Raw genomic sequence first — 115,343 nt, forward strand, 5'->3', positions numbered from 1 at the left:
TCTAGTTCGGAGATGGAAGACTCATCGCCAGTTTCACTATCATCCCAGCCCGTCATAAGATCTTCGGTTTCGGAACCAGATTCTTCTTCCATACTCATATCGTCCAATTCGGAGATAGAAGACTCATCGCTACTGGCAAAATCCATCATCTCGGAAGAGTCATCGCTAGCTGCACTCTCATCCCAGCCAGACATAAGATCTTCAGTTTCGGAAGTAGGTTCTGCACTCAAAGATTCTAATTCTGACTCATTTAAAGAATCAATAAGGTCGTTTACTTCTTCTGTTTCTTCCTGTGTTTCATCTATAGATTCTATTTTCTCTGTAGCTGGTTCGGAATCTAAATTGTCTACAATAGATTCATCTCGATCGTCTTCGATAACAGAATCAATTAATTCTGTTAGCTCTGCTTCTTGCTCCAAGTTTTCTTCATTGGCAATTTCTTCAATTGCTTCAGCTTTTGGAGTAATAATTAAATCTAATTGTTCTTTATACTGAGATAACTCTTCTATTTGAGTTTGTAAACTGCTTTTTTCAAATTCAAGATCTACTTTTTGCTGTTTGGTTTGTAAAAGCTCTTCGTTAGTTTGTTCTAATTCTGTCTGACGAGCTGCCAGGCTAGCTTCCAAATTTTGTATTTGCTGCTGTAAATAGATTAAAGAATTGTTGGTTGATTCGTGTTGCTGGGACAAATCTTGCACTTTACTGTTCCAGTCATCATATTCTGACTCCAACTTTTGTTTTTGAGAATTTAGATCGGAAATTACAGCTAGTAGTTGATTATGTTCTGATTGTAGAGAATTAATATTTGCTTCTGCTTCCTGCATCTGCGTAGTTGCTTGAGTTAAAGACTGTTGCAAGTGATTTTCTCGATCTTGAAGCTGTTCGACTTGCTCATGCAGAGAATTTTCTCGTGTATCTTCTTCTGTACTCTTTTTACTGTTAACAACTAATGCTCCTGTAGCACTAGCTATAGAACCGATCGCGCCAGTGGTTATTAATGCGTTTCTAACACCATCTTTAGGAATCAGCATTCCAACTCCTACGGTAACGCCGAAAGCAAGAGAACTAAGCAGAATTTTATTAACAACTTTGGCTGAATTCATATTACTCTATTGAATAAAAATTAACTTATTAAGTACGCTATGGAGCTTAAAGCCTCTAGCGTGTTTATACGAAAGAAATTGTTAATTAATAACCAAAAATTTCTTATCTTGTTTCAAGAGTTCCCAAATATTCGTAGAAAATTAACAGTTTGACTGCGAAACATAATTATTAAAAAGCGATCGCGCTATTATTGGCGGTTTTGTAATGGAATAAAAGTAGAAGATGTGTTTAAAATGAGGTTGATGTAACAATAATTAATATATAGAGGGAATTATGGCAGCAAACGTAGAGATATACACTTGGAGCTACTGCCCTTATTGCCTTCGTGCTAAGGGATTATTAGAGGAAAAGGAAGTTGAATATCAAGAATACTGTATTGATGGAGATGAAGCTACTAGAAATGAAATGAGACAAAGGGCTAATGGTAGATCGAGTTTACCGCAAATTTTTATTGACAATCGTCATATTGGCGGTTGCGACGATCTCTACGCTTTAGAAGGCGAAGGAAAATTAGACTCTTTACTCAAAGGTAGCGTTGCTTAGTACGGCATAATTATTCTAATCGACAGCACATATTAGGAAAAAAAGGCGTGAAACTCGCATTTATCATCGATCCGATTACTCAACTCAATCCAGGACACGACACCAGTGTCGCAATTATGGAAGCGGCTCAAGTTTTAGGACATCAGGTATGGACGACTGAAGCCAGCCAACTTACAGTAGTCGAAGGAAAAGCCTGGTCGTATCTGCAAGCGGTGCAGCTTAAACCAGTAGAATTAATTGAAGGACGCTGGCAAGTGCCTAGAGATTGGTGTCGGGTTGAAAACAGTGTTTTTACTTGTTTGGAAGAGATGGATGCGGTTTTTATGCGTACCGATCCACCTGTAACTATTCCCTATCTTTACGCCACCTACATTCTGGATTTGATAGATACCAAAAAAACTTTGGTAATAAACTCCCCAGAAGGTTTGAGGACTGCTAACGAAAAAATGTACGCTCTACAATTTACTTCGGTTATACCTCAAACTATAGTTACTCAGAATAAAGCCGTTATTCAAAAATTCCTCGAAGTTAGAGAAGGTGGAGTTTTAAAACCGTTGGGAGGAAAAGCAGGAGAAGGCATTCTGTTTTTGGAAAAAGGCGATCGCAACTTTAATTCTTTGATCGAAGTTAGCACTCAACGAGGTCGCGAACCAGTAATGATACAAGAATATTTGCCAGCCGCTAAAGAAGGAGACAAACGAATTGTTTTATTAGATGGCGATCCCATTGGGGCAGTAAATCGCATTCCTACTGGTAGTGAATTTCGCGGCAATATGGCGGTAGGTGGCAAGGCTGCTAAAGTAGACATTACAGAAAGAGACTTAGAAATTTGCGCTACCGTCGCACCTCAGCTACAAGCGGATGGCTTATATTTTGTCGGCATTGATATAATTGGCGGCTATTTGACTGAAGTTAACGTTACTAGTCCTACGGGAATTAGAGAAATAGATCGCTTTAATAATGTCAGACTGGGTGAAAAAGTAATTAAATGGTTGGAAAACAAACTAAACTTTTTTAAGTAATTATTATTTACCGTTCGACAAATAATGCACGCACTTTCAATTTCTACTTGGATGGTTCATGTTTCCAGCGTCATTGAATGGATCGCTGCGATTTGGTTTATTTGGCAATATGGAGCGATTACGGGCGATCGCACTTGGTGGGCGTTATCTTGGGCAATGCTACCCGCTTTAGTTAGTGCTATGTGCGCCTGTACCTGGCATTTTTTTGATAACCCCGAATTATTGGACTGGCTGGTTGTCTTACAGGCAGCAATGACGGTAGTAGGAAATTGTACTCTGTGTTTGGCTGCCTGGTGGATTTGGCGTTCGCGGCAAGATAAAGTAGAAACTAATGACTGATAAATAATGAGTAAGGAAAATCTGTTTGCTATTTCTCTATTTCCCTATCTAGGATTTTTGTGGTTTATCACTCGTTCTGGAAAAACACCCCGTTTGGCTTTAATTGGTTTTTATGTATTGTTGGTTTTTGTCGCAGTTACTATTCCTGCTGGTATTTATGCAGAAAGTCATTACGGTACGAGTCTGGCTAATGTAGATTGGCTACACGGTAGTGCGGAGTTATTTCTTACTATTTCTAATGTGTTAGTAGTTTTGGGTTTTCGTCAGGCGATAATTAATTTCCAACAAAAAGATAAAATCGATACTAGTACCGCTACGCGGAAATCAAAAGTTAAAAGTTAAAAGTCTAAAGACAATAAAAAATTGAGCTTCTTTGAAAATTTGCAAGCAACAACTAAAAACTAATTAGCCAACACTCAAATAACTCACCAGGGAGACTTTTAACAATTTTGCCTTCTGCTTGACTTACTAAACTTTGCCATTCACTCCGAGGCGTTAATAAAACTTCTGCACCTAGATAAGTTTCTAAAATTGCCCAATCTTCAGCTAGAGGCTTTTCAGGATCGATAACATCAAAAATAAAGCTGCCTCCAGGTTTTAGCACTCGCTTAACTTCAGCCAATACTTGCTGGCAATAATCTAGAGCATAGTAACAACTCCACCCTGTTGCGATCGCGCCATCGAACTGATTATCTTCATAGGCTAACGAATGACCCGCACCTAATTTTACACCGCGAAACAATTTAGAATTTAGTTGTGGTGCGCGACTTATTAAAATATCTCTTGCCGTTTTGCTGACTTCCTGACCATAGAAAAAAGCCTCCCATTCGTTCCAGGGATAAATCAAAAAACTCAAACCACAACCAATATCTAACCAAGTCTGCTTTTTCTTAGGAGTTTTTAATTCCCAAAATCTAGAACTAATGCGGTCTTGAAGATGTCCTATCTGCCATTCGTCGAAAATAGCCATAGTTTCTATCTCTGGAGGCAAGGTCAAATTTTCTTGACGATATTGTCGCTCGAATCTTTGAGTCGTATTTTCCAGTGCAGTTTGCCAGTCACTGCTAGCATCAGTAGGTTCGAGTTGAAAAAAACCCGAACTTTGCTTGGGTAAATTTGAATTTTGCTTTGCCAATGTATCTGCTTCCTAAAGTTTAAATAATTACAATTTAAGTTATTCTCCGCTAATTTGAACTAAAACACTGCGACGACGAGGACCATCTAATTCAAAAAATAATACCGACTGCCAGGTTCCCAATGCTAATTGACCGTCAATTAAAAGTATAGTTTCACTATTGTTAAGGGTCATAGCAACTAAATGAGAGTGTGCGTTTATCGGTTCGTCGGGTGGAACATCTCGTAAATGCAGATCGTTGTGTAAATATTTATCTGTAGGCGGTGCTAATTTACGAAAATAATTTTTTAGATCTTCTAACAATCTAGCTTCGTATTCATTAATCGCCAGGGCTGTGGTGGTATGACGAGAAAAAACTATAACGCTACCGTTTTTAATCGATGTTTTGTCAATAATTGCTTCTAGTTTAGGAGTTAGGTTGTGAATATCGATGTCTGCTTGAGTTTCAACTTCGATAAATTGATTGATAATTGGCATCTTTTGGTTTTGTCTAAATTCAATTATCATCCTATGACAAACTGATACTAGTATTATTTTTCGATTACGCCCTGTTGTTGCCAATTAGAATAAATAAAATATATAAATATTGTCGCGGAATTTAAAAAATTAAGTTAGAACATAATAATTGTCAACCGATCGCCAAAAACTGATAACTTACTATGTGTGGAATAGTTGGATATATAGGCACTCAAACAGCTACAGAAATTTTAATCTCTGGTTTAGAAAGGTTAGAATATCGCGGTTATGATTCTGCTGGAGTGGCAACTGTTAGCGAAGGTAAAATTCAGTGTGTCAAGGCGAAAGGTAAACTTTACAACTTAAGAGAAAAATTAGAAAGAGAAGTCAATCATTCTCAAATCGGTATCGGACATACCCGTTGGGCAACTCACGGCAAACCCGAAGAACACAACGCCCATCCCCATCTCGATACATTAGAAGGAATTGCTGTAGTGCAAAACGGCATTATCGAAAACTATCGAGAATTGAGAGAAGAGTTAATCCAACAAGGTACGGAATTTACTTCAGAAACCGATACAGAAGTTATTCCTCATTTAATAGCCCAATGTTTGCATGGCTCGGATTTGTCTTTACTGGATGCCGTAAGACAAACTATTCCTCGACTCAAAGGAGCTTTTGCGATCGCCGTTATTAGTGCCGAACGCCCCTACGAACTAATCGTTGCCCGTCAGCAAGCACCGATAATTTTGGGTTTCGGGCAGGGTGAATTTTTCTGTGCTTCCGATATTACCGCCTTATTACCTCACACTCGCGCTGTTTTGAGCTTAGACAATGGCGAAATGGCAAGAATGACCCCATTAGGAGTAGAAATCTATAGCTTTGCAGGCGATCGCCTCAGCAAGTTTCCCCGCACCCTCGATTGGAATCCCGTACAGGTAGAAAAACAGGGTTTCCGTCACTATATGCTCAAAGAGATTTACGAGCAACCTGCGGTAGTACGAACCTGTTTGGAATCCTATCTCAATCCCAACTGGCACGCCGACGAACAGCCCGACTTTAGCCCCGTAAATCTTGGCTTGACCGCTCATCTCTGCGACAATTTAGAACACATCCAAATCTTGGCTTGTGGTACCAGTTGGCACGCTAGCTTAGTCGGCAAATACTTACTAGAACAACTAGCCAATATTCCTACTACAGTCGATTACGCCTCAGAATTTCGCTATTCTCCCAAACCTTTAATTCCCAATACCCTCACCATCGGCGTAACGCAGTCGGGTGAAACCGCCGATACTATCGCTGCTTTAGAAGCCGAAAGAGCCAGACGAGAAAACTTAGAACCCAAACTACAGGCAAAACTTTTAGGCATTACCAATCGCCCCGAAAGTACTTTAGCTCAAGTAGTCGATCGCCTTATTAATACCCAAGCAGGGATTGAAATTGGGGTGGCGGCTACTAAAACCTTTGTTGCACAGGTAATGGGCTTTTACTTCTTGGCATTAGACTTAGCTTATCGTCGCCAAACTCTATCCAATCAAAGAATTGGTGAGATTATTGAAGGCTTGCGCGGTATTCCCCCTCAAATCGAGAAAATAATCGAAACCCAAGCAGATTACATTGAAGAACTAGCACACGACTTTACTCAAGAAACCGAAGATTTTATTTTTATCGGACGCGGTATCAACTTCCCCATTGCCTTAGAAGGTGCGTTAAAACTCAAAGAAATTTCTTACATTCATGCAGAAGCCTATCCCGCAGGGGAAATGAAACACGGACCGATCGCTTTACTAGATCACAAAGTTCCTGTTGTTGCGATCGCTATGCCTGGAAGCGTCTACGAAAAGGTAATTTCTAACGCCCAAGAAGCCAAAGCCAGAGATGCTAGACTCATCGGCGTAACTTCAGCAATGAACGCCCAAGAAGCAGCGCATACTTTTAATGACGTTTTAACCGTCCCAGGGGTAGAAGAATTAATCTCGCCGATTTTAGCAGTCGTCCCCTTGCAGATGTTGGCTTATCACATCGCCGCAATTAAAGGGCTAGACGTAGACCAACCTCGTAACCTCGCAAAATCAGTCACGGTTGAATAAGTACAAATAAACTTATCTATCTTGTTGTGAAATGGTAATTCGGTCAAACAATTTATAATTCGATACAACAATTTATAATTCGGTAGAACAATTGCAGCCAAAAAGCCGTATAATCTTTTCAATAAGAATGTACTGTTTTTTGGCTTTGTTTTTTATGGGCAGACACAACCAGCAATGGACAAAAGCTAAGTTAAAGCGATATGTAAAAGAAGGTCGCGGTCAAGGTAGCGGAAAACACTATAAACCTTGGAATACTATTAGAGATTACCCATCAAAAGGAAGAGTATCACGAGCGCCTGGATGTGTATTATGAGATTGTTATACCAATTTTAAATCTTACGCTATTTAGTAAATTTAGGTTAATCTCGTTAATGTATCAAACGTTAAATTAGCCAAATTACCAAATTTGCTTATCATGAGAACTTTTTCCTATATGAATTTCAGCAAAGTTTCCAACTTTATTGTTATTTAAATTGATATAAATTTAAAGTTAGTGGAAAAAAGTTTCTAACTTTATTTAGCAAGTTTCATTTTTCTGTAACGAAGCAACAAAGTTTATAGCTCGCAAAAGTTTCCAACTTTATTGTTACTCTACACAAAATATAAATCTGTAAATTATTGACAATCAAAAGTTTTTAATGCCAAATTTCTTAAAAATCGATCGCTCTAAAAACCATTTTTATCTTGTTAAATAAATATAGTTATTTTAATTAGTTTACTCATGATTAACTAACTTTTTGTTGGTAGCTATTAGTTAGTTATCAGTAGAGTTAAAGCTAAGTTTTAGAAAGATATAAATTAGCAATAGAAAGTCCCAAAATACCCAAAAACAATACCAGTCCAATAGTACAGGCGTAGCTAATATCAAGATCCTGAAAAGCTCGTTCGTAAAGATAATAAACTACAGTTTTAGTGCTGTCGCGGGGTCCTCCCTGGGTCATGATGTAAATTTCTTCAAAGACTTTAGTAGCAGAAATTGCCGAAATCACCGCTACTAAAAATAAGTAAGGACGCATCAGGGGAATAGTAATATCAAAATGTTTTTGCCAACCGTCCGAACCATCGATCGCGGCTGCTTCGTATAGTTCTGGCGAAATTGCCTGTAAGCCAGCTAGATAAATTACCATATAGTAGCCCAATCCTTTCCAGATGGTTACTAACATCACGCTCCAAATCGCTAGTTGGGGACTTGTCAGCCAAGGAACGCCTTCACTAATGCCAACCTGTTGCAGAAACTGATTGAGCAAGCCATTTTGAGTATAGAGAGCTTTCCAGGCAATTCCCGCTACTACCATCGAGATTACTACTGGCGTATAAAATGCCGTGCGAAACCAGTTAATTCCCCGCAGTTTTTGATTGACTAAAATTGCTAAAAACAAAGGCACGATAACTAAAATTGGCACTACACCAATAAGATAGATAACGGTGTTTTTAAGCGTCTGCCAAAAAATCTCATCCTGTAGCAATCGCTGGAAATTAGCAAAACCGACCCATTCTGGTGCTTGGGTAATATCGTATTCGTATTTAGTAAAGCTAAGAGAAAAAGCCTGTATTGCTGGTAAAAATACCGTGATAATTAGCAGCGCGATCGCAGGTAGTAAAAATAAATAGGGAACTAATTTTTGACGCTCTAACCTAATTGTTTTTAACATTGACAATTTAGAGAGTAGGAAATTCAGTAATATCTGCTGCTGCCGATATTTTTATACAATCTGCTTCCACAGCAAGGCGATTAATGCGTAGAGCGAGTCCCTGTTTCTCAAAGTTACGCAAATTGAGCATTTTTTCAGCTTTATCTAAAAACCCTTGGGTTATGTCTTCTGATAGTTCTTTTCCAGACTCGTATTGAATATTTTCTAGTACGACGCTTCTACCTCCCGAAGCAATTTTTGGAGTTGCAGTAAATGCCACTTCTTTAGTTTCCCCAGATGGCTGCAACTCAACCACAGCTTCTACCGCTACGGTTCCATCTTCGCGAAACTGGCATTTTTTTTGAGGAACCGTTAGCTTAACCTTTTCTGTTGCTAAATATGTATCTAAAACATCGATTTTAGCTCTGAGTTCTGGTGAATTTATGGCGCGGTTGAGATCGGTTTCGGTTAAAACTAAGTAGGCAGTGCCTTCGGTAGGCTGAGTAAGTTCGATATTGCCAGTGAGAGCTTTTAGAGGATCGATAGAGATTGTTTTCATACCAATATTTAAAACCTGTACTTTTAAATCGGTTTCGATAACCAATCCTTCTCCTGCAATATCTAGCGATTCTACCTCACCGCTAGCTAGTTTGTCGGGAGCGGTTTTGACTTTGACATCCAAGCGATCGTAAGCTTCAAGTTGAGAAGATAAAGCTAATGCGGCAAATTTGTTAAATGCCTGTTCTCCGAGATTTTCTGTTCCGAACATATTGGTTTGGTGTCGCTTTTACTGGATTTATTTTACATTCCTTAAATATATAAAAAACTACTCGTTCTGGGTGTAGGCTCTAATTAAGTCATTGAAAGCAGGAGCGATGAGAATGTGTGATTCTATGGTAGCTCTACCAGATGTTACGCAAGCAGGGGATTTGATTTTTGGTAAAAATAGCGATCGCCCAGCAAAAGAAATTCAAGATGCGATTTCTATTCCCGCTCGAACTTATGCCAACAATGCTGCTCTAGAATGCACTTATATCACAATTCCTCAAGTCAAACATACGCTAGCCGTAATTATTTCTCAACCTCAATGGATGTGGGGTGCAGAAATGGGGGCTAATGAGTGTGGTGTGGTTATCGGCAATGAAGCTGTTTGGACTAGAGAACCCACTCACGATACTGGTTTATTGGGCATGGATTTAGTTCGCCTGGGTTTGGAGAGAGGCACAAGCGCGATCGCAGCTTTGCAGGTTATTGTCGAGTTGCTGTCTCAGTACGGACAGGGAGGCAACTGCGCCGAACACTTTCAAATGAACTATCACAACTCTTTTTTAATTGCCGACAGAAACGAAGCGTGGGTATTAGAAACAGCCGAAAGATATTGGGTTGCCGAACGTGTAATTAGCGGCGTGCGATCGATTTCTAACAACCTCAGTATTAGAAATGCAGATACTATTCGCCATCCCGAAGTAGTTGAGTATGCCGTAAACCGAGGCTTGTGTAATAGCGAAGCAGATTTTGATTTTGCAAATATATTTAGCAGCAGCTTTGTTAGCGATGTGCCGTCTCCTAACTCCAGGGAAGGCAGAGTCAGACAGTTATGCCAGTTAAATCGAGGTGAATTTTCCGTCGAGACAGCAAAATCGATTTTAAGAGATCATCAAAGTAATGTTTGTATGCACGGCGAGTTTGTAAGTGCGGGCAGTCAAATATCTTCACTATCCCCAGCAGGAGACAAACACTGGTTTATCGAGCGTCCCCATCCCTGTCAACATGATTACCAGCAGGTTTCTTTCTCGCCAAACACCAAACTAGATTCAGTTGCAGGGATAAAATAAGGTCAAAAAAATGGTAAAAGTTCCAAATCGATTGGCAACCAAACAGAATTTACTTAAAGAAATCGAACGACTCAAAAAAGAACAAAACACTCTTGATGCACCAATTACCGATCTAGAAATTCAGCCTCAACTCGTTTCCGCGATCGCAACATTAATGCAGGATTTAGAAGAATCAAACCCTTTTCCGCGTCCTTTGTTATATGCTAATACCCTACTCGATGGTGCTTGGTTGTTGGAATATTCAACTGCTAGAGAAATTCGGGCTTTAAAACGCTTGCCTTTAGGATTTCAAGTAGGTAAGGTCTATCAAATAATCGATGTTAACAATGGGTCTTTTGAAAATAAAGCATGGGTGCGACATAGTTCGGGCTTACTATCGGGCTATGTAAGAGTAACAGCTACTTTTGAACCTGCCAAACAAGATGACGATATATTTCCCAATAGACAAATTAATATTGATTTTAAACAGCGTTTTTTAGGCATCGAGCGGATTTTTGGGATAAAAACAAACTTGCTCGACCCTTTTAGAGTTGTAGAAGCCAAAAATCCAGTTGGTAGAACTCCCAGTTTGAATCTTACTTACATCGATGAAACCATAAGAGTTGGTCGGGGTGGCGACGGTAGTTTATATATCCTATCTAAAGCCAAAATGTAATCGGCTTCTCACACGAATTAGAAATACCGATCGAGAATATAGCTAGAAGTTTTGGTTATTTATTTTTGAAATTCAGTTAATTATCTTAGCGATCGCTTGCATGGGTATATATAGCCGATTGGATTAAGATTTAAATGCTACAAAACCATACTTTTTGTAAAAATTGCTGGCTTTATCATCTATGGCATCAACTACTACAGCAATTGGAGCAATGGTCTTGGTATTTTCATAAGCTTTTAATAACGCATTAACGAGCATCAGCTTACCGAAATTACGACCTTGATAATTTATATCTACTGCTAAACGACCTAGCATAGTGGCAGGCAAGCGAGGATAGCGAGGCAGTTTTTTTGCCACAGACAACTCTAGTTCCAAAACTTCGATGGTAAAAGCAGAGAGTGTATAGTATGCTAATACTTGGTTGTGGCAATCTACTAAGACAAATACTGTAGCAACCTTTCTTTTTAGATCTTGAGAAGCAGTTTTAACTAGGTATCTGTTTAAACTTTCTTTACCGCAGTCAAAATTAGAACGATTGTGTATTTTTGAATTCAATAGCTCGATCTTTAACGACATCAATCTCCAAACACTTTTTGGTACTCAGCAAAGGCTGTTTTTAGTTCTTCTTTGGGTTCGGGTGGATTGAGAATAGCCGTAACAAAAGCTTCCGTATCTTCTCTGTCTAGTTGCATTGACTGATGAGAACGAATTACTTTTATTGCTGCTTCTTGCAAGCTAGTGACTACGAAGTCTGTAAGGGTGACTCCCTGAAGTTCTGCTGCTTGCTGCCACATAGCTTTGACTTTTGGGTCTACACGGGCTTCTAACCTGGCAAAAGATTTATCGGTCATGAAATTAACTGTAATATGGTTTTGTTTTTTATACTAGACAGATCGCATTTGGTAACTGATAGCTTATGGCTTATGGCTTATGGCTTATGGCTTATGGCTTATGGCTTATGGCTAAAAAAATCGATAATGTGTCTTAGCAAAAAACTAAAATTTTAAGGTACTGTACTAATAATAAATTCCCATCCAACTGCTGGCGATGGGCATCCGCCAACCAGTACCAAAGGCGCGATCGGTTATTTTAATTCCTGGGGGTGCCTGACGGCGTTTGAATTCGGCGCGGGTTAGTAATTTAATTACTTTAGCTACCGTGTCGGGATCGTGTCCTGCTGCTACTATAGCTGATTCTGATTGATGTCGATCGATAATGCGTTCTAGAATATCGTCGAGAATTTCGTAAGCGGGTAAAGAATCACTGTCTTGTTGTCCTGGCTTTAGTTCGGCACTAGGGGGTTTGCTAATAATATTGTTGGGAATAACTTCTCGATCGCGATTTAACCACTGACAAATACTAAATACGCGAGTTTTTGGCACGTCGGCAATAACTGCCAAGCCGCCATTCATGTCGCCGTATAGCGTGCAGTAACCTACAGCTAGTTCCGATTTATTACCAGTAGACAAAAGCAGGTGTCCGAATTTATTGGCGATCGCCATTAATAAATTACCTCGTATCCGCGACTGAATATTTTCTTCGGCAACTCCAAACTCCGTCCCTTCAAACATCGGTGCCAGTAATTTATCGTAAGCCATCATTGCCTCACTAATGGCAATTTGCTGGCTGTTGATACCCAAATTGTTAACCAAATCTACGGCATCGTCAATAGAACCTTTTGAACTATAGGGAGAAGGCATCAAGACACCCAAAACGTTTTCCGCACCTAATGCTTTTGTAGCGATCGCTGCTACTAATGCCGAATCGATACCGCCACTCAAACCCAATACAGCCGACTTAAAACCGCATTTTTTAGCATAGTCTCGCACGCCTAAAACTAATGCGCGATAGATATCTTCATTGCGATCGGTTTCATAGAGGGTATCTTCCCTCTCAACGCTGTCATTTTGCCCAGAAGCAGATCGCAACTTGTCTAACTCAACTATAACCAAGTCCGTTTCAAACTTTTTAGCGCGATCGACAATTGTACCCGTCCCATCTATAGCGACGCTGTTGCCATCAAAAATAAGATCGTCGTTTCCTCCTACCTGATTGGCATATAAAATTGGTTTTTGATAGAAAGCCGCACCCTGACTTAACATTGCTTCTCTGATTTTTTGCTTGCCCACACTATAAGGGGATGCTGACAGGTTAACTACCAAATCTACATTTAACTGCGCTAATTCTGCCAGAGGATTAACCTCATAACTGCGTTTTCCCCAAAACTGTTCGTTATTCCACAAGTCCTCGCAGATAGTCATGCCAAACTTTACCCCATCGAGAGTAAAGTATTTGGCTTCAAAACCCGACTCAAAATAGCGGTCTTCATCAAACACATCGTAAGTTGGTAATAGGCGTTTGTAATAGGTTTGTCTGACTTGTCCTGCTTCGAGCAAGACAATAGTATTAAATAATGATTTTTGTCCTTTAGAAGCTGCATGAGGATTTGGTTCTACCGTACCAACCAGCACTGCCAAACCCGAAGGTAAAGATGAGGCAACTTCTTTTAATTTTTGTGCCATCAAGTTAATAAAACCTGGATACAGCAGCAAGTCTCTAGGAGGATAACCACAGAGAGATAGTTCGGTTGTTAGCAGCAAACGCACGTTTTGTTTGGCTGCTGTTTTTGCTGCTGCCAGTATTTGTTTGACATTGTGGGAAATATCGCCGATTTTGGGGTTGAGTTGAGCTAGGGCTATTTTCATGTTTGCGTTTTCTGCCAATATGAAATATTAATAATGCTTTATTTGGGTTTTATAGATAGCGATCGCCAGTAGTTGTAGTTATTGATTTCTCCATTTATGAAGTTCTTCATCAATAAAATAATTAACTAAATTGCGATATAAATCTTCTACTACGTCTGGATCTAAACCTTCAGATTCTGCCCACACTCGTCTTTGCTGTAACATTGCCTCTAATCTATCTGCCGCTCGAACATCTGTAGTGCTATTTTTAAATTTCGCTGCCGCTTTTACATATTCAAATCTTTTAGCTAAGATGGCAATTACTTGTCGATCTATTCTGTCTATTTCACTACGAACTTCAGTTATATTCTGACATTTTTCCGCTGGTTTCATAGCTAATTAAATAAATACTAATGGCTTGTCTTTTAAGGGAGCAAAAGCTTCGGCATCAAAACGATACAAACTTGCAGGACGACCCGCACCGCGAGAAACTTTAACTCCCGTATCTGATAGAATACCTAACTTAAGCAAGCGAGATCTAAAGTTAGAATAGTCGGAGAAATTTTCACCTAAAACCGTACAGTAAAGTTGATAAACTTCATTTAAGGTAAATTCTTGCGGTAGAACTTCAAAAGCGATCGGACTGTATTCTAATTTATTTCGCAGGCGATTATAGCCATATTCTAAAATACGATTGTGATCGAAAGCGAGAGATGGAACTTCTTTTACTTGATACCAAGAGCTTCCCGAAGCAGACTTGGTAATTATCTTTACTTCTTCAAATCTTACTAAAGCAAAATAGCTAACAGATAAATATCTTACTCCAAAACTTTCGGGGTTTTCTCTGGGATCTCTTCCTGGTTTACCAAAGGTATATAGTTGTTCTAGATATAAATTATCTACCTGGATTTTTTCGGCTAAAGTTCGATAAGCAGCTTGTTTTAAAGACTCTCCCTGACGCACTAAAGTACCAGGTAAACTCCAGCAATTTATAAAGGGTTCGTCGGTTCTTTTACGTAATAAAACTAATAAACGATTTTGTCTGGTATCTACCGAAAAAATAACGTTATCCACTCCAACTTTAAAATCGGCTAATCTCTCCGAACTGCTTTCAGATCCGTCTTTACTTTTAGCCCAAACTGAGTCTAGTTTCATACTTTCTCTCCTGCTTTAGTTCGAGCAGCATACAAACGCTGTTGCGAAATATAGTTTTCTACTGCTGGAGTTATAACTCGATTATCTCCTTGAGAACGATAGGCACTTGAAGAAACTTGCGGTACATCCAGACTGGCAATAGTATACTGCCCTCCTATAGCTTCGAGGGATTTTAAATCGGCGCGATCGAGATCGTATCCAGAACGAGGAATAATTAAAATTTTTACCTTAGCTAACAGTTCTTCAATACGATACCAGCTAGTTATTTGCGGTAAAATATCTGCGCCAATTACTAAAGTAAATTCCGTATTATCTTGCCAAATTTCTCTAGCTTTATTAACAGTATTTAGAGTGTAGCGATCGCTCAATTGCTGCCGCAGGCTAATATTATCTTGAGGTACATCGATTTCTTCAATAACTAACCGCAACATTTCACTACGGCGATTTAAAGGTGTCTGATGCTGTTTGAAAGGATTATCCGATGCCCACACTACGACTAAATCGTAATGTATAGCCAACCAGCGTAAAATAGATTGATGTCCTGCGGTTGGCGGATCGGCACTGGTACCGAAAAGAGCTATTTTTTTCATCTTTGTGTTTAAATTATTAGAAGAAGTTGTCGATCGCAAGGCTTTTCAATGAGCAATGAGCAATGAACAATAAGAGTTTAACTACTAAGTGCTAATTGTTAATTGTTCATTGTTGAATTTTTACTGAGTCGCTTTTCTACTTCAATTCGTAATGATTCTAAGGCGTTACTTATTTCTACCTCAACTGGTGTCGGATTATCTATCTGGCGCGTAGCAGATGGCAGAGAAGTAACGGACTTGGCGGTACGCTGGCGAATAGTATCGAGAGTTTCTGAGTTTAGCTTTCTTTTACCGTTTTGCATCATTAATTGCAACAAAGATTGTTCTCCATTGTTTGCAGTTTCATCAGCCAAACCGAGTCTTTCTCTTTGTAGGCAACCCTCTTTTATAGTGCGAAAAATTTGCTTGCGCCCTGGATAAGTTGCTTTGCTGCTAGATTGTTTCATCGTCGGAATGTTATCGATATCTACCAGTTTATAAACTCCGTTGACTGGCTTGCCCGTAACTAATTTAGTACCAACTCCATAGCCATCGATCGCCGCACCTTCTTTTTGCAGGCGAGCAATTTCTGCTTCTCCAATATCGCCACTAACAAAGATGTTAATATCTGGTAGTTGCGATCGCACTTTCTGCGATAGTTCTGCCAAGTCTCCCGAATCGAGACGTACCCCCGTTACCTTCATCTCGTTGGCAGCAACTCGTTCTCTTAACCGTTCTGCTGCTGCTACCGTATCGTAGGTGTCAATCAATAAGGGTGCTGTGGGAAAATACTTTAAAAAGGCTTCAAAGGCTGCATCTTCATTTCCTGCGATCGCGTCGATTGCCATAATTAAGGCATGAGCCATCGTACCCGTTGGTTTTTCTCCTAGTTTTAAAGCCGCCAACACATTAGAGGTACTATTAAAACCTGCTGCCAGTGCTGCTCTTGCTGCCCAAATCGCTCCCTGGGGGCTAAAGGCTCTACGAGTGCCAAATTCTAACAGGCTGGTTCGTTCACCCGCCATGTCTCTCATTTTTGCCGCTTTGGTGGCAATTAGAGTTTGGTAGTTAATTGTGTTGAGAATATAAGTTTCAACTAACTGTGCCTGCCATAGCGGAGCATCAATTCTTAAAAACGGCTCGTTAGCAAAAATTGCCGTTCCTTCTGGTACCGCCCAAACATCTCCTGTAAAAGTCCCCGCTCGCAGTAATGACCAAAATTCAGCAGGTGCGTTATCGAAGATGCCTATTTCTTTTAAGGCTTCTATTTGAACTTCGCTAAATGACAGTCGTTCTAAATATTCTAAAACTTGCTCCAAACCCATAGCGATTAGATAGCCAAAGCCCTCTGGCAAATGACGCACGAATAGCTCAAAACTGGCTGGTTTGGTGGCAATGTTTTCACCTGCATAGCAGGCAATCATAGTTAACTCGTATAAATCTGTTAGTAACGAATATTCTTGAGGAGCAATAGTTAGCTCTTTTTCTGATATAGTCATATTTAATGGATAATAGTGAATTATATTTTTGGTAAAATTTACTATAAATAGGATAGCAAAAAAATAGCCTTGTTATTTAATTTGGCTGTAGTGAATCAAAAATAAGACTACTTGATAGGTAGCAAAGAAATTTTTATCCTAATTTTTAGCTTGTTATGATAACAATCGAGCTAAAAAAGAGCGTCGATAAACTTTATAGTAATTAATGCCTAGTAAAAATGCTGCTAAAAAGACATCTAATTATTAACTTAGATTGCAACGTTTAGCAATTAGCGATCGATAATTAAATTACTTAAATAAATTTGAATAAACGTATCGACAATTAAAAAGCTGCTGGTTTTCTAGCTAATAATTTAAATAGATTGAATTATTTTTTTGAGTTAATTAGGAGCCTGACTATGATTATTAAAATGCTAGAAAGTATTTTCCAATATATCGGCGAAGGTTTTGCTCGCATCTTTGGTCCTAGTAACGATGAATGCCCCTCAATTGGAGTACAGCCATTTTCTGGAGTAATCTATCATGCTAATTCTAAATTAGACTGGTTTGATTGGTAAAATTTGCAGGCTTATCTCTATTAGCTAACTTCCTCTTTTCAAAATATCGAGTAAAGCTGTTTCATTCTTACTTTTAGTTGGGGCAATAATTTTTTAAAGCTCATACATTAAGCTTTTCCTAGAATGAAGTGGCTTTTTTTTGCTACTTAATATTTTTGCTACAGTAATTTCTAAAATTGCGATCGCAATAATTGTAGATTATAAAAATAGCTTAAACTGATTAGGTAAATATAAATACATTACCTATAGCTATTGCGATCGATTCAAAAATGAATGGCAAAAATCCTAACGAAACAGATTTATCTAATACACGCTCTCATCGCCAGGTAGGTATTCTGACTACCTTGCGCCTGGGTTTGTTTAATATGGGACTGGGATTGATGGCAGTGTTGACACTAGCCGTACTCAATCGAGTAATGATTAGTGAGTTGGGAATTCCTGCCGCAATTACGGCAGGTGTTTTGTCACTGTCACTTTTCGTCGCACCTGCCAGAGTTTGGTTCGGACAGCTATCGGATACGCGACCGATATTTGGCAAGCATCGCACTAGCTATGTACTATTAGGAACTGCCGTTTTTGGTTTGGCGGTATTTTTGGCAGTGCAGACAGTATGGCAGCTAGGAACGGTAGTCAGAAACAATGATGGTTGGTTATGGAATACTCAGACTATTGGCTGGACGGCAGTTTTAGCTTTAATCCTGGCAGTTTACGGGCTAGCAGTTAGTTCGAGTTCGACTCCCTTTACGGCTTTATTAGTAGACATTTCAGAAGAGCAAAACCGCTCTAAACTAGTGGCAGTAGTATGGTCGATGTTGATGGTAGGTATTGTCGTTGGTGGAGTTAGCGGTAGTGTAGTTTTCAAGCAAATTGAAGCCGAAGGTGTAGCAGGACAAATTCCCATAGAAGTTTTACGAACGCCAATTAATTCTGTATTTAGTTTCGTACCATTTTTAGTTTTTACTCTGGCGGTAATTGCTACTTGGGGAGTCGAAAAAAAATACTCTCGCTTTAGTTATCGTTCCACTCCGAGCGATTCCCGAAGGCAGCGCGCAGAGAGCGATCGCGAAGATAAAGTTACTTTGAGCAGAGCAATAAGAATTTTGACCGCCAGTCGTCAAACGGGCATCTTTTTTTCTTTTTTATGTTTGCTAACTATCAGCTTATTTATGCAGGAAGCTGTTTTAGAACCCTATGGCGGTGAAGTATTTGGTATGTCGATCGCCGAGACTACTTTACTTAATTCCTATTGGGGTATTGGCATACTTATCGGCTATAGTCTAACTGGTTTTTTAATTGTGCCTCGTCTGGGTAAAAAGCTAAGTACCAAAGTTGGCTGTGGTTTAGTCGCGCTGTGCTTTATCTTAATTATTATCGCTGGCTTTACCCAACAGGCGATCGCCCTCAAAATTGCTCTACTTTTATTTGGTGCGACAACGGGAATAGCTACAGTAGGGGGTGTGAGTTTGATGCTCGATCTCACCGCAGCAGAGACGGCAGGAACTTTTATCGGCGCTTGGGGACTGGCACAGGCAATATCTAGAGGTGCGGCTACTTTTCTTGGTGGTGTAGTCTTAGATGTTGGTAAAGAGATTTTTGCTACGCCTTTATTTGCATACAGTCTGGTTTTTGCTCTACAGGCTGTAGCCATGCTTGGCGCGATCGCCATTCTCAATCGAGTTAGCGTTAGAGAATTTCAAGAAACTACGGGAAAAGCAGTTGCGATTGTAATGGAAGGAGATTTGGATGGGTAAAGGATTTAATTAGCAAGTAGAAGATAGCAGATAGTAATTAAAAATTCGCTAATAGTACAATAGAAAAGAAAATACAAAGAATGTCTAGAGATAGACTTTATAATAAAAAAAAGTGGTTCTTCAGTAAATAGTATGCTTAACTAACAGTTGAAATGCCAAGTTAACAAAACTCTATCACGAAAGTTACTAAAATTTCTAAATCCGTATGCCGCTCGTTTTATGAGCTTTAATTTATTGTTAATTCCTTCCACGACTCCATTAGTTATTCTCTGGTCAAAGTAAGCAATTATTTCTCCTATCCATCTGGTAATTGTCTTTTGAGCTTTTGGATAATATTCTTGGGCTTCTTTTAACCAATCGCTAATTTTTAGTAATCCTGTTAAACTATCTTGCTTTTGTTGCAAAATATCTCTAAATTTTTCTTTTAACTCGTGCATTTTTCCCAATGTCGGACAAACTATTTTAACTTCGTTTAATTTCTCTTGTTGTCTCTCATTTAAATTATCTTCATTTCTGAGCAGCGCATATTTGCTTTTGCTTAGTCCCGATAAGATTTTCTGCTTCTTTTCCTTAGATTTCTCTTTTTTTACTTCTCGTTTTTGAGCTTTTCTTTGCTCATCTAACTCCTCATTGACTTGTTTCATTACCTGAAATCTGTCTGCTACTATTTCGGCATTCGGCATTAACTTTCTAACCAAACTTTTGTAAGGCTTCCATAAGTCTATGCTCACATATTCAATTAACTGAAGTACTTCTGTTCCCCACGAAGTTAGAACGGACATAATTTTTTCTTGACTTCGCTCTGATAAAATATCGACTACCTTGCTTTTCTCTAAATCTACTAATACCGCACAATAATTGCCCTGTCCCTTCACTAAGGCTATTTCGTCAATTCCTAATCTTTTTAACTTTGATGGTTTCTCTTGTTTTAGTTCTTGGGCTTTATCTTTAAGCATTGTTTCTATTTCTTCGGTCGAGACATCATTATTTTTAGCTACCGTCTTAATGTCATCTAACAGCTTGGTTTTTGATGAGGATGCCATTTTGTGTACCTATCAACTTAACTAACTATGACTAAAGCAAGTTTATGTGATAAGTTATTGTGATTACAACCCATATATAACCAAGGTTTTACCTCGATATGTTCTTGGTTAGATTCCTGTTTTTTGGGTTATCAACTAATTATTTGGCATATTTATAACTGAAGAACCAAACCTTTTTGTTGGCAAAATACAAGAAAAAATAGGGAAGTTTTGGCGAGCTTCCCTATTTTTGAATAAATCTAATTAAACTACCTTAGGTACCTTCATTCCAAGAGTTAATATACTTGACTTGGTCTTCGGTAAGAGTATCAATTTCTACGCCCATACCTTTGAGCTTCAAGGCGGCGATGTTTTGGTCGATCTCTTCGGGAATAGAGTGTACTTTAGGCTCCAATTTACCTTTATTTTTAACCAGATATTCACAAGCCAGGGCTTGGTTGGCGAAGCTCATATCCATTACCGCACTGGGATGTCCTTCAGCAGCAGCCAAATTAATCAGTCTACCTTCACCCAGGACGACGATTGTTTTGCCATTAGGCATTTTGTATTCTTCAGTAAAGTTACGAACTTCTTTTGCTTCAGTAGCAGTCTCTTTTAAAGATTTAAGATCGATTTCTAGATCGAAGTGTCCCGAATTAGAAACCATCGCGCCATTTTTCATCACTTCAAAGTGTTCGGGGCGAATGACGTGTTTGTTACCAGTTAGAGTAATAAAAAGATCTCCTTGAGGAGCAGCTTCAATCATTGGCATAACGCGGAAGCCGTCCATTTTAGCTTCGATCGCTCTTACAGGATTGATTTCGGTAACAATCACGTTAGCACCAAGTCCTTTGGCACGCATTGCCACCCCCTTACCGCACCAGCCATAGCCAGCAACTACTACGGTTTTTCCAGCCAGAAGAACGTTTGTAGCGCGAATAATGCCATCGAGAGTAGATTGACCCGTACCGTAGCGATTATCGAAGAAATGCTTGGTTTCGGCATCATTAACGTTCATAGCGGGGAAACTGAGAACGCCATCATTGAACATTGCCCGCAGTCTTACGATACCTGTAGTGGTTTCTTCAGTAGTACCTATGATGTCTTCAATTTGATGCTGACGCTCCTGAACCATAGTTGCCACTACATCGCTACCATCATCAATAATAATGTTGGGTTTGTGGTCGAGGGCGATTTGGACGTGACGATGGTAGGTTTCATTGTCTTCTCCTTTAATTGCAAATACAGGAATCCCATATTCGGCAACCAAACAAGCCGCAACGTCATCTTGAGTCGAAAGAGGATTACTAGCAATTAATAGTGCATCGGCACCACCAGCCTGTAGGGCGATCGCCAAGTTTGCAGTTTCAGTGGTAATGTGAGAACAAGCTACCAATCGTACTCCAGTAAAGGGCTTCTCTTGGGCAAACCGCTCTCTAATCTGTTTGAGAACGGGCATTTCTCTACCTGCCCATTCTATTCTTTGTTTGCCAACCGAAGCTAAAGCTAAATCTTTGACTTCGTGCTTTGGTTTAGAGGGAGTTGCGACCATAATTATCTAATTATCAAAAATAAATTTACATACAGTTAGCAATAGAGATTTTAACTGAATTATCGATCGCTTTGCTGAGGGAGCAAACATTTCTCTTATTAGTTCATCGCTCTAATAATTTAATACAGTTGGGTTAAATTGGTTTAGATAATGCTTCAGGCAGATAAAAATTTATATTAATCTTTACTAAAGAGAGATGTTCTACATTTTATCAATATGCTATTTATCGATCGTATAGTTGTTTAACTTATCAAATAATACTCTAGTGAAATCATTGGTTCTCCTATTGCCGAGGTTTCCTCAGCAATCCGAACCACTAAGAGCGAGAAAAAAGATCGCGTGAACGGGAGGACGGTAAGTTAAAATCTAAGACTAGCAAGATAAATAAGGAAAATAAATATGATGAACTTACTTTTAACTGCCGCCACTCAAGAAATGCATTTCCCTTATGCTGCAACTGCGGCATTAGTCGTGGGTTTTATTGCTGCGGTGACTATTGGTTCGATCGCCTGGTACAATTCAAAACGCCCTGCTGGCTGGGAAGACAAAGAGCGTCCCGATGTAGTTCCCGATATCGATAAAAAATAATAGATTCTAGCGATTTGTCATTACGATGATAGATCGCATTTCATCACTAGCTTCGGTTTACAAACAAATCTCACTCAATTCCTACAAAGCCTGCCTGTCTAATCAAATTTTGTCCTGACTGAGAACGCAGCAGTTCGATCATGGCGATACCAATTTGCTCTTCTCTTTCGCCATTATGTTTAACCACGAGATAGAGACGACGGGTAAGAGGATAGGTGCCAGCAGCAAAAGCTTCCAAGTTGACGCGATCGCGAAGCTGAGGACATTGCTGGGAGAAGGAACTATCCTCTCGCGTAGAATCGCCAAAACCTTCATAGGGAGCGATCGATAGTCTTTCACTTAGCTTTAGCGGTAATGTTTTTACACTACACTGTGGGACTACTTCCGATGCTGAAGTAAAATAAATTCCGCCAGCAGTATTTTGTAACTGACGTAAAGCATCGGTAGTAGAATAAACGTACTCAACTCGTTCCCCAAAGTTTTTGCCATTCAAAATAGTTTGTCGCCAAAATTGTGCCGTAGCCGAATATTCTGGCGAACGAGTAAAAGAAACAATTTTGAGATTTTGACCTCCTAATTGACTCCAGTTATCTACCTCACTCAAATAAATTTGCTGTAGCTGTCTCAGACTGAGAGCGGTAACAGACAAAGCAGGATTGACAGCAACCGCAATACCATCAATAGCTATAGGATGTTGAGTAATAGAAAATCCTCTTGCTTCTGCCATAGCATATTCTTCTGGCTTGAGAGGGCGAGAAATGTAAGTAAAATCAAGCTCTCCATCTAACAATAAGTCAACAGCAATTTCCGAACCAGGACTTCCAGACAAAACATCAACATACCGTAAGTCAAGTTCGGGATAAATACTTTCCAGTTTTGGTTCTAATAGTCCGAAAATAGGTGCCCAGGCAGTACTGCCGTTGTGATTGAAAATTCCTTCTGGTACGGAATCAACATCTTCAAAAGTATTAGCCTGGGTCAGTTCTCTAGCCTCATCCACTGCCATCTGGTTTTCAGAGTAAAATACAGGTTGCCTCCACCGCCAAATCAAAGCCATAGCTAGTAAGCCAAACATCCCCAAAGCCATAGCCATCCAAAACAGCGATAAAGATTTTGTTGAAGCTGCTATTGGTAGAGAGGTTGTAGCTACAGTCGAGCCTAACTGACGATCTAGCAGTAAAGGATTAGAATCGCTTGCTAATAATTCTTCTTCTCCTAAATGCTCTCCAGCTTCTGGGGAAGATAATTTTAACAGTGCTTGTTCCTCATCATTAGATGAAGCAGTTACTTCTTGACAGCAAGATAGTAAGGCTGGAACTAAAGCTGCCTCTTGTAAAGGCGGACAGTCCAAAATTTTCAGAACGCGTCCTGCTGCATAAATGGTATTAGAAAGCAAATTTTGGGGTTGAAACCCTGGCAAAAGCTCGTCTGCTCCTTGATGAATTGCCCAACGCCTTTCGATAGGAGAGATACTTCTTTGTGAGTTGCTGGTTAAAACAATCTTTAACTGAGGATAGTAGCGGCGACACCAGCGACAGAGATCGTAAGGATTGCGAATTTCTAAATCGGTAAGTAGAAGATCGGGAAGATCGAGTTTTGCTTTTTGAATTTCTTCTAAAATTTCAGCTACGTGAGCGTCAGATAGTCCTCCGATTACAGAAATATTTTGAGAGCTAAGTGCAGACCGCCAAACTTTGGCTTGAAATCTAGTATCTAGCAACATTAAAACAGTTTTTTGGTAAGTAATCATCAAACGAATAGTTCGGGTAATTAGAATAATTTGAGTTTCAATAGTCGTAGCGAGAATTTAAACAAAGTTCTGTCAACCTCAAAATAAGACATTAATAAAAATGAGTCAAAACAATTTAAAATAGCTTTTTTAGCTAAAAACGCGGGTTTTTAATTATAGTTGTCAAACTTAAAATAAGCTAAATTTGAAAAGTTTTCCTAAAAAAACAATAATTAAAATTGTCTAATAATAATAAACATACGACTATTGTTAACAAGCAATTGTCTTTGAACTGAACATGACCTAGAGGGTGCGACAATTAGTAAGCGAATGCTAGTTTATCAGACAAACTAAAAAAATTAGCGATTTTTTCTTTCTTTCCTGCAAGTTTGAATAATTTAACTGCTTAAATTTAAAGTATATAGTTAAGATTGAAAACAAAAATAGCGGTATTTATTGGTTTTGTTAGATTGCCAAGTTATTGTTATTGGTGCTGGTATCGCAGGTTTGAGTGCTGCTAGTTATCTTCAGCAACAAGGATTAAAAGTTGTTGTTTTAGAAGCTCGTCAGCGTCTGGGAGGACGGATTCATACTACTATCGATCGCTGGTCGATACCAATAGATCTTGGGGCATCCTGGATTCATGGAACTGAAGGCAATCCGATTAAAAAGTTGGCAACAGACTTTAAAATTGCCACAGCAGTTACCGACTACGACAGTATCGATATATTTGACTATAAAGGTCAGCCCTTTAGCGAATTTAAATGGCATAAATATGCCAAAATTTGGCGACGAGCGGTAAAAGGCGCTCGTAAAAACTGGCATGAGGATGGGTGTTTGCAAACCGTAATAGATGAAATGCTAGCTAGCAAGTCTCTATCTGCAAGCCAAATAAGGCAGTTGAATTACTTTATCAATACTGAAATCGAACATGAATATGGTGCCGATCTTAGCGAACTGTCAGCTTTTAAATGGGATCGCGATCGCGAATTTTCGGGAGATGATGTTTTCTTTCCTGGTGGTTACACTCAAATAATCGATATTTTGGCAGCAGGTTTAGAAATTAAATTAGAGCATCGAGTCGAGCGCGTAAGTTACGATTCTCATCGAGTTACGGTATCTACCGATTGTAAAGAATTTACAGCCGCCAAAGCTATCGTTACTTTACCTCTGGGGGTGCTAAAAAAGCAGACGGTAACTTTTTCGCCACCATTACCAATAGCCAAACAAAAAGCGATCGCATTACTAGGTGTGGGAATCTTAAATAAGACTTACCTGCATTTTCCCCATGCTTTCTGGTCGGATCGCAGCGATTTAATCGGCTACATTGGCAAACGCAAGGGAGAATGGATGGAATTTGTCAATATCTACAAATATACTGGCGTTCCCGTATTGCTAGGATACAATGCAGGTCGCTACGGAAGCTATCTTGAAACCCTGAGCGATGATGAAATAGTTGCCTCGATGATGGCAGTGCTGCAAACAATTTACGATCGTCAGATACCACAACCAACAGACTATCAAATTACTCGTTGGGAAAGCGATCGTTATGCCTGTGGTGCTTATTCGTTTATGACTCCGGGTGCAACGGGTAAGACTATTAAAGATTTAGCCAAACCTATAAATAACTGTCTTTTTTTTGCTGGTGAAGCTACCAGTTTACACTATCCCGCTACAGTTCACGGTGCTTATTTATCGGGAATTAAAGCAGCCAGATCGATTTTAAAATCAACAACAGATTAAAAAGTTTTTTAGTTGAATATATCTCTGTACTCTTTCAAACCTTCATAGTGAAAAAACACCGTGCCGCTAAAATTACTGTGGCGATTTAGTTCGATACATTTAAGAAGATCTTTAGCAGCTAATGCCTTACCGTTGGCAGTAAAAGCAATCCCTGGAGCAAATTTAGTTAATAAATTATTATCTACGGTTTTAACAATTTTGTTTACTTCCTGACGATAGCTAGAGTAGCTAGAGCGATAGATTTGCGGATGAATTAGATCGACAATGCCTCTTTCTAGCCATGTTTGACTATCTTGTAATAAATTTTGCAGGCAAAAAGGATATACGGCAGGAGATAGAGAAACGATCGCTTCTGGCTTTATTTGTTTTACCTGTCGATACAATTTGGCTAAAAAGTTTGTCAATAAATTAGCTCGCCATTGCACCCATTGTTGCTGTTTGGGGTTACTAGATGGCTGTTTTCCCGTTTCTTTTCTATACTTCGTTACTGTTTCTCGATCGTAACCTGCGGCTATAGGCATAGCGGGAAAGCGATCGCATCCTTGAATTCCTGCTACGTCGTATTTATCTACTACTTCTAAAACTAGCTCTAGCATAAACTGCTGCACTTGGGGGTTCAAACCATTCATCCAGGTAAGGCTTCCGTGTCTAACAGTGCTGCCATCTGGCGCAATCGCTTTCCAATCAGGTTTTTGTTTTAAAATATGCCCGCCACTCAATAAGTGGGAAGCTGCAAAACCGTATTCAAACCAGGGAATAACCGCAATATTATGTTGTTTGGCTTCAACAATTATTTCCTTTAGAGGATCGCGCTGTTGCTGTTTGTAAAAAGGATCGAGAAGAGGAAAATCATAGCTAGCCATTACCTGAGAGGGGAACAGAGTATAACCGCGATTCCAAACTACAGGAAATACAAAATTAAAACCCGTAGCGGCTAAAAATTTCATTGCCTCAGCAATATTATCCTTCGACTCCAAAACTTGACTATGAGGACGGTTGGCAATCCAAGCCCCACGTATTTCTGCTAACGATTGAAGTTCTATTTGTATCGTCTCCTTTTCTTGACAGTAACTTTTGGAATGGCTGTAACTCAATCATCTCATAAGTAGGTAGATAAAGTAATTTATAAAACTTGACGATCGAGCGGTCTTCCTCTTGTCTATCCCCTTTTTTTATTGTCTCTATTACATTTTTTAGTGCCAATGTTTATTCCATATAGAATTAATTGTCTACTTTTTTTGTAGCAATAATAAATACAAGTAATAAAATATTTTTTTAATTATCCCATCATATTTACGGCTTCAATAAACTGCTCATTAAAGCAACATCTAATTTTGGTTTATCGAAAAGTAAACTTTAATTTTAATTTGAAAGCATACGCAACTAAAGTTGCTTTATAAAAGTCAAATATTTTTATAGCGATCGGAGAAATTATTATGGTTAATTATTTGCTGAATTTAACTGAGTTGGACGGCAAAAATGGTTTTACTGTTTCTGGTATAAATGACGGCGATCGCTTGGGAGCGGAGGTCAATAATGCAGGAGACATCAATGGCGATGGTTTTGACGATCTTATTTTGAGCGCACCTTTCGCGGCAGAACCGAAGACAGAAACTCAGCAATACTACCCTTATAACCAAGGAGAAGTTTATATAATTTTTGGTAGCAATAATTTTGCTAAAAATTTAGATTTAAATAGTCTTGATGGCAGCAATGGTTTTATGATTCGAGGTCTGGCTAATGACGCTCGTTTGGGTGAAGCTGTTAGCAGTGCAGGAGATTTTAATGGCGATGGTTTTGATGACCTAATTATTGGCGCACCCTATGCAGAAAAAACATTTCGCTATCCTAATAAAATTTGCTATAGCTGCGTTTACGATTATAGGGGAGAAGTTTATACGATCTTTGGTAGTAACAAGGGTTTTGCTGCCAATTTAGATTTGAATAGTCTGGACGACAACAATGGCTTTTTCATCAAAAGTATAGGCGATGACGACCGCTTGGGTAGAGCCGTTAGCGGTATGGGGGATATCAATGGCGATGGTTTTGATGACCTAATCATTGGCGCACCCTATGCCAGCGTTAGCGATGAGAATAATCGAGAGGGAGAGGTATACGTTGTTTTTGGTAGTAACAAAGGTTTTGCTGCCAATTTCGATCTTGCCAGTCTCGATGGTAATAACGGTTTTGTCGTTCGAGGACTAGATGAAGCAGACTATTTGGGTAAAGCTGTCAGCAATGCAGGAGATATTAACAATGATGGCTTAGATGATTTTATTATTACTGCAGCTTACGCTAACGGAGTTTATCGTGGAGAAACCTATGTAATTTTTGGACGAAAAAGCGGTTTTGCTGCCAACTTAGATTTGAATAGTCTCGATGGTAGTAATGGTTTTCTGATTCAAGATGTAGATGGAGAAGCTCTTTTAGACTTAGGTAATGCGCTAGGTAATGCAGGAGATATTAACGGCGATGGTTTTGACGACCTAATCATTGGCGCACCTTCTGCTAGTATTAGCACTGACAACAGTCAAGAAGGAGAAGCTTATGTTGTTTTTGGTAGCGATAAGGATTTTACTGCCAGGTTAGATTTAAATACTCTAGATGGCAGTAATGGTTTTGTTGTTCGAGGTCTGAAAGAGGGCGATCGCTTGGGTAGTACCGTTAGCGGTGCAGGAGATATTAACGATGATGGTTTTGACGACATAATTATTGGCGGCTCCGAAGTATACGTTATTTATGGTAACGCTCGGAGTTTCGCTCCTATTTTCGATCTAGCCAATCTTGGCAATAATGAAGGTTTTGCTCTGACTGACTTTGGTGGTGCCGTTAGCAATGCAGGAGATGTTAACGGCGATGGTCTTGATGACCTGGTTATTGGCGCACCTTCTGTTAGTGTTAGCGATCGCTATAATAGTCTTGGCGATCGCTATAGTAATCAAGGACAAGCATACATTCTCTTTGGTTTTCAATCGTTGGCACTAGATGGCACAGAAACAGACGATACACTTACTGGCGGTGTGGGAAGCGATACTCTCAAAGGTTTGAGAGGCAACGATCGTTTAGCAGGACTCGGTGCTGCTGACACGCTTTTAGGTGGAGTGGGAGACGACACGATTTTGGCTGGCGACGGCAACGATATTGCTAGAGGAGAAGCTGACAACGACAGTATTGATGGCGGTAACGGAGATGACAGTTTGTTTGGTAATAACGGACGAGACACTCTAGACGGTGGAGTTGGTAACGATTTGCTTGAAGGTGGTTTGGGTTCTGATACCCTATCGGGTTCCGAGGGGGCTGATACCTTTACTGGTAATTTAGCTCAGTTAGATGGCGATATTATTACCGACTTGACTACAGAAGACGAAATTTTAGTAAAAAATGCCAGTTTCACTAGCGATAGCTTAACTATAGCTTTAGATTCGGCAATATTAAATATTGATGTTGACTTAGATGGAACGATTGATTCGGCGATCGCTTTGGAAGGAAATTTTACTGAGGCAGATTTCAAGGTAGAATCAGTTGCTGCTGAAGATAATTCAGACACATCGACAGTTATCAAATTTTCCCAACCCGAAACCAAAGCGACAGTCTATCGCTTTTTCAATTCATCTGTGGGAGCGCATTTTTATACTGCCAATAAAGATGAAAGAGATTATGTTAGAGAAAACCTCAAAAACTATGACTATGAAGGAGCCTCATACAAAGCCGCACCAGAAGAAAGCGATCCTCTAACAGGAGCGGTACCAGTTTATCGTTTCTTTAATAAAAACACGGGCGTACATCTATATACGGTTTCGGAAGTCGAACGAGACTACGTTAGAGAAAATCTCGATAACTGGAGCTTTGAAAACATTGCCTATTATGGTTATGAAGAACCAGGAGCAAACAGAACCCCTCTATATCGTTTTTATAATCGAGTTGTTGATGCTCACTTTTATACTCCTTCAGCAGCAGAAAAAGAGGCGGTGCTACAGAACCTTCCAAATTACCAGCTAGAAGGAAGCAATGGTATTGCTTTTTATGTCGAACCACTGGAAGTATAGCAAGCTGCATTAGCTTGTCAATTGCAGTTAAATAAATTATGTCAGTACTTCTTGGTGAGCATAGTCAGAGGCTGCTAAGACAAAAATTGTCGAAGGAAGATCTTCACTCCATGACAGTAGACGTTCGTAGTTGCTAACAAAATTTTCATCTGGTTCTGGCAAACCGAGAAACACCAGATCGGCTTCCCGTGATGATTCGTGAAGAATTTCAGGAAAAGGTCGTTCGTCACCAAGAATAACTTTGACTTTAACTCCCAAACGTAACTCCTCAATCAAATTTTTAACGCTCTCTTTTGCTTTATTAGCTGCTTTTTCGTCATGTACTACAAGCTTAAGATTTACTGCTGCCTCGCGCCAATCTACGTCAGAACTAAGCAAATAAGCTAGTAACAACATCAAACTACCATTATTGTTAAACCCTCCCCACCACAGATCGATTTGTCGGCGCAAGCCAAAACCGCGTTCCCGATCGTCGTGAAGGATAATGGCGTTGCGTTTGGCTAAATGAATTTGAGCGATTAGCTCGCAGTATAAATCTCGATTTTTGGGACTAGCACTAGCACCGAGTAAGAAAGTATTGGGAATTAAAGGACCGATGCCATAGGCTTCTAGTAGCTGTAACCCACCATCAAACATATTAGATGCAGTAACCATGCGGACTAGAGCCTGTACGCCATGTCTGTTTAAATATTCGCGTACGGTTTCTTCCATTTCTCCCTGCTGGCGAATATTACGAGAGCCAGGAGGTAAGACACTAGAAACGGTAATTAAGCCTCTGTTCTGACTTAAAGAGTTGGCTAACTCGATTAAATTCCAGCGTTTGGTAGGTGCGCCAGACAAAATCAATATATTCGGTCGCCAGTTTTTATAGTCTTGTTCCCGTTCTACATTAAAAATTCCCGTTCTTAATAAAGTCATCCACATACCCCTACGGGCATCACCCCAGGTAGTCTGTAGTTCTCTTCTTTCTAACCATAAGAAAATTACCAGTACGATAATGGCTGCTACTACAGTGGCGATGGGGTTGATGAGAAACATTACCGCCAAACAGCCGATCGCCCCTAGTAAAGATAAACTCCAGTGGACTTTAAAGGCAGGACGGAAAGAAGGACTTTGTAAAAAACCTTCGATCCCTGCGGCAATGTTTAATACCAGGTAGGTGGTAAGAAAAAACATACTCAGTATGGGAGCGATGAGATCTAACTGTCCGATACAGACTGCTGCAATCACTACTCCTAAAGTCATAATCGTACCCAAACGCGGCTCATCATCGGGTCCGCTACCTCTGCCCAACCAACTCAACCATTTGGGTAGTACTCGATCTCTTGCCAGGGCTTGAGCAACGCGAGGCGCACCCAACAGGCTACCAATGGCACTAGAAAGGGTAGCTCCCCAAACTCCCAATAAAATTGATGGTCCCCAAAAAGATATCTGCTGCATAATTAAGTTGTCTTCAATCAAAGTTGTGGCATCAACTCGACTGGCAAGTAAAATGGGAAGAAGCATATAAATTACGTAACCCGTTCCCACAGCAGCTAGAGTACCCGTAGGTATCGAACGAATCGGATCGCGTAAGTCGCCTGACATATTAACCCCTGCCATGATGCCAGTTACGGCAGGAAAGAAAACTGCAAACACCTTCCAAAAAGATTCTCCAGAAGCAGCTCCCCACATTTCAATATTGGTCGGCTCTACAGATTTACCAAATATCAGAGATATAAGCGATAGAACGATCGCCACCATAATAAAATACTGTGCCTTAATCGCCAATTTAGCAGAGGTAAGAGCTAGAATAGCTACCGCTATCGTAGTAATTAGAGCCACATAAAGCTGATTGAGATGACCAAAAGTACTTACTACACTCTCGGCAAAACCAATGGTATATAGTGCTACCGACAATGCCTGAGCGAAGTATAAGGGAATTCCTACCGCTCCACCAGTTTCAATTCCCAAAGAACGGCTAATCATGTAGTAGGCACCTCCAACCCGCACGACTCGATCTGTAGCGATCGCGCAAATTGATAGAGCCGTAAGTAAAGTAATGCCCGTAGAGAGGGTAACTATAATCAGCGTTCCCAACAAACCGACATTACCTACTACCCAACCCAGGCGTAAGTACATAATTACGCCGAGAATTGTCAGAATTGAAGGAGTAAAAACGCCGCCAAAAGCTCCCAATCCCGAACTTTGAGCGGGAACGGTTTGATTGCTCGTTGGTTCGGACGAAGAGGTTTTCATAATCTCACTTAACTGAAAAAACAGAGGACAAAAATAAAACTATAGAGCCAGTTAACGAACTTTACGACGCGCTCTGTTTTTAAATTCTTACTTAATTAAGCCTACGATCGATTTCGGTCGATATACAATTTAAACCGAAAAATCTAGCATTAGCGATCTGCAATTTTGTTTATAGAATTTATTATCTATAAATGTATTGTAAGTTACCAAATAAATAAAATTATTGGCAAATTTAACAATTAGCCGTAAGCCATAAGCTCTAAGCCTCTGCGTTTTAGGTCTAAGTCCCACGGGCGACACAAGGTTTTGAAGACAGCGTATGCGCGAATGCGCCGTTCTAACGACGCTTGCCTGCCTTCGCAGGCTGCTTAATTAGTAGTCAAAATCTACTAATTATTTAGCTTACGGCTTACGGCTTACAGCTTATAGCTTTTTTAAAATTGCTAGATAAATGATTCCTAAACGATTTAAACAGAGACATAGTAGTACAATAAAAAGTCATATTCTGCTAAACAGACTGCAAACGCACCCTATATTTAATATTTAGTTTAAGTAATGATCGAACGCTATACCCTGCCCGAAATGGGCGAAATTTGGACTGATGCTTATAAATTAAAAACCTGGCTAAGAGTAGAGTTAGCAGTTTGCGAGGCACAAGCAGAACTAGGTTATATTCCTCAAGAAGCAGTAGCAGAAATTAAAGCCAAAGCTGACTTCGATCCCAAACGCGTATTAGAAATAGAAGAGGAAGTTCGCCACGACGTTATTGCTTTTTTAACCAACGTTAATGAATATGTAGGGGATGCAGGAAGATATATTCATTTAGGCTTGACTAGTTCTGATGTTTTAGATACGGGGCTGGCTTTGCAAATGGTTGCCAGTCTGGAGTTGATTTTAGAAAAGCTGGAAGAATTAGTTCAGGCAATTCGCTATCAGGCACAGCAACACCGCTATACGGTAATGGTAGGGCGATCGCATGGTATTCATGCCGAACCAATTACCTTTGGCTTTAAGTTGGCGGGTTGGCTGGCTGAAGTGCTGCGAAATCGCGATCGCCTGGCAAAATTGAGTCGCGATATTGCTGTAGGTAAGATTTCGGGTGCGGTGGGGACTTATGCTAACGTCGATCCACAAGTAGAGGCGATCGCCTGTCAGAAGTTAGATTTAGAACCCGATACGGCTTCAACTCAGGTAATTTCACGCGATCGCCATGCCGAATTCGTGCAGCAGCTAGCGTTGCTATCGGCTTCTATCGAACGCTTTGCCGTCGAAATTCGCAACCTCCAGCGTACCGATGTTTTGGAAGTAGAAGAATACTTTTCTAAAAAGCAAAAAGGTTCTTCGGCAATGCCCCACAAACGCAACCCGATTCGTTCGGAAAGACTGACGGGAATGGCAAGAATCATTCGCGGTAACGCCGTAGCAGCTTTAGAAAATGTCGCTTTGTGGCACGAACGGGATATTTCTCATAGTTCGGTAGAACGGGTGATTTTGCCCGATAGCTGTATTTTGACTCACTTTATGCTGAGAGAAATCACCAACTTGGTCAAAAATCTGCTGGTATATCCCGAAAACATGAAGCGCAATATGAATGTCTATGGCGGGGTAATTTTTTCTCAACGAGTGTTGCTAGCTTTAGTAGAAAAAGGCATGAACCGAGAAGAAGCCTATCGCGTAGTACAAAATTGCGCCCATACTGCCTGGAATCAGCTAGAAGGTAACTTTCGTGCTTTAATCGAGCAAGACGATACGGTAAAGCAAAAGCTATCCGCATCAGAAATTGCCGCCTGTTTCGATCCCCAACATCATCTCAAGCATCTGGATGAAATTTATCAGCGTTTGGGAATTTAAAACCAAATTCTCTATCTTTTTATGGTAGAGCGATCGCTAGATAGTAAAAAAACGCCTAGTAAAATTCTAGACGTTTTAAACTTTAATTCAAAAATCGAGCAAATTATCAATCATAGAGCTTCAGCACCCGAAACTACCTCTAAAATTTCTTGAGTAATAGCAGCTTGTCTGGCTTTGTTGTATGAGAGAGTAAGATCTTTCATCAACTCAGTGGCGTTATCACTAGCATTGTTCATTGCTGTCATTCTAGCTGCAAGTTCGCTAGCTGCCGCCTCTTGTAAAGAACGCAAAAGCTGGTTATTAAGGTAAAGAGGCAGTAAAGAATCGAGAATTTGTACGGGGTCTTGCTCGAAAATTGTGTCTCTGGGGAAAGTTTGCATTTCGCTGCTAACTTTTTCTCGTTCGACATTAAATTCACCGCCTCTAGTAGTCAGGCGGAAAATTTCGTCATCTTTTACTTCCAGTCCTTGGGGAGTTAGTGGCAGTAGGGTTTGAATTACAGGACGAGAACTAATTAAGGAAACAAACTTAGTGTAAACTAGCTCGACTCTATCTACCGTTTCTGATAAAAACAAAGATAGTAGTTCGTCGGCAACTGAAGATGCTTCCGCTGCGGTAGGAATTTGTTCTAAGTTTACAAAGGTTTTGTTAATTGGAACATTACGTCTTCTAAAATGTTGAACCGCTTTGCGACCGATTAAGACGTAGGTATATTCAACTCCTTCTTTCTGTAGTTCTTTGGCTCTCTGTTCGGCTCGTCGAATTACGTTGGCATTATAACCGCCACACAAACCGCGATCGCCAGTAATTACTAACAGGGCAACTTTGCTTACTTCTCGTTGCTCGAAAAGAGGCAAATCGACATCTTCAAATCTCAGTCTGTCTTTAAGGTTGTACAACACTTCTGCCAGACTGTCGGCAAAAGGACGGGTGGAATTAACTTGTTCTTGAGCGCGACGTACCTTAGCTGCTGCTACCAGGCGCATGGCTTCGGTAATTTTTTTGGTATTTTTTACTGAAGAGATGCGATCGCGAATCGCTTTAAGATTGGGCATTTTTTGTATTTTCCGATCGGTATTCAACTTACTTGGCGAGGAAGCAAGGGAGCAGGGGAGCTTCGCTGCGCTAGGGTGCAAGGGAGGTTTTCAAAAAAAAGAAGAAGCAGAATAAACACGTCTGACTCAAACTTTCTTTCTCACCTCAGCACCTGCACCTCCGCCCAATCCCTTCTTTTAGCTAACGTCTTCCTTCTTACTTCATCAGCTTAGGCTGCTGCCTTGAAGGTTTGCTTGTATTCTTTAATACCTTCTTTGAGGAGATTTTCAGCTTCGTCAGTTAGCACTTTTTCTGAAGAAATAATCTCCATGTATTTGCCTTTGTTATTGTCGAGATATTCTCGCAGACCCTTGGCAAAATCGCTTACTTTTTCTACATCAATATCGTCTAAATAGCCGTTAAGACCAGAGTATACTACTGCCACTTGTTCGGCTACGGATAGAGGTGAATTTTGATCCTGTTTGAGAATCTGACGCAAACGCTGTCCTCTCGCTAACTGATTTTGAGTAGCGGCATCCAAATCAGAAGCAAATTGAGAAAAAGCTTCTAGTTCGGCAAATTGAGCCAGTTCCAGCTTGAGTTTACCTGCAACTTTCTTAATTGCTTTGGTTTGAGCCGCAGAACCTACGCGAGATACCGAAATACCTGCATTGATGGCAGGACGAAAGCCAGCGTTAAATAGGTCGCTAGAGAGGAATATTTGTCCGTCGGTAATGGAAATTACGTTGGTGGGAATGTATGCCGATACGTCACCCGCTTGAGTTTCGATGATTGGCAGAGCGGTCATGCTGCCGCCTCCTAAATTGTCGTTGAGCTTGGCAGCGCGTTCTAAGAGACGGGAGTGAAGATAGAATACGTCTCCAGGATAGGCTTCGCGACCAGGGGGACGACGTAGCAAGAGAGACATTTGACGATAAGCCTGTGCCTGTTTGGTCAAGTCATCGTAGATTACCAAAGTAGCTTTACCTTTATACATAAAGTATTCGGCGATCGCCGCACCAGTGTAGGGCGCGAGATACTGTAGGGTGGCAGGGTCGTTAGCATTAGCTGCTACCACAACCGTATAGTCCATCGCACCTTTGTCTTCTAAAGTACCTACTACCTGAGCGACGGTAGAAGCTTTTTGTCCGACCGCAACGTAAACACAAACTACATCTTCGCCCTGTTGGTTGATAATCGTATCTACTGCGACTGCGGTTTTGCCCGTCTGGCGATCGCCAATGATCAATTCGCGCTGTCCGCGACCGATGGGAATCATGGCATCGATGGCGGTAATGCCAGTCTGTAAGGGTTCGCACACGGACTTACGAGCGATAATTCCTGGTGCGGGAGACTCAATTAGACGATTTTCGCTAGTATCGATATCACCTTTACCATCAATCGGACGCGCCAAAGAATCGACAATTCTGCCTACGACTGCTTCTCCTACAGGAATTGAGGCAATTTGTCCCGTAGCATTAACGGTACTGCCTTCTTGAATGCCAAAGCCATCACCCATCAATACCGCGCCCACGTTATCTTCTTCCAGGTTCAAGGCAATACCCACGGTGCCGTCTTCAAATTCTAACAGTTCCCCTGCCATTGCCTGTTCCAAACCGTAGACGCGAGCGATCCCGTCTCCGATCTGTAATACGGTACCGACATTGGATACTTTAACGTCCTGCTCGTAAGATTCGATCTGCTGGCGAATGATGCTGCTAATTTCGTCTGGTCTGATGCTAACCATATTTTTTTTCTACCTTTTTTTCTCTACCTTGTTTGTTGTTTGTCAAATGTTGTTCGGGTTACCTGTTGCCTTGTGTCTAGCTTTTAAGACTGACGCTAATACGACGTAATTGACCGCGCAAACTAGCATCAATCACTTTAGATCCTACTTTAATAATGACTCCACCGATTAAACTAGGATCGATACTGGTTTTCAGTTCGACATCGTTAGCGTCGGTCATTCCTTTAACTTTTTCAACAATTCGCTGTTTTTGTTCGTCTTCTAGCTCTTTAGCGGAGGTGACTTCTGCTAGTACGACTTGATTTAACTTGCGTAGTAGCTCCAGATATTGTTGTCCGATTGTTTCTAAAAACATGATGCGCCGTTTATCTACCAGCAGCATCATAAAGTTTACTAAATAAGAGTTGGCATCGTCGCCCATGACTCTTTTTAGTACCGATTTCTTTGCTTCTGGATCGATAACTGGATTGGCAATAAAATCTCTAAATTCTTCAGATTCTGCAAATAATGATTCTAAAGCACGAAAGGTATCGCCAAACTGGTCTGCAAGGTCGTTTTGCTGCGCTAGAGACATCAGTGCCTGAGCGTAGGGTTCGGCAATTTCACTACTGACTAAAGTTCCACTCATCGATTACCCTCCTATTTGTGCGATACTGCGTTCGATTAGCTGGCGTTGGGCATCATCATCCACGATTTCTTCCAGGCGAGATTCGGCTTTGGCTATAGCCATTGCTACTACTCGTTCTCGCAATTCGGCGATCGCTCTTTCGCGATCGGAATCTAGATCGGCTGCGGCTGATGCCTTGAGTCGCTCTACCTCTTTCTTACCTTTAGCTAAGATTTCATCGGCAGCTTTTTGAGCATTAGTTTTGGCTTCGGTACGAATCTTTTCGGCAGTAGCCTGCGCCTCTTTTAAGTTTTGTTGGGCTTCATTTAAAGCTGCTTGAGATTCGTTTTTGCGAGCTTCTGCTTCTTTGATGTCTTGTTCGATTTTGGCGCGTCTTTCGCTGAGAATATTGCCGACAACTTTGCCTCCGTAGACAACTAGCAACACGACAACGATTCCTATGTTGATCAGATTGGTTCCTAAAATGTCAAAATTAAGACCAAAACCACTTTCTGACGAGGCTGCTGTCTCGGCGTTAAGAAGGAAAAAAGTCCCCATCATTTTCTTTTTTGTCCGTATTGATAAGTGCGATCGATTCTCGATTGGCAAATTCGGTTTATTTAACCAGTTCTGCTCCGAGTAGTTTTTCTAAAATTTGATTGCTCAAAGAGTCTACCTGCTGTTCCAAAGTCTGCATTACTTCAGCTTTTTGTGCTTCAATCTCATCAGCAGCCTCTTGTTTTTGAGCCTGTGCTTCTTGCTGTGCTGCTTTGACTTTGTCGGCTACGGTAGCTTCGGCATCGGCTTTGGCAGAATTAATCGTTTCTTGTGCTTGGCGACGAACATCTCTCAATTCGCGATTGTATTGGTCTGCCAGAGATTCTGACTTTTCTTTGAGTTCGCGAGCCTGCTTAAAATTATTGCGGATATAGTCGGCACGTTCGTCGATCGCTTTGCCCAATGGTTTATAAAACAGCGCGTTTAAAATTATTACTAGTAGTACGAACTGTATTGCCATTAGAGGTAAAGTGGCATCGATATCGAATAAATTACTGCCTACTTCAGCTTCTTCAGCGGCTTCTGCTGCTGCTATAAAAAATGTCCAGTATATCATTTTGTTCTCTACCCCATCTTTTGAGGCTATTTTAGTAATCTATTACTAATTATTTTTTCATATAGCTATATTTAAATAGCCTGGGCTTACAGAGCTTAAATTTACCGCTCTACCCAGGCTATTTTAAAACCTCTTAAGAGAAGGGGTTAGCGAATAATAATACGAGAGATACAACTAAGCCATAAATGGTTAGTGCTTCCATAAATGCCAAACTGAGTAGCAAAGTACCGCGAATTTTGCCTTCAGCTTCGGGTTGGCGAGCAATACCTTCTACTGCTTGTCCTGCAGCATTACCTTGACCGATACCGGGTCCGATTGCTCCTAGTCCTACAGCAAGAGCGGCAGCGACAACGGAAGCAGCAGCGATAAGTGGATCCATGATTTTTCTTTCCTTGTATACTAACTTGATTTAAACAATAGCAACGATTAAGTGTTGCGGTCGAACAGTTGCCAACCACTGTTGATAGCGGCTGACGATCGCTCGATAAGTGTCGCGATTGACCCGCGATCTACTGAGACTAAATTAAAAATGCTAGTAATCTCGCACCTTTAACTTAGCTACTCATGCTCTTCACCATGTTCCTCTAAGGCTTCGCCAATGTAGGCGGCGGCAAGGGTAGCAAAAATAAGTGCCTGAATTGCACTTAAAAATAACCCTAGCACCATCAGTGGCAGAGGTATGAATAGAGGAACCAGCAGCACTAATACGGCTACTACTAATTCATCTGCCAGGATGTTGCCAAACAGACGGAAGCTCAGGGATAGAGGTTTGGTAAAATCTTCTAAAACCTTAAATGGCGCGAGAATTGGCGTTGGTTCGAGATATCCTGCAAAATAACCCAAGCCTTTTTTACTAATTCCTGCATAAAAATAAGCGATGGAAGTTAGTAACGCTAGAGCTACTGTGGTATTAATATCGTTGGTTGGTGCGGCTAGTTCGCTGTTGGGAATTTCGATCAATTTCCAGGGAACCAGACCTCCAGACCAATTTGACACAAAAATGAACAAAAATAAAGTACCGACGAAGGGTACCCAGGGGCGATATTCTTTTTCCCCAATCTGATCTTTCGCCAAACTTCTGATAAATTCCAAAGCATACTCCATAAAGTTTTGCATGCCTTGAGGAATTTTTTGGACATTTCTCGATGCCACAAACGAAGCAATTATTAAAATCGCAATTACTACCCAAGAGGTAAGAAATACTTGTCCGTGTAGTTTTAAACCGCCAATTTCCCAATAAAAGTGTTTGCCCACTTCTAATGAAGCCAGGGGGAAGGTTGTCAGAGCATTTAAATTAGATATTTCCATATTGGCATTTTTCCCCTTGTTATCTAGCTTGATGCTTTTTCTCGAATTAATTTATCTGACCATACGAGTTTTACTTTACTCGCGCCATCGTCTATTTTTTGGCTGGTGTGAGGGTAGTTTGCATCACGTAGACGATTATTGCGGCTTTATAAGTCATAAATCCCAGAAAAATTGGCAAGATTTGCAGTTGTTGTAATTGTGTAGCAACTATGATTATGCCAGCCAATAAAGCTAGTCGAGTCGAACCGACACTTCTTTTCTGAGTGCCTAATCTTTCTACCTCTCTTGCCAACATACCTAGATATACTACGCCAATACATGCCCCAAGCAAATAATTAAGAGCGATATTAAACGTATAGAATATCCATACACACGAGAAAATTGCGCCTGTAAGCAGTAGAGTTGTCAACAATAGCATTTGTTTGAGTTGATAATACTCTTGCATTGTTGGCTCTGACGATTCCGAAGTATCCTCGACAACGCGATTAACTTCTGGCGATACCGCAGGTTTTTCTGCAACTGCATCTCGTCTTGTTGTCAGTGTTGATTCGAGTCGGCTTCTAGATAGGTTTACCATTACTCAACTATGACTCATGCTGAATTTTTATACATCTGGAGCTACGTTACATCTTGCTTAGTGCGATCGCGAGTATAATCTCTCGAATCTCAACTAATAATTTAGTCTCTTTCATTTGCTGGCAGTATAGCGATCGCTCGCAATCTTACAAGCAGATAATAGTAAGAGACTACTTTGCTGTTACCCATGTCCAGACCAAGAGCGATCATATCACGGTGTAGTAACAATTTTTAAATACCCGCAGATCGAATTTGCACGGCAAGATAGATTAGTCGAACTTGTTCGATCGCCATCAAGACATATTTAAACTATAAAACAATTACGTCTCCTCAAGTCAGGAAATTGCTACTTAAGACTATCAGTTGTCTGGCTTGCAGCGCTCGCACTCCTGCCAAATCTAACTTACTTTTAGTAATTAACTCTCCTACGCTTTGCTGCTCGGAATTTTTAGCGCAAGCCTGCATAAAGTCATACTCGGCTTCGCTGATGTTAACCATTTGATAGTCATAGTCGAGAAAGTTGCGACTGGGAAAGCCTTGCATACAGGGATGAAGTTCGGGAACGGCTTGTTTGAGCCGATCCTCATTTGACCAGTCTACTTGAGTCAACGGAGGACGAGCTAAAAAGAATTCGTAATGAGTTAGTGTGGGATCTAGTAACTCGATTAAGCGATATTTTTGGCGATCGCCAAGCTCGTTTGCTCTAGCTTTTAATTCTGGTGAATTGGCAATAAGCCTTTCTAACTGCCAGTATTGAGGATTGGAAAAGCCGACAAATTCCAAACCCGAAGCGTCGATCAATTCAAACAGTGTCTCGATATTGTAATCAATTTCCTGCGGATGAACGTACATATCGGCAAAAGATTCATCGCGATGATTTTCTAACGCCCAGCGTTCTTTTTCTTGCTTTAAAATCCGATTGTTTTCTGGTAGATTGGCAAAAATTTCCCTACCAATTTTTACCCCGTCGCGATAGTCGCCTCGCTTATCTCCTTGCAGCAGTGCGATCGCTTTTTGCATTAGAGAAATTTCCCAACGTCCCAATTCGGCATAGACGAAGATGTGAAAGATCCCACCTGGTTTTAATTTACAAGCTAGAGATTTAATACCTTTAATCGGATCGGGTAAGTGATGCAGTACCCCTACAGAATTAATCAGATCGAATTGCCCCTCTAACTGTTCGGGTACTTCTTCTAGTCTGAGTTGGCGAAACTCAATTGGCTTGTTGTGTTTGGCAATTACTCCAGAACGCCGACATCTTTCTTGCGCTACCTCTAAAGCTTTTTGACTGATATCGATCGCTACAACTTCAGCTTCAGGGTTGAGATGAATCAAATAGTCCGTACTAGAACCAGTTCCACAACCAGCATCTAAAATTCTAATATCTTGAGCTTCGGGTTTTCTACCAGTACAAAAATTGTATGCCGCAGTCCAACTCCAACGCCAATTGTAACCAGGAGGTTCGAGATCGGAAAGCGGATCGGGGGGAAAAGGATAGGTGTTATAGAGATTGGCAACGGCTTGGTTAATCGCTTGTGAATCGGGCATTATTATTGTTTCTACGTTAGTAATTTATATACTGTTAAAATTTAGTAACTACTATGTAATTACTAAGATTGATGGATCGTGAAAATAGACATTATTAAAATTGGTAACTCTCAAGGAATTAGAATTCCTAAAACAATTATGGAGCAATGTGGATTCACAAATGCGATCGAGATGAAAATTGAGAACGGCAATCTAATTCTCAGTCCTCTCAAAGCTAGAGAAAGTTGGTCGGAATCTTTTCAAGAAATGGCTGCTAACGGCGATGATGAACTGTTAATCGACGATACTATTCCCACCGAGTATGGCGAGGAATGGGAATGGTAAGTAGAGGAGAAGTTTATTTACTTAACTTAGATCCTACGATTGGTTCGGAGGTTCAAAAAACCCGTCCTTGCTTAGTGGTTTCTCCCGATGAAATGAATCAATACATTCGCACAGTAGTTATAGCTCCGATGACTACTAAAGTAAGAAACTATAAAAGTCGAGCCAAAATAAACTTCGATAAGCGAGACGGAGAAGTAATGCTCGACCAAATTAGAACTATCGATAAAAAACGTCTAATAGCAAAATTAGGAGCTTTATCGGTTAAAGAATTAAAAGCTGTTTTGTTAGTGCTGCAAAAGATGTTTGCCTATTAGTCGAGCGACGATCGCGATCGCCAAAAAGCACAATCATAATAATAGCGATCGCTGCTATCAAAATTCAACCTAGCTTTTATCTTCTATTTTCTTCGCCTATCAAACCTCCCTCTTGATGGATGATTGCATTGACTCGCTCCATTTCTGTGGATGTTCCTTTGACTGTAACTAAGTAGATTTCTGTTTCCTTGTCGGCAGTATCTGGAAGGTTGCTTATTGAATCTGATTGAGGAACATCGCTTCCACCTAAAGCAGAAATCAAGCTAATACCTACTGCACCAACAACAGCACCCATCAAAGGAGCGAAAAAATTTAAAGCATCAAAATTTTTAAAAGCAGCAAAACCAACTTGCGGAAAACCTGCCAAGATTAAACTTAAAGTTAAGCCAACAAAAGCACCTAACACTCCTCCAACGATCGCACCACTTTTAGCATTGTCTAAAGCTTGTGTATCTTGAAGGCGCGGGGGAAGTTTTTGATTTTCAGTTTCCAAGCTAATTTGCTCTGAGGGGATTCCTACTGACTCTAGTTTTTGCTTGGCAGTCTCGGCAGCTTGCCGAGTAGAAAACTGTCCCCAAGTAGACTGTAAGCGATCTGATGATAATTCTTGAGACATATATTGAAATGTATTATTTGTAATGCGGAGTTTATTTACATTACATAGGCGATTGTCTCTCTTTTCATCGTTCAAAAGTTAGGAAGTAGAGGCGAACTGTTGTTCGCCCGTATTCAACTAGGGGTAAGGCAGTGCCTTGCCCGTACGGGATATTATTGATAATTGTTGTGGAGCTATAGAGCGATCGCCCGATCTGGTGAATAAATTTTTACTGCATACGATATTATTATTGACCTGGCTTTTATTAGGTGCGGTGCTGCGGGTAACTAACTTGGAAGCAAAACCACCTTGGTCTGACGAATGGGCAACTTTAGTATTCAGTCTCGGTCATAGTTTTCGGACTGTGCCTTTAGATCGAGTTATTTCTCTCAATACGCTGCTTGCTCCTTTACAGTTAGATCCGACTACTAATGTTAGAGATGTCGTTAACAACTTACTAACCGAAAGTACCCATCCCCCTGTTTATTTCGTGCTTACTCATTGGTGGCTCAAGCTATTTTCTAGCGATACAGGTTTGGTTTCTATTTGGTGGGGAAGATTGTTAAGTGCTATTTTTGGCGTGCTGGCAATACCTGCAATGTTTGGTTGGGGTTGGTTGCTATCTCGTTCGTTAATTTGCGCTCAACTGGCAGCAGCACTTATGGCGGTTTCTCCTTTTGGGGTTTATCTATCGCAAGAAGCGCGTCATTATACCTTGGCTATTCTATTGGCGATCGCATCTCTATCATTTTTGCTGGTTGCTATTCGGAATATAAAACAAAAACGCTCTATTGCGATCGCACTAGTATTAACCTGGATTGTAGTTAATAGTCTTGGCGTTGCCACTCATTACTTTTTTGGACTGACTTTAGTAGCAGAAATAATAGTTTTAGCTAGTGTTTGGTTTAACAGCATTCGTGTTGACTCTAAAGCAATCTTGGCTAAGTATTGGCAGCGAATTTATTGGGCGATCGCTGGTACCATAAGTGGCTGCTCGATCTGGGTATGGGTGTCTTTATGGCGCAGTATTCCAGGGGACGACTTAACTAGCTGGGTATTTGACGGTAATCCTCTAGCTGAATTTTATCAACCCCTACTCAGATTATTGATTTGGTTAATTACCATGGTGTTTCTGTTGCCCATAGAAGGAGTACCAGAGAGCATTGCTATTATTTCGGGAGTCATCTTACTATCTTTTATTGTTTGGTCGCTTCCTGATTGGCTTCGGGGTATTAGAGCTAATAATTCGCCTCAGATGCGGTTGGGAATTACTGTTTTAACCAGATTTTTACTCAGTGCGATCGCGCTTATTTTAGCTGCAACTTATGTTTTTGGAGCAGATTTAACCCTGTCGGCGCGGTTTCAGTTTGGTTATTTTCCCGCAGTATTGTTATTGCTGGCAATAAGTCTCAGCTATCTCTGGCAAGAATCTAAATACAAATATTTCTTCAATAAAAATAGAGTTTTAGTAGTATTGACTTTGGTACTCGCTACATTAGGTTCGACAACGATAATTACCAACTTTGCCTTTCAAAAAGTCGAACGCCCCGATCTTGTCGCACCCGTGATTTTTGAAGCCCATCAACAAGTAAGTTACGACACGCCAGTTTTAATTGCTACCCTGCATCAAACTCACGGACAAACAGGGGAAATGATGAGCATTGGCTGGCAGTTTCAAAAATTATTAGACAGAGAACAAATAGACTGGCAACCGCAGTTTTTATTGGCGCACCGTGAAACAGCGAACGCAGCTTTAGAACGAGCGATCGTAGCTATGCCCCGTCCCTTTCAACTATGGCTGGTCAATTTTTCCGAAGCTAGAGAAATAGCTGCTAGAAAATGTATCGATCGAGATGAGCAGTATAGAGCTACGGGTTATCGCTACCAACTCTATCAGTGCAATTCATCAGTGAACATTAAACATTGAACAATAAGCAGTTAAACTCCCATTGCTCATTGCTCATTGCTCATTGCTCACTGATAAGTTTTATATTTCAACTTTTTTTTGACATTAGCCGAGTTACAGTAGCTATCAACTCATTGACGTTAAAAGGTTTAGAAATTTGTTCTTGAAAACCTGCGTTCAGACAACGCTGACGGTCGATTTCTCCAGTGTATGCGGTTAGAGCGATCGCAGGTATATCTTGTCCTTGTGGTAGGGAACGAATTTGAGTGATTAAGGTATAGCCATCCATTCCAGGCAGACCAATATCGCTAATAATTAAATCGGGAACCAATTCGCTCAAGACTTCCAGTGCTTCATTTGCCGATGCTACTGTTACTATTTCCGCTCCTCGAAGTTCTAAAACCAAAGATAATAGTTCGCGTGAGTCTACTTCGTCTTCTATAACCAAGACCTTTATGCCATTAAAACGATTGGTTTCTACAGTTGGCTCTGTCGGATCGCTATGTTGCGGCTCTGTTGGTAATGGGTTTATTAGTGGAATTGTAACTTTAAAGGTAGCTCCCCTACCTATACCTAGGCTCTCGGCAATAACAGTTCCATCGTGTAGTTCGGTAAGGTGACGAACTATTGCCAAACCCAATCCCAATCCACCGAAATGTCGCGTATAGCTGCTTTCTTCCTGACGAAAGCGATCGAAGACATAGGGTAAAAATTTGGGATCGATTCCTTTTCCCGTATCGCTGATTCTTACTAAAGCGTGAGTTTTATTGCACTCTAACGCTATCGTTACTAGTCCGCCTTCAGGAGTAAATTTAATTGCATTGTTCAGAAGATTCCAGAAAATTTGCTGTAAACGAGTTAGATCTCCCAAAACTAGACCGATGTTTGGTTCAAAAACGGTTTGAATTTGAATTGATTTGGCTTCAGCAGCTAACTTAACCGTTTCTTTTGCCACTTTAATAATATGTTTTAGATTGGTGGGAACTAACTTAAGAGCCAACTTACCCCGCAAAATTAACGACATATCTAGTAGATCGTCAATAAGCTGCGACTGTAATTTAGCATTACGAGTAATTGTGTCCAATCCTTTTGCTGTTTGTTCGGGTGGGAGTTTTCCTGTAGCCAGCAGTTGCGACCAACCTAAAATAGGATTGAGAGGAGTGCGGAGTTCGTGAGAGACAATTGCCAGAAATTCATCTTTCAGTTGGTTGGCTCGAATCAAATCCTCTGTTTGCTGGCGTAATTTTTCTTCCAGTTCTTTAATCGAGGTTATATCGGTATTGGTGCCATACCACCTAATAATTTTTCCGCCATCGTCCCGTAAGGCTCTAGCTTTACCTAAAAACCAGCAATAAGTTCCATCCGCTTTACACAGACGTGCTTCTAGATTATATTTTTTACCCGTTTGTATCGAGTCATTCCAAGCTCGCTCTACTGACTCTAAGTCATCGGGATGGACGATAGCTGCCAAACCTTTTTCTTTTATTTCTTCCAAACTAACTCCCGTATAATCTTGCCAGCGTTGATTGGTGTATTCTACTTTTCCGTCTGGCAATGCCGTCCAAATTTGTTGGGGAATTACTTCAGTAATCAGTCTTAGTTCGTATTCTTTTAGTTTGCTCTCGGTAATATCTAGATTAATGCCACTCAAGCGCATTGGTTCACCTCGTTCGTTGCGAGTAACATTACCGATGCCCGATACCCAGCGAATTCCTTTTTTTGGATGAACGATCCTAAATTCAGTGCGAAACTCAGAAGATTTTCCCGATAAAGTTTGCTGTACTTCCCAATTACTTCGCTCTCGATCCTCTGGATGTACTGAATTCTGCCAATCGCGATATTCGAGCAATTCTCTTTGGGGATCGATTCCATATAATTCATAGTTTTCAGGCGACCAAATAATTTTTCCCGTAGCTATTTCCCAATCCCAAGAACCTGCTTTGGCACTCGACAGTGCTAACTTAAGTAATCTTTCATTTTTCCGCAGCCGAATTACTGCTAATTTGCTGTCAGTAATATCGCGAAAGTAAATTGATAATCCAGCAGCGGTAGGATAAACACTAATTTCATACCAACTTTTAAAAGGAGGATAATAATATTCAAAACAGGTTGCAGTTTTTTGAACTAAGGCGTGCCGATACTGAAGCTCTAATTCTGTTCCCACTAACGGACTAAATTGCGTCCAGAGATTTTGCCCTATAAGTTCTTCCTTAGACTTTCCTAATACTCGTGCTGCTTCCTGGTTGAGATAGGTAAAGTTAAAATCGCGATCTAGGGTATAAAAAGCATCGGTCATGCTTTCGAGAATATCGACAATACGCTGACTCGATTCGAGTAAAGATTGTTCTATCTGTTTGCGTTGGCTAATATCCTGCACCGTTCCCATCATGCGGACTGGTTCGCCATGGCAATCATAAAATCCTCTACCTCTAGCAGCTAACCAGTGTATGCTGCCGTCCGACCAAATAGCCCGATATTCAATACTGTATTCTGTTTTATTGGCTAAAGCTTGTTGCACCGCTGTATCTGTGCGATCGCGGTCTTCAGGATGTAAGGTATTGAGAAATAGTTGATAATTTGTTTCTGTATTAGGAGCGAATCCAAATAAAGCTTTACACCGATCTGTAAATTCTAAACGCTCGTCAATTAAATCCCAAAACCACAGTCCTACGCCAGAAGCCTCTGTAGCTAGCTGTAGCTTAAGTAAAGTTTCATCGTGTTGAAGTTGCAAGTGATGTTCGGAGATCGCTCGATTGACTTCTAGCTTTAATTTTTCTGGTGTAAGTTGTCTTTTTATTAAGTAGTTCGCGGCTCCCAATTTAAGAAATTGCACGGCTATATTTTCATTTCCCTCTCCAGTTAAAACTATTACAGGGAAAGCCAATGGAGAGTTTTGCCGTTGCCAACTAGCTAGCAACTCCAATCCATCCATATCGGGCAGCAGATAGTCTAGTAAAATAATATCGGGTTGGCACTGACGAGCTATTTCTAAGGCAGATTCTCCCGTTTCAGCTTCTACAAAATTATACTTATGCTCTGAATTGGCTTGTAAATAACGCCGATACATTTCTCTGTCTTCGGAGAAATCTTCTACCAGCAATACTGTGACTTGCCCTTTGGTATCTTCAGAAGGTTCTACATTGGAAGTTTTTTTTAGTAAAGTTTGAGGCATAACTGCTGCCTCAGTTGGCTGGCTAATCTCTCTAAAAGATATTTCTATCCCGTAAGCTTGGGGCTGATTCGTTAGAAACAAAGGCTGGCAATCGATAGACAACCAAATCAAACCACTTGGTTTGTAAAAGCCCGCAACTACATTAGAACAAGGCTGTCCCGTTTTAATTGAAGCGATCGCGGGATGATTCTTCGGTAGCAGAGTAGACCCGTCTCGATGAATCATTTGCCAAATTGGATCTAGTAGAGAAGTTCCAATTAGCTGCTTGGCAGTATAGCCCAAAATCAACTCCGCATCGGGATTACAACTTCTAATCGTGCCGTCGGCAAGGAGAAATAGTAATCCTGCTGCTGAAAAAGAACTCGACCTTTGCCTTGAGTTGCTCTGCTTCATGCTGACGACTAGTTTAAAATCCAGAGTTTTCTTACAGCTAAACTATTACTCTTGATTTTATGCGATTTAATGTCTTCTACCTATATAAGCTATAAGCTCGATCGCAACGGTATTGTTTTGAATAGAAAGAGCTACGATCTCAATTTATGACTATTGATTGATATTTTTATCTAACTTGCGATAGATTATTTTTTTTGCTTTGCCAAGATTGAGTTTGTTTATGGATGATGCGATCGCGCTCTGTAAATCTTAGTTAACCTCGAACATACCAATAACATCGCGTCATAAGCTATTAATATTAAAATTTAAATTTACCCTGCATTTAAAAGAAACTATTTATGCCTCTGACTATTTCTACCGAACAACAGCAACTTTTTGACCGCAGCCTCAAGACTATCGAAAAAGTTGAAGGTCTTTTTGTGGAGGCAAAAGAACTATTTCCCGAATTCAATCTCGATATTAATGCTTTCAAACAGCAGCTTTCCAATCCTTTCTCAATCTTTATCTGTGGTGAATTTAACGCAGGCAAGTCTAGTTTGCTAAATCGGCTAAACAACCAGGAAATTGCCACAGTAGGTTTTTTACCTACGACCAAATCTATAGAATCATACAATCCTGAAGGTTTGGGAGGATTAGTTTTTATCGATAGTCCTGGAATTAATTCGATTATCGAACAGCATCAAGAACTTACCGAAAGCTATCTCCAACAGGCAGATATTATTTTGTTTGTTACTTCGATAGAACGTCCTTTGAGTAAATCGGAACAAGACTTTTTAGCCATAGTCGATCGCACCTGGGATCGGAAAATTATCGTTGTTATTAATAAGATCGATTTAATTGACGAACGGCAAATTGAAGAAGTAATTAAGTTTGTCAACAACGGTTTAAAAGTTATCTTAGCGGAAATGCCGCCAGTGTTTGCTCTTTCTGCCGAAACGGGAACTGGCATGGATGAATTTAAAAATTTCCTGTTGGCGTTTTTAGCTGAAAGTGAAAAAGTAAAGCTCAAGCTGCGAGGACCTCAAAGTTCTTTACTGGTATATTTAGATAAACTACAGCAAAAAAATCAAGAACTACAAAACAAATTACAAACTGAAAAAACTCTATTCGATCGCACCTCTAAAAGAATCGAAGAACGCTTGGAAGAATATAATTTACTTTTTGGTCTTTTTAAAGATAATATTGAAGACTTGTTTACGGCTTTGATTCAAGGGGTAAATGAGCTAATTGATAGCAACACTTCCTTTTTTACCGTACTAAAAAGAAAATTTACTAAAGAAGAAGATTTATTAGAAGAAAGATTGGCTAAAACTATCAAAGATATTCAGCTAGATAAAAATTTGCAGGAAATATTTAAAGAGGCAACCTTTACTTTTTTAAAGTACCGCGAAAGAATTGTACGGGAAGCTAAAGAAGATTTAGAAACCGCCGTTACTATTACTGAAGATTCTTTTATAGTTCCTGCTGTAAATGCCGAAAGTTTGGAAGTAGAACAGCTTGCAGAAAGAATAAAAGCCGCCGCCGAAATGGGCTTAGATCGCTTTGTTAAACTAGGTATTACCGCAGCCGCTACGGGCGTAGGCGGACAAATACTATTTAGTACCGCTAGTGTCGATCTTACCGCTTTTGCCGTTGCTGGGTTCTTTGGTTTGCTCGGTTTAAATGCTATTCCTAACGAACGTAAAAAAGCTAAAGAAGAATTAGAAATTAATTTCCGCAATCTACAGGAAAACTATACTAAAACTCTTAAAGATACTCTCGCTGCCGAATTAAATAAATGTTTGCAGCAATTTGCCGATATTATTCGTCCCAAACAAGAAGAACTAGAAAATCAAATAAACATTACTAAATCAATTCAACAACAAGAAGAAGCTATTAGAACAGAAATTCAAACTCTTTTAACAGACGTAGAAAAGCTCTAGCAGTTTGGGAAACTGTTGAGTTGTGAGTACGACAATATCTAGATTGTTTTTTGTTTTGTCTCTCGCCTATTTTAGAGAGTGAATTTGATAATACTCTAGTATTTTCTGACCGCGGTCGCGAACCTTCGATTTTGTCAATTAGTTATTAACAGTTTTACATTACACGTTCTGTAGAGTATTGTTTTTTAGTATAACTACTTACAAAATATAGCTGCAGCCAACAAAGTTATAGTATTCCGTTTTGCTTCCGTAAAAATTACGTCTAAATAAATACTTATAAATACTCGTTCCATTGAAAACACTTAATATAAATTACCAGTATTTTAAAACAAATTATTTTTAAAGAATCAATCAAATATCCTTACAAATACTGTATTCATTTACAAAAGTCTTCAAGCATACTGGAAACTGTAATAACTATCCAGAAAAAAATTTAGATTTAAAGTTTCAAATATATTTGGATAATTTTCTGTTTTATGTTTGTTTATTAAAGATAATTTGTATAATGTTTGAAGATTTTAGCAGTGCGCAGCCCATGTTTATTGGAGAGACTGGCAAAATTCCCGATTTGAACCATATTAATCAGACTATTGTTCTCGAAAACACTTATACTAATCCAGTTGTATTTGCACAACCCCTGTCGCGAAATGGCTCCGATCCAGCAGTAGTTCGTATCGATAATGTCAAGAGCGATCGCTTCAACGCTCGTATTCAAGAACCGAACTACGAAGACGGGTTTCATACTTCTGAAAGCTTTAGCTATTTGGTATTAGAAAAAGGAACTTGGGAATTAGAAAATGGTATTCAGGTAGAAGTTGGTACTCTCGATTCAGATACTACCACGAGTTTGGGTTGGGAACAGATCGGCTTTAGTACTGATTTTGAAAGTAGTCCTATCACTTTGAGCCAGGTACAAACTAATAACGGCTCTGACTTTGTACGTACTCGTCAGAAAAATACTTCTGCTTCGGGCTTTTCACTTGCTATGGAAGAAGAAGAGGCACTGAAAACTTTTCATCCTACAGAAACTCTAGGCTGGATGGCAATATCTCCTGGAAAAGGCAGTTGGAATGGACTCTCTTATCAGGCAGGTAATACGGGAAACCGCATAACGCACAAATGGAGTACTCTTAACTTTAGCAATAGTTTCGATCGAGCTCCACAGTTTTTGGCTTCTTTATCAACTTATGATGGTTCTGACTCAGCAGGGATACGCTATCGAAATCTGAATAGTCAGGCAGTAGAAATAATGGTAGAAGAAGATTCTGCTAAAGATAAAGAAACTTCCCATACTACTGAAGAGATTGACTTTTTAAGTATAGATGGTACTGGTGCGCTAACCGCTTTCCTCAAACCTACTACTTCACCACCAATTTCCGAACCAAGTGAAGAATTTTGGCAACCTTTGCGAGAGCCTGGTGTGGGCGGTTGGATATCCTCAATAGGTATAAGTCCACACGATTCAGACCATTTAATAGTTGGTGGCGATATGCTAGGAGTAGCAGTATCCGATGATGGGGGCAAAAACTGGATTGGTGGTCAAGGCTTGAAAAGCTGGGAAATTGAAGAAATTACCTTCGATCCCAAACTGCCTAATAAGATTTGGCTCGCGACTAAATCGGGACCATACGTTTCTTATGACTACGGCAAAACTTGGACAGAAAAACGTAATGGTTTTCCAGACTTTGAATGGGGCAAATATGTCGCGCCAGTCCAGCAGATTTTAATAGATCGCTCGAACACGGACCGCCTACTGGCATTTACAGGAAATCAAAGAAGACTAGATCTCGACGATCCCCATCAGGGAGAGGTATATGAAAGCGTTGATGGAGGTGAAAACTGGCAGAAAATTTCCGATATCGGTACTGTAACGACAGATAAAGGAAACAACATTTTTGATGTTACCTTTGCAGGAAAAACTTCTACTCGTATATTTGCTGCTACCGAACAGGGACTTTTTCGCAGTGATGATTCTGGCTTTACCTGGCAAGGAGCGATCGGTAATTTACCACCAGGAAATCAGAAGACTGTAGCAACGCATCCATCAAATCCAGATATTGTTCTTGCAACGGTAGAGGGACAAGGGATATATCGTTCTACAAACGGGGGAAAAACATTCAATTTAAGTACTGACGGCATAGAAAGAATATCCAACCGTACATCTTTTGACCAGATACGTTTTGCACCATCTAATCCAAATATCGTTCTGGTTGGTGTCGAGCATCCCAACGGCACATTTATGAGTAAAGATGGAGGGCAAACTTGGAGCAAAGTTAGCGGGCATCAAAATACTGCTTATCCCATGCAAACTCAGTATTTTCGAGCCTTAGCAATAAATCCCAAAGATTCTTCACATATAGTCGGAGGCACAGGGGTTTCTATCTGGGAAAGTTCTAACGGTGGTAGCAACTGGCAGGATATTTCTAGTACTCAGCTTAGCGATAGCACCTGGAAAGGAAATGGCTACTCAGGTCTGGTTGTAACTAACATTCGGTGGAATCCATATAACCCAGAACAGTCTTTTATTGCTGCTATGGATGCTGGTAAGTGGATGAGTCGCAATGATATGAGAAGCTGGAGCTGGGCTGGAAGCGAACAGGATAATGGTATGCCTGATTGGAGTGGAGTTAGGGATATAACTTTCACCGATATGCCAACCAATAGTCAAGTTATCTATGCTACCGTCGTTCAAGATGAAAATTCTCAAGGCAAGGGCATTTATCGTTCGGAAGACGGGGGAAAAACCTGGCAATTTAAAGGTTTTCCAAATTCTATTGGAGATGATGCCGACCGAATCATCGCTCATCCCACGCAAACTAATAAAGTTTGGGTAATCTGGGATGATAAGCTTTATTTTTCCAATGATTCTGGAGCTACTTGGAGTCGCAAATTGAGCAATGCTGGTAAAATTTATGAATTGATCGAAAATAATAAAACGCCTGAGTTCGATCTCTATGTAGGGTCGGAACTGGGCTTGTGGTCATCTAACGATTTGAACGGTAATAATTATTTTCTAGTATCAGGATCAAATAGCGAGCCTCGTGGCATCTCTAGAATGGATTTTGTAGACGATGATACCTTTTACAGTGTTAACGATGAAAACAGTAATGGTAGTCAAAGAGGTATTTGGATGTACGATGCAGGAGAGTGGAAACAGTTAACTAATAATAAAACTTGGGATGTCTCAACAACACCCTTCCTCTGGGTGTCTGATATTGCAGTAGATCCTCGCAATTCTCAGCGAATACTCGCTGCAACCAATCAAAATCCTTTTTTATCTGTCTCAGAAGCAACTGGTGTTTGGAAGTCGGAAGATGGCGGCAAAACTTGGCAGCAGTTTAATGATGGTTTAGCAATGCTACGAGTCGATAATATTCAGTTTAAGCCAAACTCTTCAGGTACGGTAGTAATTGGCACTACTGGTGGCGGAGCTTATATTGGTCGTATACCGTAATAACTATGTTTAAAATTTCGGGTAGAGCTTTTTTATGTATGTTTTAACAAACACTTTGATTTTTTGCTCTGAGAAATACTTGACATCAAATACAAACATCTTCGCAAGAAAAACTACAGAGTTTTTAGAATCCATTTTGTGTTTAAATGTAAATTTTCTTTTCGACATTTGTAAAGCATAGTATCCATTTGAGTTTTTACATTCAAAGCTATTCACATCTGGAAAGTTACCTTGCCAATCTTTCCACCATAATTTAAGTGCGTATGGAGGTTTTTCTCGAAGAATCTTTTTTAAATTGCGCTCGCTTGATACCATTCGTTTGTGGCGAGCCAGTGTATGGGCTTGCCCTTTTAATTCACAATACAAGTGAGGTGCGAGGTTCCATTTATTCCTGAAATCTATATCGGATTTAAATAATTTTCTAAATAGTTCATCAAGCCATAAATAACTATTAGTCGCGGTTCTATTCTTCCAATATTCATCACATGCGTTTTTCCATTTATTTATCATTAAAGAATCTTTTTCAGATACAATAAACCAAATGGCTGGTCCATTTTTACCACTCATTCCACAACCGTGACCATGATACATCCATAAACCAGCAGGCTTTACTGCTTCTTCTACCCATACGCCTAACGGTTGCATGCATAACATGGTGGCATCAGCCCAAACACCCCCATAATTTTTTAATAAGCTTAATCGAATAATATCAGCTTTATGTTGAGGTCTGATTTTTTTAGTTTTATCGTATATATAGTCTATATCATCAACATATGTTTGAAGATTCTCCAGGGTAACATATTCAATATTCCAGTCGGAATTGTTTATTTTCCACGATTCTGCGACTTGTTTTACCAGCCAAGGTGCACTATCCCATCCTTGTAACCAAAGCAGCCAGATTGTTTTGTTCAACATATTTCTTGATTTTTATTTAATCAATACTTCAGACAGTTAATTTAATAGAGACACGAAACTCGTACAAATTTGGTCAAAACTTCTATGTAATTTTTTAGCAGATAAAGTATGTTTGTTAATAACTTTTATATTTTGTATTGGCAAGTGAAATTTAGTTTTAAAAAAGCTATTTTTTAACATTACGAAACGTTTTTTTTAGAAAAGTTCATTAAACTCTTGAGATAATTTTTGAGCTTTTCGTAATTCTGAACACCTAAAAGACGCACAAGCGAAGCTGCTCTGTTAAATTTTCTAAACTCGGAAGAAGCAGAGACGCAAGGATCGCAAGAGATAGCCTGATTACGGTAGTATTTGACGTACTCATATTTTATCCCTGGACTTTTTAAAGCTTTCCAGGCGATGCTGAGTTTAGCCAAAGCATGACTACGAGGCTTAAGATATTTTAATTCCACAGGAGCAAAATCAAAAGCTCTTTCAATCAAAACTTCATAGCTTTCGTTCATCGTCTGAAGTTTTTTTTCAATACAGTCACTTGGAGAACGAGACAGGCTAGTCGAACTCGCTCGATAGTAAACTAAAATCTCTTTAATTACTTTAAAAGGGTAATAAGCAGCAATACGTAGCCAAAAATCCCAATCTTCGCAGGCAAAGGAAAACTTATTAAATAGCCCAACTACTTCTATACAAGAACTTCGTATCATAGGAACACTACCACAAGCGATAATATTTCCTTCAATCAATTTAGACCAAACGTTTCCTTCATCATTAGTTTGCCAAACTTTTCCTAAAGGTCGATCCCATTCGTCAATTAGTGAAACCCAACTATAAACAAAACCAACTTCAGGATTATTATCTAAAATCTGAACTTGTTTTTCGAGTTTTTGAAAATCCCATAAATCATCGGAATCTAAAAATGCTATGTATTCTCCGTTAGAATGTTTAATTCCAGTATTTCTCGCGGCAGATTGTCCTTGATTAACTTGAGAAACTAGAGAAACCCTTTTATCGTCTATGGTGTTAACCCAATTCTCGATGTTATCAGTACTGCCATCGTTGACAATAATAATTTCAAAATCCCGATAAGTTTGGTCGAGAACGCTACGAACTGTTCTAGGCAAAAAGTCCATAGCGTTATATGATGGAATTATAATTGATACTTTTGGCATAAAATAAACCGTAGATTAAACAATAATAAGAAAAAACGTTTTTAATCATTTTTAGATTGAAGCCTGTCTTTGTTTTTTGACGAAAATAAGTAACCTAATAAAAACCGAAATTTGTTTAGAGTTGTTTTGTTTATATACTTCTTTAAGTATCTAAATTTATTTTCTATATGAGGAAAGTATGTCTTGGGAAGCGGCGGCATTAAATCTTCTCTCATTAAATAAACATCATTATGATAGTCAAAATTCAATTCTGATGCCTTAACTATTCGTTTTTTCCATATATCTTTTATATAACTTGGCAGTAGTTTTGTAGCAAATGGACTAAGTGAGTTAGGAGATTTTTTACAAGTTGAGAGAATTTGAGCTTCATGTACAAAACCAGCCTGAAGACGTATTAGAGAACGTTGTTGAATTTGTTGAGGAGAACGATACTGATAATGCTTTAATCTAATTCTTTTGGGATAAATTGCACCGAAATACGGCCAACCGCGATCTTTATCCCATACTAGCTTTAGATCGTATTTAAAAAAACGATTTTCCGACCAGTTATTGAGGTAATAGCGACACTTTTGTTCCACAGGTACGCTGTTAGAGAAAGAACTAGGACTCCTTTCGTAGCACTCTAAATCTTTATCAGTAAAATAATACTGGAAACTAGCAGCCCACACTGCTTGATACTGATTTGGTATTTCGCTTAAGAATGTACGAGGATCGTCAATGTAGAATTCATCCGCATCAAGACGACACCACCAATCACCATTTTGACTGTTACTGCGGAAATTATAAAATACTTCACTACGCATGCCATCGTAAAATGTACGATCGTCTTGCTTGTAAGGAATAATCTGCTTATACTTTTGTGAAAGATTTAGTATTTTTTTCCATGTGTCATCGCTGCTGCCATTATCAACCACATAGATATAGTCGCACCACTTTATGGCCTTGTTTAAAGTTTGAGCAATGATATCTGCTTCATTCTTAGCGATACAAATACTATGAATTTTCATATTTATAATTTGGACGTGTTTGTCAAAGACAATTTTATAACTCTCACTTCTAGATTACATGCTAAACGATGTCCAACTTTCCTTTCTGCTTCTTAGATCGTGCGATCGACAAAAGATCTACTAATATTTTCCTCAGATTTGAATTGATTGTAATTAAAGTTGTATAGCTAAAAAATAGAACTGTAAAACTAATAATTGGTGAAACAAAAATGCTAGCTAGTAGAGATGGAACGGCAGTTAATATAATCAAAGCTGCATTCCAATAGTTTGGAGATTCGTACAAAAACTTAAACTCGCGATGAGATACATAGTAGTTTGGCAGTGCAACTATTTCAGCAATTGCGTAACCCCATAGTCCTAATGCAGGAATCAAACACCAACAAATTAACCATAAAGAGGCTATATAGGTTGAATTTTGTATTGTGACTATATTGTTTCTTCCTACTGCATGCAATGTAGCTTGATGCAAATCAAAAACAGCACTTACCGAAGCTGCAAATGCTACGAGTGGAAAAATTTTTGTACTTTGAGACCACTCTGTTCCAAATAATGTAGGAATTAACCAAGGAGATATACACGCAAATGTGGCACAAACCGATACCATTATCAGAGCTAAATAATTCATACCTTGGTTTATTGCGCGTAGAATTGTAGCAGAATCTTCTATAAATTTTGCTATTACGCTAATTGACATCTGACGAATAACAATTCTAAGTAGAGAAAGCTGCTCTACCATCCGCAGTGTAACTCCTACAATTCCAGCCGCCTCAACCCCTGCCAAAGGTGTAATAATTAGAGGAATTGTTAGGGAGCGTAAAGTTTGAACCCAGCTTGCAACAAAAAAGGGAACGCCGTAAAACATAATTTTTTTCAAATATGACCATTGCCACCAGAAGGTAAAGCGCACTGGATGCAAAGTATATGCCCAACAAGCTTTAATAAAATACTGTAGAAATATACCTGTTAGTGGACCCCAATAACTTCCAGTAAATAAAACGATTGAAACAGAAAGCGAATAATTAGCTATTTGAGATATACCATCAACCAAGCTAACTTGGTCAAACTTAAGTTCGCGAGACAACATGCTGATAGAAACATCGCCGACCATATTTAGCCAGACAGCAAGCATTAACCAGCGCAAAATACTGGAAACCTCTGGTACGCCCGTCCACAAACTAAATAACGGTGTGACCATCCACATCAAGCCACAAAAAGCCAGACCGACAGTGTTATAAAATGCTACTAACTGCTCGACTTCCTTTTTCTGTAAGTTGGGCTGACGAACGAGATACATATTTAATCCCATTTGACCTGTCCAAGTTAAGAAATAAAAAACTCCTAACGAACTGACAACTATTCCGTATTTTTCAGGTCCGAGAGAGCGAGCAATGACCAGCATACTTATAACTGACAAGCCTGATGACAAAAGCTGACGAAGCGTAAGAAAAATACCTCCTCTCAAAACTTTATTTTTAATATTTTTGGGTTCTGACATAATTTAATTAGGGAGATAGTTTTCAATACAGTAAAATAAGAGGTTCATGTGAATAATAGATTGTAGAAAAAATTAAATACCTTTGAGAAATCTAGTGCTTTTAACTTTTAGTCTATAAATCGATTGACGAAAGTTATTGTAAGGCTGTAACCCAAATAGACGAATAAATAAAAAAGCTACTCTAAAACGAAGATATTCTTTTGTATATTTAATTTTTGGATAATATTGAATAGCCTCTTGCTCGTTTTTTATGGCAGCTTTTAAGTCGCCATTGGAGTTTTGTAACGCTTTCCAAGCTGTTATTAATTTGGCAAACCCATAGCTTCTATTTTTATAAGACTGCAAAGACTTTGGGGCAGAATCAAATGCTTTCTTGAGGACTATCTGAAAACTTTTGTCCATAGTTTGCCAGCGACTAGAGAGATTATTTGAATGGCATCGATAGTAAACCAAAGGTTCCTTAACTAAACCAAATTTGTAGTCCGCAGCAATCCTCAGCCACATATCCCAGTCTTCAGAACAAGAAAAAGGCAAATCTATATCAAATAAACCAACTTTTTCAAAACATTCTCGTCTAACAAGAGCTACACTGCCGCACTCTACTATATTGTGAGTGGTAAGTTCGAGCCAGACGTTTCCTTGTGCATAATTTTTACGAAGCTTTCCCTGCGGCTTACTATGTTCATCAATTAAAGCAATCCACGTATAAACCAAACCTGTATCCTGATTGTTATCTAGTATCTGTACTTGCTTTTCTAATTTGGTGGGCAGCCAAAGATCGTCTGCATCTATAAAAGCAATGTATTCTCCTCTCGCTTCGATCAAACCTTTGTTACGGGCACTGGCTAGACCCTGATTACTTTGTGAAACTAACTGAATCCGCTCATCCGATAACTGCTTTACCCAAGTTTCTATGCAATCGGAACTACCATCATTTACAATAATTATCTCAAAATCTTGATAGGTTTGATTGAGAATACTGGTAATAGTCTCTGGCAAAAATTTCATCGCATTATATGCAGGAACTAAGACAGAAACTTTTGGTTTAAATTGCTGTTGAGTATAAAAATTCATAACTCGCTCACTTAATTTTCAATACAAATTCACAAAAAAGATAAGATAAAATATTTTTTCAAAACTTAAAGATTTAAAGTAGTGCAATTATCTAATAGGAGGCATGCAAACTATTGCCTCTTGAAAACTCACCCCAATCCCATCTGGCAATAGAAAGCAAAGTCCACCAGTAAAAGAAAAAAGTAGTGTGACTCCAAATATTTTCAGTGATCATACCTGTTAAAGCAGAAAAAAATAATGAAATTAAAACTAGACAAAACCGTTTTTTTGAAGAATTAGTACTAGACAAAAACAGTTTAAGCAAGTGAATAAACTGAAAAACATAAAATACTAAGAAAAAAAATAAACCAATAAGACCTTCTTCAACCAGAACTCTAATGTAGTCATTATGTGCATAAGCACCTATGGGCCCAAGGTAAGTTGTCAAACCCAATCCATAACCTAAAAAGGGAGCAAGTTTCCATTCTTGCAATAAAAAAGTCCATTGAGCAAGTCGCCAATTAAAGCTGTTTCCGTCATACCATGATGTCAAAATTGCGTCATTAATCGTGATATTAGGATTTAACAGAGGTGTTTCAAAAACTGTTGCTAACTTTTCTTGACCAAATTCTGTACTCGTAAATATGGCGACAAACAACCCAAATAAAACTACTACACCGACGAAACTTTTAAAATTCAATCGAGTTACAGTTAAAGCCATTAACAAAACGACTAGCATAGGTAACCCAACTAATGCTTTAGTACTTACTAGAAAAAAAGTCTCGACTATCAAAAGTAAATACCAGAACAATGGACGTTTTGTTTGACTTACTTTCCAATATGTTAATCCGATAAATAAAATCAAAAAAGTCGTGAACGTATTAGGATGACCTAAAGTTCCGTTAATTCGGGAGCCCGCTTCGAACACAGAACCTGATATTGTTTGAAGAAAACCAGGTAAAAGATATGGTGGCAAAGTTAATTGCAATGTCGCAGCGAACAAAGGAATAATTAATGCAAAAAAAAGGGTATTCGCAATCTGCTCTGGATGTAAACGACCTTTAAGTTGACTGATAATTAAATATACCATTAGCCAAGAAAATATTCTGACCCACTCACGAATACTATCACCTAAAAAAGCATTTTCTAATTCTAAGCCACCTATAGCCGTGAGAATTGGCCAAAAACCCTGGATTGCTACCCAAGCAGCGAAAAACCAAAAAAACTTATCAGTTATAATTCTTCGACCTAACAACAGCATTAATACTACATAAAGTATTGTCAGTCCATCAAGTCCAATGGCAAAAGCGGCAGGAACTTGTTGAGCCGAGAAAATATCTAGTGAGCTACGTAAGATTAATAGTCCGAGTACCGTCTGCTCGAAGTAAGTAAAAAAACAGACAACTAAAATAACGGCTGCAACAGCCAAGCATAACACTAAAGGCTGGAATCCAGCTAATATTCCCAAAATTAAACCGATACAGATAGCAACAATTCCGACTCTAAGAGATATACGAGAACCAGCTTTCCAAGAATTATCTATATTCATGGTTGACTGACCTCTTTGGCATTTCTATGGGAATTATTGGTTTGCTCGGACGAACCAAGTAGTAATGGTAACTTTTGTTTTATACCATCACGATCGCTCTTTAACAAAGGTTTTTGTTCGCCAGCATCATTGACTACAAAACCTAAAATCGGAGTTTTATTTCTTTTTAAGTCAATTACAGTTCGCTCTAAAACATCTGTAGTAGTATACAAAGGTCGCGTTACCATCACCAATCCTTCACTGTATTTAGCTAATGTTTGAGCATCACAGTTACTGCTTGTTGATGGCGCATCGATAATTACCAGATCGTATTGCATCGCTGCTTTTTGAATCAAACTTTCGATTGAAGGTGATTCTACGACAGCACATGAATTGCCAGTCGAACTTCCAACCGCGAGAACCGAAAGATTGGGAATCTCAGTACTTTGAACCACTTTTTCCAGAGGTAATCTGTCTGTTACTATTTCTACTAATCCAGGTTGGTGTTTGACTTGAAAAAAATAATGTTGGCTGGATTGGTTTAGATGAGCGTCAATAATCAAAGTTCTTCTGTTTAGCATCGCCGCTACTGCTCCTAAATGAGCGGCAACTGTTGATTTGCCTTCTTGGGCGCTCGCACTAGAAATAACTATTACTTTTAAATCTTGTTGAGAAAATGATTCTAGCCTTTTAAGCAAAGAACGATAAGGTTCGTATAGCTCTTTATCATGTAAAAATAGCTTAATTTGGGCTATATTTATTGTCTTATTTAAAAGATTGGGTAAAGTAGCTAAGAGAGGAATACGTAATTGACCTTCTATCTCTTTACCATCGTACAGAGTGCGATCTATCGTTTCTAAAAGCAAAATAATCCCAGTGGCAAAAATCACTCCTATTATCAAGGCTATAGCCAATACAAAAGGTATTTTGGGGGAACTGGGAGAAGTTGGTACTTCTGCTAACTCAACAATTTGAATATTGCTCACCAACTGGGCTTCAGCAATGCTAGCTTCTTCTAATTTACGCTGTAAAAATTGCAAGCTTTCATTAGCTTGTTCGCGCTGGCGAACAAGTTCGGTAAGTGACTGAACATTAGCAGGTAAGGAATTTATGCGATCGCTTAATTTTGCCTTTTCCGCTCTTATTGCTTGTAGTTTCTCTCTATTAGCATCTAGTTGATTTTGAATGGCAATTAGTTCGCTAAAGACTTTTTGACTGATTCCATTTTCTTCCTGACTCAATCTATTTTCCGCAAGCTCAGAGGGCGATACGGTTACTCCTTCGCCCAAAACTTTATTAATTTGTTGTTGGTATAAATTAAGAATTTCTGCTCTTTTTTCTTGCAGAGCGATAACAGTAGGATTACTATCGGTAAAATTGGAGCGAGCGGCAGCAAGCTGTGCCTCGACATCTGTTAGCTGGGTTCTTAAGTTTTCTAGCTGACGATCCTGACCTATTTTGCCTTGAATATAAGCAGATTCGGCATCGTTTACTTTTGTTATCCGTTGAAGATTGTTTGCTTTAGCTTCTTGCTCTTTTATTGCAGTTAATAAATCTTGTTCTTGAGTTTCTAAACTATTCAAACTATTTACTAAGTTTGAAGTCTGGTTATTAAGATCTACAATACCGCTTTGCGCTCTATATCGATTTTCTGATGTTTCTAGCTGACTGAGTTCTTGGCGTTGTTCGTTTACTTCCCGCTCTAAAAATTGTCTTACCGAACTAGCTTCCGAACGTATAGTATTGGTATTTTTGGCTATTACCGTATCGATAATTTCACTTAAAATGAGAGCCGCGAGTTCTGAATTTTGATGTACGTAACTTACTTCTAGAATATTAGTATTAGGTACGACTGTTACACTTAAGTTATCTCTTACTTCGTTAGGAGAAATATGCCTAATAAAATAGCCTTCTTTTTTTTGAGCAGCATTATCAAGAGCGGTTCTGATGACAGGCATAGAAGTAATCAATTCAGCTTGACTGGCTAGAGGACTATATTCATTGCTGCCAGGAATACTACTTAAATCTTTGCCCAATTCAGAAATACTTTCTTGGCGATCTTCTAAGCTGATTGAAGCTACAGCCTGGTAAGTTCTTTGAGCAAAAATCAAATACAGAATTGCACCCAATAACACCCCCAAAAATCCCATCAAGGCAGGTGGATAACGTCGCTTGAGAATGGTTAACAGACTTGAAAAATCTGGCTGACTTGGTCGTGTAAATGAATAGTTTTCTTGTTCTGAGCTTAATTCCCTCTGTTGCACAGATGGTGTTTCTAAATAATATGCGTCTTTAGACACTTTATTATTAACATCGGTTGTTACGTCTGCAGCTTTTATTTTTTGCGGTTCTTTTTCTATATTAATAGTTACTTTATTACCAAAGCGATTGAGCTTTGAGGTAGTAAACCTGCTACCTTCATAAATCAAATTAACTGTCTCAATAATTTCTCTGGCACTGAGATTTTTTAACAAATAACCTTTAGCACCTGCATTTAAAGCCTGAATTAATAAATCATCACTGTCCTGCATGGTCAAAATTATGACGTTTATATCTAAATTTTGCAGGCAGAGTAGTTTAGTCGCCGCCAAGCCATCTAAATTTGGCATCTCTAAATCCATTAGAACGATATCGGGAGCTAACGTTTTTGCTAACCTTATTGCTTCATAACCATCTGTAGCTATGCCAACTACTTCTATATCCGATTCTGCCTCAAAAATTGACTTGATTTTTTCTCTAGCAGTTTTTTGGTCGTCTACGATTAAAATACGAATCATGATAAATTCAGTTTAAATAAGACGTTTGAGATTATTTATTCCTTGAGACGTGTTCTTTTTGTTTGTAGCGATCTCCAGATTTTTTCTGCCAGTTATTATTAGTTAATAATTTGGATAATTTAACATACAACATTAAATTTTCATAGCTGACTTTTTCCCAGCTATAGTTATTAACAACGTATTCTTTGGCTCTTTGTGCTTTGGTGTTTAACTCTGCTGGTTGAGATAAAGCCTTTTCCAAATTAGATACTAAAGAATGTATATTTCCCGCTTTAAACAGCAAACCTCTATCTTTACTAATAAGTTGGCAATGGGGAGGTATATCGCTAGCTAACACGGGTATTCCTTCTCGCATAGCTTCTAGCATTACTAAAGGTAATCCCTCAAGATCGGAAGGAAGCACAAATAAACCAGCGTTGCGTACAATATCTGCTAAGGGAGTTCCTGTAAGGGTATTAGTAAAAATAATTTTTTCGTTTTTCTTAGAGAGCAGTTTTAATTTAAAACTATCAGTGCCACTGGTGTCGCCGACAAAAACTAGTTTCCAATTTGGTGGATCGAGTAGCTTAAAAGCTTCAAGTAATAAATCGGGGCGTTTTTCTGGTACCAATCTACCGAGGAACAAAATATATTTTTTGGTTTTGAGTTTGAGAGAATCGGTATAAGAAATTAAGTTTGATTTAGCATACAATGCGGGAGCAGTCGGTATATAGGTAGTTTCAAGCTCGTATTTTTGTTGAAAATAAGTTTCAAGATATTTGGAAACCACAATCAGTTTGTGAGCGTATGAAACTGCCGCACGCTCGCCAGCATAAATAATCGAGCTACCAAGTTTGCTCCATTTAGATCTTTGCCAATCTAAACCGTGGCAGGTAACGACTATCTTTGCTGAAGAAAACCAGCGCGGTATCCAACAAAACAAGGATGGTCCAAGTGCATGAAAATGAACGATATCGTACCTGACAAAAGTTGCAGCTACTGCCGCTATAAAAGAATTTAATAAAGCATCAAAACTTTGCCAGGGCATAGAAGGTAAAGAAATAACTTTAACTCCATGACAATAATACGAAGAAAAGCTATTTTGTTTGGTGTAGTTAGAGCGAGCGTATAGCTCTACAGTATTACCTCTTGAGGTAATATTTTTATATAGTTCTTGACAATAATGCTCGATACCTCCTTGATTGGCTGGAATACCTTTTACTCCCACAACCGCTATTTTCATTATCTTTTTCCTTTTCAAAGTTTACTTTTTAAAACTGAATTTTTATCTCAAGCAACAGAGAGATTTTGGTGTTGCCAGTTTTGCCACATTCGGTCGTAAACATTTTTAATAACTGTTTTAGCGGCGTATGGACGAGCGACCCGAACACAAGCCTCTATGGGATAATCTGCTGAATTTAGCAGTACTTGTTGTAAAGCTTCAGCAATAGCTTCAGGGGTTCTATCGCGAGCGACTACTCCACTATCAGATGTCAAAATTTTAGGAGTTTCCCCAGCTTTTGTGGTCACAATTGGCGTTCCGCAAGCTAGAGCTTCTAAAACAACTATAGGTAGACCCTCATAAACGCTGGTAAGAATGAAAACACTGGCTAAACGGTACAATTCTGCCATTTTTTGGCGATCTACTGCTCCCAGCATTGTCACCTGTTGCGATATTCCCAGCGAATCAATTTCTGCGCGCACTTCATTAGCTAAGTCTCCTTCTCCTGCAATCAATAGATGAACTTGAGCAGTTTTTAAAGCAGCAAAAGAACGAAGCAACAAAATGGGGTCTTTTTGTGGATGTAGACGACCAGCAAAGAGAATAAATTGAGTATTGTCTGCCAAACTTAGCTGGCTGGCAAAATGCTTTCGCTGTTTTTGTTTGTGCTCTAAGGTTATAGAGTGGAAAATTTCATTATCCACAGCATTTTTAACGTAGTTAATTCGCTCTACTAGGTTTGAATATTGCTGTCGATAAAATTTTAATGCTTCCGTATTACAAACGTAAACTTGAGTAAATTGTTTGATTACTGCATTTTCCAGGGCAAAATAGCCTTGGGGAAAATATTTCCAGAGAATGGCATTTTTGTTATTGGTAGAATTAACTTGCTGTTGAATATCGTTATGTACGAATAAAGACTTTTCTCCTCGCCATTTCAATGCGAACAGGGTTGGCTCTATGCGATGAAAATGCATAAAATCAGAAGCAAAATTACGACCGATAAGAGCCACAGTATATTTTACACTAGTTGGAATCAAGCCTCTGACATCGTCGTTTTCAATACCAACCAAGGGCATAAACTGAATTGCTCTGCCAGCGTAATCTGCTTCTTGCCAAACTCCGATCGCAGAATTAGGCTTGCCAGTCCCCACCAATCTTATTTGAAACTTATCTGGAGCATATTTAATAAAAGAACGAATGACTGTTTGAATCCCTCCAATACTACTTTGCCAGGGATTGAACTGATAAAAAATCGTTAAGATCGGTTTTCGAGTCATTTCTTTTTTAAGAAAACAGCTTGTTTTAGAATGCTACAAAATACCGTACGTCAATGCAAGAAAATGTCTAGCTTGTTTGTTTGGTGTTGGCAAGGAAATTTATTGATAATTTAAAAATATTTAATGCATCTAAACACTTAGCAACATATCACACAACACCAAAAAAATAAAGTTTCCTACAAACAAAAAAATTAGTTGTATGGTTTAAAAATTGAAGTTTACATGTAGTATTTGTGCCTTGAGTATTTCTTACAATTCGTTTTAAGTCTGTCAGTATTGACCCATTTAACAGTTATGTGATGAAAAAATAACTTAATATTATGGAATTATGACGATCGCGCAAAAAAAAAGATCGCTTATGACTCAAGTAGCAATTATTGGCGCGGGACCAACAGGAGCTACATTAGCTTTACTGCTAGTGCGACAAGGTATTACAGTTAAGCTGATTGAAGCCGCTCGCGATTTTCGGCGTGTGTTTCGCGGTGAAGCTTTGATGCCCAGTGGTTTGGATGCTTTAGAGCAAATGGGGTTGACTGAGTTGCTAGCCGAGGTTCCCCAGACAGCTTTAAGTGGTTGGGAATTTTTTCTCAACGAGCGACCGCTTTTTCGGGTAGCAGAACCGATGTTTGGCGATAAACCTTGTACTTTAGTTTCACAACCACATCTGCTAGAGGCAATAGTAAAACAGTGTCAAGCATATCCCGAGTTTGAATTGAGTTTGAGTACTCCAGTTAGAGATTTTTTAAAAGAAGGCGATCGCGTTACTGGAGTAAGATTAGCCGATGGAACTAAAATTACCGCAGATGTAATTATTGCTGCTGATGGTCGTAATTCGATAATGCGGCAACGAGCGGGTTTGGAGTTGAAAACTCAAGCTCACAGTATCAATCTACTTTGGTTTGAGTTAGAGGCGGGATCGCTATTTGAGAAAGAAAACACCTTTTGTTCGATTTTACAAGACCGCGATGGCTTTGGCTGTTTTCGCAGTTCCCAGGGAAAACTGCAAATTGGCTGGGGTTTGCATCCTGAAGATGATTTAGATTTAGACTGGAAACAGATAGACTGGCAGCAAATGTTAGTAGCAAATTCTCCTCCCTGGCTGGCAAAACATCTACAAATCTATGGAAATACCATAAGCAACCCAATTTTACTATCTGTAATAGTCGGTTTCTGTCCTCGATGGTACATACCAGGATTATTGTTAGTGGGTGATGCCGTTCATCCCATGTCACCGATCCGCGCTCAAGGAATCAATATGGCGTTGCGAGATGTTATTGTTGCTGCTAACTATTTAATACCTTTATTGCAGGCAAAAGTCGATCGCCAAAAAATAGATACCGTATTGCCAAACATTCAAAGCGATCGCCAGCCAGAAATTATCAAAATTCAGCAACTACAGGATCGAGAACTACTACAGGCTAAAATTTTGCGTTCTAGCAGTCTAATCAGATGGGGAGTCAAACAGTTTATTTCTCTATTACGCCCTGCGATTCGCTATTCTTGGCTGCGAAGACAAAAACAACTGCGTCATGGGGTAACTACCGTTCGTTTGGCATCCGACGCTCAGGAAATGTATTGAAAAATTAATAGCAAGCGCTAAAAAAATTATGCCATACATCAAACTATTGGTTGAATTTTCTCAATTTGTTCGGCTTCTTTTTGCATTACTCGATAGAGGTCATTGGCTCTTTGAAGGTTAAGCCAAAAGTCGGGAGATGTATTGAAGTATTTCGCCAATCTCAAAGCAGTACTAATAGTAATACCACGTTTACCATTAATTAGTTCGTTAATCCTTTGATAGCTGACACCAATCCCATCGGCAAGTTGTTGCTGAGTAAGTCTCATTGGTTCGAGAAATTCTTCTTTCAACATTTCGCCAGGACTAGTTGGTGGTCTATTAGTTGGAACATTAACCAAGGTTGCCTCCTTTTAATGATAATCTACAATCTCAACATCTCGAACTTCATCGTCTGACCAAACAAAGCATATTCGATACTGGTTATTTATACGAATACTATGTTGCTCCTGTCGATCGCCTTTTAAAGCCTCCAATCTATTTTTAGGAGGCAAACGTAAGTCATTCAAGCTAGCAGCAAAATCCAATTGGTCTAACTTTCGCCTAGCAATTTTCCACAGGTTTTGGGGACAGGCTTTACGAGCATATCTCGTATCATCACCGTTAAAGATATCCTTTGCTCCCTGCTGTTTATAATTTACTATCACTTTAACACGGTAATCGCGATACTGTGAATAGAATAGCATCCAAAAAGCGATCGCGCTTATATAGCAAACAATAACACCAGAAGTTTAATCTAAGTGGGCATCAGACAAGTTATTTGTCATAATTCATAAATCTCGATCGCGCTTACCCTTGTAAATCAAACAAAATGCAACTAATCGACTGGCTCATCGTTCTGCTCTACTTTATCTTGACGATCGCTATGGGGTTATATCTATCTCGCAAAGCTGCTGTTAGTATGGAAGACTTTTTTGTTTCTGGGCGATCGCTGCCCTGGTGGTTGGCGGGGACGAGTATGGCAGCTACCACCTTTTCGATTGATACACCATTGTACATCTGCGGTGTAGTAGCCAGTCGCGGTATCGCAGGTAATTGGGAATGGTGGAGTTTTGGTTTATCTCATGTGGTGCTAATCTATATTTTTTCCCGACTCTGGCGGCGATCGCAAATTGTCACCGATGCCGAACTGATCGAGATGCGCTACGGGGGCAAAACTGCGGCAGTTTTGAGGGGAACAAAGGCTTTTTTGTTTGCCGTACCAATTAACTGTATCGGTATCGGCTACGCGATGTTGGCAATGGTTAAAGTAGTTGATGCTTTGCAACTATGGCAGAGTTTGGGGTTTACTCCAGGGGAAAACCTCAAGCTGTGGAGTGTTATTGGAATTAGTATTTTAGTTCTAGTATATGCAGGATTTTCTGGATTGTGGGGAGTAGTAGCCACAGATTTCTTTCAGTTTTTTCTGGCTTTATTAGGTGCGATCGTCACTGCTATAGTTGCAGTAAATAGCGTCGGGGGAATGCACCAACTAATTCCCCAGGTACGGCAAATAACCGATATTGACGTGTTGGCTTTTTTTCCTTTGCAGTTTGACAGCGGTAGATTTAGCTGGAGTGATGCCGCTGGTATTCCCCTGACTACTTTTTCGGCTTATTTATTTCTTCAGTGGTGGTCGTTTCGGCGTAGCGATGGCGGTGGCGAATTTATTCAGCGTTTGGCGGCGGCTAAAGATGAAGCAGAAGCGGAAAAGTCTTCCTGGTTTTTTAATATTTTAAACTATATAATTCGCACTTGGCCCTGGATTATTGTAGCCTTGGTGGCGTTAGTAATTTATCCCGATTTAGAAGATAGAGAGTTAGGCTATCCCAAACTGATGCTCGATTTTTTACCACCTGTAGTTTTAGGGTTGGTAGTTACTTCTCTCATTGCAGCATTTATGAGTACGGTTTCGACTTCGATTAACTGGGGTGCTTCTTATTTAACTAATGATATTTATCGTCGCTTTCTCAAACCCAATGCCAGTCAAGCCGAATTAGTCAGCGTTGGTCGATTGACTTCGGTATTAGTTACGGTATTTGGCGCGATCGCCGCACTATATGCTAGTGATATAACTACCGTATTTCGTTTGGTAATTGCCATTGGTACGGGTCCTGGTTTAGTGTTAATTTTACGTTGGTTTTGGTGGCGTATTAATGCCGCAGCAGAATTAGCGGCAATGCTGGGAGGGTTTATTATTGGTTTAGTTACCAGCATCAATTCCGACTTTAATCAAATTGATTTTGGCTATCGGCTACTAATTATTTCGGCAGCTACCGCTTTAATTTGGATAATTGTTATGTATCTCACTCCCCCAGAATCTGATGCAACTTTAGATGAATTTTACCTGCGAGTGCGCCCTGGCGGAATTGGCTGGCAGAGACAGAGAGAACGAACGGGAATTACTGCCGAACAAAACTTGGGTAGAGATATTGTTAAAGTAATTGCTGCCACATTGTTACTATTTGGCTCGATGCTGGCGATCGGGGGTTTTCTGTTATTACAGCCCGTTACTGGCTGGATTTGCTTGATAATTGCCGTTTTAGGCGGTTTTTGGCTACGCCAGTTAAACAAACGCCAACTAGCACCTATGCCCCGACCAGGATTGAATATGAAGGATGAATTGTAAGTAATACCAACATCGCTGAAATATCGATCTTATTTAACCAGACTTGTTGTAGGGTCTTGCCTCATCAACAAATTAGTCGCTTCAACTACAGGTACGGCTAGACTGAAAAAGTTACCCTGCATATAGTTGCAGTGTAAAGTTTCCAGTAAATTTTTTAATTGTTCCGATTCAACTCCTTCGGCAACAATGTGAAGATTGAGTCCTTTGCCTAAAGTAATAATGGCATTGATAATAGCTAGGTTTTTAGAGTTTACACTCAAGTCTTTAATAAAAGAGCGATCGAACTTAATAGTATTAAAGGGAAACTCTTTGAGTAAACAGGTCGGAGCGAACCAAACCGAGTTGAGGATGTTGCCAACGCAACAAGGCTTCCATTGTAACAATTTTACCCGTCTTTATTTCCACAATTGGTTGATAGTGAAGGGTAAATTCTTGTTTTTCTAAGGCATTGTGTTAATCGTTTTCTAGACTTAATAATTGATGAGCTTGAGAATTGAATAGCTTGCTGTAGTGTTGATAATTATTTCTGCCTCGTTCCTTAACTTGATACAAAGCAGCATCAGCATTTTTGAGTAAAGTATCGGCATCTTTGCCATCATTAGGAAAAACAGCAATTCCAATGCTACTGCTAACGTGCAAGTAATGTCCATCTAAGTTGAATCTTGGTTTGAGATTTTCTAAAATTCTCTCAGCGATCGCCGAAGCAGCTTCATGACAACTAATTTCTGGTAGCAATAAAGTAAATTCATCTCCTCCCCAACGAGAAATTAGATCTTGTTCTCTAACTGAATTCTGCAATCTTTCTACCACATGTTTGAGTAAAAGATCGCCGACAGCATGACCGAGGGTATCGTTAATAATTTTGAAGCGATCGAGATCTACGAACATTACTGCTAGCATCTTACTAGTTCGAGCGGCAAGATCGATCGCTTTGGCTAGTTGTCGGTCGAATAAAGCCCTGTTGGGCAAATTGGTTAAAGAGTCGTGAAAAGCTTGATGTTGAATTATTGCTTGAGCTTTTTTATATTCGGTAATGTCGCGAAAACTCCAAACACTGCCGATGGTTTGTTCTTGAAGTTGCTGGGCTTGAGTATAACACTCTAAAATTTTGCCATTTTTTAATTCCAAGCAAGCATAATTATCGCCCGCTAATTGAGTAGGTCTAACTTTTAAACTAGTAGCATGAGGTTGGGTAAGTCGTTCGAGAACCACACCTAGAACTTGTTGGCGATCGCGCTCGATTTCAGAAGGCAACTCCCAAATATCCACAAATTTCTGATTAAAATTAATCACATCGCCATTGTTATCTAAAACTAATATACCGTCTGCCGTAGCGTCAAGAGTTGCTTGCAGTAAAGAAATTGAATTAGCTAACTGTTGATTGACCTCTGTTAAAATCTGGTTTTGTTCTGCTAATTGCTGTTCTTGCTGGTAGCGTTTTAAAGCTTCTTTGACAGTAAGAATTAAATCGGTTTCGTTCCAGGGTTTGGTAACGTAACGATAGAGAGCGGCAGCATTAACCAAATTGCCTACCGCATCTGCGTCTGCTTGTCCTGTTAACAAGATTTTAAGAGTTTCGGGATAGAGAGAATGTAGTTCGATTAACAAGCGATCGCCTGTCATTTCTGACATATTTTGGTCGGAAATAACTACGGGAATGTCGATGCCTTCTGCTACTAGTTCGGCACAAATAGCGATCGCTTCCGAGCCACAATCAACTAATTCTAGATCGTATTCTCCTCCAAAACTGCGCTTGAGTTGTTCGCCCAAACTTTTAAGAATTACATAATCATCATCAACACAAATAATTGCCGCTCTATTCATAAATTACTCCAGCGCCGAGTCAATCGTTAAATACAGTTCCTGTTCCGTCCAAGGTTTGTACAAACAAGCATAGAGATTGGCTTTTTGTTTGGCTCTTACAATCGCGGCTTCGTCAGCCTGTCCCGTGAGCATCACGGTAACTACCTTGGGAAATTTGTGATGGACTTGAATCAAAAATTCATCTCCTTTAATTCCTGGCATCAACCAATCAGAAACAATAATTAAAATTTTGATATCGTCTTCCTGTAACTCTTCAATTACTTCCCAAGCTTCTTCGGCACTTTCTGCTACTTCGTAAATATAGCGATCGCGAAAATTGCGTTTGAGTTGTTCTTTAAGACTTTCTAAAATAACTATTTCATCGTCAACACAGAGAATTGCCGCACTAGACATAATTAAAAATTACTCCTAAATTATTTCAATTTAATCGATCGGGAGCGATAGGCAAATAAACACTAAATTTAGTATGCCCAGGCTGGCTTTCAACTTTAATACTTCCTTGATGTTTCTCGATTATTTTTTTACAGATATGTAACCCTAAACCACTTCCTTCTCCCATTGGTTTAGTAGTAAAAAATGGCTCGAAAATTTTTGCTCTAACTTCGGGCTCGATTCCAGAGCCCGAATCGGCAATTTGCACCAAAATACTATTTTCTATCTGCTTGGTAACAATCTCAATTTTTCCTTTACCTTCAAGAGCCTGTATTGCATTATGAATTAGATTAGTCCAAACCTGAATCAATTCATCAGGATAGCACCAAATTTCGGGTAAAGCTTGATAATTACGAATTAGTTCGATATCTCGCTTAATTTGGTTGTGATAAATCTCTAATACTGTTTCAATTCCATTGATAATTTGTGTTAGTTGTTTTTCGCCTTTTTGGTCTTGACGAGTATAGTTTTTTAAAGCAAAAACTATCTTGGAAGCCCTTTCTACTGCTGTAGAAATAGTACGATTATTGCCTAGCAAACGAGTTAAATTATAGGCTAATTGCAAAATCCAATTTACTTGAGGATGTTTTAAAAGCGGTAAATAATTGTGAAGCGTACTATCTGAATAAGACAAATCACAAGAAAAATCAGTTTTGTTTTTACTAACAATTCCAATATCTATTAAAGTATCGGCTATATTTCTTGCATTATCTATTTCTTGTTCTTGTAATAATTTAGTCAGCTGGCGTTTGAGAGGGCGTTTTTCACTAGAAGTTAGAACTGGTTTATTTTCTATTGCCTGAGTTGTTAACTCAAAAAAGCATTGTTGTTGCGCTGAGTTAAGATGTTTAACCAGTAAAGGTAATTCTGATAGAGCCTCTTTTAAAGCTTTAGTGGTATTGTCGGCAGAAGCTTGAATTGCACCCAAAGGAGTATTTATTTCGTGAGCTACTCCAGCTACTAGCTGTCCCAAGGCTGCCATTTTTTCTTGTTGAATTAACTGTGCTTGTGTTTGCTTGAGTTCTAACAGTGCTGTTTCCAAATCGTGGTTTTTATGCCATAGTTTTTTATTAAACTGCCAAAAAACTATCCCTAAAGCCAATCCTGCAACTAACAATGATAAAGCAGAACCAAAATTAGCAATTGTTCTTGCTTGTTGTTCTCGCTCTATGTAAATCTTTTCCAGATTGGAAATTTCTGCATACAATTCATCGTAAACTTTATCAATTTCTTCTTCATTTATTTCTATTAAATTTTGAAAGTTTTCGCTAATCAATAATTGCAAGGCTCGATTTATTTGACTTTCATATTGTTTTTGAAGAATGAAAAAATTGCTTAGTTCCTCTCGATTAGAATCGAGAGCTTTTAAATTCTTCAATACTATTGACGTTTCTTCTCGACTTTCCTCTAATTCTTGACTGACGTTCTGTTCTAGTTTGCGCTCGTTTATTTGGTACTTGGCAATAGCTTCCCATTCTAATAAATTCAGTCTACTTAACTGTTCTTTCATATTAAGTAAAAGAATTTTGGTACGAGCGCTTTTTTCTGCCCATTGATTGATTTTATTAATAGAAACTATTGTAGTAAGAGATATCAAAAGTGCTATGACTAACACCGACCATTCTGGTAAATGGAATTTTTGGTTTGAATTTTGTTTATAAACTAAGTTATTCATAATGTCTTTATAACTTCGTCATCAGCAGAATTAGCTTGAATTACACCAACTAATTCATAAACAAGCTAGCAGTAACATAACTTGCTTCTACTAGTAGTTTTGCTTAATTCGAGAGAGCTACACTATCTTCATTAATTTTTAGGCGCTATTAACTTTAAGATTCCCAAAACAATGCTCTAAATTGCGATCGAAAAAAAAACTATCGAACATCAGTCTGCAAAAGACTAATAAATACTAAAGAACTATTGCTGATAGTAGTGAACTAGGACAAACTAAATTTAACAACTAGCTACTTACTGACAGTAGACAGACAGTAAGAAGTAGTCGCACTATAACAACTAACGATTAATCAACAAAAACTATGTCTGAGTCTGCAATTCTCTGTGTCGATGATGAAGTAATTATTTTAGATAGTTTGAGAGAGCAACTCAAACGAAAATTTGGAACCCGCTTTACCTATGAAGTGGCTCAAAGTGCTGAAGAAGCCTGGGAAGTAATTGAGGAACTAAATGATGAAGAAATTGACATTATCGTTATTGTCTCTGACTGGTTAATGCCAGGAACTAAGGGAGATGAATTTCTCATTAATATTCATCAACGTTTTCCCAAACTCAAAACCATAATGCTCACTGGACAGGCTGACGAAACTGCAATCGAACGAGCCAAACAAAAAGCCAATCTTCATGCTTGTTTGCATAAGCCCTGGAAAGAAGAAGAGTTAACTAAAGTTATTACTGCTGCAATAGATTGACCGTATATTGCAATTGAGTCTAACAAAACTACATTACATTATTGTCTTTCAGGGTGGATACAATTTTTGAAAACAGCAATCGCTATTTATCAAACTAGGAAATTTAACAAACACGATTGCTTTACACCGTATTTTATTTAAAACAAAACAACCTATTAAATCACTACATTTTCTTTAATTCCTCAAACTCTGATAGCTCATTTGACAAAATTTTCTGTTGAGCTTGATATTTTTCTAGATTGTTTTTAATTTGAATTTGCTGCTTTTCAACTTCTACTATGCGATCGGTATAAGTATCGCTTATAAATTCAAGAGTATCAGCAATCTTTTTATCTTCTGAGTCTAATGCCAGGTTAATATCTTGAATTACTTTATCTAATAAATTTTTAGTAAACGATTGATAATAGCTAGCCAGGTCTTTCTTTAGTTTCGTACCCGCTTCTTCTAATTTATGTTTGTTGTCGTTATTGTATGCATTAACTAACAGGAAAATAATCGCACAGACAAATATGCCAAAAAACCAAGGTTGCTCTTGAAACATGCCTGAAAGATTTTTCATCATTTGACCTTTATTAGCACTAATGCCTACAAATCCCAGCAATAAAGTTAGCATCATCATAACTTGCATCATTTGACTTCTTAGTTGCTTCATGATGTATGCACCCAAAGATTTTTGTTTGTGACTTACTTCGCAGTTAGTACCAGCAAAAGAAATTAGAAAATTATCTTTTATGTCGATTCTTTCTGGTTGGGAAAAAATAGATTCTGGTAAGAGATTGGGGACGATATTAACTGTTTGGTAAAGTCGATCTAATAAGCTATTTAATCCGCCGCGATCGTAAATATGTTGAATGCGTTGCCATTCTTCGATCGCCCAACTTTCTAAAGAAGTAGTACAAAAGCCAATTAAACTTTCATTAATATCTTCCGAATCTGGTTGAGAATCATCGTTTAACTGAATAATTTTTTGTCCATGTTTATTGAAAACAATGGGATTGAGGCGATCGACAAAATCTTGAACTTTGTAAATAATACTTTTTTTGCTGTAAATATCTAGCAGTGCTGCTTTAGAGTTAGCTACATCTAGTTTTATTTGTTTGAAAAACTTGTCTTTATCCTGATTGGCTTGCGCGATCGCTTTTTTGCTAATTTCTTTAAAGTTGAGTTGTTCTAAAGCTTTTATTTCCTGTTGTTCTTGAGTTATTTTCTGGATTAATTCCTCTTGTTGGTGATATAAAACTGGTTCGATTGGTTCTGCGGCACGGACGACTTTAACCGCTATGCGTTTGGCTAACATATTTTCTGGTTGACGCTTGACAGAACTTTCAACGACTTTAAAAAAGCGGTCTTGTTTTTTTTGCAGTTTGGGATCGATTTCGAGATCGGTATCTTCGCTGTAATAGGGTTTGAGATACAGAGGAATTAACTCAAAACCTTTGTCTGCAACTTCGTTTTTAAGCCAGTTTTCTAGTTCGCTAAGATTAGCGTCGGCATTTTTGGCGACTTCTGGTTCTTGTTTGGGATTGGGTATGTCTACCACCAAAAACTGTTTGGAAATGCAGGTATTGTCGAGATCGCGGATAAATGCCGTTACTTCTGTCGTGGGTGCCTGTTTACCGTCAATAACTACAAACAGTAAATCGCAATCGACGATATCCCAATATTCTCGATCCGTGCCATCTGAGTTGGGAGTTTCAACTCTAGTAGTAAAAACTAGTTCGGCAATACCTTCACTAAACCTTGGAGAAGCTAAAGTAACTATGTCTTTAGACTGGAGTAGCTGACACTCGGTAATTTTTCTGCCGTTGACGAAAGTGCCGTTGGTACTGCCGCGATCGCAAATTTGCCATTGAGTAGCTTCGCCGTTAACAACTGGTTCGATTGCTGCATGATTCCAAGAAACTCCCTGATATAAGTTGGGAGCGATCGCAATATCGCATTCATGGGATCTGCCAATTAGCTTTTCTTTATCCGAACTAAGTTCAAAATACTGCTGTACTCCTGTAGAGTTTTGCTGGAACTGCCTTAACTGTATGCTGGCAAACTGCTTGGGTGTAACTTTTACTACTGGCTTGGGAATGGGATCGAACTTTAGCTGAAGAACTTCTTTTAGCTCTTTTTTACTATTAATTAGATCGAATAAAGCTTGTGCCAGCAATGGTTCGTCACTTACAATCTGGACGGTTAGCTTTTGAATATCCAGGACTTTTTTAAACTGAACCAACTTTCGTTCTATATCGGCTAAATCTTCGCGGTCGTCGGTTCTTCTGGCTAAAAAAAGCTGCAAGTTTTCTATAGTTTGCTTGAGTTTATCTGCTTTTGGTGGCATGAGTTTAATCGCTATAACAGATATTACCGTTTTGTTGGCATTGCTGATTCTGTAATGATAAGAGACTATTTTGCTTACTTATCAGCAAATGATAGTCTCTTAAAAGCTAAAAGCATGCGCTCCAGACTGCGCTAATGGCTTATAGCTTGTTCTAAACGCCGAATTTACCGAGTAATTCTTTGACTTCATCGATAAGTCCCACAACAGTTTCCATACCGACATTGGTTAAGCTCACGCCATCAACCAAAGTATCTTTAGTGGTATCTACAGTAGTACTGGTCGTGTCTACCATTTCGCTTAAGGTAGTCAGAGCATCTTCCAATTCTTGAGCTTTAGCAGTAAGATCGCCAAATATGCTTTCTTGCTCGCTGGTAAAATCGTTCAGAGTTTCTTCGGAAGAACTGTTGGTTTCTTCGGCTTTGTCTTCGGCTTTGGTACTCAGTTCGGTTTGTATGGTTTCCAAATGAGTTGCCAGGTTAGCCAGCATTTCGCTTAATTTCTCACTAGCATCGTTTGATACTAACTCTTGAGTTTCGGAAGCTTGAGAATCGATTTCTTCTTCGTAAGCTGCGATCGCTTCAGATACTTCATCTTGTAGATTGCTCTCCGAGTCGGCGAGGTTTTCTATCAGATTTTCCTGGACTTCTTCAACTTTACTCTGAAGATTGTCGATAGTTTCTCTTACTGCTTCAAATACGTCGTTCAATTCCGAGCCATTAGTTTCTGATTCGTTACCCAGTTCGCCCAACTCAGCTTTAGTTTCCTCTAGCTGCTGACTGGCTTCCGATTGTAAAGATTCAATACTGCTTTCCATATCGGCAAAGCCTTGAGTGACTGCTTCTGACTCGCCACTTAAATCTTCTCTAGCAGCAGAAATTCGTTCTAATAAAGCTTCGGCTCTTTCTGCCAGACTAGACCAGTTACTATCAAACTGTGCCGATACCTCAGCTAATCTTTCTCGTGCCTGAGATAAGTTTTCTCCTGCCTCATCGGCGCGATTCATCAATTCTTGTAGCTTCGTTACCGTTTCGGCTGCGGTGGTTTCAAAATCAATTGCCATTTGTTTAATCTCCTACTAGTTAATTACCGTTTCAAAATTTGTTTTAACAAAAATCTACGCCAAACTTATTTGCTGCTGTTCTAACGTTGTCAATTCCGTCTTCTATGGGATCGATAAAGCCTTCAAGCTGGTCGAATAGTGGCTCTAGAAGCTGTCGCGTTCCCGAAGATTCTTCTTCTGAGTCGGTCAATCTTTTAACCATGTCGTCCATTGAGTCTGTCACTTTACCGACAGCACTATCAATTAACTCTCTAATTTCTTCTTGAATGGTTTCTTTAGCATTATCCATCAAGCCATCTACTCCACCAGATAAAAGTTCTGATGTTTCGTTAAGACTGTCGCTAAAGGTAGAGGCGATACTGGCAAATTCACTAGCCATAGTCTGAATATTGCTACTAACTTCCTCTTGTCCCTGGTTAACTCGTTCGGTAAAACTGTCTATTTCTCGTTCCATTAAGTCTTGAGCCGATTCTAGTTTTTCTCGCATCGAGCTAATTTTTTCGATGGTGCTTTCCATTGCCGTCGCTAACTTTTCTTGACTTTCGTTAATAGAGTCGCGAGCTTGAGTAAGTTCGCTGTTGCTTTCTTCTTCTTTAGCTCTAGTCGAGTCGCGATTATCGTTTAACTGACTTTGAAACTGACTAAATTTTTCCTGGGTACTTTGCACCTCTTCATCTAGCTGTTGGGTAGCCTCGCTGAGAAAATCAGTTAATTCAGTGACGCTATTTTCAAAACTTTCTACCTGAGATTCAGTTTCGGACTGATGTTCGGCTACTTCTTCGCGCATTTCATTAAGTGCGGTTTGTACCTGTGCCAGAATCTCGGCTACCTGCTGCTGTTTTTCAGCTACGTTTTCGGTTAGTTCGTTGGCTTCGGCTTCTACTTCCTGTGCCTGAATAATGATGCCATCCAATCTTTCGGGAAAATCCGTCATCAATTGGGACATCATATCTAAAGATTCGCTTAATTCGCTCATGTCAAAATACTCCCAAACAAAGTAAAAAGTAAAAAGTAAAAAGTTTGTAGGTTCTATCAAATCGAATAGCTTTAGAACCTCTGGATCTCAATCTGGTTTTAGAAAATACCGCCCAGACTTAAGACTTCGTTAATAGTACCGATCGCAATTTTGGCTGCTGCCATCATTGGCAGTAACGGAGATAGTGCCGTGGTAACGGAAGTGCCAAAAGTCATCATGGTAAAGTTTTCTACCACTTCAGTCATCATTGCCTTGACCGAATCTTCGATCGCATCTTCAAAGGTTTCGGTAATGCGCTCTTTCATGGTTTCGCCTGCATACTCCTGAGAGTCTTCTAAAACTTCATTAAGAGTTTCTTTCAGGCGATCGGCTAAATCTTCTGTATCTTTGCCAAAAGAGTTGAACATTTCATCGAAGTTTTTGCCGAGTTCTTCTAACCCCGAACTTATTTCTTCGAGTTGTTCGTCGGTAAGCTCACTGCTAAAGTCGCTGAGGATTGAGTCTAGTTCGGACTTTAAAGTTTCACCGATATTGTTTGCCACTTCATCAAAGTCGCTTTCAGTATCGGACTGAGCCGTTTCCATTTGCTCCTGCAAACCTTTTATGCTTTCGGTAAAGTCGTCAAAGAAGCTTTCGGTTTCGTCACTACTTTCGGCGACGCTGTCTTCCATTTCGGAAATGGTTTCCGCCAGTTCGCCAAATGCCGCTACCACCTCTTCTAAACTACTTTCTAGTTCGCTTTGACGACTATCATTATCCGAGCCAAATTCGTTTTCTGCGCTCTCTATGGTTTCGCCACCGCTAGTTAGTCTTTCTTCTAAGTCTGCTAGAGCCTCTTGTAAACTTTCCATGACGCTCAACATTTCGTCGCGAGAGCTACTAAATTCGGTTTGAGCGTTTTCAAATTCTTGTGTAGTAGCTTCTAAGCCTTCGATAATGTTATCTTTTGCTGCTTCTAAGCTGCTATTGGTAGATTCCAACTGACCGGTGAGTTCGGTCATTTGAGTTGATGCCAACTCTGTAGCATCGATAATTTGCTGGAGTTTCTCGCTGGTTTCTTCGATATTTTGCGATAGGACTTCTGCTGCTGCCATATCAATTCTCCTGTTAATTAATATTTATAAGGGTTACAACAATATGGATTTAGCCGTGTCGAGAACTGGCTTAACTTCGTCAATTAAATCGGTTACTTCGGAAACTTTATCGACAATTTCGCCGATGCTGCCTTCAAGTAGTTCGCTCATTTCGCCTCCAGCATCATCTAGAGTTGAAAACGCCTTAGTAAGTCCCTCGGATGAACCCGTAAGTTCTGCCATCACCTCGTCGGCAAATTTAGAGGCGATCGCACCTATTACCCCTTCGGCTAAAGAGTCTAAATTGCTTTCAAAATCTTCTTTTTTACTAGTACTCTCCTCTTCTACGTTAGAAAAATCGTCTGCTAAAGTTTCAAGTTTCTCTTGTAACTCAGTTTCCAAAGCCGCAAATTGTTCTAGCAGCTCGGCTTTTTTCTCGTCAAAGCTATCTATAGCAGCATTGATAGCCTCATTATGTTCGTCAATGTTGCCGTTGGCTGCTTCTTGGTAATCGACTATTGCCTCTTCCAAATTGCGGAGGTTTTCTGAAAAAGTATCCAAGTTATTGGTAGTATTCTCTTTTTCCTCCTCCATTTGAGCGGTCATTTCTGCTTTACGGCTTTTTACCTCTTCTAACCGAGTGCTAAAGCGATCCATTGCTTCGGCTACACCATCACCGACTTCGGTAATTTTCTCTTGAAAGGAAGTGAGCCTTTCTCTGGTGCCTTCCATTTCGGTTTCTAGAGATTCTTCTGCTTCCTCTAGTTCGGCGATAATTGCCTCCCAACTTTCTTGAGCTTCCTGGTTGGCAGTGGTCAATTCATCAGCCAAGTTAGTAGCAAATTCTACGATGCGATCGACTTCATCAAAAGCTGTTTCCGCATCGGTTATTAAAACTTGCGATTTTTGGTCGCACTGGTCGATCAGTTCGTTAATATCTTCAGCCATAATCTTTATTTACTAAGTTAATAGAACTCTCCAACTAGCACTCTTCAAAAAGTTACTGTCTCCAGTAGTGTTTGAAGGTTACATAGATTAAATACGCCCAACCGATCGCAAATATGCAAATAATTTTATTTTTTTGTGCGGAGAGATAATTGTATGATTTTAAATACATACAATAGTATATTTAAGTTTCACTGCAAATACTCAAACCTCTATCTAAATATTTTTTTTACAAAATAGGTGAAAATAAGCGTAAATAACTATAACAAGGCTTTTTTGAATAATTTAAATAACTACTTAAATGCGTATTTTTGGGTGTACCAAAATTTAATATGACCGACAAAACAAATAATTATGCAATATTTGTCAAGCAAAATTTTATAAAGTTAACAGTTAGATAAGAGGTGAATTTATGGCAAATCTTGACGATGCTAATTGGGCTTCTTTGACCATTAAAACTACATCTACTAGTGAATCTAATCTCCAACAATACTCTCTATCTCCAACAGAAATTACAGTTATCGGTCGTTCGCCAGATTGCCAAATTGCTTTAGAACCAAATAAATTTCTTACCGTATCTCGCCGTCATGCAGAGATAAAAATGGTCGATTCAAATTGGAAGATCGAAGATTTAGGAACTACTAATGGCACTTTGGTTAACGATCGCCCCATTAGCGAACCCAGACAATTAGAGTCTGGCGATCGCATTACTTTAGGAAAAAAAGGACCCGAATTTGTTTTTGAATGTTTGACCCTCGACGCTACCGTAATGGTGCAAAAGACAGAAATAAAACCTCCGCCAGTAGAAGACAAAATAGAATTGAAAGCCGCATCTTCATCAGCAGTGGTAAAAGATGCTGACAATAATGCAACGGACTCGCCTGCTTCCGTTTCTAAATCTCCGCCAGAGTCCAAATCGCCAACTCCCGCATCAGAGAAAGCTAACATTAAAGCCAAATTTGAATCAAAAGTCGCACCGCCACCAGCATCAGTAAAAGATTCCGACGATAATGCAGCAGACTCAGCTTCTGGCATCGCTACACCTTCATCAGAGAAAGCTGAAACTAAAGCTAAACCAGACCGTCTTAAAACTCCAGCATCGAAGTCTACTGCACCTAAAAAACAAGCTTTTACTAAAGCTAAGACTCAAGCCACAACTTCTCCAGTAGAAAAATCGACAACTCCTGAAGTAAAATCAGAAGCCGTCTCGCTTCAAGCATCCTCAGAACCCAAATCTACACCTGCAAAACAGCCAGTTTCTCTACCAAATAATCCTCCGCCAGTAGCTACCAATAATACGGCAGGCAAATCGTTATGGAATATAATTTCACAAACAAATTTATATCAGCTAGCAGGACATTCCCAACCAGTATTAGCGTTAGTTTTTAGTCCAGATGGACAGATATTAGCCAGCGCAGCCAAAGATAAAACTATTAAATTGTGGAATATCGCCAGCCAAACGGAAATTGCCACACTGACAGGGCATAAACTAGCGGTTAATGCTTTGGCTTTTAGTCCCGACGGTCAAACCCTAGCTAGTAGCGGTGCTGACAAAACTATTAAACTGTGGAATGTTGCCAGTCAAGAAGAAACTGCCTCGTTTGCAGGTCATAAACTAGCGGTTAATGCCTTAGTTTTTAGTGCCGATGGTCAAACCTTGGCTAGCGGTAGTGCCGACAAAACTATTAAACTGTGGAACGTTGCCAGTCAAGAAGAAACCGCCTCGTTTGCAGGTCATAAACTGGCAATTGAAGCTCTAGCTTTTAGTGCCGATGGTCAAACCCTGGCTAGCGGTAGCAAAGATAAAACTATTAAGCTGTGGAATGTTACCGATCGAGAAGAAGTAGCGACTCTTACGGGACACAAACAGGGAATTAATGCTATTAGTTTTAGTCCCAACGGACAAATAATTGCTAGTGCCGATGGCGATCGCACCATCATATTGTGGAATTATACAACCAAAGAACAACTAGCTACAATTGCCACTCCTAGTTGGCAGGTTGGCGCGATCGCTATTGCTCCCGATGGTAAAACTTTAGCTGGTAGTGACGAGCAACATACAATAAAAATTTGGCAAAATTAAGCTTTACAAATTTGATAATAATAAGAAAATAAAACTCAATATTCATACGGTTTACTAAATAAAATAATTTATTTTATCGATCTATTTTGCAAATTATTTTTTTGTTATTTGTAGTTGTAGTTTTTTTAAAACACATTTATGTTAAAATAGCAAAAATTGATTTGACAAACAGAGTTTGATTATCAAAAAGCTTTTATTGACTTTAATTTTTAACATCCTGCAAAATCAGCGGTTTTAATAAAAGCAAAAATTTTTTATAAGCTCTAATAAAAAAAATATAAAAATCATATTAGTGCTATTGGCTACAAAACCCAAGAAAATATGAAAATATATCGACTAATAAATTTTTTTTGTAAGGGAGTAAAATAATGACAATTGGCAATTTTACCGCAGTTTTCGGTAGTTCTAGCAACGATGATTTTTTGTTAGCCAACAATGGAGAAATTATTTATGGCTTGCAAGGAAATGATAATCTAGGTTTAGATCCTAGCTTGACTGAAAATAATGCTGCTATTTTAGTTGGAGGTTCTGGAGGCGATCGCTATACATTAAATGCCAATAAATTTGCAGTTATTTTTGACAATAGCAGTTCTGAAGATGATAGCTTGATAGTTGACGGTATTGGTATTAATAATCTTAATAGCTATTTTTTAGATATAGATAATCGACATTTATATGCTTTTAATACTGACAATCAGCAGTACGTTTTGCTTTTAGATTGGCAAAACTCAGAAAATCAAATTGAAACTTTTGAGTTAGATAACGGTCAACAGTTGTCTTATCAAAATCTAGTAACGGAACTTGATAATTTTCGTAGTATTCCTAATTCTAATTATTTAGGTAATTTTACTTTTGAACAATTAAATGACACGGCACAAAACACTTCTGGTTTTCCCTTATCAGAAGCCTTGATAGATTTTGCCTCATTTGGGTTGTCTCCAGAAACTATAGATGACGACCTTCAAGAAATAGCTAATACTGCAAAGGAACTCGAAAATTCAGATGATGATGTTGAAGTCTATCGTTTTTTGAATAGGGATACTGGAGCACATTTTTACACTGCTTCAGAGGTAGAAAGAGAAAATATTTTAGATAATTTACCTAACTATAAAAACGAAGGTATTGCTTTTGAAGGTGTGCCTTTAAATGAAAAAGATGCTTTAACTGGAGTTACGCCTGTTTATCGACTGCTAAACAGAGATACTGGAGTTCATCTCTACACTATTTTTGATAGAGAGCGAAATTCTGTTCTCAATAATCTACCTAACTACAATGATGAAGACATTGCTTACTATGCTTATGAAACTTCTCAACCAGGAACTATTCCTTTGTATCGTTATTTAAATACCGATACTGGAGCGCACTTCTATACTGCTTCAGCTAACGAAAAAGCTTCTGTAGATACCAATTTACCTAATTTAGTACCAGAAGGAAATGAAGATGGTATTGGTTATTGGGTTCTTCCTTCTACTGTAGACAGTATGTAGCAATTATTTGACGCTTTAAATACGCGTCGGTCGGATACTAACAATACGATTTTTACAGGATGATGACTGACTAAATAATTTTCTCTGTTAGTTATAAGTTACGCAGTTTTTAATCGCTCAAAGAACGCCTATTAAGTTGCTCGTATCAAGTCCGATTTAAGCAATAAAAAAATTAGCAATTTATTCCGTTTCTCCAAACCATTTTTGATAAATTTCATCATAAGTTCCATTTTCGATTATCTCTAACAATGCCTGATTGATTGGTTCTCGGTAAGGACTGTTTGATTTGAGAGCAATGCCATATTTTTGTCGTTCAAAAATCGGACCTACTACTCTAACTTTACCCACACCATCTTTAACTGCATAGTTTTGTAATACTGGAGCATCATAAACTACAGCATCTACTCGTTCTGCTTCTAGAGACTCATAGGCATCTTCTACCAAGTCAAATTCAATTCTTTTGATGGGTCGATTGGCTAAATATTCTGCTGCCGTACTACCTTTAACCGTAGCTATCCTTTTTCCATCGAGGCTATCGGGTCCTTCAATAGAACTTGCTAACTGTTGCACCGTTAGAGCAGAACTAACCGAAGCAGTAAAATAAGATATTAGTAAAACTCCTGTAAACATCCAAATAGTGGCGACTATTCTACCAGCCACGCCAATTGGTGCTTTATCTCCATAGCCAACAGTAACTACGGTTACGACAGACCACCAGCAAGCTTCCCAAATACCAGGTAAATATTCTCGTGGAAACATCTGAGAATTTTGCTTACGCTCGAAAAACCATAATAAGTGAGCCGAAATAAAAATAACTAGTAGCAACACACCAATAGTTTTTAAAAGAATGGGAGAAAAAATCAACCAGAAAAAGGTATCGATCGGAGAAGTTTGAGAACGTGAAAGAACTAATATTTGTAATCCTGATTCAAAAAAGGGGTAAGAAAAGTCTACAGTTTTTTCTCGTTCGGAAGTTATAGTAATTCCTGCGATCGCCACATCAGTATTTTTAGAACTTACTGAATTCAATAGCTCCGAGACAGTTGTTTCTCCGTATAGTTCGTATTCCAAATCTAACTCTTTAGCTACTTCCTGCCAAAGATCGATACTAAAGCCAATATATTGTCCTTCATGAACGAAAGCAAAAGGAGCAAATGGTTTTGTTCCTACTTGCAATGATTCAGCGCGAACGGAAACTGGAAAGATACTAATTAAAGATAGCGACGTACATCCTAATAAACTCAAGCGAATAAACTGCTTGCGTGGAATTAGATTGCTAAAGATCGAACTAAACATTGCTGCTATTTAAAAAAATTTTGGCAGTAACTAAGATGTAACAATAAATTGTAGTATTAATTTTGCTGTAGACATAGTAGACCAATCGATATGCTTTATCTCTCCAGTTACAGCAGTACGCACTTAAATTAGGACACTCATTACTCATTACTTTTTAATTAGCAATTTCGGGCGGTTAGCAAACGCTTCAGTCCGCGAGAAAACCTTCGAATTACGCCTTCACAATTAGCAATAAACAAGTAACACTCGCGCAGCTAAACTCTTATTATTAATTGTTAATTGTTCGCTGTTCATCGATCGTTACCACTTTCCCCAAACTGCCAAAGTCATGCCAGGATTATAAATATTAACAAACATAGTCTGACCGTCAGGAGCAAAGCAAACCCCTGCAAATTCACTATTATTTAAAGCATTACGGGCAAATTTATAGTATTTACCTTCGGGAGTGATTCCCACTAAAAACTGCTCGCCCATACCGTCTTCGCAAACGATTAGATCGCCAAAGGGTGCTTGAGTTAAATTATCGGGATAGTCTAAAATTCCTTTGCCTGGAGACTCTACAAATAGTTCCAAAGTTTTTTGAAGGGGATTGTAGCGAAAAATTTGCCCCATACCTGCCTTACCGCCATTAGTACAAGTCCAGTAAATTTCTCCATCGGTGTAACACATACCTTCCCCTCTTTTAAAAATCGCTCCACCCTTCGCTTGTGCTTCGTAGCGTAAGGTATCGTGTTCGGGATCGACATCTTCTAATTTGACCCAGGTAACTGGTTGGGGTTTGCCAAGAGGAAAATTTACTGCCGTATCTAGTTTGGGCAGATTGGCGATCGCCAAAGCTTCTAGTGTTCCGCCTGACGCTAGTTTACCCGCTCGATGGGGTCGAAACCGATAGATACAGCTATCCAAACAATCCTCTGTTTGATAAATATAACCTGTTTGCAGGTCGGTAGCGATCGCCTCATGACGAAATCTGCCCATAGCAACTAAAGGTATTGGCTTGGCTAATCCTTCTTTAGAGGGGACTTCAAAGTTATATCCGTGTTTGCGAGATACTTTACCCCAGTACTGTTGACTTTCCTGAAGTGTATATCCTGGAGGTGGATAAGGAGTAGCGGTTGTTTCTTCGCAACTAATCCAGGAACCCCAGGGAGTCGTTCCGCCGCTACAGTTACGGTTAGTTCCAGCCAAAGAGAGATAGTGTTGTTGCAATCGATTGTGGCGATCGACAATCAAGGTAGTAGTACCGCCACCACAAAAGCGATCGTATTGCTCTATATCGTCAGCCAGCGTGTTTTTAGTCTGAAGGGGGTGAATTTCATGATTTCTAACCAAAATAGTCGCGCCATCTTCCCCTGCAAAAGCTGCCATACCGTCGTGATGATTTGGTACGATATTTCCATCACTCATGGTTTCGCCCACAGGAGAAAGAATGCGATACTCAAAACCTGCTGGTAAATCTAAGATTCCCGATGGATCTGAGCGTAGCGTACCAAACTTATTAGTAATTACAGATTGACCTCGATCTGCTTTAGCATACAGATTTTTAAGCGGTGCGGCTAATATGCTTCCCGTTACACCAACTCCCGTTAGCGACAAAAACTTTCTTCTAGAAAACACTGTTCGACTCACAAAATTACCATCGACAATATAACCTATAGTTGGCTGTCAATATTTGGCGATCGATATTAAGCCTTAGTTAATCTATTAAAATTGCTAAGATCTATCGATACACGATCGACCAAATAACTAATGCAGTTTATCGACCTAGCAGAAATAGAAGTTGTCGCAGGTAAAGGAGGTGACGGTATAGTTGCCTTTAGAAGAGAAAAATACGTACCTGCGGGTGGTCCTGCTGGAGGTAATGGTGGTAAAGGTGGCTCGGTTATTTTAACTGCCGCAGAACGCCTGCAAACTCTGCTAGATTTTAAGTATTCTCGTATTTTTAAAGCCGAAGACGGTAAAAGAGGCGGTCCTAGCAATCGTACTGGTGCTATGGGAAGCGATCGCCTTATAGAAGTTCCTTGCGGTACTACAGTTTACGATGCTGAAACGCAAGAAATAATAGGAGATTTAGTAACTGACGGACAAACGCTATTGGTAGCTGAAGGTGGTAAAGGAGGTTTGGGAAATAAATATTTTCTGAGCAATCGCAACCGCGCTCCAGAGTATGCTTTACCAGGATTAGAAGGAGAAACTCGCCGTTTGCGTTTGGAGTTAAAGCTGCTGGCAGAGGTAGGAATTATCGGACTACCTAATGCAGGTAAATCAACTTTAATTGCCGCTCTTTCTTCGGCGCGACCAAAAATAGCTGATTATCCTTTTACTACTCTAGTTCCCAATTTGGGGGTAGTACGTAAACCTACGGGAGACGGAACTGTATTTGCCGATATACCAGGGTTAATTGCAGGGGCTTCTGAAGGCATCGGTTTGGGACATGAATTTTTGCGTCACATCGAACGCACTCGCTTACTATTACACTTAATAGATGTTACTGCTAACGATCCAATTGCCGACTATCAAACTATTCAGCAGGAGTTGACCGCTTACGGAAGGGGACTAAACAAACGTCCGCAGATTATTGCCTTTAATAAAATAGATGCGGTAGATGAAGAAATTCTTGCTTTGTTAACGGAAGAATTCTTGAAACTAACTACTGCCAAGATTTTAAAAATTTCGGCAGTAACTCACACTGGTTTAGATGAATTGTTAGCAGAAGTTTGGACAGTTTTAGATAAAACCAAACCTCTAGCGATCGATTAATCGCGATCGCGTTACCGAAATAGTTTATGTAACCGCATGTAAGATATTATTTTTCTTAATTTCTAAATAGCTAAATTTTCGTTCGGCGATCGATCTTGTCTAATTCACTATTAATCAATCTCTCGTTTTTGTTTGACAGACCCACAGGTATTGCTACCTATGCTCTTAATGTCATTCCTGGTTTACAAAAACTCAACCCGACACTATTAACTGCTAAAAAATTCGAGCCTTTTCGGTGTATTTCAATTCCCAATAATTTGACTCCAGCACAGGGAAGCAGCGGACATTTACGCCGACTACTCTGGACACAACTTAAATTACCGCAGATATATCGACACTCAAACGCAGATTTAATTTATTCTCCCTTACCAGAAGCACCTCTATATCGTAATTGTCGTTATGTAGTGATGTGTCACGATTTAATTCCTTTGCGTTTTCCTAAGTTAATTTCACCTTTGACTAATTATTTTCGCTATGTCGTACCTTTAGTTTTACAACAAGCCGAACATATTATCTGTAATTCTGAAGCTACCGCCAGAGATATTAGCGATCGCTACGGCATCTCTGCTAAAAAAATAACGCCAATTTTATTAGGGTACGATCGCGATAATTTTTATCCTCGAACGGTTACTACAAAAAACTCCAACCGTCCTTATTTTCTTTATCTCGGTCGTCAAGATCCCTATAAAAACCTTCAGGGTTTAATTGCTGCCTTTGCAAAAATGTCTGACAGCAAGGAATATGAATTGTGGATAGCAGGTGAAATCGACCGTCGTTTCACTCCCCAACTACAGCAACAAGCCTTAGAGTTGGATGTTAGCGATCGCATAAAATTTCTTAATTATGTTTCCTATCAGGAGTTACCATTTTTAATTAGTGGCGCGATCGCATTGGTTTTTCCTACCTTTTGGGAGGGTTTTGGGCTTCCCGTATTAGAAGCAATGGCTTGTGGTACTCCTGCGATCGCTTCCAATCTTGCTTCTTTACCCGAAATTACGGGAGAGGCAGCAATCCTTGTCGATCCTTACCAGACGAGTGAAATTACAGCGGCAATGGAGTCAATTGTTAGAGATACTTTGTTGCGATCGCAGTTGCGGGATTTAGGTTTACAGCGGGCTAAACTATTTAGCTGGGACAAAACCGCTGCCGCCACTCAAGAGAGTTTAGCAAAATTTCTTTAAAATTTTTTATTCTAAGCTTTATGGTAAGATGTTTAATGTTTGCAGGGGGCATTAACTCAGTTGGTAGAGTGCTTGCATGGCATGCAAGACGTCAGCGGTTCAAATCCGCTATGCTCCACTCATGTTGTGTACAGTGACACATTAAATGCCATTGGAGACTAATTACTGTCATTAAGTCAAATTATACGTCGTCTTGACAACAATTTGTCGCGTAAGCATTAGTGACAAATTGTTGTCATTGGGACAAAAACTCATTAGTTGAATTTAGTACCCTAATCTACTGACTTTATTTATGTTTCTATTCTATCATTTACACTTAATCTAAATTGGACTCTAAAATTTGCAGTTTCGCTGAAATTATCAGAATAGTTTTTTCTCAGTTTATTAAAATCTCTATTTAGTAAGGCTAATTTTAATTTACATTAAACACATTATTTAATTAAGTGTTTCAATCAAACGCATTTTATAACGGTCTTTTAATACGGTTTGACGATTGATTATATTCATACCATGCAAGCACTCCTTTCAATCCAGCTCATTTTATTTATATACAGTTTTGTCGAGTAGAGAGGAATACGTCGCCGTATCCTCCCCCTCTAAGAACCGTGCTTGACTGTTTCCAATCACACGGCTCAAGCTATCTTTGACTTAGCTCGTTTACCATGTATTTGTCTGTGACATTTTTGGTGTACGTGAACAAGGTTATATTCCTCGTCGCTTCCTCCATATGCCACTTCTTGTTTATGGTGTGTCTCTATCAACTCTTGATTAAACAAGTGTTGTTTACAAACGGGGCATTTCCAGTTTTGCAATTCTGCAATCCTGTAGAGCTTAGACCCCTTGGCATAATGATTCTTGCCTATTTTGGTCTTTCTCTTTTCCCAGTATTCTCTCAGTTGGGGGTCATCTGGGGAGGCATCACTTTTTACTTTGACATGACGGATGATTGGTATGGTAGCCAATCTAAGGATAAACTTGGTTGTATCTTCGCCCTGTCTGTTTTTAGTATCCGCTTTAAATACCCATTTGTTCCCTTTTATTCTGCCAAAATATTTGGGAATTACCCATTTCATGCCTTTGTTTGGATGTCTCCTTTTGCTCCATTTAATTAGCTTTTTGACTAATTTGTAATCAAAGTCTGCAAAGGTTTTTTTACTGACTCCATGTTTGTAGTAGTTTCCCCAACCTCTCAGTATTGGATTTAGGACATCTATAACCGCTTCAGGTTTAGCGTTTGGATGTTTTTTTAACCATATTTTAATCTGGTTGAGTTTTTCCTTTACCTTTTCCTTCTGAGGTTTAACAATGCACTTCCCATTGAATCTTCTGATATTAAACCCTAAGAAGTTAAAACCCTCGTTAATATGTCTAACTTGAGTTTTTTCTTCGCTGAGGCATAGACCTCTGTGGGCTAACCATTCTTGAATCTTTGGGATAATAGCCTCTATTTGTTCTCTGGTTTGGGCTGTAACGATAAAGTCATCCGCATAACGGATAAATCCGTAAATTCTGCGTTCTTTTCCTCTTTTAGATTTGCCGTATATTTTTGTTTCGGTAATCTTTGAGAGCCAATTGTCCATCCCATCCAGTGCAATATTTGCAAGTAGAGGGCTTAAATTGCCACCTTGTGGTGTTCCTTTATCCGTCCTGTTGAGGACTTGAGATTCTACGTATCCTGCTTTAAGCCATTGTTTAATAAACTCTCTGCCTGGAGTAAACTCTAGGTTTTTGAGAATAAACTCATGACTAATGTTGTCGAACGCCCCTTTGATGTCCGCATCTAATATCCAGTTGTCTATCGACCCTTTTCTGAATCTGTAGAAACATCCTTCAATTGCGTCATGACATCCCCTTCCAGGACGGAATCCAAAAGAATTACTTTCAAATCTTGCCTCCCAGCTTGGTTCCAGGGCATTTTTTATAATGGCTTGTGCCACTCGGTCATTAATGGTAGGTATGCCTAAAGGACGTTTTTTCCCGTTTGATTTGGGTATGTATATCCTCTTGGTGGGTTTTATTTTCCATACTTGGAAGTCCCAGTTATTTACCAATTTGACTCTTTGTTTTGGGGTTTTAGCCAAGTATCCATCGATACCTGGGGTATTTTTCCCTTTATTAGCTTCGGTGACTCGGCTAACTGACAACATTAAATTGGAGTAGCTGCGTAGCATTAGTTTCATCAGGCTTCTGACCCGATTCCACTGTTTGAGCTTTGTCGCACGATATATTCTCTGTCTTAGGTTCTTAACCTTTTTCATCACCTTTTTCCAGTCAATTTCTGACCAGTTGGTGAGTTTGGTTCTTCTAGCTCCGATGTCCGATTGGACTCTATCTTTCACTATGGGTTCAGTTCCTTTACAAAGTGTCTATCGTTGATAACCTATTGGAATTTAGCACTCTTTCAAGTGGAGCAAATCTAGAACTCCTATCTACCCGCTTATTTGTTCGCGTTGCCTTTCGGCTGGTAGCTTTCGCTTTTTCCGTATCCTTTACCCTCTAGGTGGTTCCGTCTTTCTTACGTCCGACCTACTCATAAATGAGAACCTATAGGGCTTACCGCAGTTTCACATGATTAAGATACAGTTGGGGAGGGTTTTGTCTATATTCCGACGGGGCAGTGTTTCATCGTTATCAAGATATTTTGACCTAATAACCAGCCCGCTTACCATTTTGGTCAGGGTGTATCAACCTCATTTCACCCACTTTAATTAACGGAACCTCATCGACAATTCATTTACATTAACCCTTCCAACTTTTCCCTAGCCCTAGCTGGATAGAGGTTATCCACCTTCGGATACATTCATGGTCTGCATTCCATTGAGTTCATTATTTACTTTCAATGTGACCAGAGTACGAGACTCCTTTACGTGGGAATAGTAGGATGAAATCTACTAGAAATCCATAACCTCAGTCATGAAATTTTCACTTAAATCAAGCGACTTACTGCGTCGCACAAAAAATAATTAATCGAATTTACTTGGTTTTAGACTGTATACAGCAATTGCTGATACAAATTAAACTCGGCAAGCAAGGCGATCGCCTAAAAGTAATAAATTACTTGGAGTAACCAAAGAACAAGACTTTAAAATTACTTTCAGTTTCTTAGCGAGAATTAGACGATAGTTATTGAGAATTAAAATTTGCGTGTGGTCGTTGGCACTTCCGCTTCATCAATAACAATGACTAAGCCTTTATCTTTCAACCCAAGCCATCACAAAATGGTCATTGAAACCTGGGGTTAAATTTTGCACCCACTCCTAAGAATTACGCTTTCAACCATACCCATCTTAAAGTGGTCGTTGAAACATAAAATCCATTTCCATGCCCAAACGTTTGTAGGCTACTTTCAACCATACCCATCTTAAAGTGGTCGTTGAAACATAAAATCCATTTCCATGCCCAAACGTTTGTAGGCTACTTTCAACCATACCCATCTTAAAGTGGTCGTTGAAACCGACGCCCCTTTGCCTAACGGTTGGCTACTCAGAGATCTTTCAACCATACCCATCTTAAAGTGGTCGTTGAAACCAGGAGGCTATGGAAGCCTATGTTTATCAATGGGACTTTCAACCATACCCATCTTAAAGTGGTCGTTGAAACTCTGTAAGCTGAAATAGTTATTAAGACTCATCTCCAGGGTCAATTTTGACAAACCTAAGAAAGAATTCTCTATTTTTTGTTGCATTACAGTAAAAACCACTTCGTTAAAAGTATCAAAAGCTTGTCAGGCTTGACTTTTGCAGTTTTGTCGAACCCCCTAAGAATTTTGCCCACGCTTGGGTTCGTCAAAAAAGAGAAAAAATGAGGATAGACTCCTCCTTGCTCGGAGGTGATTCGGTAGCGATCGCTGTAGTACGTCTACACCACTTATTGCTGGGGGCGCACCTTATTCCCATCTTTTCGATGGCAGCATCAGGGCGGACAGCTACCAGGGACAGAAAGCATTCTGCCTGCCGACAGTAAAACTAACCCACATTTAACATAGTTCAGCGGTTCTAAAAGAACATGATCTACGGCGCGATTTATTAAAAATTATATTTGATTTATTAAAAATTATATTTAATTTTCGAGGTACAGAAGTTATGTGCTTGAAAATTCTTAAATTGACACTCTTAAAATGGGACAATGCGATCGCGATAAGCACAAACCGCAATCTCTTTAGCCTGTTTTTTAGGATCTCCCCGAATAGATTGCTTACTCTCTTCAATAACTATTCCTGCTTTAGCTGCTTGAGCTTTTATAAGGTCAATCAATCTGCCATAGCTCCATTTATGAATATTAGTGCGATATTTTTTGGCATATTCTTTCTGTTTCTCTATACATCCAGGAATTTTAGCTTCTGCTCTTGCCTGAACTTCTGCTTGAATGATTTCTCTAGTATCTTCCATGTAGGGAACGACAATACTTCCCACTCGATAATCTTTAGCCAATTGAATAATTGCTTTGGCTAACAAACGGTCGATATACTGTCCTAATTCTGACTCACCAAATTTGTTATTAGCGTGGTGTCTTTGAGCGACGTTCCTTTGATGAGAGAGAATATGCTGCTGCTGTCTTTTTCGATTGAGAAGATGATAATTTTTGCCTAGTAACTGTTTGGTACTAAGGTATGCGATTGCTTTGTCTGTCGCACCATCAACTATAGCTACAGTTGCAGGTTTATCCAGTCTAATTGCAACTCCCAATAAAATATTAGATTTACCTTTGTACAGAGGTCTACTGGGACGCGGAAAAGGATTGTTGATTCTTGATAGCGAGGTTTCTTTACGCCGTATAAATGCTTGCTGCTTTTGGTTGAGATCGCCTTTTTCTTTAATTTTGGTTAAAGTATTGGCGATCGCTTCAGCTTTTTCCTGACGAACTACCTCTGTTCCTTCGGTAGTAAGCAGCAAGTTATCGAAAGTACAGTAGAGAATCAAACGATTTACGTTCCAAGGTTCTCCTTTACCTTTTCCTTCCTGCCAAGCTATTGTTGCCGAGCGAAGTGTGAATAAAGCACTTGAGTGACTGTTTTTACTTGCCTTCTTAATCTGCTGGTCTTCGTAGAAGCGATTGAAAATCTTTAGCTGTCTGCGATCGCAATAAATTTGAAATGTATGATCGCTCAAACCATTAAATTTGACACAAAGTCTACCTCTTTCATTCTTACTCCAAGTTAAATCTTCGTTAGATTCATAAACAATCGGATAGGGTACTAACTTAGATTTTGTTAACAGAATATCTTGCCAGGATTTTGCTTGAGCTTCATCTTGGGGAACTTGAGAGGTCGCAGTAAAGAGCGTATTCAACCATTTTTCTCCTGTTAGATCTCTTCCTTGAGGTGCTTTACCATTAAGTTTTTCTTGAAGACGCTTAACCCTAATTTCTGTTTTGCGACGGCGCCTGGCAAATTTCTTGGGATCTTCAGGCTTTTGACGTATCTTACAGCCATTTTTCAGTAAATAAACGATCGCACTGCGAATCAAAATATCTTCTGTTTCATCATACAAATCGAACAACCGATTTGAAATACTTGGATTTTCTTCTCTATTGAGGCGATCGAGTGCTTCAGAAGCTTTTGCTTCAATCTCTTTTAAAGAGCGACCGCTTTCAGCCACTAATTCTTCATCGCTCTTAAGCATCTGTAACCAACGCTGCTGTCCATTGAGTCTAAAAATTAATCGTCTTTGAAGCTTGAGCCACGATCTATAAATGTATTCAGCCAAAGAAATTACCGAGCTGTAAAATCTTCCTGGTTGATTAATGTATTGCGGACAAGTTCTTAAAGGTTGACACAGATTTTTGACAGTTCCAGGTGGAATTTTTCCTTTCCGTTTCCAAGTTTCAAGTTCTGGATGTTCCGCTAATTGTTTTAATAATTCATTTATCAATGGGGTATTTTTCTCTGCCATCAGTTGCCATTGTTGACGGCGAGTAGTTTCTGGTGCAATTAAACGACATTGAATAGCATTTTGACTCATGAATAAAAATATAAATCAAAAACACATTATGTATTTTTAAAGTTAATAATTATTCATATTTCTCTTCTTTACCGTGCCATCATGGTTGATTATGGGAGAACCTTTTTATACCAGCACAGAAGCATCATTAATTACAGGTTGCTCTCGCCGACAACTTCAGTATTGGCGAAAGCAAGGTGTCGTCGTGCCTACTGTCAATCCTGGTGGAAAAGGACGCAATGTCTATTACACAGAATCAGATTTATTGATATTGTCCGTAATGAAGTATTTACTTTCTCTAGGATTGAATTTTGATGTGTCTTTGAAAGTTTTAGAAACTCTTAGAGAGAAAGAAATATTATGTTTTTTAGACTGGTCTTTATCCAAGAATACAAAAAAACGTTTTATGCTTGTATTGGATACTGAAGAAAAAAATACGATTCACATAACTAACTTTGATACTGAACTAGCCGTACAAAAGTTGCAAGAAGGATTTGCTATTGCTCCTTTTGGACGCGATCGCATTTACCAAAAACTACAAGATAACCTTCAAGCTTTTTACCGTAATAGAAAAAGTCTCAAGGGCGACCGCAGAACTAAAAATTAGTTTGGAAAATGATTTTGCATTTAAATTAGAGTGCGAAGATATTCTATTTGAGATCCTAGATCTTTCCGATAATCGATTGAAATCGCCATGTATCCAGTAATGTCCTGTAAGTCTTCTCGTTGTATGCGATCGCGTTGTTGTTGTTCTGGAGAATCATGTACGGAACCATCGCAGAAAATAGCAATCTTAGCTTTCTTGTAAATAAAGTCTGGCTTGCAGTTGGCTTCTGGTATTAATTCTTGAGCAGAATCAGGTAGTTTGATTCCCTGTTCGTATATGGCTTTTAAAACTACTCGCTCGAATTCTGAATTAGGATCGGTTTGTTGAAGTAGCCATTGATATTGTTCTTCTCGCGATTGCGAAGCTAGCCGAAGGCATCGCTCATCTTGTTCTAAAGCAACTTGACTGTGATTTAATTGCTCTAAAAAATCTTTAATTAAATATCGATTGAGATAGGGATGGTCGAACTGATTGCGATAAGAAAGCAAACATTGATAACAAGCTTGAGCGCAACTAGGTTTGGGTTCAAGGAAATGACAGATATCTTGCGCTTCTCTTGCTAACTTTTGAAAGGAAGTGGAATCTTCTAAAATTTGTGAAAGCACCCCTGCACCTCCTTCTGCGGCTTCCCAAAATAAAATATGTTTGCCTTCTCCTACTCTTTCAGACGCTAATTCGTCATTTTCTAGTTTATACAAAGCTTGAATAGCTCTTTCTAAGGCGTATTGAAGAGTAATGATAAAAGCTTTCGACTCCTTATCTGGAAGAATTAAAGGTTCGATAATCAAAATATTAGAAGTATCTCTCACCATTAGATGAACGTTAGTATCTACCGCATCTGCATTTAGCTCGCTATCATTACTTACCCATTCTCCAGTAGTATTATTGAGTTTAAAACCAGTTTCTTGAGAGCGGGTCAGTCCTTGATTGATTCTCCAAATCTCGGCGGTTTCTCCATAGGAAAGACGAAGTAGTTCTGTACCGTCATTGGCAGTAACAGTAGCTACCTGTTGTTTGTCTCCAGCGTAGCGAAAATGGGTAATTAACTTATAGCCATATTTAAGTCTTTCTTCTTCATCACAGGTAATGCGATTGGTTTTACCAGCGATCGCATTATCCATTTCTAAAACTTGGGTTAATCTGGCTGGATTACCTCGCTCGTCTTGAGTTAGTCTGCGATCGCAATTAGAGCAAACATCGCGGTGAAAGTTTTCTCTTTCATGAAAATATCCGCAATGGTGACAGAGAGCAACTCGATTGTAGGTAACACCTTTAACAGGGATACGAGTGCGATCGATTCGATATTTATTACCTTCGTAGTAAAGAATATTAGTCGGTGCGAGTTCGCGGATTGCAATAATTCGAGGACGAGAAATAAATTCACCTTTATCTCTAGCACGAATAAAAGCTCGAACGGGAAGTCGGGGAAAGTTAAATCCTGGCAAAAAACCTTCAGAAGCAAAATAGCGATATGGATAAAAATCAAATTGGCTATTGTTATTACCTTGAGAATGACCTACTAATAAATCTTTTTGGCGTTGAGCTTCTCTTCGTAAAACTTCCGCATCATCGTATTCTTTTTTGGTTATATTACCTCTACTAAAGCTATCGATAACTTCTCTTGCTTTAATTAACTGAAAATTGGCATCTTTATAAAGATCGCGCCAACGTTGACAAGCTCGATCGAAAGCATGAAAAGCATTATTAAGAATATTTTTTAACCACTCGGAACTATACCAACTAATATTTTGTAAATCTGTTTGACAAAAGCGATCGCTTAAAATTTGTTCTAAATCTCTTAAGCAAAGATTAAAACTCGTTTCATTCAGATTGAGAGCGGCTTTAATATCTTCCTCGATCGGATATCCATCTTTGTCTAAATCCAGAATTTTATTCATCGAATCTCCCAGATCGACTCCTGTATAGGATAGCCAGAGAGAATAAACATGGGATTCAATCAAGTCTCGATTAGCTAGTTCTAATTTAGGAGGAACGACTGCGCCAGCTACCATCTGTTGCTGACGTTGATAAAAATACTGGTCGTGAGGACTGCCCGCAGCAGCATAGCTCACGACTAGAGCATTTTGACCGCCTCTACCTGCTCGTCCGCTACGTTGAGCATAATTAGCGGGAGTAGGAGGAATATTGCGTAAATGAACTACGCTGAGGTCAGATATATCTATGCCTAATTCCATCGTGGGAGAGCAAAACAGAGTCGATAGATTTCCGTTACGAAATTTCTCCTCTCGTACTTTGCGATTTTCATAGTTTACTTGACCAGTATGTTCTCGCCCCTCCATTCCTCTGATGGTACTGGCGTTATCACTGTAAAAGCTCTGAAAGAACTGATTTACTTTGCGTCCTACTTCCTCACTTCCTAAAAGACGTTTACTGTTAAGAATATCGACACTCAAGCGATCGCTTTTACTCGCTTTCCAAACTATTGAATCGATACGTAATTGAATTTCATTGCTGCTATTTTGCTTGAGGTATCCATAATCTCGCAGAGTGTTTATCAGCGATGTAATTAGCTGCTGATATTCGGGATCGGATAGAGGAGAAGATAACCAAGACCAAGCGCGATCGCTTTTTAAAAAACGTCCGATTTTGCTCTTATCTGTAAGTTTAACTTTACTTTTATATCGATCGCTTCCTACAGTGAGTGTTGCCCATCTTGCTTCGTGAAGTCTTTCTTGATAGTCAAACTTCCATCGCTCGTTTAAAGCTTGAGATACATCCCTTTGTAATTTTTTTAAATTATCTAACTGTAGTAGTTCGGCATCTATTACCAGTTGCTTACGAAGATAGTCTAAAAAGGTTTTGACAACGAGATATCTTTGTTCGGGAGTTGCCTGTAGTAAAGCTGAATGAGGATATTTTGTCCAAACAGAGCGATTGCCACACTTCGCTTCTAACTCTTCGTATTCTATTTCTAGCAAGCCACACTGCTCTAAATTAGGTTGTACGATCCGCCAGCCTCTTCTGAGGTCTTCGTAAAGACGATATTCAATTAACTGCTCGAAGACTTTTGGATTGCGTCTACTACCCACAGCTGGTTGTTCTGCATACTCATCTTGAGATAAATCCATTTGCCGCACGACAACTGCTGCTAGCTCTGAATGAGTAAGCTTTTGTTTGGCTTGTAATGCGCCATTGAGACTGGCACGTAAAAAGCTAGTTTGTACGAAATCATTAAAATGTCCTGCTTGAAGAGATGCGTCTTGGCGGTTATCAGTGAAACTGAGAATTTTAGCGGCATCTGCGGTAAGAGCCTCAGTTTCTTTAAGTCTCGTGACAGAAGATAGACAAAGTAAGGTAGTAGCGGTACTACGTCCTTCACTGCTAAGACGAGCTAGTTTGGTATATTCGCTAGTTTTGCGATCGTAAACAATACCACAGTTGAGACACGTTAGAAATGGTTTGGGAATGAACCAAAAAGGAATTAGGTTATTAACTTGTGTATCTGCAACTACTCTAGATTCAATCGTGCCATTGGGATAAAGATAACGCTTTCGGGGAACGCAGTTTTGATATTCTCTTTTGACTGTTCTTCCATTACGCTTTGTTTCTTTAAACCAATTTTCGGGTAGCAGATCTCGATCTTCATCGCTCCAAAGGTTTGGTTCATCTAAGGTTAAATAACCTTCTTCAGTAGCTTCATCGCTATCATTGTCGATCGCAATAGGTAATAAAGGAGTTATTTCATTTTTATCGGTGTTGTAGCGCACAGCGTAGTAATCTTGACCGCATTCGCGACAGAAAACTAGGGGAAATAACAAGCGATCTTTTGTAGTTTTATATTGTCCTTCTAAAGTTAAATGTCTTTTTTCTTTTGATTCTAAAGTGGCATAAACGCTACCGCCTTGAGAAATAAACTGATGCAGTCGGAATGGTAAACCGTTTACTCGACTACTCCAAAAAAACATTTGTTTTAAGGTGTCTGAACAGATTTCGACATCTATTCCCGTAATTTTTGATAGCTCCATGCTTCCTTCGGAAAGCGCAATGGGATCTCTGCGAGTAAAATGACCGTCTTCTCGTGCTAAACCAAAATTCATCTCAATCCAGGTACTGAGAGGATGCTGTAAAAATACTTCTGAAGTTTGATGTTCTTGAGAAGGTAATCCAGCTTCTAAACACTCGACTAGCTCCTCTGTATTTGGTTGGGGTCTAGTAATAGCTGGTTTTAAAGTTTCATCAATAACATTACCTGGTTTAACCTCTACCCCAAAAAGTTTGCTTGCTACTTCAGCTACAGTAGTTTGACGATTTGTACGATCGCCTTGGCTAGACATGGTAGCCGAAGTGCCGATACATAGAATAGAAAGCTTCTTATCTTTTTTGACATTACGGGAAATTTGCTTTAATTTCCTAATTACCATTGCTACATCTGCACCCTGACGACCTCGATAAGTGTGTAATTCATCTAGTATGAGATATTTCAGAATTGGAGATTCAATAAACTTTTTTTCATGGACGCGAGAAAGCATTAGTTCTAGCATCACATAGTTGGTTAGAAGAATATGGGGAGGATTGTTTTGAATTTCAATTTTCTGAGATAAGCTTTCTTGTCCTGTATATCTAGCGACTTTTATATGAGAGTCTTTACCAGAAATCTTTTTAAACTTTTCTAAGTACTTGTTAAATTCTTCTTCCTGCGAGTTGATTAGAGCATTCATCGGATAGACCAAAATCGCTCTAACTCCTTTTAAATGTGGATTGCGTAGAAGATCGTCAATAATAGGAACGACATAACAGAGGCTTTTTCCCGAACCCGTACCAGTAGTAACTACAAAGGGTTCGTTATCTTTGGCACAGCGAAATGCTCGTTCTTGATGGTAGTAAAAATTAGTAATGTTAGAGAAATACTTTCTACAATCTAAATGCAAAATATTCTCTTGAATTAAAAGATCTAGATCTGCACCTTTTTTATAAGCGGGGTTTATTTGAACTAAAGGATCTTGCCAAAAATATCCTCGATCTAATTCCTGTCTGACAAACTCCTCAATACGGCGATCGCGTATTTCTAAGAAACTTTCAATATAGTTACGATAGTCGCCGATTACTTCGTCTCGCAGCTTGAAAATATCTAAAGCTTTATTTTCCTCGTTTGTATCAGGAGAAGGATCTGGGGACACAGAAAGTCTTCCGTGTCGGCGATCGCAGTATTCACTAAACTGTTGTGCCAAAGTATTACTCAAAGTATTGGTATTAAATACTTCCGCTAATTCAACAAAATCCCAACTATCAGGAATACCAGAAAATAGCTGGCTGAATTGTTCTTCGGTCAGAAATTCGACATCACTACAGTCGATCGCTACCATTCCTTGACCGATAAGCGTACTAGTAGCCGCGATCGCAGCTTCACCTTGTTGGATTAAATCTTTTAGTTTAAAAGTAGGTTTCATAATAAAAATAAATAAGAAAAATAAAATAAATAATTTATTAATATTGCCAATAAGGGTCTTTTAGAGTAGTGAGAAAACTAGAAGGATTGGAAGAAGAACCACAAACTATCAGAAAACGCATCGCACGAGAACAGCCAACGTAGAATAAACGACGTTGTTGCTCTAATACCGACTCAACTTCGTCGGGAGGAATAGCGCGATCGATTGCTGGCAATACCCCTTCTTCTAAGCCAACTACCGCAACAAAAGGAAACTCCAAGCCTTTAGCAGAATGTAAAGTAAGAACTTTGACGTGAGGAGAATGTAGATCGATCTTCTTACTAGAGAAAAATTGAGCTTTTACATCTTTTGCTTGTAACTTCCGAGCAACTTCTTCGCCCAATTTGTTAGTAGGGCATAATATTGCTCCACCATGAAGGGGTAAACGATATTTTTTAGCAGCAGTGGTAAAAGCTTGCAGGATTGCCGAAATATGTATGTCTAAATTATCAGACAGTAAAATTTGAGGGCGATCGCCAGTGTATGGTGAAAGTTCTTGGTCGAGACATTCTTTATCACCTGCATTCGTACCGTCTAAAATTTCCTTACAAGCTTGAGTAATTTGTTGCGTATTACGATAGTTGCGCTTGAGAATTAGAGTGCGTCCAGCTACTTTAAGATCTTCATGGACTTGTTTCCAGCTAAAACCTCTTTGATAAAGCGACTGAGAAGCATCGGCAGTAAGATAAATTCCCTTGCTGGAACTAACTAAGTTAATCAAAAAGCGAATGGCGATCGGGGATAAATCTTGCGCCTCATCAATTATTAAAGCTTCAAAAGGTTTTTGCGGTAGATTACTAGCAATTTCGTTGGCGTAACAGCGCATTTGAGCGAAGGTAACGTATCGGTGTTGTTTTAATAAATTGCGCCAAGTTTCATACACTTTCCAAATAGCTTCTCTCTGACTAGCTTTAATAGACAGTCCTCTGCCACGACGCGGAAATTTTGAATATTGTTTTTGTTCGCTTATTCCCCAGGCATCAATAACCGTTTCAAATTCTTCTAATAAATAGGCAATACCCAAACGTTCTAAATATTGGCGTTGTGCTTTTTCTTCAAAGATATTTTTAGCAGGAATTTTAGTCTCGGCTAAAGCGGTGTTTAGTAATTCTCGACTTCTGTATGCTCTAACTAAATTTGGTTTCCCGTAGTTATTGGCGTAATACTGATAAATTAAAGAATCTACGGTAGCAACCTTTACCCCCAAATCTTCTGGGGGTTTTCTCAAAAGTTGTTCCAGTAATTGCTGAGAATAATTACTTAAAGCATTAGTGTAGGTAGTAAAAAGAATTGAGTTGTAACCTTCTTCTATTAACCTTTTGACTCTGTACAAAGCCAGGGTGGATTTACCCGCACCCGCACCGCCTTTTACCAAAACCGCTCCTCTGTCGATTCCAAAATCTAGTAATTTTTCCTGTTCGGGGTCGAGTTTGAGTAAAAACGCTTCAACTTCTCCTTCAATAAAGCGTTCTAGATCTTCTGGTTTGGTCAGTTGATAATTTGGCGATCGCTCGATGTCTTCTAAGTTACGGGGAAAGCAATTATCTAAAATACGACTGATAAAGCGATCTGGAATCGACAAGTCTAGAATGTCATCAGAATGTTGAATCTTTTGGATTTCTTGCCAATATTCCTGGGGAATATGCCACTTTTTCAATAAAGCGGAAGTAAATTTAAAAGGTAGGTCGGATTCGGGAGTGTTTTTATCACTGGTGTTATCTTCCTGTAATTCTTGCCTACTCGATAAGTCTTCTTGCTCTAAAATATTAAGCTGAGATTCTGAATAAGCAACTTTTGGAACGGGATTGGGTACAGTAACTTCTGGTATTTCTAATTCGTAGGTGCGATCGTCACGTTTGCGAACGCTGAGAAGTTTGACCCAACCGCTACCAAAGCTATAAAACAGCCGATAGTTACCAATCCGAACTCGATAGATATTGTTGTTGTGACCTTTAAGCTTTTTGGCATCTCCTCGCGCTGAAATAGGATCTTTTTCGAGAATTTTAATTTTTTTAGAAACTTTTTTACTAATACTTTTGGGTATATTTAATAGTTCGTTGATAAAAGTATCGGCAAAGGTGATTGTCCAGGTAGTCATTTTAAAACTTTTGGCTTACTTATCTAAAAATTGCAATTTTTCCAATCATTTTGTTCTTTGATTTCTCGAACAAGCTTTTGCAAATTAGCTAAAGTAGTTTCTAATTCCTGTAAAAGCTCTAAATCTTTACTCTCTAATTTGTCATTTTTTGCTTTAGCTATTAATTGTTTGTGTTGTTTAAAAAACAAGGCGATAAGAATAAATTTTCTTCTTTGGCTATCTGACAAGTCAAAGGTGGCAATTCTGTTGAACTGGAGTCCATCTTCAAAGAATTTTGGAAGGGATTCTGGGATGGAGAAGAAATTGATTTCTCTATTTTGGGAGAAAGGTTTATTTGAGGTTGAGACTGCTTGGGATGGGCTAATCTTATTATCGCTGCGATCGCAATTACCAGAATCAGAACGATTACCATGCCCAGAACTACTGTTTTTTTTTGAGCCTGTCTATTGATTACAGCTATAGAATTATCTTCATCTTTTTCAGATTCTTCTGATTCAACTCTATTAGATAAAGCTCTCCATACATCAAGTTCTTTTAATGCAAAAGCTGATTTTATACTAGTTAATAAAATTGATAAACCTTCTTTATTTGGTAAAGCTTTGTTAGTTAACTCATCAGCAAGATCCTTTTGTGAATCAACAGAGTTATTATTTATTTTCCACTTATTTTCTGTAACTTGATTAGTCTTCAGTATGTTTAAATCAGGAAGTTGTATTAATTTTTCATAATCTATTTGAAACTCGTATTCTCCTCCAGGATTTATAATTTTATCTATCTCGTCTCTCAAACTGCCTCGTAAAGCCTTAATTACTATCGAACGAATTTTTTGTTCGTTTTTATCTGTTATTTTTGCTATCCAAAGTAAAGAATTTAAAACCTGACGACCCATAAAATCGGCTCGCTCTTTTCTGGCTTTTAAACCAGTTATATATAAATAATAATTTTTTTGGCTATTTACTAAGACGATAGAAAATTTTTGTGTATCAATTAAATCATCTAATTTTAGATTAATACCATTAGAGAATTTCACTGATAATTTTGGTTTTTTGACAGATATTTTGTTTTTTTGCACATCAAGCCAGCAATAACCATTTTCTTGAGATATTCCCCTACTTTGAACGTAAATTAACATTTACTTACTCTCCTAAATATTCAACCATTTTTCGCCTTTTAGCACCGTAAAATTGCCGTTAGTTTTGCAACCATCAGCAAATTCATTAACTGCTTTTTTAAGATGAGTATCTAGTTTCAACCAATCACGAATAAAATTGAAAAATTGCCACTGCCTAGATTCAAGATGAAGTTTTAGTAAAAAACTTAATATATATCGCAAAGGCTGTTCGCTATCAATGGGAGAGTATTCAGCATCATGTCTAATTTTGCGGAAGTAGAAATGAGGATTATTCTTGCTATCCACTTCTATACGAGAAAAAACAACGCTACCGACTGTTTGTACTGGAGTAATTACACTGGCAACTCCAGGATCTGAACCTAGAGAATTGAAGTAGTCTAGTAAGGGTGCGTATCCTGATTTTACTTTTTCTAATAACTCTTTAGCAGTTTTACTATTTACTAAATACTTTTCACACTTAACTGGTGCAAAGATGACTAATCGAGGTGAGTCTAATTCTCGATATGCTATTTTAAATAAATCTTTGATTAGTTGGGGTCGATTAATCCTTTCATGAAATTTTCCATTTTTTTCCATTAAAGATGGCGCATCAATAGGAATCAAAACAGCAGTTGATTCCATCAGTAATTTTTTGACTGATTCTTTATCATCTTTAGAAGCGTTAGCATTATGGTATTCGCCATTGTAGTCATGAAAACACAACTGCAAAGAAGGTGCTGTACCCTTTTTACCCAAGCCAAATGTAAACGATCTGATTCTATCAGTAGGCGTGATACCTATTTGTCCCCTGGCTTCAAAGACATCAAGCAGTTCTTTTAACTCTATTAAACGTTCTTGTAAAAGCACTGCACTTTCATCATCGGGAGTTAACTGTAGATTGGTGTTGCCAATATTGCTTTCAAACTGTTCGTACATTGCTGTAAGCAGGGTAGTCTTGCCTACCCCACTTGCACCGAGCATGGTAATTTTTAGTTCTTGCATTGAGATTCCTTTTTAAAACTGAAAGTTATCTTTTTGATTAAATGCGATCGCTCGTTCGACCTCTAAGATCCACTGTTGGCTTATTTTGCTATTGTTCCCAAACTCTTCAAATTCTTCTACCCAAACGCGATCGTATACCTCCTGTAAAAACTTGAGCCATTCCTTCTTGACCTCTTTGGCTCTTAAAATACGGTCTAAAAACTCTTCGACGATCGCAAAAGCAGCTTGATTGGGTTCGGCTAAAAGATCGTCTAAAGCGTTTTGACATTTGTATACAGCTTCAGAGTGAAGAGAAGTAAGACAACTCAATACTTCAGCAGCAGAAGGAGAAGGAGAAAGTTGCAAGGTAGTTTCATCGGGAGTGAGATCGTCAAGATGTTGGCGAATGCGGTGCTGAATCAAACCTCGATAGGAAAGCTCAAATTCTGCTAGAGTTTCAAACCCCAATTTGAGGCGTTTGAGATTATCGGGAATTATTTCCGCGATCGTGCCTAAAAATTCTGCCTCTCTCGCTTCAGTTAAATTGCCTAACTTACCGTTTTTAATAAGTATTTCGGTAATTTGAGTTTTGACTTTGTTTATTTCTTGTTTGAGAACTTCATCTAGAAGTAAGAAATGTTGGGATAGATGGGCGCGGACTTCGTTGAGATATTCGTAGTAAGCATTGGGATATCCTCCTTTGCTATGACGAAGCTGTTCGATTTCTGATTCTGTAGGAAGACCACTATCTTCTTTACAAGCAGCGATCGCAGTTTTTATCTGTTGCTGAAATGCAAAATTTTCTAGATCTCTCTCGGCTCGTAACTCTTTAAGTAGTTCTTCCAAACCGCTAGTTAATTTGTCCCAAAACTTATCGAACAGTTCTATAAATAAAGGAAAATAATTTTGATTTTGAGCCGACTGCTTTAATGCTTGTCTTGATAAATTTAATTCTGCCGATACTTTCTGTTGCAATTGGAGTAAATCTTCTTGGCACACAGACACATACTTGCGATCGAGTTCGGTAATGTTCTCAACCAAAAAATTTAGTACGGGATCGAGAAGCTTTTGATTGGTGTCCTCAGCATTGGCACAATTTGCTGTAATACAGTCAGCAAAATATAACCCTTTATTTTCGCGATCGCGTTCTAAATCTTGACAGTAAACTGAATTATCTCCAATGGGCGAATTAACATCTGTATGATTGAGAATAAGAAAAGACCACTGTTTAAAGGACAAAGCAGTTAAAGCTTTGCTAGCTGTATCGTAAAGCTGTAAGTCTACATCTTTCCAATACTCTCTTGGCGGACTGGGAAGGCGCACCATCATCACCAAATCCACATCCTGCGCTAAAGTTTCTATTAACCTGCTTTCATCTCCTACTCCCGTGTCGCCCAAACCAGGCATATCAATTAGAGCAATTTGTCCGACATCGGGATGGGGGAAAGTACAAAAGATTTTGGCTTCTCGTACTGCTAAATAGTTATGATAAACTCGTTCTCCTGCCAGATTATCTTGAGCGACATATTCTCTAATTTGGTCTTTGGTAATTCTAATAGAAGTTGGTTTGGCTAGGAGATGACGATATTGGGGAAGATGCTGGTGATATTTTTGTAGGTACTCATATTTTCCTTCTGCTACTGCGGTATTCGTAAGATGACTGGGACGAGATGGCAGAGGGTTACAAGCGAATTCATCCAAGCTATAGGGTACTTGACCTAAATCCAATTCTTTATAGTAGGGAGCGATAACTTCTTGGAGAAATGAATGCTCTGAATGAAAAGTAATCTCACCATAGGTATCTGTTTCAGGCTGATGTAAAATCTTACTGCGAACTCCCGTACAGTGTCCGCGATCGCCTGTTGGAATTTCATTGCTAGATAGTCCTGTCAAACTTTGTAGCAGACGGCTTTTTCCCTGTCCCGCACGACCAATTACACCAATGTTGATAGTGTTGCGATTAAAGCGATTTTTGAGTAAATCCAATTCTACAAGCTGAGATTGAATTTGGGACTGTAGTTCTTGAAAATTTAGTTGCTGTAAATTGTCTGTTTCTTCTGGTTCGGTAATTTGAGTGATTAAGCGATCGCGTTGCTTGGTTAATGTATCAAGAGAAATCACAAGCGATCGCAAGTTATCTCCAACTGCGGTAATTTTTTCTTTTAAAGGCTGTCTTCGAGCGAGAATTTCCTGGATTTGTTTGGTTCTGTCGGTGGTAACTAAATTTTGGATTGTCATTTTAGTAAAATCGATTATTGTTTTCTATTGAATTGCTTGTTCGCGCTGATACGACCATAGTGCGATCGCGCCAAAAACTATCGTTGCCCAAATCAGCCATGTTAAATGGAGAAATATTTGATTGTCGTAGTCTAATCCTGCTGCCCAAAGGATTGCTTCTTTGTAGTGATAGAAGGGCGATAGGGTAATAGCATCCTGTAAATAATTGGGTATGGGCAAAGCAAATGCACCACAGGCGACGGGAATAACAATTATGGTTAAACCTATGATGGAGTCAGCACTTTTGGGATTGATTAGATAACCCAAAGTTAGACCAAGAATTGCAAAGGGAACAATACCAATTGTCAAAACTAAAAATAAATGTATCCACATACCAATATGGGCATCAATGCCTAACTGCCAATGCCCTAAGATGAATGTCAAAAAAACGCTTACAGTACAAATCAAAAGAGAAGTGGCAACTTTAGCAGCAATATGAATATAGGAAGGTAAACAAGTCACTTTAAGCATTTTGAGCCACTTTTCCGCTCGCTCAACAACAACTCTTTTGCCCAAACGTTCGATAACAATAGTGAACAGAATAACTCCACAAAAATTGCTTAGAGATTCAATAGCTGTATCACCATAAATGCCCAACTGCTTTAACAACGGTACAAAAGCGACTAAAGCTATAGTCATAATGAGAAATAAAGGAGTGCGGAGTAGTTGCTGAATTTCAAAGCGCAACTGTCCGATAAAAGCAAATAGTAGATTAGAAGATGTTTCTTCTGTCTGGAAATTTGTCTGAAAATTCCTGGAATTGCTTTGTAGAGTTTTTTCGGTAAGCTGTCCCGATGCTGGTGCTTCAGAATGCTTGTGTAAAGTTATTTCGCGGGTTGCCAAGCTTTCTAATTCCTGCCAGTCGGATTTATTATTTGTCACCATCAAGACAGTTATTCCTGCCTGATAGCAAAGCTTTATCTGCTGCCAAAACTCTTTATAGCCTTTGTCGTCCAGGTTTCTCGTTGGTTCGTCTAAAATCAGTAATTCGGGATTTCCAGCTAAAGCTAGAGCAAAATAAAGCCGTTGTTTTTGTCCGCCAGACAAGCCACTGGCATCGAGTTGTTCTTTGCCTTTAAGATTGACCTTAGACAATATTTCATCGGTAGAAAGCGCATCAGGGTAATAGCTGCGCCACAGTTTTACCAACTCGATTACTTTAGCGTTGGGAGGAATCTGGGTATCTTGTAGGACGACTCCGACTTTCAGCTTGGAATTGCTGTCTTGTGGCGATCGCCCCATAAGTTTGACCTCTCCACTACTAGGTTTGAGTAACCCTAAAGCTAAATTGAGGATGGTGCTTTTTCCCGAACCGTTTTCACCTCGAAGAATTACGAATTCACCCTTTTGAATATTGAAGCTGATATTTTCGAGAATGGTTGTTTTCTGCTGGAATATTTTGGAGAAAGTTTTATCAACGCGATCGAAGGTAATTAAGTTCATTGTTTTATTTGGATTGATTAAAAGCTTATAATTAACGGACTAAATGTACGAAAAACCAAATTCCAGTAGAAACAGCAATAGCAGGAAGTAAAGGAACACCAACAAAGGTAAGTCCAACAAGAGTTGCTGCACTACCCGCATAGATTAAAAATTCATTTCCTACTGATAAATCTCCGCTTGAATAGCTGTATTCACTACAGGTACTAAACAAACAAGTATCAGTTTCTTTACTAAGAAAAACGTAAGCAGCTATTGTTAACACGACACAACAGCCAACAATCGCCCACTTTTTAAGTTCTAAAGAATTTTTGTGTTCGGAATTAGTGACAGAGATAGGCTGAGTCTCCAAAACTGTTTCGGGAGAGTCGTTTTGTAAGATCTCGTTTTGTGTTTCGTTATTAGAAATGATTTCGGAAGATTGATTATTATCCATGATTATTGGTTACTCCTTCGTTTAATTCTTTGACAGACAGAAAATAAATTTGACGTTTGATAACTAAAGTCGGTACAAACCGACTTAAACTCTTAGCTAAGAAATATGTTCCTCAATCAGAGAAGCGATCGCTTAAAGTGCAGATCTGATTAGAAACCAAATACCAAATCCTATTGCTACTGCACCAGCTACGGGTATGGAAAAAGCTGCCGTAGCACTAGCTGCTGCTACAGTTGCTACTCCTCCTGCTACACCTGCTATTCCACCAACTATGTCATTAGAGTGTTCGTTGACAAATTGACCTACTGAGTTAGATAGATCTTCTGGTTCCGAGCGAGAATTGACTTGAGTTATTTCTGGTTCAGTAGCTTTAGGACTACTAGTAGCCTTATCTGTTAAAGGTTTAACAGTATTTTGAGAAATTAAAGGTTGAGCAGATGACACGTCGAGGTTTTTTCGGCTAGTGCGATCGAGTTGTGGAGCAATTTGAGGTTGCTGTTTTGGTGTTATTAATTCTTGTTTTGCTTGAGAACTAAAATTATCGTAATTTTTAAAGTCAGCTTTTATCGCCATTTCGCACTCTGTGGGAAGTTCTCCCGTCCAATGAATCATCGGATTACAGGAATGCTGAACTTGTAAAGTTTGTCTGACTAATAGTGATGTAAAGCTAATCAGACTGACTAATAGAATTGTCTTTAATTTAGACATAGTTAAATGCGATCGCATTGAGCTTAATGTTTCATAAAAGCGCGATTGTATTCTAGTATTGTTGATAATTTCTTTGGTAATTTGCATGGTTTTGTTATTTGGTTGTTTGATAGCAGTCAACGATTAATCTAGAAGGCGCAAATTTATTTAAAACAGATTGTAAAAATATCAGCTAAACATCTTGTCCCACGCCTCCAATACCAATCTTTGCGTCCGATATTCGCCATATTGTTTAATTTCCTTGTTCTTCAAGACTTGAAAAGTTTCACTAGGAAAATCTGCGCCATAAACATCAGCAGGATCGAGAATGTAGCGCAGTTCATCGCGAGTAAGTCCGTAAAGTTTGGCGTAATATGCGTCCAATTCTGCTCTTAATATTGCCCGTCTTTGTTCGTCCCAAATGAATGGTTCGCCATCATAACCCATGTCTTTAGCAAAGGGTTGCATATCCCAGGCGGTGTAAACTAGTTCGAGAACACGGCTGCTGATAAATTTGATGTTTTCTTCGGTATAGGTTTCTGGTGGAATTATTGGTAGTTGACGAACTACATAAAAGTTTAAATTTCCACCGCTTGCTTTTTGTTTAGTAACATAATCAAGAATCAATGAATTAAAATTAGCAACCAAACAACAAAGTCTATCAGTAGATTTATCGGAAAAAATTAAAGGCATAGAATTTCCTACACCACACCTGGGAATGATAGAAAATCTCACACTTCTTGAATCAGCAACAGCACTTATGGCATTCCTAAAACCTATAAGCCACTGATGTTTCCAAAAATCGGGAATTCTTGTCTCAACTTCTTTTTTACTTACCCAGTATCTAGGTAAAGCTATTTCAATTGGATTGCTTAGTTGCTCAGAATCTAAACTATTAGTTTTTGGTCTAGTGCCATATTTATCTTTTTCTGCTATTCCTAAAAAAGTTGATTGGCGATGATTGAAGATATGTGTCAGTTTAGATTCATATAAAGGAATATATTCTTTATTATTTTTCTGAAAAATGTTTGATTTTAATTCATAATCTCGGTCTTCTAGCTGATTTAGTTTTCTGAATAATCCAAGATCGTTAGTCATATGAAACATTGCAAAAAGTGTTGCATTCCAATAGTTTTTTTGTAATTTTTGATTTTCCAGTACTGGGCAATTGGTGTAAATTTGCTTTATCAACTCAACGTCTTTGAAAGTTCTTAATATAGGTAAATTCTCAGTATTCGGATTAAGTCTCTTAATATCTTTTTTACTAAGGTTGTAAACTCTTTCTGCTTTTTTCAAATCATCTAACTTCCATAGTTGAGCAGCCAAATAAAAGTTTTTAATGGGAGATTTAGAAATGGTCAACAAAGCAAAAGCGTGAGTGCTTTCCAAAGCTTTAAAAATATATCCTCTATTTGTAAAATCGTAGAAACTATCTAGTGAATCAGTGTTGACAAGTTCCTGAATAAAAATTTTAGTTGAATCATCAGTTGCAATACCAGGAGGAATCAAACAACCTGCTTTTCCTTTATTATTAATAAGTTTCCAATTTGTTTCCGTAAATACAGTATATGTATTTATATCTCCTCTAGCAGTCAAAGGAAATCTTATGGATTCCCTGAGAAATTCACCTAATGCTTCAGAGTCATATTGAATATCTCGCCATTCTCTAGCTAATACCGGATTAGTTTTATCTAATTCTTGAATGAGTTTTTTTCTCTTAGGACTTTGGGCGATTTCAGGGGCATAAACTTTAAAAAATTCCTTTTCTTGTACTTTGATTTTTTCCCAAGGTGGATTACTCAAAACACAGGCAAACCCACCATTTTCAAATACTTCGGGAAATTCTAACGCCCAATGGAAAAACCGCTTTTCTTTGGCTAATTTATTGGCAGCATCAACTATCTTTTGAGTTGTCCAATTACCCTGTAAGAGTTGAAATAATGCCGTAGAAGTGGGCAATAACTGTAACTTTTGTTCGGTTAAGGGAGTAAAAAAGGCTGCCGTCCAGAGATTACAGGCAGAAGTATCGCGCCACCAAGGATTATCAGGGTTTTCTTGTCTGGTATCGCGATATTGCTGTTGTTTCTGTTTGATATCTCCTGTTTTGTCTTCTGGTAATTGAGCGATCGCGCTTTGAACTTCTCCGTAATGCGATCGCTCTTGTTCCAAGTTATTAAAGGGAATAATAAATTGATTGCTGTTTTGACGCTGTATTTTGTTATCTTTTTTAATTTCTTTAGCAACATCTTTATTATCGCCAGTAACGGGCTTAAAAGCATTATCGGGAATACCTTCTTTAAGACAATCTAAATCCAATACTCCAACTAATGAGTTACCGCACTTAATCCGATGATCCAAGAAACTAAGGGGTTTACCGCGATTAAATCCTTCAATCCATAACGCCACCTTACACAAATCTACCGCTAAAGGATTGAGATCGACTCCATAAATACAGTGCTGAATTACATCCCGTATCGCCTTACGGATGGGTTCGACTCCTGGTTGAGATTCACCAGTACGTATCCTCGCCAATTCCTTACCAATGCGTCTGGCTGCGGCGAGAAGGAAATGTCCCGAACCACAGGCGGGATCGCAAACGGTGATGTTTAATAATGCTTGTTCTTGATATTCCTTGAGTGCCAAGAAATTAATTTCTTGGCTAATAGCAGAAGTCTTCTTAAGAAGACTTTCGTTTTCAGACAGAGAATTAATTCTCTGGCTATTATTAATGCTTTTATATTGTTCCTCAGCCTCTTTTAATCTCTCTTCAATTACGGGTTCCAAAGCCGTTTTAATCAACTGTGCTACCAATTCTGGAGGAGTATAGTAAGAACCAGTAGACTTGCGATCGCTACCCGTAACTAACTTAAATTGATGGATTCCCGATGGTGTTTCAATTTTAGGTGCAAAATCGAGCAGCGATTCATATACACTGCCCAACTCCTCCACATCTAAAACTGCATAATTAACTCGTCGCAGTTGTTTTTTGTCGTTATAAAAAAGAGATAATTGACGGATAGCCTGAAGCAGATCGTAATTGTCGATCGCGCATTCATCCAGACTTTGTAGAGTCTTTGAACCGAATAGATCGCCATTGAGAGGCGACAAACCCAAGATTTCTCCCCGCCAATTCTCGTCAAAGATGGCAAAAGTTACTCGCAATCCCTGCCATAAATCTTGAAAACCTTCTCTACGGTAGCTAGGGCGTTCGGCTAAGATGCGTAAACGTCCGATACTGTAGTATTCCTGATAAATCTTTGCCTTTTCGCTGTCTTCCCCAATTGCTAGAATATTTCGTCCTTCAGCTACCATCAAAAACAAGAAACGGTAGATTAATAGCAATAACTGACGGTAAAATTCTTTATCCGATAATTCACCGCGATCGATCTTGTCTCTCAAGACTTGATTGTGAGGATGCTGTAAAAAGCCCGTTCCTAGTAGCTGTAAAGCTTGTTCTACACCATCTCTCAGGCGATCGCGTACTCTGCCACCCTGCTGTAAAGTCTCTTGGTGATAGAATTCCAACAGGCACTTATCCGCATCTTCCATACCCTCTGGTAAACGGGTACGGTGAAACAGCCGATAGAATAAGCCAAATTCGGCATAATTTTCATTATTGAGAATCTGTTCGAGATCGAACTCGATGTAGGTAAGGCGAGTCATCAAAGAACAGTCTCTTAACAACCGCCACTGCAAACCATTGGTAATAATTCCCCACAGATGTTCGGTACAGTTGAGGTATTCCTGCATCAACCCATGAGCCGAAAGTCGAGGAGTACCGCTAGGCGGACGCTGTTCGAGATTTAAGCGACTACCGATAATGTGAATTGGTGGCTTATCGGTTCCTGCTTCGGCACGGTGAGAAATAGCAAAAGTCTGTCCTTCTACAAGCTCTGCTTTAGGTTGGTATTCTGGTTGGTATCCCAAAGATTCTAATAAAGGAACCGCCCAATATTCCCTAGTTAAGCTGGTAGCTGTTTCTGTTTCATTTAACTTAGCCAGTCGTCTTTGAAACGCTGCCCAATAAGTTTTA

89 protein-coding genes, 1 tRNA gene and 1 CRISPR repeat array (1 of these 91 running past the window's edge) are annotated in these 115,343 nt (G+C 39.1%); of the genes, 28 read left to right on the plus strand and 62 right to left on the minus strand.

The features are described from left to right. Positions 1-1,103, minus strand: a 1,103-nt coding sequence (locus KV40_RS17475) for a hypothetical protein (protein ID WP_036484265.1), incomplete at its 3' end; no start/stop codon positions are given. A 274-nt stretch (positions 1,104-1,377) separates the two neighbouring features. On the opposite strand from KV40_RS17475, the gene grxC reads away from it, so the two are divergent. Genes grxC through KV40_RS17495 form a run of 4 tightly spaced genes read left to right on the plus strand, consistent with a single transcriptional unit; the run spans position 1,378 to position 3,350 of the window. Then, positions 1,378-1,647, plus strand: coding sequence for a glutaredoxin 3 (grxC, locus tag KV40_RS17480; RefSeq protein WP_036484268.1), 270 nt, complete (start codon positions 1,378-1,380; stop codon positions 1,645-1,647). Positions 1,648-1,694: 47 nt separating this feature from the next. Continuing rightward, positions 1,695-2,669, plus strand: a complete 975-nt coding sequence (gshB, locus tag KV40_RS17485) for a glutathione synthase (protein ID WP_036484270.1) — start codon at positions 1,695-1,697, stop codon at positions 2,667-2,669. A 24-nt stretch (positions 2,670-2,693) separates the two neighbouring features. After that, positions 2,694-3,008 carry a DUF2499 domain-containing protein gene (locus tag KV40_RS17490; protein WP_036484272.1) on the plus strand — a complete coding sequence of 105 codons (315 nt, stop codon included), beginning with the start codon at positions 2,694-2,696 and terminating at the stop codon, positions 3,006-3,008. Positions 3,009-3,014: 6 nt separating this feature from the next. After that, complete coding sequence (locus KV40_RS17495; protein ID WP_036484275.1) at positions 3,015-3,350, plus strand: DUF3593 domain-containing protein; 336 nt, start codon at positions 3,015-3,017, stop codon at positions 3,348-3,350. Between the two features lie 52 nt (positions 3,351-3,402). On the opposite strand, the gene KV40_RS17500 is transcribed toward KV40_RS17495, so the two are convergent. Next, positions 3,403-4,143, minus strand: coding sequence for a class I SAM-dependent methyltransferase (locus tag KV40_RS17500; protein WP_036484278.1), 741 nt, complete (start codon positions 4,141-4,143; stop codon positions 3,403-3,405). Positions 4,144-4,182: 39 nt separating this feature from the next. Continuing rightward, positions 4,183-4,620, minus strand: a complete 438-nt coding sequence (locus tag KV40_RS17505; protein WP_036484921.1) for a secondary thiamine-phosphate synthase enzyme YjbQ — start codon at positions 4,618-4,620, stop codon at positions 4,183-4,185. A gap of 182 nt (positions 4,621-4,802) precedes the next feature. On the opposite strand from KV40_RS17505, the gene glmS reads away from it, so the two are divergent. After that, on the plus strand, positions 4,803-6,689 hold the full coding sequence (glmS, locus tag KV40_RS17510; RefSeq protein WP_036484280.1) for a glutamine--fructose-6-phosphate transaminase (isomerizing): 1,887 nt from the start codon (positions 4,803-4,805) through the stop codon (positions 6,687-6,689). A 776-nt stretch (positions 6,690-7,465) separates the two neighbouring features. On the opposite strand, the gene KV40_RS17515 is transcribed toward glmS, so the two are convergent. Next, on the minus strand, positions 7,466-8,341 hold the full coding sequence (locus KV40_RS17515) for a carbohydrate ABC transporter permease (RefSeq protein WP_036484282.1): 876 nt from the start codon (positions 8,339-8,341) through the stop codon (positions 7,466-7,468). Positions 8,342-8,348: 7 nt separating this feature from the next. Further along, positions 8,349-9,089: a DUF2993 domain-containing protein gene (locus tag KV40_RS17520; protein ID WP_036484284.1), complete on the minus strand. Its 741-nt coding sequence runs from the start codon at positions 9,087-9,089 to the stop codon at positions 8,349-8,351. 112 nt (positions 9,090-9,201) lie between these two features. On the opposite strand from KV40_RS17520, the gene KV40_RS17525 reads away from it, so the two are divergent. Both KV40_RS17525 and KV40_RS17530 read left to right on the plus strand, forming a co-directional pair. Beyond that, complete coding sequence (locus KV40_RS17525) at positions 9,202-10,155, plus strand: C69 family dipeptidase (RefSeq protein WP_036484286.1); 954 nt, start codon at positions 9,202-9,204, stop codon at positions 10,153-10,155. Positions 10,156-10,165: 10 nt separating this feature from the next. Next, positions 10,166-10,810 carry a PAP/fibrillin family protein gene (locus tag KV40_RS17530; protein WP_036484288.1) on the plus strand — a complete coding sequence of 215 codons (645 nt, stop codon included), beginning with the start codon at positions 10,166-10,168 and terminating at the stop codon, positions 10,808-10,810. A gap of 123 nt (positions 10,811-10,933) precedes the next feature. On the opposite strand, the gene KV40_RS17535 is transcribed toward KV40_RS17530, so the two are convergent. The 7 genes from KV40_RS17535 to KV40_RS17565 all read right to left on the minus strand — a co-directional run bounded on the left by KV40_RS17535 (position 10,934) and on the right by KV40_RS17565 (position 16,717). Further along, the gene (locus KV40_RS17535) at positions 10,934-11,386 is read right to left on the minus strand and encodes a GNAT family N-acetyltransferase (protein ID WP_052055724.1); all 453 of its coding nucleotides are present in this window, start codon (positions 11,384-11,386) and stop codon (positions 10,934-10,936) included. Continuing rightward, complete coding sequence (locus KV40_RS17540) at positions 11,386-11,661, minus strand: DUF1778 domain-containing protein (RefSeq protein ID WP_036484290.1); 276 nt, start codon at positions 11,659-11,661, stop codon at positions 11,386-11,388. The genes KV40_RS17535 and KV40_RS17540 overlap by 1 nt, the downstream gene beginning before the upstream one ends. Positions 11,662-11,826: 165 nt before the next feature. Then, entirely contained in the window at positions 11,827-13,515 is a 1,689-nt protein-coding gene (locus KV40_RS17545) for an NAD+ synthase (RefSeq protein WP_036484292.1), read from the minus strand. A gap of 78 nt (positions 13,516-13,593) precedes the next feature. Continuing rightward, complete coding sequence (locus KV40_RS17550) at positions 13,594-13,887, minus strand: isochorismate lyase (protein WP_036484294.1); 294 nt, start codon at positions 13,885-13,887, stop codon at positions 13,594-13,596. Positions 13,888-13,893: 6 nt separating this feature from the next. Beyond that, the gene (locus KV40_RS17555; RefSeq protein ID WP_036484296.1) at positions 13,894-14,649 is read right to left on the minus strand and encodes an NUDIX domain-containing protein; all 756 of its coding nucleotides are present in this window, start codon (positions 14,647-14,649) and stop codon (positions 13,894-13,896) included. Beyond that, on the minus strand, positions 14,646-15,239 hold the full coding sequence (locus tag KV40_RS17560; RefSeq protein WP_036484299.1) for a nicotinate-nucleotide adenylyltransferase: 594 nt from the start codon (positions 15,237-15,239) through the stop codon (positions 14,646-14,648). The genes KV40_RS17555 and KV40_RS17560 overlap by 4 nt, the downstream gene beginning before the upstream one ends. 98 nt (positions 15,240-15,337) lie before the next feature. Next, positions 15,338-16,717 carry a nicotinate phosphoribosyltransferase gene (locus tag KV40_RS17565; RefSeq protein ID WP_036484301.1) on the minus strand — a complete coding sequence of 460 codons (1,380 nt, stop codon included), beginning with the start codon at positions 16,715-16,717 and terminating at the stop codon, positions 15,338-15,340. Between the two features lie 398 nt (positions 16,718-17,115). Here KV40_RS17565 and KV40_RS35800 point away from each other — a divergent pair, with 398 nt between their 5' ends. Together KV40_RS35800 and KV40_RS17570 are read left to right on the plus strand one after the other, a co-directional pair. Next, a complete protein-coding gene (locus KV40_RS35800; RefSeq protein WP_172657308.1) occupies positions 17,116-17,274 on the plus strand; it encodes a hypothetical protein in 159 nt (52 codons plus the stop codon). A 269-nt stretch (positions 17,275-17,543) separates the two neighbouring features. Continuing rightward, positions 17,544-19,025: a BCD family MFS transporter gene (locus tag KV40_RS17570; protein WP_036484303.1), complete on the plus strand. Its 1,482-nt coding sequence runs from the start codon at positions 17,544-17,546 to the stop codon at positions 19,023-19,025. A 140-nt stretch (positions 19,026-19,165) separates the two neighbouring features. Here KV40_RS17570 and KV40_RS17575 read toward each other — a convergent pair whose 3' ends face one another. Together KV40_RS17575 and ahcY are read right to left on the minus strand one after the other, a co-directional pair. Continuing rightward, positions 19,166-20,068 (minus strand): ISL3 family transposase, encoded by a 903-nt coding sequence (locus tag KV40_RS17575; RefSeq protein WP_052055697.1) that lies wholly within the window; start codon positions 20,066-20,068, stop codon positions 19,166-19,168. A 253-nt stretch (positions 20,069-20,321) separates the two neighbouring features. Beyond that, positions 20,322-21,599: an adenosylhomocysteinase gene (gene ahcY / locus KV40_RS17580; RefSeq protein WP_036484305.1), complete on the minus strand. Its 1,278-nt coding sequence runs from the start codon at positions 21,597-21,599 to the stop codon at positions 20,322-20,324. A gap of 402 nt (positions 21,600-22,001) precedes the next feature. Here ahcY and psb35 point away from each other — a divergent pair, with 402 nt between their 5' ends. Beyond that, entirely contained in the window at positions 22,002-22,187 is a 186-nt protein-coding gene (psb35, locus tag KV40_RS17585) for a photosystem II assembly protein Psb35 (protein WP_036484307.1), read from the plus strand. A 70-nt stretch (positions 22,188-22,257) separates the two neighbouring features. Here the strand turns inward: psb35 and KV40_RS17590 are convergent, their stop codons facing one another. Beyond that, positions 22,258-23,937: a PstS family phosphate ABC transporter substrate-binding protein gene (locus KV40_RS17590; RefSeq protein ID WP_052055725.1), complete on the minus strand. Its 1,680-nt coding sequence runs from the start codon at positions 23,935-23,937 to the stop codon at positions 22,258-22,260. Between the two features lie 441 nt (positions 23,938-24,378). On the opposite strand from KV40_RS17590, the gene KV40_RS17595 reads away from it, so the two are divergent. Next, complete coding sequence (locus KV40_RS17595) at positions 24,379-25,659, plus strand: FAD-dependent oxidoreductase (RefSeq protein WP_072013847.1); 1,281 nt, start codon at positions 24,379-24,381, stop codon at positions 25,657-25,659. Between the two features lie 8 nt (positions 25,660-25,667). Here the strand turns inward: KV40_RS17595 and KV40_RS17600 are convergent, their stop codons facing one another. After that, the gene (locus tag KV40_RS17600) at positions 25,668-26,753 is read right to left on the minus strand and encodes a glycoside hydrolase family 10 protein (RefSeq protein ID WP_072013839.1); all 1,086 of its coding nucleotides are present in this window, start codon (positions 26,751-26,753) and stop codon (positions 25,668-25,670) included. Positions 26,754-27,095: 342 nt separating this feature from the next. Between KV40_RS17600 and KV40_RS17605 the strand changes: the two genes are divergently transcribed. Beyond that, positions 27,096-29,705 (plus strand): FG-GAP repeat protein, encoded by a 2,610-nt coding sequence (locus KV40_RS17605; protein ID WP_052055729.1) that lies wholly within the window; start codon positions 27,096-27,098, stop codon positions 29,703-29,705. A 36-nt stretch (positions 29,706-29,741) separates the two neighbouring features. On the opposite strand, the gene KV40_RS17610 is transcribed toward KV40_RS17605, so the two are convergent. Then, positions 29,742-31,943: an amino acid permease gene (locus tag KV40_RS17610; RefSeq protein ID WP_036484310.1), complete on the minus strand. Its 2,202-nt coding sequence runs from the start codon at positions 31,941-31,943 to the stop codon at positions 29,742-29,744. A 555-nt stretch (positions 31,944-32,498) separates the two neighbouring features. Here KV40_RS17610 and purB point away from each other — a divergent pair. Beyond that, the gene (gene purB, locus KV40_RS17615) at positions 32,499-33,794 is read left to right on the plus strand and encodes an adenylosuccinate lyase (protein WP_036484313.1); all 1,296 of its coding nucleotides are present in this window, start codon (positions 32,499-32,501) and stop codon (positions 33,792-33,794) included. Positions 33,795-33,904: 110 nt separating this feature from the next. Here purB and KV40_RS17620 read toward each other — a convergent pair whose 3' ends face one another. The 9 genes from KV40_RS17620 to KV40_RS17660 form a co-directional block, all read right to left on the minus strand. After that, positions 33,905-34,849, minus strand: a complete 945-nt coding sequence (locus KV40_RS17620) for a F0F1 ATP synthase subunit gamma (protein ID WP_036484316.1) — start codon at positions 34,847-34,849, stop codon at positions 33,905-33,907. A 209-nt stretch (positions 34,850-35,058) separates the two neighbouring features. Continuing rightward, positions 35,059-36,576, minus strand: a complete 1,518-nt coding sequence (atpA, locus tag KV40_RS17625; RefSeq protein WP_036484319.1) for a F0F1 ATP synthase subunit alpha — start codon at positions 36,574-36,576, stop codon at positions 35,059-35,061. 76 nt (positions 36,577-36,652) lie between these two features. Beyond that, a complete protein-coding gene (gene atpH / locus KV40_RS17630) occupies positions 36,653-37,204 on the minus strand; it encodes an ATP synthase F1 subunit delta (protein WP_036484322.1) in 552 nt (183 codons plus the stop codon). A gap of 3 nt (positions 37,205-37,207) precedes the next feature. Further along, positions 37,208-37,744: a F0F1 ATP synthase subunit B gene (locus tag KV40_RS17635; protein WP_216595634.1), complete on the minus strand. Its 537-nt coding sequence runs from the start codon at positions 37,742-37,744 to the stop codon at positions 37,208-37,210. 55 nt (positions 37,745-37,799) lie between these two features. Continuing rightward, the gene (locus KV40_RS17640; RefSeq protein ID WP_036484326.1) at positions 37,800-38,297 is read right to left on the minus strand and encodes a F0F1 ATP synthase subunit B'; all 498 of its coding nucleotides are present in this window, start codon (positions 38,295-38,297) and stop codon (positions 37,800-37,802) included. A 133-nt stretch (positions 38,298-38,430) separates the two neighbouring features. After that, positions 38,431-38,676 carry an ATP synthase F0 subunit C gene (gene atpE / locus KV40_RS17645; RefSeq protein WP_036484328.1) on the minus strand — a complete coding sequence of 82 codons (246 nt, stop codon included), beginning with the start codon at positions 38,674-38,676 and terminating at the stop codon, positions 38,431-38,433. Positions 38,677-38,855: 179 nt separating this feature from the next. Beyond that, positions 38,856-39,605 (minus strand): F0F1 ATP synthase subunit A, encoded by a 750-nt coding sequence (atpB, locus tag KV40_RS17650; protein ID WP_036484330.1) that lies wholly within the window; start codon positions 39,603-39,605, stop codon positions 38,856-38,858. Between the two features lie 91 nt (positions 39,606-39,696). Beyond that, on the minus strand, positions 39,697-40,182 hold the full coding sequence (locus tag KV40_RS17655) for an ATP synthase subunit I (RefSeq protein WP_081942888.1): 486 nt from the start codon (positions 40,180-40,182) through the stop codon (positions 39,697-39,699). A gap of 329 nt (positions 40,183-40,511) precedes the next feature. Next, positions 40,512-41,729 carry a bifunctional 2-polyprenyl-6-hydroxyphenol methylase/3-demethylubiquinol 3-O-methyltransferase UbiG gene (locus KV40_RS17660; RefSeq protein WP_036484333.1) on the minus strand — a complete coding sequence of 406 codons (1,218 nt, stop codon included), beginning with the start codon at positions 41,727-41,729 and terminating at the stop codon, positions 40,512-40,514. Positions 41,730-41,807: 78 nt separating this feature from the next. Between KV40_RS17660 and KV40_RS17665 the strand changes: the two genes are divergently transcribed. Beyond that, positions 41,808-42,053 (plus strand): AbrB/MazE/SpoVT family DNA-binding domain-containing protein, encoded by a 246-nt coding sequence (locus KV40_RS17665; RefSeq protein WP_036484335.1) that lies wholly within the window; start codon positions 41,808-41,810, stop codon positions 42,051-42,053. Next, on the plus strand, positions 42,047-42,367 hold the full coding sequence (locus KV40_RS17670) for a type II toxin-antitoxin system PemK/MazF family toxin (protein WP_216595635.1): 321 nt from the start codon (positions 42,047-42,049) through the stop codon (positions 42,365-42,367). Before KV40_RS17665 ends, KV40_RS17670 begins: the two co-directional genes overlap by 7 nt. Positions 42,368-42,443: 76 nt before the next feature. Here the strand turns inward: KV40_RS17670 and KV40_RS17675 are convergent, their stop codons facing one another. Then, positions 42,444-42,983: a hypothetical protein gene (locus KV40_RS17675; protein WP_036484340.1), complete on the minus strand. Its 540-nt coding sequence runs from the start codon at positions 42,981-42,983 to the stop codon at positions 42,444-42,446. A 136-nt stretch (positions 42,984-43,119) separates the two neighbouring features. Between KV40_RS17675 and KV40_RS17680 the strand changes: the two genes are divergently transcribed. After that, the gene (locus KV40_RS17680) at positions 43,120-44,889 is read left to right on the plus strand and encodes a hypothetical protein (RefSeq protein WP_156114073.1); all 1,770 of its coding nucleotides are present in this window, start codon (positions 43,120-43,122) and stop codon (positions 44,887-44,889) included. Between the two features lie 67 nt (positions 44,890-44,956). On the opposite strand, the gene KV40_RS32280 is transcribed toward KV40_RS17680, so the two are convergent. Beyond that, a complete protein-coding gene (locus KV40_RS32280) occupies positions 44,957-48,433 on the minus strand; it encodes a PAS domain-containing protein (protein ID WP_052055731.1) in 3,477 nt (1,158 codons plus the stop codon). A 338-nt stretch (positions 48,434-48,771) separates the two neighbouring features. Here KV40_RS32280 and KV40_RS17690 point away from each other — a divergent pair, with 338 nt between their 5' ends. After that, positions 48,772-50,355 (plus strand): dynamin family protein, encoded by a 1,584-nt coding sequence (locus KV40_RS17690; RefSeq protein ID WP_036484342.1) that lies wholly within the window; start codon positions 48,772-48,774, stop codon positions 50,353-50,355. A gap of 535 nt (positions 50,356-50,890) precedes the next feature. Next, entirely contained in the window at positions 50,891-53,809 is a 2,919-nt protein-coding gene (locus tag KV40_RS32285; protein ID WP_172657309.1) for a hypothetical protein, read from the plus strand. 9 nt (positions 53,810-53,818) lie between these two features. Here KV40_RS32285 and KV40_RS17700 read toward each other — a convergent pair whose 3' ends face one another. The 9 genes from KV40_RS17700 to KV40_RS17740 all read right to left on the minus strand — a co-directional run bounded on the left by KV40_RS17700 (position 53,819) and on the right by KV40_RS17740 (position 66,231). Further along, complete coding sequence (locus KV40_RS17700) at positions 53,819-54,724, minus strand: capsular polysaccharide synthesis protein (protein ID WP_036484345.1); 906 nt, start codon at positions 54,722-54,724, stop codon at positions 53,819-53,821. 179 nt (positions 54,725-54,903) lie between these two features. Beyond that, a complete protein-coding gene (locus tag KV40_RS17705) occupies positions 54,904-55,890 on the minus strand; it encodes a glycosyltransferase (RefSeq protein WP_036484348.1) in 987 nt (328 codons plus the stop codon). A 41-nt stretch (positions 55,891-55,931) separates the two neighbouring features. Further along, positions 55,932-56,897: a glycosyltransferase family 2 protein gene (locus KV40_RS17710; RefSeq protein ID WP_072013840.1), complete on the minus strand. Its 966-nt coding sequence runs from the start codon at positions 56,895-56,897 to the stop codon at positions 55,932-55,934. Positions 56,898-56,958: 61 nt separating this feature from the next. Further along, positions 56,959-58,392, minus strand: coding sequence for an oligosaccharide flippase family protein (locus KV40_RS17715; protein WP_036484351.1), 1,434 nt, complete (start codon positions 58,390-58,392; stop codon positions 56,959-56,961). Between the two features lie 72 nt (positions 58,393-58,464). Continuing rightward, positions 58,465-59,466 (minus strand): glycosyltransferase, encoded by a 1,002-nt coding sequence (locus KV40_RS17720; protein ID WP_036484352.1) that lies wholly within the window; start codon positions 59,464-59,466, stop codon positions 58,465-58,467. 91 nt (positions 59,467-59,557) lie between these two features. Beyond that, positions 59,558-60,994 (minus strand): O-antigen ligase, encoded by a 1,437-nt coding sequence (locus tag KV40_RS17725; RefSeq protein WP_036484354.1) that lies wholly within the window; start codon positions 60,992-60,994, stop codon positions 59,558-59,560. Next, the gene (locus KV40_RS17730) at positions 60,991-63,750 is read right to left on the minus strand and encodes a polysaccharide biosynthesis tyrosine autokinase (protein WP_052055734.1); all 2,760 of its coding nucleotides are present in this window, start codon (positions 63,748-63,750) and stop codon (positions 60,991-60,993) included. Before KV40_RS17730 ends, KV40_RS17725 begins: the two co-directional genes overlap by 4 nt. A 31-nt stretch (positions 63,751-63,781) precedes the next feature. Then, positions 63,782-64,972, minus strand: coding sequence for a glycosyltransferase family 4 protein (locus KV40_RS17735; RefSeq protein WP_052055735.1), 1,191 nt, complete (start codon positions 64,970-64,972; stop codon positions 63,782-63,784). A gap of 47 nt (positions 64,973-65,019) precedes the next feature. Then, positions 65,020-66,231, minus strand: coding sequence for a glycosyltransferase family 4 protein (locus KV40_RS17740; RefSeq protein WP_036484355.1), 1,212 nt, complete (start codon positions 66,229-66,231; stop codon positions 65,020-65,022). Positions 66,232-66,589: 358 nt separating this feature from the next. Here KV40_RS17740 and KV40_RS17745 point away from each other — a divergent pair, with 358 nt between their 5' ends. Then, positions 66,590-67,810 (plus strand): FAD-dependent monooxygenase, encoded by a 1,221-nt coding sequence (locus KV40_RS17745; protein ID WP_036484357.1) that lies wholly within the window; start codon positions 66,590-66,592, stop codon positions 67,808-67,810. Positions 67,811-67,848: 38 nt separating this feature from the next. Here the strand turns inward: KV40_RS17745 and KV40_RS17750 are convergent, their stop codons facing one another. Both KV40_RS17750 and KV40_RS17755 read right to left on the minus strand, forming a co-directional pair. Beyond that, entirely contained in the window at positions 67,849-68,148 is a 300-nt protein-coding gene (locus KV40_RS17750) for a HigA family addiction module antitoxin (protein ID WP_036484360.1), read from the minus strand. Positions 68,149-68,160: 12 nt separating this feature from the next. After that, positions 68,161-68,454, minus strand: a complete 294-nt coding sequence (locus KV40_RS17755) for a type II toxin-antitoxin system RelE/ParE family toxin (RefSeq protein WP_036484954.1) — start codon at positions 68,452-68,454, stop codon at positions 68,161-68,163. Between the two features lie 164 nt (positions 68,455-68,618). On the opposite strand from KV40_RS17755, the gene KV40_RS17760 reads away from it, so the two are divergent. Further along, positions 68,619-70,415 (plus strand): sodium:solute symporter family protein, encoded by a 1,797-nt coding sequence (locus tag KV40_RS17760; RefSeq protein WP_036484363.1) that lies wholly within the window; start codon positions 68,619-68,621, stop codon positions 70,413-70,415. Positions 70,416-70,444: 29 nt separating this feature from the next. Here the strand turns inward: KV40_RS17760 and KV40_RS36735 are convergent, their stop codons facing one another. From KV40_RS36735 to KV40_RS17775, 5 genes are read right to left on the minus strand one after another with little or no spacing between them, the layout of a single operon-like run. After that, positions 70,445-70,675 carry an EAL domain-containing protein gene (locus tag KV40_RS36735; RefSeq protein ID WP_253274297.1) on the minus strand — a complete coding sequence of 77 codons (231 nt, stop codon included), beginning with the start codon at positions 70,673-70,675 and terminating at the stop codon, positions 70,445-70,447. A gap of 34 nt (positions 70,676-70,709) precedes the next feature. Continuing rightward, positions 70,710-70,820 carry a hypothetical protein gene (locus KV40_RS36740; protein WP_253274298.1) on the minus strand — a complete coding sequence of 37 codons (111 nt, stop codon included), beginning with the start codon at positions 70,818-70,820 and terminating at the stop codon, positions 70,710-70,712. 48 nt (positions 70,821-70,868) lie between these two features. Next, positions 70,869-72,239 (minus strand): diguanylate cyclase domain-containing protein, encoded by a 1,371-nt coding sequence (locus KV40_RS17765; protein ID WP_253274299.1) that lies wholly within the window; start codon positions 72,237-72,239, stop codon positions 70,869-70,871. 3 nt (positions 72,240-72,242) lie between these two features. After that, complete coding sequence (locus tag KV40_RS17770; protein ID WP_036484365.1) at positions 72,243-72,632, minus strand: response regulator; 390 nt, start codon at positions 72,630-72,632, stop codon at positions 72,243-72,245. Positions 72,633-72,657: 25 nt separating this feature from the next. Then, positions 72,658-74,346 (minus strand): sensor histidine kinase, encoded by a 1,689-nt coding sequence (locus tag KV40_RS17775; protein ID WP_036484367.1) that lies wholly within the window; start codon positions 74,344-74,346, stop codon positions 72,658-72,660. A 361-nt stretch (positions 74,347-74,707) separates the two neighbouring features. On the opposite strand from KV40_RS17775, the gene KV40_RS17780 reads away from it, so the two are divergent. Beyond that, complete coding sequence (locus KV40_RS17780) at positions 74,708-75,097, plus strand: response regulator (protein ID WP_036484370.1); 390 nt, start codon at positions 74,708-74,710, stop codon at positions 75,095-75,097. A gap of 163 nt (positions 75,098-75,260) precedes the next feature. On the opposite strand, the gene KV40_RS17785 is transcribed toward KV40_RS17780, so the two are convergent. From KV40_RS17785 to KV40_RS17805, 5 genes are all read right to left on the minus strand, one after another. Next, the gene (locus KV40_RS17785; protein WP_036484373.1) at positions 75,261-77,426 is read right to left on the minus strand and encodes an FHA domain-containing protein; all 2,166 of its coding nucleotides are present in this window, start codon (positions 77,424-77,426) and stop codon (positions 75,261-75,263) included. Between the two features lie 151 nt (positions 77,427-77,577). Beyond that, positions 77,578-78,486, minus strand: coding sequence for a hypothetical protein (locus KV40_RS17790; protein ID WP_036484376.1), 909 nt, complete (start codon positions 78,484-78,486; stop codon positions 77,578-77,580). A gap of 43 nt (positions 78,487-78,529) precedes the next feature. Further along, positions 78,530-79,462: a hypothetical protein gene (locus tag KV40_RS17795; protein ID WP_036484955.1), complete on the minus strand. Its 933-nt coding sequence runs from the start codon at positions 79,460-79,462 to the stop codon at positions 78,530-78,532. 98 nt (positions 79,463-79,560) lie between these two features. Next, a complete protein-coding gene (locus KV40_RS17800; protein ID WP_036484379.1) occupies positions 79,561-80,556 on the minus strand; it encodes a hypothetical protein in 996 nt (331 codons plus the stop codon). 33 nt (positions 80,557-80,589) lie between these two features. After that, positions 80,590-81,483 carry a hypothetical protein gene (locus KV40_RS17805; RefSeq protein WP_036484382.1) on the minus strand — a complete coding sequence of 298 codons (894 nt, stop codon included), beginning with the start codon at positions 81,481-81,483 and terminating at the stop codon, positions 80,590-80,592. A 409-nt stretch (positions 81,484-81,892) separates the two neighbouring features. Between KV40_RS17805 and KV40_RS32290 the strand changes: the two genes are divergently transcribed. Both KV40_RS32290 and KV40_RS17815 read left to right on the plus strand, forming a co-directional pair. Next, the gene (locus KV40_RS32290) at positions 81,893-83,563 is read left to right on the plus strand and encodes an FHA domain-containing protein (RefSeq protein WP_052055736.1); all 1,671 of its coding nucleotides are present in this window, start codon (positions 81,893-81,895) and stop codon (positions 83,561-83,563) included. Between the two features lie 368 nt (positions 83,564-83,931). Then, complete coding sequence (locus KV40_RS17815) at positions 83,932-85,050, plus strand: hypothetical protein (RefSeq protein WP_036484385.1); 1,119 nt, start codon at positions 83,932-83,934, stop codon at positions 85,048-85,050. Positions 85,051-85,230: 180 nt separating this feature from the next. Here KV40_RS17815 and KV40_RS17820 read toward each other — a convergent pair whose 3' ends face one another. Continuing rightward, positions 85,231-86,346, minus strand: a complete 1,116-nt coding sequence (locus KV40_RS17820) for a transporter substrate-binding domain-containing protein (RefSeq protein ID WP_036484387.1) — start codon at positions 86,344-86,346, stop codon at positions 85,231-85,233. 300 nt (positions 86,347-86,646) lie between these two features. Next, complete coding sequence (locus KV40_RS17825; RefSeq protein ID WP_253274300.1) at positions 86,647-87,975, minus strand: alkaline phosphatase PhoX; 1,329 nt, start codon at positions 87,973-87,975, stop codon at positions 86,647-86,649. 120 nt (positions 87,976-88,095) lie between these two features. Between KV40_RS17825 and obgE the strand changes: the two genes are divergently transcribed. The 3 genes from obgE to KV40_RS17840 all read left to right on the plus strand — a co-directional run bounded on the left by obgE (position 88,096) and on the right by KV40_RS17840 (position 90,405). Next, entirely contained in the window at positions 88,096-89,106 is a 1,011-nt protein-coding gene (gene obgE, locus KV40_RS17830; RefSeq protein ID WP_036484391.1) for a GTPase ObgE, read from the plus strand. Between the two features lie 95 nt (positions 89,107-89,201). Beyond that, positions 89,202-90,287 (plus strand): glycosyltransferase family 1 protein, encoded by a 1,086-nt coding sequence (locus KV40_RS17835; RefSeq protein ID WP_036484393.1) that lies wholly within the window; start codon positions 89,202-89,204, stop codon positions 90,285-90,287. A 45-nt stretch (positions 90,288-90,332) separates the two neighbouring features. Further along, positions 90,333-90,405 (plus strand) — tRNA-Ala (locus tag KV40_RS17840). A gap of 514 nt (positions 90,406-90,919) precedes the next feature. Here the strand turns inward: KV40_RS17840 and ltrA are convergent. Then, positions 90,920-92,626, minus strand: a complete 1,707-nt coding sequence (ltrA, locus tag KV40_RS17845; protein WP_036484395.1) for a group II intron reverse transcriptase/maturase — start codon at positions 92,624-92,626, stop codon at positions 90,920-90,922. Positions 92,627-93,482: 856 nt separating this feature from the next. Then, positions 93,483-93,887: direct repeats of the CRISPR family, unit length 37 nt; unit sequence CTTTCAACCATACCCATCTTAAAGTGGTCGTTGAAAC. Positions 93,888-94,088: 201 nt separating this feature from the next. Between ltrA and KV40_RS35030 the strand changes: the two genes are divergently transcribed. Then, a complete protein-coding gene (locus KV40_RS35030; protein WP_156114074.1) occupies positions 94,089-94,250 on the plus strand; it encodes a hypothetical protein in 162 nt (53 codons plus the stop codon). 149 nt (positions 94,251-94,399) lie between these two features. Here the strand turns inward: KV40_RS35030 and cas12k are convergent, their stop codons facing one another. Continuing rightward, positions 94,400-96,247 (minus strand): type V CRISPR-associated protein Cas12k, encoded by a 1,848-nt coding sequence (gene cas12k / locus KV40_RS17850; protein ID WP_036484397.1) that lies wholly within the window; start codon positions 96,245-96,247, stop codon positions 94,400-94,402. Between the two features lie 91 nt (positions 96,248-96,338). Here cas12k and KV40_RS17855 point away from each other — a divergent pair, with 91 nt between their 5' ends. Next, on the plus strand, positions 96,339-96,833 hold the full coding sequence (locus tag KV40_RS17855) for a MerR family transcriptional regulator (protein ID WP_052055737.1): 495 nt from the start codon (positions 96,339-96,341) through the stop codon (positions 96,831-96,833). 20 nt (positions 96,834-96,853) lie between these two features. On the opposite strand, the gene KV40_RS17860 is transcribed toward KV40_RS17855, so the two are convergent. The 9 genes from KV40_RS17860 to KV40_RS17900 all read right to left on the minus strand — a co-directional run. Then, positions 96,854-102,241 (minus strand): DEAD/DEAH box helicase, encoded by a 5,388-nt coding sequence (locus tag KV40_RS17860; RefSeq protein ID WP_036484400.1) that lies wholly within the window; start codon positions 102,239-102,241, stop codon positions 96,854-96,856. 37 nt (positions 102,242-102,278) lie between these two features. Next, positions 102,279-104,378: a 3'-5' exonuclease gene (locus KV40_RS36745; RefSeq protein ID WP_036484403.1), complete on the minus strand. Its 2,100-nt coding sequence runs from the start codon at positions 104,376-104,378 to the stop codon at positions 102,279-102,281. Positions 104,379-104,538: 160 nt separating this feature from the next. Beyond that, positions 104,539-105,510 (minus strand): hypothetical protein, encoded by a 972-nt coding sequence (locus KV40_RS17870; RefSeq protein ID WP_036484406.1) that lies wholly within the window; start codon positions 105,508-105,510, stop codon positions 104,539-104,541. 12 nt (positions 105,511-105,522) lie between these two features. Beyond that, positions 105,523-106,491 carry a hypothetical protein gene (locus KV40_RS17875; RefSeq protein WP_036484409.1) on the minus strand — a complete coding sequence of 323 codons (969 nt, stop codon included), beginning with the start codon at positions 106,489-106,491 and terminating at the stop codon, positions 105,523-105,525. A 12-nt stretch (positions 106,492-106,503) separates the two neighbouring features. Next, the gene (locus KV40_RS17880; protein ID WP_036484412.1) at positions 106,504-108,708 is read right to left on the minus strand and encodes a hypothetical protein; all 2,205 of its coding nucleotides are present in this window, start codon (positions 108,706-108,708) and stop codon (positions 106,504-106,506) included. A gap of 24 nt (positions 108,709-108,732) precedes the next feature. After that, positions 108,733-110,190 carry an ABC transporter ATP-binding protein/permease gene (locus tag KV40_RS17885; protein ID WP_036484415.1) on the minus strand — a complete coding sequence of 486 codons (1,458 nt, stop codon included), beginning with the start codon at positions 110,188-110,190 and terminating at the stop codon, positions 108,733-108,735. A gap of 31 nt (positions 110,191-110,221) precedes the next feature. After that, the gene (locus KV40_RS17890) at positions 110,222-110,623 is read right to left on the minus strand and encodes a hypothetical protein (RefSeq protein WP_036484417.1); all 402 of its coding nucleotides are present in this window, start codon (positions 110,621-110,623) and stop codon (positions 110,222-110,224) included. A 132-nt stretch (positions 110,624-110,755) separates the two neighbouring features. Beyond that, positions 110,756-111,418, minus strand: coding sequence for a hypothetical protein (locus tag KV40_RS17895; protein WP_156114076.1), 663 nt, complete (start codon positions 111,416-111,418; stop codon positions 110,756-110,758). 81 nt (positions 111,419-111,499) lie between these two features. Further along, positions 111,500-115,343 carry the 3' portion of an Eco57I restriction-modification methylase domain-containing protein gene (locus tag KV40_RS17900; protein WP_172657310.1) on the minus strand. The gene runs 161 nt beyond the window's last position, so only the last 3,844 of its 4,005 coding nucleotides appear in the window; its start codon lies off the right edge, out of view; it ends in the stop codon at positions 111,500-111,502.

The organism is Myxosarcina sp. GI1 (genome assembly GCF_000756305.1).
Taxonomy (GTDB): Bacteria; Cyanobacteriota; Cyanobacteriia; order Cyanobacteriales; family Xenococcaceae; genus Myxosarcina.

What these genes read in the sequence shown, in the direction of transcription:
- grxC (WP_036484268.1), top strand. Translation starts at nt 1,378, where the DNA reads ATGGCAGCAAACGTAGAGATATACACTTGGAGCTACTGCCCTTATTGC.
- KV40_RS17490 (WP_036484272.1), top strand. Translation starts at nt 2,694, where the DNA reads ATGCACGCACTTTCAATTTCTACTTGGATGGTTCATGTTTCCAGCGTC.
- KV40_RS17495 (WP_036484275.1), top strand. Translation starts at nt 3,015, where the DNA reads ATGAGTAAGGAAAATCTGTTTGCTATTTCTCTATTTCCCTATCTAGGA.
- KV40_RS17505 (WP_036484921.1), bottom strand. Translation starts at nt 4,620, where the DNA reads ATGCCAATTATCAATCAATTTATCGAAGTTGAAACTCAAGCAGACATC.
- glmS (WP_036484280.1), top strand. Translation starts at nt 4,803, where the DNA reads ATGTGTGGAATAGTTGGATATATAGGCACTCAAACAGCTACAGAAATT.
- KV40_RS17515 (WP_036484282.1), bottom strand. Translation starts at nt 8,341, where the DNA reads ATGTTAAAAACAATTAGGTTAGAGCGTCAAAAATTAGTTCCCTATTTA.
- KV40_RS17520 (WP_036484284.1), bottom strand. Translation starts at nt 9,089, where the DNA reads ATGTTCGGAACAGAAAATCTCGGAGAACAGGCATTTAACAAATTTGCC.
- KV40_RS17525 (WP_036484286.1), top strand. Translation starts at nt 9,202, where the DNA reads ATGTGTGATTCTATGGTAGCTCTACCAGATGTTACGCAAGCAGGGGAT.
- KV40_RS17530 (WP_036484288.1), top strand. Translation starts at nt 10,166, where the DNA reads ATGGTAAAAGTTCCAAATCGATTGGCAACCAAACAGAATTTACTTAAA.
- KV40_RS17535 (WP_052055724.1), bottom strand. Translation starts at nt 11,386, where the DNA reads ATGTCGTTAAAGATCGAGCTATTGAATTCAAAAATACACAATCGTTCT.
- KV40_RS17540 (WP_036484290.1), bottom strand. Translation starts at nt 11,661, where the DNA reads ATGACCGATAAATCTTTTGCCAGGTTAGAAGCCCGTGTAGACCCAAAA.
- KV40_RS17545 (WP_036484292.1), bottom strand. Translation starts at nt 13,515, where the DNA reads ATGAAAATAGCCCTAGCTCAACTCAACCCCAAAATCGGCGATATTTCC.
- KV40_RS17550 (WP_036484294.1), bottom strand. Translation starts at nt 13,887, where the DNA reads ATGAAACCAGCGGAAAAATGTCAGAATATAACTGAAGTTCGTAGTGAA.
- KV40_RS17555 (WP_036484296.1), bottom strand. Translation starts at nt 14,649, where the DNA reads ATGAAACTAGACTCAGTTTGGGCTAAAAGTAAAGACGGATCTGAAAGC.
- KV40_RS17560 (WP_036484299.1), bottom strand. Translation starts at nt 15,239, where the DNA reads ATGAAAAAAATAGCTCTTTTCGGTACCAGTGCCGATCCGCCAACCGCA.
- KV40_RS17565 (WP_036484301.1), bottom strand. Translation starts at nt 16,717, where the DNA reads ATGACTATATCAGAAAAAGAGCTAACTATTGCTCCTCAAGAATATTCG.
- KV40_RS35800 (WP_172657308.1), top strand. Translation starts at nt 17,116, where the DNA reads ATGATTATTAAAATGCTAGAAAGTATTTTCCAATATATCGGCGAAGGT.
- KV40_RS17570 (WP_036484303.1), top strand. Translation starts at nt 17,544, where the DNA reads ATGAATGGCAAAAATCCTAACGAAACAGATTTATCTAATACACGCTCT.
- KV40_RS17575 (WP_052055697.1), bottom strand. Translation starts at nt 20,068, where the DNA reads ATGGCATCCTCATCAAAAACCAAGCTGTTAGATGACATTAAGACGGTA.
- ahcY (WP_036484305.1), bottom strand. Translation starts at nt 21,599, where the DNA reads ATGGTCGCAACTCCCTCTAAACCAAAGCACGAAGTCAAAGATTTAGCT.
- psb35 (WP_036484307.1), top strand. Translation starts at nt 22,002, where the DNA reads ATGAACTTACTTTTAACTGCCGCCACTCAAGAAATGCATTTCCCTTAT.
- KV40_RS17590 (WP_052055725.1), bottom strand. Translation starts at nt 23,937, where the DNA reads ATGATTACTTACCAAAAAACTGTTTTAATGTTGCTAGATACTAGATTT.
- KV40_RS17605 (WP_052055729.1), top strand. Translation starts at nt 27,096, where the DNA reads ATGGTTAATTATTTGCTGAATTTAACTGAGTTGGACGGCAAAAATGGT.
- KV40_RS17610 (WP_036484310.1), bottom strand. Translation starts at nt 31,943, where the DNA reads ATGAAAACCTCTTCGTCCGAACCAACGAGCAATCAAACCGTTCCCGCT.
- purB (WP_036484313.1), top strand. Translation starts at nt 32,499, where the DNA reads ATGATCGAACGCTATACCCTGCCCGAAATGGGCGAAATTTGGACTGAT.
- KV40_RS17620 (WP_036484316.1), bottom strand. Translation starts at nt 34,849, where the DNA reads ATGCCCAATCTTAAAGCGATTCGCGATCGCATCTCTTCAGTAAAAAAT.
- atpA (WP_036484319.1), bottom strand. Translation starts at nt 36,576, where the DNA reads ATGGTTAGCATCAGACCAGACGAAATTAGCAGCATCATTCGCCAGCAG.
- atpH (WP_036484322.1), bottom strand. Translation starts at nt 37,204, where the DNA reads ATGAGTGGAACTTTAGTCAGTAGTGAAATTGCCGAACCCTACGCTCAG.
- KV40_RS17635 (WP_216595634.1), bottom strand. Translation starts at nt 37,744, where the DNA reads ATGATGGGGACTTTTTTCCTTCTTAACGCCGAGACAGCAGCCTCGTCA.
- KV40_RS17640 (WP_036484326.1), bottom strand. Translation starts at nt 38,297, where the DNA reads ATGATATACTGGACATTTTTTATAGCAGCAGCAGAAGCCGCTGAAGAA.
- atpE (WP_036484328.1), bottom strand. Translation starts at nt 38,676, where the DNA reads ATGGATCCACTTATCGCTGCTGCTTCCGTTGTCGCTGCCGCTCTTGCT.
- atpB (WP_036484330.1), bottom strand. Translation starts at nt 39,605, where the DNA reads ATGGAAATATCTAATTTAAATGCTCTGACAACCTTCCCCCTGGCTTCA.
- KV40_RS17655 (WP_081942888.1), bottom strand. Translation starts at nt 40,182, where the DNA reads ATGGTAAACCTATCTAGAAGCCGACTCGAATCAACACTGACAACAAGA.
- KV40_RS17660 (WP_036484333.1), bottom strand. Translation starts at nt 41,729, where the DNA reads ATGCCCGATTCACAAGCGATTAACCAAGCCGTTGCCAATCTCTATAAC.
- KV40_RS17670 (WP_216595635.1), top strand. Translation starts at nt 42,047, where the DNA reads ATGGTAAGTAGAGGAGAAGTTTATTTACTTAACTTAGATCCTACGATT.
- KV40_RS17675 (WP_036484340.1), bottom strand. Translation starts at nt 42,983, where the DNA reads ATGTCTCAAGAATTATCATCAGATCGCTTACAGTCTACTTGGGGACAG.
- KV40_RS32280 (WP_052055731.1), bottom strand. Translation starts at nt 48,433, where the DNA reads ATGAAGCAGAGCAACTCAAGGCAAAGGTCGAGTTCTTTTTCAGCAGCA.
- KV40_RS17690 (WP_036484342.1), top strand. Translation starts at nt 48,772, where the DNA reads ATGCCTCTGACTATTTCTACCGAACAACAGCAACTTTTTGACCGCAGC.
- KV40_RS32285 (WP_172657309.1), top strand. Translation starts at nt 50,891, where the DNA reads ATGTTTATTGGAGAGACTGGCAAAATTCCCGATTTGAACCATATTAAT.
- KV40_RS17700 (WP_036484345.1), bottom strand. Translation starts at nt 54,724, where the DNA reads ATGTTGAACAAAACAATCTGGCTGCTTTGGTTACAAGGATGGGATAGT.
- KV40_RS17705 (WP_036484348.1), bottom strand. Translation starts at nt 55,890, where the DNA reads ATGCCAAAAGTATCAATTATAATTCCATCATATAACGCTATGGACTTT.
- KV40_RS17710 (WP_072013840.1), bottom strand. Translation starts at nt 56,897, where the DNA reads ATGAAAATTCATAGTATTTGTATCGCTAAGAATGAAGCAGATATCATT.
- KV40_RS17715 (WP_036484351.1), bottom strand. Translation starts at nt 58,392, where the DNA reads ATGTCAGAACCCAAAAATATTAAAAATAAAGTTTTGAGAGGAGGTATT.
- KV40_RS17720 (WP_036484352.1), bottom strand. Translation starts at nt 59,466, where the DNA reads ATGAATTTTTATACTCAACAGCAATTTAAACCAAAAGTTTCTGTCTTA.
- KV40_RS17725 (WP_036484354.1), bottom strand. Translation starts at nt 60,994, where the DNA reads ATGAATATAGATAATTCTTGGAAAGCTGGTTCTCGTATATCTCTTAGA.
- KV40_RS17730 (WP_052055734.1), bottom strand. Translation starts at nt 63,750, where the DNA reads ATGATTCGTATTTTAATCGTAGACGACCAAAAAACTGCTAGAGAAAAA.
- KV40_RS17735 (WP_052055735.1), bottom strand. Translation starts at nt 64,972, where the DNA reads ATGAAAATAGCGGTTGTGGGAGTAAAAGGTATTCCAGCCAATCAAGGA.
- KV40_RS17740 (WP_036484355.1), bottom strand. Translation starts at nt 66,231, where the DNA reads ATGACTCGAAAACCGATCTTAACGATTTTTTATCAGTTCAATCCCTGG.
- KV40_RS17745 (WP_036484357.1), top strand. Translation starts at nt 66,590, where the DNA reads ATGACTCAAGTAGCAATTATTGGCGCGGGACCAACAGGAGCTACATTA.
- KV40_RS17760 (WP_036484363.1), top strand. Translation starts at nt 68,619, where the DNA reads ATGCAACTAATCGACTGGCTCATCGTTCTGCTCTACTTTATCTTGACG.
- KV40_RS17765 (WP_253274299.1), bottom strand. Translation starts at nt 72,239, where the DNA reads ATGAATAGAGCGGCAATTATTTGTGTTGATGATGATTATGTAATTCTT.
- KV40_RS17770 (WP_036484365.1), bottom strand. Translation starts at nt 72,632, where the DNA reads ATGTCTAGTGCGGCAATTCTCTGTGTTGACGATGAAATAGTTATTTTA.
- KV40_RS17775 (WP_036484367.1), bottom strand. Translation starts at nt 74,346, where the DNA reads ATGAATAACTTAGTTTATAAACAAAATTCAAACCAAAAATTCCATTTA.
- KV40_RS17780 (WP_036484370.1), top strand. Translation starts at nt 74,708, where the DNA reads ATGTCTGAGTCTGCAATTCTCTGTGTCGATGATGAAGTAATTATTTTA.
- KV40_RS17785 (WP_036484373.1), bottom strand. Translation starts at nt 77,426, where the DNA reads ATGCCACCAAAAGCAGATAAACTCAAGCAAACTATAGAAAACTTGCAG.
- KV40_RS17790 (WP_036484376.1), bottom strand. Translation starts at nt 78,486, where the DNA reads ATGGCAATTGATTTTGAAACCACCGCAGCCGAAACGGTAACGAAGCTA.
- KV40_RS17795 (WP_036484955.1), bottom strand. Translation starts at nt 79,462, where the DNA reads ATGAGCGAATTAAGCGAATCTTTAGATATGATGTCCCAATTGATGACG.
- KV40_RS17800 (WP_036484379.1), bottom strand. Translation starts at nt 80,556, where the DNA reads ATGGCAGCAGCAGAAGTCCTATCGCAAAATATCGAAGAAACCAGCGAG.
- KV40_RS17805 (WP_036484382.1), bottom strand. Translation starts at nt 81,483, where the DNA reads ATGGCTGAAGATATTAACGAACTGATCGACCAGTGCGACCAAAAATCG.
- KV40_RS32290 (WP_052055736.1), top strand. Translation starts at nt 81,893, where the DNA reads ATGGCAAATCTTGACGATGCTAATTGGGCTTCTTTGACCATTAAAACT.
- KV40_RS17815 (WP_036484385.1), top strand. Translation starts at nt 83,932, where the DNA reads ATGACAATTGGCAATTTTACCGCAGTTTTCGGTAGTTCTAGCAACGAT.
- KV40_RS17820 (WP_036484387.1), bottom strand. Translation starts at nt 86,346, where the DNA reads ATGTTTAGTTCGATCTTTAGCAATCTAATTCCACGCAAGCAGTTTATT.
- obgE (WP_036484391.1), top strand. Translation starts at nt 88,096, where the DNA reads ATGCAGTTTATCGACCTAGCAGAAATAGAAGTTGTCGCAGGTAAAGGA.
- KV40_RS35030 (WP_156114074.1), top strand. Translation starts at nt 94,089, where the DNA reads ATGAGGATAGACTCCTCCTTGCTCGGAGGTGATTCGGTAGCGATCGCT.
- cas12k (WP_036484397.1), bottom strand. Translation starts at nt 96,247, where the DNA reads ATGAGTCAAAATGCTATTCAATGTCGTTTAATTGCACCAGAAACTACT.
- KV40_RS17855 (WP_052055737.1), top strand. Translation starts at nt 96,339, where the DNA reads ATGGGAGAACCTTTTTATACCAGCACAGAAGCATCATTAATTACAGGT.
- KV40_RS17860 (WP_036484400.1), bottom strand. Translation starts at nt 102,241, where the DNA reads ATGAAACCTACTTTTAAACTAAAAGATTTAATCCAACAAGGTGAAGCT.
- KV40_RS36745 (WP_036484403.1), bottom strand. Translation starts at nt 104,378, where the DNA reads ATGACTACCTGGACAATCACCTTTGCCGATACTTTTATCAACGAACTA.
- KV40_RS17870 (WP_036484406.1), bottom strand. Translation starts at nt 105,510, where the DNA reads ATGTTAATTTACGTTCAAAGTAGGGGAATATCTCAAGAAAATGGTTAT.
- KV40_RS17875 (WP_036484409.1), bottom strand. Translation starts at nt 106,491, where the DNA reads ATGCAAGAACTAAAAATTACCATGCTCGGTGCAAGTGGGGTAGGCAAG.
- KV40_RS17880 (WP_036484412.1), bottom strand. Translation starts at nt 108,708, where the DNA reads ATGACAATCCAAAATTTAGTTACCACCGACAGAACCAAACAAATCCAG.
- KV40_RS17885 (WP_036484415.1), bottom strand. Translation starts at nt 110,190, where the DNA reads ATGAACTTAATTACCTTCGATCGCGTTGATAAAACTTTCTCCAAAATA.
- KV40_RS17890 (WP_036484417.1), bottom strand. Translation starts at nt 110,623, where the DNA reads ATGGATAATAATCAATCTTCCGAAATCATTTCTAATAACGAAACACAA.
- KV40_RS17895 (WP_156114076.1), bottom strand. Translation starts at nt 111,418, where the DNA reads ATGCAAATTACCAAAGAAATTATCAACAATACTAGAATACAATCGCGC.